The 115343-nt window shown below is 66.8% G+C and carries 98 protein-coding genes (1 of these 98 running past the window's edge); 57 read left to right on the forward strand and 41 right to left on the reverse strand.

Annotation, left to right across the window (positions count from 1 at the left end):
* Positions 1-521 precede the first annotated feature (521 nt).
* Positions 522-1709 (forward strand): benzoate/H(+) symporter BenE family transporter, encoded by a 1188-nt coding sequence (locus tag AC5P9N_RS09285; RefSeq protein ID WP_099484389.1) that lies wholly within the window; start codon positions 522-524, stop codon positions 1707-1709.
* Positions 1710-1715: 6 nt separating this feature from the next.
* Here the strand turns inward: AC5P9N_RS09285 and AC5P9N_RS09290 are convergent, their stop codons facing one another.
* From AC5P9N_RS09290 to egtB, 5 genes are all read right to left on the reverse strand, one after another.
* Positions 1716-2489 carry a DUF2628 domain-containing protein gene (locus tag AC5P9N_RS09290; RefSeq protein ID WP_099484390.1) on the reverse strand — a complete coding sequence of 258 codons (774 nt, stop codon included), beginning with the start codon at positions 2487-2489 and terminating at the stop codon, positions 1716-1718.
* A gap of 51 nt (positions 2490-2540) precedes the next feature.
* Complete coding sequence (locus AC5P9N_RS09295; protein ID WP_024958388.1) at positions 2541-3407, reverse strand: D-hexose-6-phosphate mutarotase; 867 nt, start codon at positions 3405-3407, stop codon at positions 2541-2543.
* Positions 3408-3447: 40 nt separating this feature from the next.
* Positions 3448-4725 carry a lytic murein transglycosylase gene (locus AC5P9N_RS09300; protein WP_099484391.1) on the reverse strand — a complete coding sequence of 426 codons (1278 nt, stop codon included), beginning with the start codon at positions 4723-4725 and terminating at the stop codon, positions 3448-3450.
* Between the two features lie 84 nt (positions 4726-4809).
* The gene (egtD, locus tag AC5P9N_RS09305; RefSeq protein ID WP_099484392.1) at positions 4810-5784 is read right to left on the reverse strand and encodes an L-histidine N(alpha)-methyltransferase; all 975 of its coding nucleotides are present in this window, start codon (positions 5782-5784) and stop codon (positions 4810-4812) included.
* Positions 5781-7052 (reverse strand): ergothioneine biosynthesis protein EgtB, encoded by a 1272-nt coding sequence (egtB, locus tag AC5P9N_RS09310; RefSeq protein WP_099484393.1) that lies wholly within the window; start codon positions 7050-7052, stop codon positions 5781-5783. The genes egtD and egtB overlap by 4 nt, the downstream gene beginning before the upstream one ends.
* A gap of 150 nt (positions 7053-7202) precedes the next feature.
* Here egtB and AC5P9N_RS09315 point away from each other — a divergent pair, with 150 nt between their 5' ends.
* Positions 7203-8483, forward strand: coding sequence for a GGDEF domain-containing protein (locus AC5P9N_RS09315; protein WP_099484394.1), 1281 nt, complete (start codon positions 7203-7205; stop codon positions 8481-8483).
* A gap of 3 nt (positions 8484-8486) precedes the next feature.
* Here the strand turns inward: AC5P9N_RS09315 and AC5P9N_RS09320 are convergent, their stop codons facing one another.
* The gene (locus AC5P9N_RS09320; RefSeq protein ID WP_005414942.1) at positions 8487-8879 is read right to left on the reverse strand and encodes a YchJ family protein; all 393 of its coding nucleotides are present in this window, start codon (positions 8877-8879) and stop codon (positions 8487-8489) included.
* A 102-nt stretch (positions 8880-8981) separates the two neighbouring features.
* Here AC5P9N_RS09320 and AC5P9N_RS09325 point away from each other — a divergent pair, with 102 nt between their 5' ends.
* The gene (locus AC5P9N_RS09325; RefSeq protein WP_043035333.1) at positions 8982-9761 is read left to right on the forward strand and encodes a sulfite exporter TauE/SafE family protein; all 780 of its coding nucleotides are present in this window, start codon (positions 8982-8984) and stop codon (positions 9759-9761) included.
* A gap of 268 nt (positions 9762-10029) precedes the next feature.
* On the opposite strand, the gene AC5P9N_RS09330 is transcribed toward AC5P9N_RS09325, so the two are convergent.
* From AC5P9N_RS09330 to folE, 4 genes are all read right to left on the reverse strand, one after another.
* Complete coding sequence (locus tag AC5P9N_RS09330; RefSeq protein WP_012481665.1) at positions 10030-13410, reverse strand: ATP-binding protein; 3381 nt, start codon at positions 13408-13410, stop codon at positions 10030-10032.
* A 16-nt stretch (positions 13411-13426) separates the two neighbouring features.
* Positions 13427-14128, reverse strand: a complete 702-nt coding sequence (locus AC5P9N_RS09335) for a DUF4194 domain-containing protein (RefSeq protein WP_005411692.1) — start codon at positions 14126-14128, stop codon at positions 13427-13429.
* A complete protein-coding gene (locus AC5P9N_RS09340) occupies positions 14115-15584 on the reverse strand; it encodes a DUF3375 domain-containing protein (protein ID WP_099484395.1) in 1470 nt (489 codons plus the stop codon). The genes AC5P9N_RS09335 and AC5P9N_RS09340 overlap by 14 nt, the downstream gene beginning before the upstream one ends.
* Before the next feature lie 112 nt (positions 15585-15696).
* Positions 15697-16308 (reverse strand): GTP cyclohydrolase I FolE, encoded by a 612-nt coding sequence (gene folE / locus AC5P9N_RS09345; protein WP_004141296.1) that lies wholly within the window; start codon positions 16306-16308, stop codon positions 15697-15699.
* Positions 16309-16994: 686 nt separating this feature from the next.
* On the opposite strand from folE, the gene AC5P9N_RS09350 reads away from it, so the two are divergent.
* The 6 genes from AC5P9N_RS09350 (at position 16995) to AC5P9N_RS09375 (ending at position 22686) form a co-directional block, all read left to right on the forward strand.
* Positions 16995-17450 carry a MarR family winged helix-turn-helix transcriptional regulator gene (locus AC5P9N_RS09350; protein WP_012481667.1) on the forward strand — a complete coding sequence of 152 codons (456 nt, stop codon included), beginning with the start codon at positions 16995-16997 and terminating at the stop codon, positions 17448-17450.
* 110 nt (positions 17451-17560) lie between these two features.
* Positions 17561-17770 carry a DUF1656 domain-containing protein gene (locus AC5P9N_RS09355; protein ID WP_005411696.1) on the forward strand — a complete coding sequence of 70 codons (210 nt, stop codon included), beginning with the start codon at positions 17561-17563 and terminating at the stop codon, positions 17768-17770.
* Positions 17767-18684, forward strand: a complete 918-nt coding sequence (locus tag AC5P9N_RS09360) for an efflux RND transporter periplasmic adaptor subunit (protein WP_164094243.1) — start codon at positions 17767-17769, stop codon at positions 18682-18684. Before AC5P9N_RS09355 ends, AC5P9N_RS09360 begins: the two co-directional genes overlap by 4 nt.
* Positions 18681-20150, forward strand: coding sequence for an efflux transporter outer membrane subunit (locus tag AC5P9N_RS09365; protein ID WP_099484830.1), 1470 nt, complete (start codon positions 18681-18683; stop codon positions 20148-20150). Before AC5P9N_RS09360 ends, AC5P9N_RS09365 begins: the two co-directional genes overlap by 4 nt.
* A 3-nt stretch (positions 20151-20153) precedes the next feature.
* Complete coding sequence (locus tag AC5P9N_RS09370) at positions 20154-22193, forward strand: FUSC family protein (RefSeq protein ID WP_099484831.1); 2040 nt, start codon at positions 20154-20156, stop codon at positions 22191-22193.
* Between the two features lie 94 nt (positions 22194-22287).
* Complete coding sequence (locus AC5P9N_RS09375) at positions 22288-22686, forward strand: hypothetical protein (protein ID WP_099484832.1); 399 nt, start codon at positions 22288-22290, stop codon at positions 22684-22686.
* Between the two features lie 333 nt (positions 22687-23019).
* On the opposite strand, the gene recD is transcribed toward AC5P9N_RS09375, so the two are convergent.
* Genes recD through recC form a run of 3 tightly spaced genes read right to left on the reverse strand, consistent with a single transcriptional unit; the run spans position 23020 to position 31921 of the window.
* Positions 23020-24900: an exodeoxyribonuclease V subunit alpha gene (gene recD / locus AC5P9N_RS09380; RefSeq protein WP_099484833.1), complete on the reverse strand. Its 1881-nt coding sequence runs from the start codon at positions 24898-24900 to the stop codon at positions 23020-23022.
* Positions 24897-28577, reverse strand: coding sequence for an exodeoxyribonuclease V subunit beta (gene recB / locus AC5P9N_RS09385; RefSeq protein WP_148239691.1), 3681 nt, complete (start codon positions 28575-28577; stop codon positions 24897-24899). The genes recD and recB overlap by 4 nt, the downstream gene beginning before the upstream one ends.
* Positions 28574-31921, reverse strand: a complete 3348-nt coding sequence (recC, locus tag AC5P9N_RS09390) for an exodeoxyribonuclease V subunit gamma (protein WP_099484835.1) — start codon at positions 31919-31921, stop codon at positions 28574-28576. The genes recB and recC overlap by 4 nt, the downstream gene beginning before the upstream one ends.
* Positions 31922-32110: 189 nt before the next feature.
* Between recC and AC5P9N_RS09395 the strand changes: the two genes are divergently transcribed.
* The 6 genes from AC5P9N_RS09395 to AC5P9N_RS09420 are packed head-to-tail and all read left to right on the forward strand — an operon-like array spanning position 32111 to position 36210.
* The gene (locus AC5P9N_RS09395; RefSeq protein WP_005411704.1) at positions 32111-32899 is read left to right on the forward strand and encodes an ABC transporter ATP-binding protein; all 789 of its coding nucleotides are present in this window, start codon (positions 32111-32113) and stop codon (positions 32897-32899) included.
* Positions 32899-33648 (forward strand): MlaE family lipid ABC transporter permease subunit, encoded by a 750-nt coding sequence (locus AC5P9N_RS09400; protein WP_005414955.1) that lies wholly within the window; start codon positions 32899-32901, stop codon positions 33646-33648. The genes AC5P9N_RS09395 and AC5P9N_RS09400 overlap by 1 nt, the downstream gene beginning before the upstream one ends.
* 59 nt (positions 33649-33707) lie before the next feature.
* Positions 33708-34232 carry an outer membrane lipid asymmetry maintenance protein MlaD gene (mlaD, locus tag AC5P9N_RS09405; protein WP_099484836.1) on the forward strand — a complete coding sequence of 175 codons (525 nt, stop codon included), beginning with the start codon at positions 33708-33710 and terminating at the stop codon, positions 34230-34232.
* Positions 34229-34891 (forward strand): MlaC/ttg2D family ABC transporter substrate-binding protein, encoded by a 663-nt coding sequence (locus AC5P9N_RS09410; protein ID WP_049417748.1) that lies wholly within the window; start codon positions 34229-34231, stop codon positions 34889-34891. The genes mlaD and AC5P9N_RS09410 overlap by 4 nt, the downstream gene beginning before the upstream one ends.
* Entirely contained in the window at positions 34881-35192 is a 312-nt protein-coding gene (locus AC5P9N_RS09415) for an STAS domain-containing protein (protein WP_005414956.1), read from the forward strand. The genes AC5P9N_RS09410 and AC5P9N_RS09415 overlap by 11 nt, the downstream gene beginning before the upstream one ends.
* Before the next feature lies 1 nt (position 35193).
* Entirely contained in the window at positions 35194-36210 is a 1017-nt protein-coding gene (locus tag AC5P9N_RS09420) for an MlaA family lipoprotein (protein WP_005414957.1), read from the forward strand.
* Between the two features lie 106 nt (positions 36211-36316).
* Here the strand turns inward: AC5P9N_RS09420 and AC5P9N_RS09425 are convergent, their stop codons facing one another.
* From AC5P9N_RS09425 to AC5P9N_RS09435, 3 genes are all read right to left on the reverse strand, one after another.
* Positions 36317-36862: a glutathione peroxidase gene (locus AC5P9N_RS09425; protein WP_049450034.1), complete on the reverse strand. Its 546-nt coding sequence runs from the start codon at positions 36860-36862 to the stop codon at positions 36317-36319.
* A gap of 126 nt (positions 36863-36988) precedes the next feature.
* The gene (locus AC5P9N_RS09430; RefSeq protein ID WP_099484837.1) at positions 36989-37387 is read right to left on the reverse strand and encodes a hypothetical protein; all 399 of its coding nucleotides are present in this window, start codon (positions 37385-37387) and stop codon (positions 36989-36991) included.
* A 71-nt stretch (positions 37388-37458) separates the two neighbouring features.
* Entirely contained in the window at positions 37459-39018 is a 1560-nt protein-coding gene (locus AC5P9N_RS09435; protein ID WP_005411712.1) for a DNA recombination protein RmuC, read from the reverse strand.
* 45 nt (positions 39019-39063) lie between these two features.
* Between AC5P9N_RS09435 and AC5P9N_RS09440 the strand changes: the two genes are divergently transcribed.
* Complete coding sequence (locus AC5P9N_RS09440; protein ID WP_005411713.1) at positions 39064-39669, forward strand: glutathione S-transferase family protein; 606 nt, start codon at positions 39064-39066, stop codon at positions 39667-39669.
* 67 nt (positions 39670-39736) lie between these two features.
* Here the strand turns inward: AC5P9N_RS09440 and AC5P9N_RS09445 are convergent, their stop codons facing one another.
* Complete coding sequence (locus tag AC5P9N_RS09445; RefSeq protein ID WP_005411714.1) at positions 39737-40744, reverse strand: zinc-binding alcohol dehydrogenase family protein; 1008 nt, start codon at positions 40742-40744, stop codon at positions 39737-39739.
* A gap of 91 nt (positions 40745-40835) precedes the next feature.
* On the opposite strand from AC5P9N_RS09445, the gene AC5P9N_RS09450 reads away from it, so the two are divergent.
* The 5 genes from AC5P9N_RS09450 (at position 40836) to AC5P9N_RS09470 (ending at position 45159) form a co-directional block, all read left to right on the forward strand.
* Positions 40836-41807, forward strand: coding sequence for a LysR family transcriptional regulator (locus AC5P9N_RS09450; protein WP_005411715.1), 972 nt, complete (start codon positions 40836-40838; stop codon positions 41805-41807).
* 14 nt (positions 41808-41821) lie between these two features.
* Positions 41822-42451: a leucine efflux protein LeuE gene (leuE, locus tag AC5P9N_RS09455; RefSeq protein ID WP_005411716.1), complete on the forward strand. Its 630-nt coding sequence runs from the start codon at positions 41822-41824 to the stop codon at positions 42449-42451.
* Complete coding sequence (locus tag AC5P9N_RS09460; RefSeq protein ID WP_005411717.1) at positions 42448-42870, forward strand: hypothetical protein; 423 nt, start codon at positions 42448-42450, stop codon at positions 42868-42870. The genes leuE and AC5P9N_RS09460 overlap by 4 nt, the downstream gene beginning before the upstream one ends.
* Complete coding sequence (locus tag AC5P9N_RS09465) at positions 42867-43565, forward strand: suppressor of fused domain protein (protein WP_005411718.1); 699 nt, start codon at positions 42867-42869, stop codon at positions 43563-43565. The genes AC5P9N_RS09460 and AC5P9N_RS09465 overlap by 4 nt, the downstream gene beginning before the upstream one ends.
* Positions 43566-43731: 166 nt before the next feature.
* Positions 43732-45159, forward strand: a complete 1428-nt coding sequence (locus AC5P9N_RS09470; protein WP_099484097.1) for an amino acid permease — start codon at positions 43732-43734, stop codon at positions 45157-45159.
* Positions 45160-45251: 92 nt separating this feature from the next.
* Here AC5P9N_RS09470 and AC5P9N_RS09475 read toward each other — a convergent pair whose 3' ends face one another.
* Together AC5P9N_RS09475 and AC5P9N_RS09480 are read right to left on the reverse strand one after the other, a co-directional pair.
* Entirely contained in the window at positions 45252-46493 is a 1242-nt protein-coding gene (locus AC5P9N_RS09475) for a dipeptidase (protein ID WP_059033052.1), read from the reverse strand.
* Positions 46494-46617: 124 nt separating this feature from the next.
* The gene (locus AC5P9N_RS09480) at positions 46618-47787 is read right to left on the reverse strand and encodes a class I SAM-dependent rRNA methyltransferase (protein WP_010487449.1); all 1170 of its coding nucleotides are present in this window, start codon (positions 47785-47787) and stop codon (positions 46618-46620) included.
* A gap of 347 nt (positions 47788-48134) precedes the next feature.
* Here AC5P9N_RS09480 and AC5P9N_RS09485 point away from each other — a divergent pair, with 347 nt between their 5' ends.
* Complete coding sequence (locus tag AC5P9N_RS09485) at positions 48135-49097, forward strand: TerC family protein (protein WP_099484096.1); 963 nt, start codon at positions 48135-48137, stop codon at positions 49095-49097.
* Positions 49098-49190: 93 nt separating this feature from the next.
* Positions 49191-49961: a rhomboid family intramembrane serine protease gene (locus tag AC5P9N_RS09490; RefSeq protein ID WP_012481682.1), complete on the forward strand. Its 771-nt coding sequence runs from the start codon at positions 49191-49193 to the stop codon at positions 49959-49961.
* Between the two features lie 112 nt (positions 49962-50073).
* Here the strand turns inward: AC5P9N_RS09490 and AC5P9N_RS09495 are convergent, their stop codons facing one another.
* From AC5P9N_RS09495 to rpmH, 6 genes are all read right to left on the reverse strand, one after another.
* Complete coding sequence (locus AC5P9N_RS09495; protein WP_062606444.1) at positions 50074-51189, reverse strand: glycerophosphodiester phosphodiesterase; 1116 nt, start codon at positions 51187-51189, stop codon at positions 50074-50076.
* 159 nt (positions 51190-51348) lie between these two features.
* Positions 51349-52698 (reverse strand): tRNA uridine-5-carboxymethylaminomethyl(34) synthesis GTPase MnmE, encoded by a 1350-nt coding sequence (gene mnmE / locus AC5P9N_RS09500; RefSeq protein ID WP_099484095.1) that lies wholly within the window; start codon positions 52696-52698, stop codon positions 51349-51351.
* Between the two features lie 3 nt (positions 52699-52701).
* A complete protein-coding gene (locus AC5P9N_RS09505) occupies positions 52702-55374 on the reverse strand; it encodes a polysaccharide deacetylase family protein (protein ID WP_099484094.1) in 2673 nt (890 codons plus the stop codon).
* 115 nt (positions 55375-55489) lie between these two features.
* A complete protein-coding gene (yidC, locus tag AC5P9N_RS09510) occupies positions 55490-57205 on the reverse strand; it encodes a membrane protein insertase YidC (protein ID WP_099484093.1) in 1716 nt (571 codons plus the stop codon).
* Entirely contained in the window at positions 57205-57699 is a 495-nt protein-coding gene (rnpA, locus tag AC5P9N_RS09515) for a ribonuclease P protein component (RefSeq protein ID WP_005411728.1), read from the reverse strand. The genes yidC and rnpA overlap by 1 nt, the downstream gene beginning before the upstream one ends.
* A 5-nt stretch (positions 57700-57704) precedes the next feature.
* On the reverse strand, positions 57705-57845 hold the full coding sequence (gene rpmH, locus AC5P9N_RS09520) for a 50S ribosomal protein L34 (RefSeq protein ID WP_005411729.1): 141 nt from the start codon (positions 57843-57845) through the stop codon (positions 57705-57707).
* Positions 57846-58101: 256 nt separating this feature from the next.
* Here rpmH and dnaA point away from each other — a divergent pair, with 256 nt between their 5' ends.
* From dnaA to AC5P9N_RS09615, 19 genes are all read left to right on the forward strand, one after another.
* A complete protein-coding gene (gene dnaA, locus AC5P9N_RS09525; RefSeq protein ID WP_005411730.1) occupies positions 58102-59433 on the forward strand; it encodes a chromosomal replication initiator protein DnaA in 1332 nt (443 codons plus the stop codon).
* 275 nt (positions 59434-59708) lie between these two features.
* Positions 59709-60809, forward strand: a complete 1101-nt coding sequence (gene dnaN / locus AC5P9N_RS09530; protein WP_005411731.1) for a DNA polymerase III subunit beta — start codon at positions 59709-59711, stop codon at positions 60807-60809.
* 995 nt (positions 60810-61804) lie between these two features.
* Positions 61805-62899, forward strand: a complete 1095-nt coding sequence (gene recF / locus AC5P9N_RS09535; protein WP_495223826.1) for a DNA replication/repair protein RecF — start codon at positions 61805-61807, stop codon at positions 62897-62899.
* Between the two features lie 112 nt (positions 62900-63011).
* A complete protein-coding gene (gyrB, locus tag AC5P9N_RS09540) occupies positions 63012-65471 on the forward strand; it encodes a DNA topoisomerase (ATP-hydrolyzing) subunit B (protein ID WP_005411733.1) in 2460 nt (819 codons plus the stop codon).
* A 67-nt stretch (positions 65472-65538) separates the two neighbouring features.
* On the forward strand, positions 65539-66384 hold the full coding sequence (locus AC5P9N_RS09545; protein WP_099484092.1) for a CPBP family intramembrane glutamic endopeptidase: 846 nt from the start codon (positions 65539-65541) through the stop codon (positions 66382-66384).
* Between the two features lie 71 nt (positions 66385-66455).
* The gene (locus AC5P9N_RS09550) at positions 66456-67262 is read left to right on the forward strand and encodes a M48 family metallopeptidase (RefSeq protein WP_005411735.1); all 807 of its coding nucleotides are present in this window, start codon (positions 66456-66458) and stop codon (positions 67260-67262) included.
* Between the two features lie 132 nt (positions 67263-67394).
* The gene (locus AC5P9N_RS09555) at positions 67395-68582 is read left to right on the forward strand and encodes a tetratricopeptide repeat protein (protein WP_099484091.1); all 1188 of its coding nucleotides are present in this window, start codon (positions 67395-67397) and stop codon (positions 68580-68582) included.
* A gap of 143 nt (positions 68583-68725) precedes the next feature.
* Entirely contained in the window at positions 68726-69394 is a 669-nt protein-coding gene (locus AC5P9N_RS09560) for an energy transducer TonB (protein WP_005411737.1), read from the forward strand.
* Between the two features lie 91 nt (positions 69395-69485).
* Complete coding sequence (exbB, locus tag AC5P9N_RS09565) at positions 69486-70247, forward strand: TonB-system energizer ExbB (protein ID WP_164212651.1); 762 nt, start codon at positions 69486-69488, stop codon at positions 70245-70247.
* A gap of 62 nt (positions 70248-70309) precedes the next feature.
* Entirely contained in the window at positions 70310-70735 is a 426-nt protein-coding gene (locus tag AC5P9N_RS09570; protein ID WP_005411739.1) for an ExbD/TolR family protein, read from the forward strand.
* Between the two features lie 3 nt (positions 70736-70738).
* A complete protein-coding gene (locus tag AC5P9N_RS09575; protein WP_005411740.1) occupies positions 70739-71152 on the forward strand; it encodes an ExbD/TolR family protein in 414 nt (137 codons plus the stop codon).
* Positions 71153-71254: 102 nt separating this feature from the next.
* A complete protein-coding gene (gene cls, locus AC5P9N_RS09580; RefSeq protein ID WP_049460375.1) occupies positions 71255-72715 on the forward strand; it encodes a cardiolipin synthase in 1461 nt (486 codons plus the stop codon).
* Positions 72716-72755: 40 nt separating this feature from the next.
* Positions 72756-73025 carry a hypothetical protein gene (locus tag AC5P9N_RS09585; RefSeq protein ID WP_012478631.1) on the forward strand — a complete coding sequence of 90 codons (270 nt, stop codon included), beginning with the start codon at positions 72756-72758 and terminating at the stop codon, positions 73023-73025.
* Between the two features lie 9 nt (positions 73026-73034).
* Positions 73035-73778, forward strand: a complete 744-nt coding sequence (locus AC5P9N_RS09590; protein WP_005411743.1) for a pyridoxine 5'-phosphate synthase — start codon at positions 73035-73037, stop codon at positions 73776-73778.
* 101 nt (positions 73779-73879) lie between these two features.
* Positions 73880-74971 carry a PA0069 family radical SAM protein gene (locus AC5P9N_RS09595; RefSeq protein ID WP_049395276.1) on the forward strand — a complete coding sequence of 364 codons (1092 nt, stop codon included), beginning with the start codon at positions 73880-73882 and terminating at the stop codon, positions 74969-74971.
* A 192-nt stretch (positions 74972-75163) separates the two neighbouring features.
* Entirely contained in the window at positions 75164-76927 is a 1764-nt protein-coding gene (locus AC5P9N_RS09600; protein WP_239498918.1) for a DUF6531 domain-containing protein, read from the forward strand.
* Between the two features lie 69 nt (positions 76928-76996).
* The gene (locus AC5P9N_RS09605; RefSeq protein WP_239498917.1) at positions 76997-78379 is read left to right on the forward strand and encodes an RHS repeat domain-containing protein; all 1383 of its coding nucleotides are present in this window, start codon (positions 76997-76999) and stop codon (positions 78377-78379) included.
* A 15-nt stretch (positions 78380-78394) separates the two neighbouring features.
* Positions 78395-80545, forward strand: a complete 2151-nt coding sequence (locus AC5P9N_RS09610; RefSeq protein ID WP_239500704.1) for an RHS repeat-associated core domain-containing protein — start codon at positions 78395-78397, stop codon at positions 80543-80545.
* Positions 80542-81135 (forward strand): hypothetical protein, encoded by a 594-nt coding sequence (locus AC5P9N_RS09615; protein WP_012478652.1) that lies wholly within the window; start codon positions 80542-80544, stop codon positions 81133-81135. The genes AC5P9N_RS09610 and AC5P9N_RS09615 overlap by 4 nt, the downstream gene beginning before the upstream one ends.
* Before the next feature lie 11 nt (positions 81136-81146).
* Here the strand turns inward: AC5P9N_RS09615 and AC5P9N_RS09620 are convergent, their stop codons facing one another.
* The 3 genes from AC5P9N_RS09620 to AC5P9N_RS09630 all read right to left on the reverse strand — a co-directional run bounded on the left by AC5P9N_RS09620 (position 81147) and on the right by AC5P9N_RS09630 (position 84528).
* The gene (locus AC5P9N_RS09620) at positions 81147-81857 is read right to left on the reverse strand and encodes a 2OG-Fe(II) oxygenase (RefSeq protein ID WP_099484089.1); all 711 of its coding nucleotides are present in this window, start codon (positions 81855-81857) and stop codon (positions 81147-81149) included.
* 108 nt (positions 81858-81965) lie between these two features.
* Positions 81966-82982 (reverse strand): class 1 fructose-bisphosphatase, encoded by a 1017-nt coding sequence (locus tag AC5P9N_RS09625; RefSeq protein WP_049402951.1) that lies wholly within the window; start codon positions 82980-82982, stop codon positions 81966-81968.
* 343 nt (positions 82983-83325) lie between these two features.
* On the reverse strand, positions 83326-84528 hold the full coding sequence (locus AC5P9N_RS09630) for an amino acid aminotransferase (RefSeq protein ID WP_043035284.1): 1203 nt from the start codon (positions 84526-84528) through the stop codon (positions 83326-83328).
* A 171-nt stretch (positions 84529-84699) separates the two neighbouring features.
* Between AC5P9N_RS09630 and AC5P9N_RS09635 the strand changes: the two genes are divergently transcribed.
* On the forward strand, positions 84700-86793 hold the full coding sequence (locus AC5P9N_RS09635) for a TonB-dependent receptor family protein (protein ID WP_099484088.1): 2094 nt from the start codon (positions 84700-84702) through the stop codon (positions 86791-86793).
* A gap of 80 nt (positions 86794-86873) precedes the next feature.
* Here the strand turns inward: AC5P9N_RS09635 and AC5P9N_RS09640 are convergent, their stop codons facing one another.
* Positions 86874-87212, reverse strand: coding sequence for a hypothetical protein (locus AC5P9N_RS09640; protein ID WP_005411772.1), 339 nt, complete (start codon positions 87210-87212; stop codon positions 86874-86876).
* Positions 87213-87359: 147 nt separating this feature from the next.
* Between AC5P9N_RS09640 and AC5P9N_RS09645 the strand changes: the two genes are divergently transcribed.
* From AC5P9N_RS09645 to ligD, 3 genes are all read left to right on the forward strand, one after another.
* Complete coding sequence (locus AC5P9N_RS09645; protein WP_012478657.1) at positions 87360-87758, forward strand: hypothetical protein; 399 nt, start codon at positions 87360-87362, stop codon at positions 87756-87758.
* Between the two features lie 164 nt (positions 87759-87922).
* Entirely contained in the window at positions 87923-88843 is a 921-nt protein-coding gene (gene ku / locus AC5P9N_RS09650) for a non-homologous end joining protein Ku (protein ID WP_005411774.1), read from the forward strand.
* 3 nt (positions 88844-88846) lie between these two features.
* Positions 88847-91333: a DNA ligase D gene (gene ligD / locus AC5P9N_RS09655; RefSeq protein ID WP_049461429.1), complete on the forward strand. Its 2487-nt coding sequence runs from the start codon at positions 88847-88849 to the stop codon at positions 91331-91333.
* A 71-nt stretch (positions 91334-91404) separates the two neighbouring features.
* On the opposite strand, the gene AC5P9N_RS09660 is transcribed toward ligD, so the two are convergent.
* The 4 genes from AC5P9N_RS09660 to AC5P9N_RS09675 all read right to left on the reverse strand — a co-directional run bounded on the left by AC5P9N_RS09660 (position 91405) and on the right by AC5P9N_RS09675 (position 94471).
* Complete coding sequence (locus tag AC5P9N_RS09660) at positions 91405-91797, reverse strand: hypothetical protein (RefSeq protein ID WP_005411776.1); 393 nt, start codon at positions 91795-91797, stop codon at positions 91405-91407.
* A 206-nt stretch (positions 91798-92003) separates the two neighbouring features.
* A complete protein-coding gene (gene adhP / locus AC5P9N_RS09665; protein WP_033833528.1) occupies positions 92004-93032 on the reverse strand; it encodes an alcohol dehydrogenase AdhP in 1029 nt (342 codons plus the stop codon).
* A gap of 96 nt (positions 93033-93128) precedes the next feature.
* Positions 93129-93767: a bifunctional 4-hydroxy-2-oxoglutarate aldolase/2-dehydro-3-deoxy-phosphogluconate aldolase gene (gene eda, locus AC5P9N_RS09670; protein ID WP_005411778.1), complete on the reverse strand. Its 639-nt coding sequence runs from the start codon at positions 93765-93767 to the stop codon at positions 93129-93131.
* A gap of 113 nt (positions 93768-93880) precedes the next feature.
* The gene (locus AC5P9N_RS09675; RefSeq protein WP_005411799.1) at positions 93881-94471 is read right to left on the reverse strand and encodes a cysteine dioxygenase family protein; all 591 of its coding nucleotides are present in this window, start codon (positions 94469-94471) and stop codon (positions 93881-93883) included.
* A 238-nt stretch (positions 94472-94709) separates the two neighbouring features.
* Here AC5P9N_RS09675 and AC5P9N_RS09680 point away from each other — a divergent pair, with 238 nt between their 5' ends.
* Positions 94710-95765: a LacI family DNA-binding transcriptional regulator gene (locus AC5P9N_RS09680; protein WP_099485208.1), complete on the forward strand. Its 1056-nt coding sequence runs from the start codon at positions 94710-94712 to the stop codon at positions 95763-95765.
* Between the two features lie 109 nt (positions 95766-95874).
* On the opposite strand, the gene phhA is transcribed toward AC5P9N_RS09680, so the two are convergent.
* Positions 95875-96768 carry a phenylalanine 4-monooxygenase gene (gene phhA, locus AC5P9N_RS09685; RefSeq protein ID WP_033833531.1) on the reverse strand — a complete coding sequence of 298 codons (894 nt, stop codon included), beginning with the start codon at positions 96766-96768 and terminating at the stop codon, positions 95875-95877.
* A gap of 125 nt (positions 96769-96893) precedes the next feature.
* Here phhA and AC5P9N_RS09690 point away from each other — a divergent pair, with 125 nt between their 5' ends.
* Entirely contained in the window at positions 96894-97379 is a 486-nt protein-coding gene (locus tag AC5P9N_RS09690; RefSeq protein WP_005411782.1) for an Lrp/AsnC family transcriptional regulator, read from the forward strand.
* 147 nt (positions 97380-97526) lie between these two features.
* Entirely contained in the window at positions 97527-98270 is a 744-nt protein-coding gene (locus tag AC5P9N_RS09695) for a hypothetical protein (RefSeq protein WP_005411783.1), read from the forward strand.
* 46 nt (positions 98271-98316) lie between these two features.
* On the opposite strand, the gene AC5P9N_RS09700 is transcribed toward AC5P9N_RS09695, so the two are convergent.
* A complete protein-coding gene (locus AC5P9N_RS09700) occupies positions 98317-99309 on the reverse strand; it encodes a patatin-like phospholipase family protein (RefSeq protein ID WP_099485209.1) in 993 nt (330 codons plus the stop codon).
* Between the two features lie 232 nt (positions 99310-99541).
* Complete coding sequence (locus AC5P9N_RS09705; RefSeq protein WP_049449735.1) at positions 99542-100558, reverse strand: TIGR00266 family protein; 1017 nt, start codon at positions 100556-100558, stop codon at positions 99542-99544.
* A gap of 158 nt (positions 100559-100716) precedes the next feature.
* On the opposite strand from AC5P9N_RS09705, the gene AC5P9N_RS09710 reads away from it, so the two are divergent.
* On the forward strand, positions 100717-102987 hold the full coding sequence (locus AC5P9N_RS09710) for a TonB-dependent receptor (protein WP_099485210.1): 2271 nt from the start codon (positions 100717-100719) through the stop codon (positions 102985-102987).
* Between the two features lie 148 nt (positions 102988-103135).
* On the opposite strand, the gene AC5P9N_RS09715 is transcribed toward AC5P9N_RS09710, so the two are convergent.
* Positions 103136-103975 carry an acid phosphatase gene (locus AC5P9N_RS09715; protein WP_111118444.1) on the reverse strand — a complete coding sequence of 280 codons (840 nt, stop codon included), beginning with the start codon at positions 103973-103975 and terminating at the stop codon, positions 103136-103138.
* A gap of 262 nt (positions 103976-104237) precedes the next feature.
* Between AC5P9N_RS09715 and AC5P9N_RS09720 the strand changes: the two genes are divergently transcribed.
* Both AC5P9N_RS09720 and AC5P9N_RS09725 read left to right on the forward strand, forming a co-directional pair.
* A complete protein-coding gene (locus AC5P9N_RS09720) occupies positions 104238-105116 on the forward strand; it encodes a lipase family protein (RefSeq protein ID WP_005407483.1) in 879 nt (292 codons plus the stop codon).
* Positions 105117-105127: 11 nt separating this feature from the next.
* The gene (locus tag AC5P9N_RS09725; RefSeq protein ID WP_099485082.1) at positions 105128-106330 is read left to right on the forward strand and encodes a DUF4785 domain-containing protein; all 1203 of its coding nucleotides are present in this window, start codon (positions 105128-105130) and stop codon (positions 106328-106330) included.
* A gap of 235 nt (positions 106331-106565) precedes the next feature.
* Here AC5P9N_RS09725 and AC5P9N_RS09730 read toward each other — a convergent pair whose 3' ends face one another.
* Positions 106566-107387, reverse strand: coding sequence for an ABC transporter ATP-binding protein (locus AC5P9N_RS09730; protein ID WP_099485083.1), 822 nt, complete (start codon positions 107385-107387; stop codon positions 106566-106568).
* A gap of 151 nt (positions 107388-107538) precedes the next feature.
* Between AC5P9N_RS09730 and AC5P9N_RS09735 the strand changes: the two genes are divergently transcribed.
* From AC5P9N_RS09735 to AC5P9N_RS09750, 4 genes are all read left to right on the forward strand, one after another.
* Positions 107539-108741, forward strand: a complete 1203-nt coding sequence (locus AC5P9N_RS09735) for a DesA family fatty acid desaturase (protein ID WP_099485084.1) — start codon at positions 107539-107541, stop codon at positions 108739-108741.
* A complete protein-coding gene (locus tag AC5P9N_RS09740) occupies positions 108738-109070 on the forward strand; it encodes an EF-hand domain-containing protein (protein ID WP_099485085.1) in 333 nt (110 codons plus the stop codon). Before AC5P9N_RS09735 ends, AC5P9N_RS09740 begins: the two co-directional genes overlap by 4 nt.
* Before the next feature lie 19 nt (positions 109071-109089).
* Positions 109090-109902 carry a bifunctional DNA-formamidopyrimidine glycosylase/DNA-(apurinic or apyrimidinic site) lyase gene (gene mutM, locus AC5P9N_RS09745; RefSeq protein WP_062606866.1) on the forward strand — a complete coding sequence of 271 codons (813 nt, stop codon included), beginning with the start codon at positions 109090-109092 and terminating at the stop codon, positions 109900-109902.
* Positions 109903-110008: 106 nt separating this feature from the next.
* Positions 110009-111613, forward strand: coding sequence for an OpgD/OpgG family glucan biosynthesis protein (locus AC5P9N_RS09750; protein ID WP_012478684.1), 1605 nt, complete (start codon positions 110009-110011; stop codon positions 111611-111613).
* Between the two features lie 542 nt (positions 111614-112155).
* Here the strand turns inward: AC5P9N_RS09750 and AC5P9N_RS09755 are convergent.
* The 3 genes from AC5P9N_RS09755 to AC5P9N_RS09765 form a co-directional block, all read right to left on the reverse strand.
* The gene (locus AC5P9N_RS09755; protein ID WP_005407490.1) at positions 112156-112776 is read right to left on the reverse strand and encodes a thymidine kinase; all 621 of its coding nucleotides are present in this window, start codon (positions 112774-112776) and stop codon (positions 112156-112158) included.
* 9 nt (positions 112777-112785) lie between these two features.
* Positions 112786-113355, reverse strand: a complete 570-nt coding sequence (locus AC5P9N_RS09760; RefSeq protein ID WP_154329116.1) for an SEL1-like repeat protein — start codon at positions 113353-113355, stop codon at positions 112786-112788.
* A gap of 66 nt (positions 113356-113421) precedes the next feature.
* The gene (locus AC5P9N_RS09765) at positions 113422-114150 is read right to left on the reverse strand and encodes an SEL1-like repeat protein (RefSeq protein WP_099472599.1); all 729 of its coding nucleotides are present in this window, start codon (positions 114148-114150) and stop codon (positions 113422-113424) included.
* Positions 114151-114249: 99 nt separating this feature from the next.
* Between AC5P9N_RS09765 and AC5P9N_RS09770 the strand changes: the two genes are divergently transcribed.
* Positions 114250-115343, forward strand: partial view of a UvrD-helicase domain-containing protein gene (locus AC5P9N_RS09770; protein ID WP_043035302.1) — the 5' portion only. 883 nt of this gene lie beyond the right edge of the window; 1094 of the gene's 1977 nt are visible here — the first part of the coding sequence; its start codon is at positions 114250-114252; the stop codon falls past the right edge of the window.

A 115343-nucleotide genomic window follows, 5' to 3' on the forward strand; every position in this document is an offset into this window, starting at 1 on the left:
CCTTCCTGCAGGCGCCTTCACAAGATACCTGCGCATACTTTCAAAGATCTTGGGAAGTGGCCTCAGCGCCGTTCCCGTGTGCTGCGAAGTTTCCTTCGTAGCGAGCCGCCCATTATAGCCGGCTTTTCCGCTTCGTCAACATTTTTTTTCAAGGCCGTCTCACCGGAGTGGACGTTGTTGCCGATGCCGCTTCGTCGTTGGACCCGAAGGCCTTTCGTCGTTGCGAGCCGCCTATTATGCCGGACTTTTCGAGTCCGTCAACACCTTCGTTCGATCATCTCGTTCGTCGGTGGTGGCGTTGCTGCTTGCGTGCCGTTTCCGAAGAAGCGGTGCGCTGCAGCAAGGGAGCGAATTCTAGAGATCCTGCAGATTTCGTCAAGCATTTTTTTGCAGGGTGATGACAGAACCAACGCAACGTCACGCATGGCATACGCTCGAAGATCACTGTGGCGTTGACCGCGCGTTGCGCGGTCAACGCCACAAGGGCTATCAATGCACGGATGCACAGTGGAGAGACGGCAATGAACATGCAGGTGCGGCAAGCGTGGTGGCGCGACCTTTCAGTACCGGCCCTCGTTGCCGGCTTCATTACTGTGCTGGTCGGCTTCGCCAGTTCGGCCGTCATCGTGTTCCAGGCTGCACAAGCTGTCGGTGCCAATCAGGCGCAGATCGCTTCATGGATGTGGGCACTGGGACTGGGCATGGGTGTCACCTGCATCGGGCTGTCACTACGCTATCGGGTACCGGTGGTGACCGCATGGTCGACACCGGGCGCGGCGATGCTGGTGGTCGGTGCCGGCGGCGCATCTCTTTCCGAGGCCACCGGCGCATTCCTGCTCGCTGCGGTTCTGGGCATGCTGGCTGGCTTCTCCGGCATCTTCGCCCGGTTGATGCAACGGGTGCCGATGGCGCTGGCCGCCGGCATGCTGGCCGGGGTGCTGCTGCGCTTCGGTCTGGACGTGTTCGTGGCCATGAACACCCAGCTGGTACTGGCGCTGGCCATGTTCGCCACGTGGCTGGCCGGACGCCGCCTGTTCCCGCGCTATGCGGTCATCGCCACCCTGCTGATCGGCATCGCGGTTGCGGCCAGCCGTGGCCTGCTGCACGCACAGCAGGTGCGGCTGCAACTGGCGGTACCGCAATGGGTGACCCCATCCCTGTCCTGGACCGCGGTGGCCGGCATCGCCCTGCCCCTGTTCGTGGTCACCATGGCCTCGCAGAACATTCCGGGCGTGGCGGTGATGCGGGCATCCGGCTACGACGCCCCGGTGTCGCCGCTGATCGGCTGGATCGGTGTGGTCAATACACTACTGGCGCCGTTCGGTGCGTACGCGCTGAACCTGGCGGCAATCACCGCCGCGATCTGCATGGGCCGCGATGCCCATGAGGACCCGGCACGACGCTATACCGCCGCCATGGCGGCAGGTGCCTTCTACATCGTCATCGGACTGTTCGGTGCCACCGTGGCCGCACTGTTCGCCGCCTTCCCCAAGGAGCTGGTGGCCTGCGTGGCCGGTATCGCGCTGTTCGGCACCATCGCCAACAGCCTGGCCAGTGCGCTGGCGGTAGAGCGGGACCGCGAGGCGGCACTGGTCACCTTCCTGGTCACCGCCTCGGGCGTCTCACTGGCCGGCATCGGCTCGGCGTTCTGGGGCCTGGTGGCCGGTGCGCTGTGCCTGCTGGTGCTGCGGCCCCGTCAGGGCCGCTGACCTGCCCTATCCCGCCAGTGCGGCGCCGACGGTGCTCAGCGCCACCGCGATGACGATGGCGATCAGTGTGGCGACCACGCTGGTGCCGCCACGCGCGGTCAGCTCGCTGCGCAGCCGTGCATCATCGTCGCCGGTGACGGCACGGGCCTGGGCGATCAGGCGCTGGCAGTGCGCCAGGTACCAGCTGTTGCCAAAGATGCCCGTGGTGATGCTCAGCGCGAAGGTGATGACCAGCGACAGGCCATCCGGCACATCCAGCAAGGTCTCCACCACGCTGATCAGCAGCAGCAGGCCAGCCCACATCGCCGCCAGGCGGTACATCCTGCGGTACATCATCCAGATCAGGCCGAGCAGGAAGGCCGGCCAATGCCAGGTGCCACTGCCCGTGGCAACGCCCTGATCCAGCCGCCAGCGCTGGCGATAGATCGGGAAGTTGCCGCCGACCACGCTGGCGTACAAGGCCATCTCGCCCTCCAGCCCGGCAGCCGCAGCCCTGTCCGGTGCAGCGACCGGCGCACGATAGGGATCGGACGGGTCGCCGACATTCGGCGCGATGCCCTCAACCGCAGGGGCTGCGTCGATATCCAGGGCCGGAACCACCTCGACGGGGGTGGAAGCCTGCTCCAGTTCCGCCAACGGCCGCCATGAGGGCATGCCTTCGCACCAGAGCAGGGTGCGCGCCGTAACCGTCCCTTCCTGCTGCAGCTGGCGAAGACCGGCCAGATCCACCGGCCCACTGCTCTGCCTGCCATTGGCGTACCACCATTGTGCTTCCTGCATGTTTTTCCGTCCTTGCTACCTGCATCGACAAACTGAAATCGCTGCCCGCGCCTACAGCGCGGTACTGCCCAGGGTCTGCACCAGCTGATGGCGCGCACCCGGCGCAAGCGTAATCTGCTCCGGGCCTGCGTTGGCCACTTCCAGGCATACGTAATCGCGCCAGCCCTCGCCGACATCGGCCATCCTGGCTGCCGCCTCAGCGCCCGGATTCCAGACCACCAGCGTCTGGCTGCCTTCGCTGCGGATCTCGATCCGCCGCTGCAGGACCGGATCGCGCAGTACATAGTGCCCCTTGGCACCGGTGTAGATGCGATCGCTGCGACCGGGATCACGCGGATCGCGCAATGACCACGGTCCCTGTTGCAGGCGCAGCTGTGCATAGTCCTCGTACTTGTCCAGGTACTGCAGGCCGTCAAGGCCCTCGACCTCGACCCGCTTGGCATCGCCCACCCGGAAATAGCTGTGCAGGGCCTGGGTGAATGTCACCGGCGAGGTTCCGGTGTTCTCGGTGACCAGCTGCTGGCGCAGCTGGCGGCCAATGCGCAACTGCATCTGCAGGCGCAGGCCGCGATCGGCGCTGGGCGCAGGCGCCAACTGCAGCTCGACCTCGCCATCATCGCGCTGGCTGGCCTGCAGAAGCTCCCAGCGCGCGGTACGTACCAGGCCATGCGCCGGTACATCGGCGCTCTGGCCCTGGCGACCGAACCACGGCCAGCACACCGGGACGCCACCGCGGATGGGCGTGGGCAGCTCGGCGCGCGTGGGCGAAAGCCACAGCAGATCGGGCTGCCCATCAGGAATGAACGACAGCAGCTGGCCGCCGAACACGCTGACGACCGCCGTGGCGTTGGCGGTTCGCACCTGCCAGGCCTCCAGGCCGTGATACAGGCCGGTGCTGATGTCCGGATTCGACTGCATGCGATGACGCTCCTTGAAGACCGCGGCGATGATGTCGCGGTCAACGTGCCGCCGGCAAGGCTTTCTGCCCAGCGGGTGCGATGGCGGCCGCCTCTTCCTGCAGCGTGCGCAGGATGCGCTGGCCTGCGCGGCCGTCCACCTCGCTCCAGCCCAGGCGCTGCTGCTCGGCCTGGATCGCGCGGCGCGTGGCGGTACCGATCATGCCGTCGGCGGCACCGATATCGTGGCCGCGGGCCAGCAGCAGGGTCTGCAGCTGGCGGCGCTCATCGCGGCCCAGGCCCGGGTCATCGGTCGGCCAGGCGGTGGCCAACCCGTTGCCACCACGCAATTGGTCAGCCAGCGTCGCGATCGCCAGCGCATAGCTTTCGGAGGCGTTGTAGCTGTAGATCGCGTCGTAGTTGCGGAACACCAGCAATGCCGGGCCCTTGTTGCCGGCCGGCAGCAGCAGCGCGGCGCGCGCGTCCGCCGGCAGGTTGGCCGGAGCCAACACGCTGCCATCCAGCGCGGTCACGCCCTGCGCACGCCAGTCGGCCAGGGCGCGACGCTGGGTGCGGCCGGCCTGGCTGGCGTTGAAGCCCGCAGGAACGCGGACTTCCATGCCCCACGGCTCGCCGCTGCGCCAGCCGGCGCGCTTGAGGTAGTTGGCGGTGGAGGCCAGTGCATCGGGAATGCTGCCGACCAGATCGCGGCGGCCATCGCCATCACCGTCCACGGCGATGCGTGCATAGGTGCTGGGCATGAACTGCGTATGCCCGAAGGCACCGGCCCAGGAGCCGGTGAGCCCCTGGGCCTGCAGGTCGCCGCGGTCGATCAGCTTGAGCAGCGCCAGCAGTTCACCGCGGAAGAAGGGTTGGCGACGGCCGGCGCAGGACAGCGTGGCCAATGACTGCAGCAGCGGGCGCTTGCCGAACACGCGGCCGTAGTCGCTCTCCACGCCCCAGACCGCGACGATGGTGGCCGGATCGACGCCGTACTGCGCCGACACGCGATCGAGCAGGTCGCGGTGCTGCTGCAGCAGGGCGCGGCCATCAGCCACGCGCTGGCGATCGACCAGCGCGGCCAGGTAGTCCCAGATCGGCGTGGTGAATTCGGGCTGTGCATCGAGCAGGCCGAGCACGCTGGGGTCCGGGGTGAGGCCGGCGGTGATCGCGTTGAAACGGTCGGCACTGATGCCTTGTGTCGCAGCGGTGGCCTGCAGGCCCGACAGGCAGCGGCTGAACGCCGGATCCATGTCGCCGGCAGGCGCGGCGGGCGCGGCGGGCGCTGTCGGCGCCGAGGCAAGAGCGGCCGCCAGGCCGAGCGTGGTCAGAATGGGCATGGCGTCCTCCGTGTTGCCGTTGCACGGCCATCTTAGGGGTAGCGGTGCTGCTGAACCTGAAGCGGTACCGGCTGGCCGTCCGCCCTAGATGGCACGCAACAGGCGCAGGCCATAGGCCGGGCCTTCAGCATCCCAGCGCTGCATGACCTGCAGGCCAGCCGGCTGCAGCAGCGCTTCGAAGCTCTCGTCGGTGTACTTGTGGCTGTATTCGACGCGGATCGGTTCGTCGGCCTCGAAATGGAAGGTCCGGCCGTCCAGATGGACGTCCTGTGCCCGCTGGCTGACCAGATCGGTCTCGATGCGCAGCCTCGCGACGCTGTAGCGGGCACGATGACGGAAGCCCTGCAGATCGAAGTCGCTGCCGACCTCGCGGTTGAGGCGGGCCAGCAGGTTCAGGGTGAATGCGGCGGTGACGCCCTGCGCATCGTTGTAGGCCGACTCGATCAGCGCCGGGTCCTTGTGCAGGTCGATGCCGACCAGGGCCAGGCCATCACGCCCCATGGTCTGGCGCATCGCGCGCAGCAGCGCGACCGCGTCTTCGCCTTCAAAGTTGCCCAGCGTGGAACCGGGGAAGAACAGCAGCCGTCGCGCGGGTTCGCGTTCGGGCATGGGTACGGCGACGGGACGGGTAAAGTCGGCACAGACCGGCAGCATCTCCACCTCGGGCAGCGCCGGGGCCAGATGGTCGATGCTGGACAGCAGCGCGGCACGCGAGATTTCAATCGGCGTGTAGGCCACCGGGTCGTGCAGGGCGGCCAGCAGCAACGCGGTCTTGCGGCCACTGCCGCTGCCCAGTTCCACCACGTGCAGGTGCGGCCCGACGCTTCGGGCGATGTCCGGCAGTACCCGTGAAAGCAGGGCCAGCTCGGTGCGCGTGGGGTAGTACTCGGGGGTCTGCGTGATCTGCTCGAACAGGCGCGAGCCGCGCGCATCGTAGAAGTACTTGGACGGCAACTGGCGCGGCGTGCGCGACAACCCGGCCACCACGTCGGTGAGGATCTGCTGGCGGCCGGGGGTGAGATCGGTCAGCGCCTGCAGTGCGTCGTGCACCGTACTCATGCGAGATCCCTGGCCAGGCGCAGCCCGGAGAACTGCCAACGCGCCGGGGGCATGAAGAAGTTGCGGTAGCTGGCACGCACGTGGCCACGCGGCGTGGCGCAGCTGCCACCGCGCAGCACCCATTGCCCGCACATGAACTTGCCGTTGTATTCACCGAGGTTGCCGGCGAAAGGGCGGAAGCCCGGGTAGGCGCCATACGCGCTGTGGGTCCATTCCCATACATCGCCGAACAGCTGACGCAGTCCACTGCCCCCGGCAGCCTGCGGGTGCAGCCGATCGTCATCGGCAAAATGACCGCGAGGCGGCAGCGTTGCGGCGGCAGCCTCCCACTCGAACTCGCTGGGCAGGCGCGCACCGGCCCAGCGGGCGCAGGCATCGGCCTCGTAGTAGCTGAGGTGGCAGACCGGCGCATGCGGATCCAGTTCGCGCCAACCGCCCAGGGTGTACTCGCGCTGCAGGGCGTCATCCCAGTACAGCGGGTGCTGCCAGCCCTCGGCTTCGCGCAGCGCCCAGCCTTCGCTGAGCCACCAGCGCGGTTCGCGGTAGCCGCCGGCGTCGATGAAGGCGCTGTACTCGGCATTGCTGACGGGACGCTCGGCCAGTGCGTGCGCGGGGAGCAGCACGCGATGCGCCGGCGATTCGTTGTCGTAGGCGAAGGCAGTGTGCTGCGGCCAGGCTGCGGCGCCGATGGTGACGATGCGCTCGGATGACTCGATCCAGCCCTGCGCACTGGCAGCGCTGGTTGCAGGCTGCAGGTCCTCGCGGTAGGCCGGCTGCAACGGATTGCACCAGAACGCGTGCTTGATGTCGGTGAGCAGCAGTTCCTGGTGCTGCTGTTCGTGCTGCAGGCCCAACTGCAGGTGCTGCAGTGCCTGCTCATCAAGGTCGCCTGCCGCCAGCCGCGATTGCACCTGTGCATCGACCTGCTGGCGGTAGTCGCGCACCTGCTGCAGCGATGGCCGCGACAGCAGCCCACGCTGCGGCCGGGCATGCGCCGGGCCGAGGCTCTTGTAGTAGCTGTTGAACAGGTAGTCCCAGGCAGGGTCATGCGCCGGTGCAGGTGGGAAGCCGGCCAGCACGAAGCGTTCGAAGAACCAGGTGGTGTGGGCCAGGTGCCATTTGCTCGGGCTGGCATCGGCCATGCTCTGCAGCATGGCATCTTCGGCGCTGAGGGGGGCTGCCAGCTGCATGCTGCGGTTCCGCACACATGCGTACTGGCGGGCGAGATTGCGCTGCGGGGCAGCGACGGCGGTGGCTACGCTGTCCATCCGGGCAGCATCTGCGCAACAGGGTGAGTGCGATGTCATCGTTCGACGTCAACGCGTTCACATGCGTGACCATCCCGCATTCAAGAAGCCGGTGCGAACGCCGCTAACGGCAATGCTGCGGCCGCGTCGTCACCGCGCTGGAATTCCTGCTTGTCCCTGCATCCGCTCCGCCAGCCTGCGCATTACCTGTTCGTGCTGCCCGCCGTGCTGGTTGCCGTGGTGCTGTGGGCAGCACTGGGCAACGAAGACGTTGCCAGTCCGGCCCAACGCATCCTGCCCTGGCTGCTGGCCTGCCTCGGCGCCGGCCTTGCCCTGCTCTACCACCAGGTGCGTACGCTCTGCCTGCTGCTGGTGGTGGCGGTCATGTTCGCGCTGCTGCACCAGGACGTGGGCGGCTATCTGCACAGCGGCCATGTCACGGCGCTGACACCGCTGCGCTTCCATGCCATTTCGGCCTGGTTGCCCTTGCTGTTCGCGGGCCTGGCACTGTGGCCCGAGCGCGGCCGCCGCCGCCGCGACCTGCTGCTGCGGGGTGTTGCCAGTGGCACCGCGCTGATGATCTTCCTGCTACTGGCCACGCAGCAACCCCGGGGCATGCACGATCTGCTGTCCAACCGCCACTGGAGCTGGATTCCGGCCGACTGGAACGCGCTGGCACAGCTGCCAGCGCTGCTGTTCCTGCTGGCAACCGCCGCGCTGGGCTGGCAGGCCTGGCGGCATCCGCGCCCGTTGCACACGGCGATGCTGCTGGCCCTGCTGTGCCTGTGGTGGATGCTGCCACGGGTGTTCCTGCAGCCGGTGCTACTGCCGGCACTGGCCAGCGCGGCCCTGCTGCTGATGCTGGGCGCGATGCTGCAGGAGTCCTTCCATATGGCCTTCCGCGATGAGCTGACCGGCCTGCCGGGGCGCCGCGCCTTCAATGAGACCCTGCAGCGGGCGCGCGGCACCTACAGCATCGCGATGGTGGACGTGGACCACTTCAAGTCGTTCAACGACACCCACGGCCACGACACCGGCGACGATGTGCTGCGCCTGGTGGCCTCGCGCCTGGGCCGGGTGGGCGATGGTGGCCGGGCGTTCCGCTATGGCGGCGAGGAGTTCGCGGTGGTGTTCCTGGATCGTCCCGCAGCGGCCTGCGTGGATGCAGTCGAGGCGCTGCGGCAGACCATCGAGGACACCCGCATGCAGCTGCGCGACCGGAGCACGCGCAGCCGCGACGATGAAACAGGGCGCCGGCAGCGCGGACGCGGCGGAAGCGGGCAGACGGTGCAGGTGACGGTGAGCATCGGGCTGGCAGACAGCCGCGTGGATGAGCGGCCAGCGGCAGTGATCAAGGCCGCCGACCAGGCGCTGTACGCAGCCAAGGACGGTGGTCGCAACCAGGTCCGCGCGCATGCCGGCCAGCGCGTGCTGGCGGCACGCGGCGGCTGAGGCTCACACCGCGTCGAGGTAGTACCAGCGGCCGTCGACGCGCAGGAAGCGGCTGTGCTCGGCCATCTTCACCGCGCTGCCGCCGCCCACGCGGTAGCGGGCGGTGAAGCGCACTTCGGCGCTGTCGGCGCCGGTGACGGTGTGCTCGTGCACGGTCAGGCCCAGCCAATGCGTACGCTGGCCGGGCGCATCATCCAACGACAACTCGGCCGGACGGGTATCCGGATGCCAGCTCTGGCGCAGATAGTCCGCCAGCCCCCGCACATAGGCGCTGTAACGTGATCGCATCAGGCGCTCGGCATCGGGGGCGGCCTCACCGGCATGGAAACGGCCACAGCAGGCGGCGTACTCGGCGGGAAGGCCGCAGGGGCAGGGATCGGTGGGTTTTCGGCTCATGCGGACATTGTCGCCGGGTTGTGCGGATGGATCCACGCGGGGCACCGGTCAACCAGTGCAGGACAGGCGTATGCTGTCGCGCCCCCATATCGATTGATCGCCGTGCTGGAACTGGTTCCCCCTGAGTTGTGGTGGCTGGTGGTCATCGCCTTCACCGCCGGGCTGGTCGATGCCGCCGTCGGTGGTGGTGGGCTGGTGCAGCTGCCTGGCCTGTTCACGGTGCTGCCGCAGCAGACGCCGGCGATGCTGTTTGGTACCAACAAGTTCAGTTCGATGTTCGGTACCGGTGCGGCTGCCTGGCGCTATGCGCGCAACGTGCGCTTCCCGTGGAAGCCGGTGTTGTTCGCGGCCGGCACGGCCTTCATCTTCTCCTTCGCCGGCGCCACCGCGGTAAGCCTGCTGCCCAAGGACGCGGTGCGCCCACTGGTGCTGGTGCTGCTGGTCGCGATGCTGGCCTACACACTGTGGAAGAAGGACTTCGGCGCGCTGCACCGTCCGCAGGAGATCGGTCGCCGCGAACTGGTGATCGCGCTGGCGATCGGTGCGGCGATCGGCTTCTACGACGGCTTCTTCGGGCCGGGCACCGGCAGCTTCCTGATCTTCCTGTTCGTGCGCTTCTTCGGGCTGGATTTCCTGCGCGCCTCGGCGGCATCAAAGGTGGTGAACCTGGCGACGAATGTGGCGGCGATCTCGTTCTTCGTGCCGACCGGCAACATCCTGTGGCTGTTCGCGCTGCCGATGGCGGCGGCCAACATCATCGGCTCGGTGGTGGGCACGCGCCTGGCGCTGAAGGGCGGCACGCCGTTCATCCGCAAGCTGTTCGTGGGGCTGGTGGTGGTGCTGATCGCGCGGATGGCGTGGGATACGTTCCGCGCTGCGTGAACGCGGTTGCCGGCCAGCGGCCGGCACTACCGGGTCATGAACCCCGCCCATGGGTAGTGCCGGCCGCTGGCCGGCATCCCCATCCGATCAGGTCATGAACCCCGCCCATGGGCAGTGCCGGCCGCTGGCCGGCATCCCCATCCGATCGGGTCATGAACCCCGCCCATGGGCACTGCCGGCCGCTGGCCGGCATCCCCATCCGATCGGGTCATGAACCCCGGCCAAGTAGTGCCGGCCGCTGGCCGGCATTCCCCTTCAATCGGCCAGGTCAGGCGTCGGCTTCTTCCGGTTCGTTGGCCTGCTGGCGGCTGCGCTCGGGCAGCTTCAGGCGCTTGCCTTCCTCGTCATACTCGATCAGCAGCACGCCGGAGTCGTGGCGGCCGCTGATTTCGACGAAGCAGGCGCCGCCGATGAACGGTTCCAGTGTCATCACCGACTTCAGCGGGGTGGCAACCACCATCTGGAAGCCAAAGTTGTCGAAGATGTTCATCGCCAGCGCGGTGAACTCGTTGTCGGCCTTGTCGAAGGCTTCGTCGAGCACCACTGCGGCGTAGCTGGGCAGCTGGCTGTCGGCACCGCCGAGCTGGTAGCGCAGTGCCGCGGCCAGGCAGGTGGTAGCCAGTTTCTGGCGCTGGCCACCGGACTTGCCGGCGCCGCTGCGGTAGATCTCGACCTGCTGGCGCGTTTCCGCATCCAGCTCGACGCCGATGAACTCCACGTGCATGCGCACGTCCAGCACCAGCTCCCGCCAACGCTTGTCCTCGCCTTCCTGCGAGCCCAGGCGGTTGACCAGCTGGCGCAGCACGGTGAACTGCGATTCGGCCAGCTCGCGCTGCTCGGTCTGCTGCTGCGACAGCACTTCGCGCAGCTGCAGCTGGAACTCGCCCACTTCCGGCAGACGACGGTCGCTCAGTTCGATGGTCAGCAACGTACCGCGGTTGAACGGCACCTGTTCCAGGCTGGCGTTCACTTCGTCCAGGCGCTGGCCGATCGACTTGCGGGCCTCGGCGCTGTGGCGCTGCAGGGCCAGCAGGTTGTTCTTGCTCTGGTTCTGCAGCAGATCGAAGAAGCGCTCTTCGTGCTGCGGCAGGCCATCGCGCTCCAGTCGTTCGAGGCGTGCGAGGAAGTCCTCGGCCGAGGCCACCGACACGGTGAAGTCGCCCGATTCCTCCGGCCACTGCTGGATGAAGCGACGGAAGCAGCCGATCAGCTGGTTCTCGATGCGGTTGAGGTCCTGTTGCGAGGACGACAGCTGCTCGTTCAGCGCGTTGCTGACCTGGCGCATGTGCGCTTCCAGCGTTTCCAGGCTGAGCGGACCCTGCTCCTGCAGGCGCTCGGCAAGGCCGGCTTCCTGCTCCTGGGCCAGGCTCGGCAGCACCAGCGCACGGCTCTGCTGGCGCGCGCGGTCCAGGCGATCGCGTTCCTTGACCAGCTGCCCGCGCTCGACGCGGACGTCTTCATAGGTGCGGCGGGCCTGCTCGATGTCGGCGCGCACGGCGTCGATCTGCTTGGCCAGCTTGGCGAGGTCGGCATTGCCTTCGCGCAGGTCGCGCAGCGTGGCCTCGATGTCGCTCAGGCGCTGCTGCGGGGCGGCGATGTCGATCTCGTTCCAGCTGATGCTGACCAGCTCGTGGCAGGCCAGGCGGCGTTCGTTGTCGCGGTCACGCTGTCCACGCAGGCGCGCGATGTCGGTCTCGCAGCTGGCGATGCGCTTGGCCAGTTCCTGAGCTTCGCGCTCGAAGGCGCCCACCTTGTCGTGGTTGTTGAAACCAAGGATCCAGCGACGGCGGTCGCCCACCGCACTGCGGTCATCCTTCTCGAAACGGTCGCCCGGATGCTTGACCTGACCTTCGCGGGTGATGCCGCGGTCGACGTTGCGCAGCTGCTTGGCATCCACGCACTCGTAGTCGAATCGCTTGCCGAGCTCGCGGCGCAGCCAGCTTTCGAACACGTGTTCGCGCAGTTCCAGCTTGTGCAGCAGCGACTTCGCCGACGGCTCACGGGCGAACGCATCATCGTTGCGGCGCACGCGGTAGTAGGTGAAGCGCATGCCCAGGTGGGTACGGTTCACCCACTCGGCGACGTCGTTGTAATGCTTGTCGTCGACCAGCAGCGACAGCGCGAAGCCACCCAGCACGCGCTCGATGGCACCCTGCCAGCCCTGCTCTTCCGAGCGGACCTGGATCAGTTCACCGACGAACGGCAGCGCCGCTTCAGCGATGCCGGTTTCCTCGGCCAGGCGCGCGCGCAGCTTCTGCATCGGCGCCGGGATGTTGGAGGGCGTGCGCTGCATCGCTTCGAGTTCCGCACGGACTTCGCCGAAGCGGCGCTCGTCATCGCGCTTGCCACCCAGGCGATCGCTGATCGCATCGTCCAGCGCCGAAGAGGCGCGCTGGCGGTCCTGCAGCTCGTTCTGTGCGCGCTCGACCAGTTCGGCGAAGCCGTGTGCGTCGTCCGGCAGTTCGGCCCCCAGCTGCTGCGCGGCCAGGCTTGCCTGCTCGCGCTTGGCCTGGCGGCGGTCGCGCTCGGCTTCGGCGCGGCCCTGTTCGCGTTCCAGTTCTTCGATGCGCTCACCGCCCTGCTGGCGGCGCTGCAGTTCCAGTTCGGCCAGGCGCTCGGTGTGATTGTCCAGTGCGGCACGGCGCTGGGCTTCTTCGCCAAGCAGGCCGCGGTCACGCACGTCCATCTCGCGCAGGCGCGCTTCGATCAGCGCCTGGCGGCGGCTTTCACGGAAGCTGTCGACGCCGAGCTTGAGGGCTTCGTCGTCGCCGCGCCGGCGGTGCATTTCCTTCAGGTCGTTGTAGTAGGCGCGTGCCGGCAGCAGGGTCTCCACCTGGCGACGGGCGGTGACCACCGCCTGGTGCGCGCCATCGAGCTCGGCGAAGTCGCTGACCAGGCGCTCGGCGGCGTCGAAGGTCTTCGGCGTGTCGAGCATGAAGTCGCGCAGGAAGACGTTGAGATCGCCCAGGTTCTTCGCCGACTGCGTCTTGTGCAGCAGGCGCAGCGCCATCTCGTTGTCGATGCCGAGCAGGTCGCGGAAGCGCTCGGCGTAGCCGGAGAAGGTGTCGAAGTGGTGCAGGTCGGACAGCTTCTGCTTGAGCTTGCGCAGGTCCAGGTCGAACCCACCAAGATCCTTGGCGATGTCGAACGGGCGCTCGGCAATCATGTAGTGCTTGCGCACGTCACCGGCCGAGGTGCCGTTGCCGGAGATCCACAGCAGGCGCACCAGGCTGACCACGCGGCCGTCGCCGGCGCGGTATTCCAGCACCAGTGCGGTCCAAGTGGCGCCCTTGCGCAGGTACTGGGTGGCGATTTCGCCGGTGCCGCTGTCCTGCTGGTCAGCCCACGCGCCACGCACGTAGGACACCAGGTTGCGGTCGCGGCCGCTGCGCTCGGCTTCACGCGCGGCAGCGTTGAAGTCGACGATGGCCGGCGGCGTCAGCAGCGCGGACATGGCATCGAGCAGTGTCGACTTGCCCGAGCCGGAACGTCCGACGAACAGGAAGCCGCGCTCGGCGATCGGCACTTCGGTCAGGCCGTTGAAGGTGCCCCAGTTGTGTACCTGCAGGCGGCGCATGCGGAACTGCTGCAGGCGCGGGTCCGGCAGGCCTTCGTTGAACAGGGCGGGAGTGTGCTTGGAGATAGCCATGCGATGGTCGGGTCTCTCAGGCCTCGGCGGCCGGGGTTTCGCGCAGCTGGCGGTAGACCGCCGAGAGCTGGGACACGTCTTCGGCGGAGAACAGCAGCTTCAGCGCCGGCGAGACTTCGTGGCGGTCTTCCTGGCCGCTGAGGCGGGTCAGGATGTGGTTGTCCTTCATCTTCTGCACCGCCGAGGCGACGCGGCGGTTGAAGCCGGCGCGGTCGGTGGACAGGTTCTTTTCGTAGATGGCCAGTGCTTCGGCCATTTCGGCATCGGCGACCACCGCGCGGTTGCCGCGCGCATCGGCTTCGGCCAGCTGCTGGCGCAGGTACAGCAACAGCACCGAGTCGATGAAGGTCAGCGGCGAGGTGCGCAGCAGCACCGGCGCGTCGACGTCTTCGGTATCGGCCTGGCGGGTGAACGCCACGCCGCTGTCACGGTCGAGCACCAGTTCCAGGAACAGGTCCGCCAGCGACGAGCGGATGGCCGCTTCGCTGCGGATCAGTGCCGGCCACAGCTTGGCGTGGCGCAGCTGGTCGATGCTGGGGCCGATCAGCAGCTGGCACAGCGCGCGGCGCGCATCCAGCGGCAGGCGCCCGGTGTCGCCGAGGTAATAGACGTCGTTGCCACGGCGGGGCTGCGCCACGGCCGCCACCGGTTCGGCCTCGTAGGCGTCTTCCGCCACGTCGGCCTGCGCTGCGTCGATGGGATCTTCATGCCAGCTCATGGCGTCTCTCCTGGGTGAACCAAACCAGCGGGATGCGGGCGCGACGGACCTGGCCGTCGCCACCACGCCATTGCGCAAGCTCCTGCTCGCCGGCGACCACGTTGCCGAAGCGCGTGCCCAGCGACAGATAGCCGATGACGCTGCCAAGACCCTGCGGCGCCTCGCGCTGCGACAGGGCCTGGGCGATGCTGAGCCGCGGCTGTGCATCGAGCAGGTCGTGCAGGTCGCGGCGCAGGGTGCGGAAGTCGATTTCGGACGAAGCGACCAGGTCGCCGACGCTCTCCAGGCTGATCGCGGCCGCGTCGTTGTACTCGACATTGCCGTCGACCTGGGCGCTGCGCGGATCATGCAGCTTCCACTGCGACCACGAGCGCAGGCGGCTGGTGGTCAGCTGCAGGTCGCGGCCGATGCCGCGCTGTGCGGGGAATTCGTCGCGCAGGGCCAGCGCTTCGGACTGCGCCTGCTTCAACAACTGGTTGAGGCGGCGCTGTTCCAGGTAGCCACGGCTCTGCACGAAGCCGCGCAGGCTGCGCGCGAAGTTCTGCAGCACGTCGTGCACCTGGCCACCGCGCTCGAGCATGGTGCTGGTGAAGCTGCGCAGGAAGTTGCGTTCGTTGCGGTCCAGGCGGCGGGCGAAGCCGCGCGCCAGCACCGCTTCCAGCGCGGCATCGAGCTGGGCACTCTGTTCGGCGTCGTTGAGCAGGCGCCAGAAGGCCTGGAAACTGCGCCCGGCGTCACTTTCGCCAATGACATCCACACCTTCGAACAGCTGCGACAGCACATCGCCGCGCTCGCCCTCGTCGTCGATGATGCGTTCGCGGAAATCGCGGTTGAGCTGCTCGAAGTCATCGCGCACGCGGCGGAAGTCCTCGGTCAGCTCGTCGGCCAGGCCGATGATCTGGCGGGTGCGTTCCAGCGCGCGCTTGCCGTCCAGCGCAACCACGCGGCCGGTGCCGACCCGGGCGATTTCGGCATCGATGCGGTCGCGCTCGTCGTGCAGCGCGGACAGGCGCGCATCGGGATCGGCTTCGGTCTGCGCAGCCAGCGCCGAGAGCTGCTCAATGACCAGCGCCAAGCGGCTTTCGGTGGCGGCCACGCGGGCCTGCTCGAGGCCGTCGGCGAAGCGGATCGCCTGCAGTGCCGCGGTCGCCAGCTCGTACTGCTCCTGGTCGGCGCCTTCGGGCAGACGGCGTTCCAGCCAGCCCTGGGCCAGCCAGTGCGCGATGTAGGCCTGCGCGGTGCGCGGCAGCTCGCGCGAGAGTTCATCGGCGGCCAGCTGGTCCAGCGCGCGCTGCAGTCGCTCGTTCAGTACCGAGGACGGCAACGTGCGCTCGCCGTCCATCAGCAGGCCCTGCAGCAGGCCGATGATTTCCGGAGCGTGGTCGGCGGCAAGCAGCTTCCACTGGGGCTGTTCGCGCAGGTGGCGGTAACGGGCAATGCGTTCGCGATGCTTCATGCAGCGAAAGAAGTCTGTAGGGCTGACAGGGACAAACCGCCATGCACAGCTGCCGCGTGGACAGCCGTGGGCATGCCGGCCCGCAGGAGCCGGCGTGGTGCGGGCAAGCGGCTCAGCGCTTGCCGCCCACTTCGATGAAGCGCAGGAACTCGGCGCGGGTACGCGCGTCGTCGCGGAAGCTGCCCAGCATCTTGGAGGTGACCATGCTGACGCCGCGCTTGTGGATGCCGCGGGTGGTCATGCACTCGTGGGCGCCTTCGACGACCACGCCGACGCCGATCGGCTGCAGCACATCCTGGATGCACTGGGCGATCTGCGCGGTCATCTTCTCCTGCACCTGGAAACGGCGGGCGTAGGCTTCGACGACACGGGCCAGCTTGCTGATGCCCACCACCTTGCCGGCCGGCAGGTAGCCGACGTGCACGCGGCCGATGATCGGGGCCATGTGGTGCTCGCAGTGGCTTTCGTACTCGATGTCGCGCAGGACGATCAGCTCGTCGTAGCCGGCCACTTCCTCGAAGGTCCGCTCCATGTAGGCGCGCGGGTCGTCGCGGTAACCGCTGAACCAGTCGCCATAGGCTTCGGCGACACGGCGGGGGGTATCCAGCAGGCCTTCACGGGACGGGTCCTCACCGGCCCAGCGCAGCAGGGTGCGCACGGCATCCTCGGCCTGGTCCTGGGTCACGTCGCCCTGCGGGGCGGCCTTTTCGTTGTTCTTGCTCATTGCGTACAGCGTCCCGAACGGGGGGCGAGCATCGTACCCGACCGGGGGGTGGGTCGTCCTGTTGGTCGGGTTCATCGGGGGTCTGGCGGCGCCTGCCTGTTACGGGTCTGGATGGGGAAGGGCGGCAGGGCAGGACACGCCGTAAACCCATCCATGGGGGCTCGGTCGGCGCATCCATGCGCCTCACGGTCCTGCCCTGCCGCCCTTCCCCATCCCTGACAGTTTCCCGCGGGCGCGGCCGGACCGCCCGAAAGCGGGGTCAAAAGCGGGGGTTCATGGCTTCGGAAGCGGCGCGCCGCTGCTGTGGTGTTTTGTGCTTTGGTGGGTGCGGACCGTTGGTCCGCACTGCTTCTGCTCTTGCTTCCAAGAGCCAACCCACCGCGCTCGCGGGGGGATGGGAAGGCAGCGGGGGCCGGGCGGGGCAGGACCGTCCGCGGCATGGATGCTGCGGCCGAGCCCCCAAGGGTGAGGGCGCTTGCTTGCGAGGCATGCCTCGCAAGCGCCCGAACGCACAGCCGCCAGCGGCTGGGCCGGACCCCGGAGCGGGGTTCACGGCGTGTCCTGCACCGCCCGGCGCCCGCTGCCCCACCCGACACCAGGCAGGCGCAACGCTTTCCTCACTACACCCACCCATTCAGAAAAACCTATTGATAGGAATGAAATTAGTAGTATCCTATCTATCTCTTATGGACCGACCCCTCGACGAGCGCACCGTGCTGCAGATGCAGCTCAGCTCCGGCCTGCTGTACGCAGGGCGGCAGTGGCAGCGCCTGGCCGACAGCCGGCTCGGCAGCTACGGCATCTCCACCGCCTGCACCATGCCGCTGCTGATGATCGGCCGCTCCGGCGGTGGCATCCGTCAGGTGGCGCTGGCGCAGCAGCTGGGCATGGAAGGACCCTCCCTGGTGCGCCTGCTGGACAAGTTGTGCGCCAGCGACCTGGTCCGCCGCGAGAGCGACGCCAGCGACCGCCGCGCCAACCTGCTGTGGCTGACCGACGCAGGCCATGCGCTGGTCAGCGAGCTGGAAGACCAGTTGATCGGCCTGCGCCAGGACGTGTTCGGCGAGCTTTCCATGGATGAACTGCACGCCGTGCTGAAGGCATGGCGCCTGCTGGCCGAGGCCGCCGACCGCATCACGTAAGACCGCTGCCCCTGAACACCGCCGCTGCCGTGCACACGCCAGCGGCTTTTGCCCGTTGCCGTTGTTTCGCTGTTCCTCCCCTCCCCCCCACCTCGCCCCCGCCCCTACCGATGCCCGGTGAATTCAGTCTCCACGGAGTGTTCGTCCCGACCCTGCTCGGGTTGATGTTGTTGGCCTACCTGGTCAACAGCGGCCTGCATGCGCTGCTGCAGCGTGCCGGTGCCTATCGCCATATATGGCACCCGCCACTGTTCAACCTGGCGCTGTACGGGATCGTGCTTGGCCTGCTGTTCCACCTCCTGCGTTGGATGCAATCGTGAACAAGATCGTGAAGAAGACCCTGCCGGTGCTGCTCACCAGCGCAGCCGTGATCGTCGCCCTGCTGGTGCTGCGCCAGCTGTGGGTCTATTACATGGATGAGCCGTGGACCCGCGATGCCCATGTCGGCGCCGACGTGGTGCAGGTGGCGCCGGACGTGTCCGGGCTGGTGGAAACGGTGCAGGTGGCCGACAACCAGGCGGTGAAGAAGGGTGACCTGCTGTTCGTGGTCGATCGCGCCCGCTACCGCATCGCGCTGGAGCAGGCCCGCGCCAACCTGGCCGAGCGCCAGGCATCGGTGGCGCAGCTGCGCCGCGAGATCGGCCGTGACCGCAGCCTGCAGGACCTGGTCGCCGCCGAGGACGCCGAAGTGCGCCGCGCCAAGCTGCAGGCCGCACAGGCTGCGCTGGCCACCGCACAGGCGGCGGTCGACCTGGCCGATCTCAACCTGGGCCGCACCGAGGTGCGCGCGCCGGCCGATGGCCGGGTCAACGACCGCACCCTGCGCGTGGGCGACTACGTGGTGGCCGGCAAGCCGGTGCTGGCGCTGCTGGATACCGGCTCGTTCCGCATCGATGGCTACTTCGAGGAAACCCGCCTGCGCGGCGTAGCTCCGGGGCAGAGCGTGGACATCCGCCTGATGGGCGAGTCGGCCCCGCTGCGTGGCCACGTGGAAAGCATCGCCGCCGGCATCGAGGACCGCTACCGCAGCAACGGCAGCACCCTGCTGCCGAACGTGACCCCGGCCTTCGACTGGGTGCGGCTGGCACAGCGCATTCCGGTGCGCATCGCCATCGACGACGTACCCAAGGGCGTGGAACTGATCGCCGGCCGCACCGCCACGGTGACCGTGGACACCGGCCGCCATCCGCACAACGACAAGGCCGGCACTGCGCCGACACAGGCGGGCCTGTGAACGCCGCCCTGCCCCGTCTCGGTCTGATCGTTGCGCTGGCCAGCCTGGCGGCCTGCAGGACCGTCGGCCCGGATTACGCCCTGCCGGAAGGCTCGGCGTTCAAGCGCCCGGAGGCCAATGCGGCCTTCATCGATACGCAGAACCCGCAGATTGCCGCCAACCAGGCGCTGCCCGACCGCTGGTGGTCGCTGTACAACGACCCGGTGCTGGACGGCCTGATCACCCAGGCGCTGCGTGACAACGTGGAACTGAAGGCCGCCGATGCACACCTGCGTCGTGCGGCGGCGGTGTACGAACAGGCGCTGGACGCCGGTGGCTTCGAGTACGAGGCCGAGGCCGGCGTCAGCCGCGCGCAGCTGTCGGCCGAATCGTTCCTGCAGGAGCACGAGCTGCCGGTGATCAACCTGGCCGATGGCAAGTTCGCGGTCAGCTACCAGTTCGACCTGTTCGGCAAGCTCAAGCGCGGCGCCGAGGCAGCGCGTGCCGACGAGCAGTCGGTTGCTGCGGCGCGCGACCTGGCCCAGGTCAGCGTGGTCGCGCAGGTCGCCGACAGCTACCTGGAAATCTGCCACGCCAACCACGAACTGCACGTGGCCGAGCATTCGCTGCAGCTGCAGCAGCGCAGCCGTACGGTCACCGAGCGCCTGATCGCGGCCGGCCGCGGCACGCCGCCGGAACTGGCCCGCGCCAATGCGCAGGTGGCACTGCTGGAGGCGGCACTGCCGCCGCTACGCGCGCAGCGTTCGGCGGCCGCCTATTCGCTGGCCGCGCTGCTTGGGAAAACCCCGGGCCAGCTGCCAGCCGGCGTGATCGACTGTGCGCACGCCCCCGGCCTGGCGCAGCCGCTGCCGGTCGGTGATGGCCGGGCGCTGCTGCAGCGCCGCCCGGACGTGCGCCAGGCCGAGCGCAAGCTGGCCTCGGCCACGGCGCGGATTGGGGTCGCCACCGCCGAGCTGTACCCGGACATCCGCCTGGGTGCCTCGGTGGGTGCCGCCGGCCTGCTGGAAGACTTCGGCACGCCGATGACCCAGCAGTGGTCGATCGGCCCGCTGATCTCGTGGACGCTGCCGTCCTCCGGCACGCACGCACGCATCCACGCCGCCGAGGCCGGTGCCGATGCCGCGCTGGCCGAGTTCGACCACACCGTGCTGCAGGCGCTGCGCGAGACCCAGACCGCGCTGGACCGCTATGCGCAGGACCTGCGCCGGCTGCAGTCGCTGCGCATCGCGCAGGAGCAGGCCGCACTGGCCGCCGAGCAGAACCGCCGGCTGTACCAGGGTGGCCGTACGCCGTACCTGTCCAGCCTGGATGCCGACCGCAGCCTGGCCACCAGCGACGCCACCCTGGCCGCCGCCGAAGCGCAGGTCTCGCGCGACCAGATCCATCTGTTCCTGGTGCTGGGTGGCGGCTGGCAGGCATCAGTTGCCCCGCCCGCGCCGTCCACCGCACAGGCCTCGGCGAAGTAAGCCATGAACGCGCTGACCGATCGCCAGGCCTGGCTGTTCTCGATCAAGACCTACCTGGCCGCGGTGGCCGCGCTGTACATCGCCATGGCCGGCAACCTGTCGCGCCCGTACTGGGCGATGGGCACGGTGTACATCGTCAGCCAGCCGCTGCTGGGCCCAACCCGCGCCAAGGGCGTGTACCGCATCGTTGGCACCCTGGTGGCCGGCCTGGCCACCCTGCTGGTGCTGCCGGCGCTGGTGGAAACGCCGCTGGTGCTGAGCGCGGCGATGTCGATCTGGCTGGCCGGCTGCCTGTTCATGGCCCTGCTCAACCGCGGCCCGCGCGGTTACGCGTTCCTGCTGGCCGGCTACACCACCGCCTTCATCGGCTTCCCGGCCGTGACCTCGCCGGAGACCATCTTCGACACCGTGGTGGCGCGCAGCGAGGAGATCATCCTCGGCACCGTGGTGGCAGTGCTGTTTGCTTCGCTGCTGTTCCCGGCCTCGGTACGCCCGATGCTGCGCGCCCGCATCGGCAACTGGATGGAGGACGCGGCGCAGTGGTGCCGGCAGATCCTCGAACGCGGCCGCGCGCACGCGCCGCGCAACCGGCTCGCCGCCGACCTGGTGCAGTTCGAGGCGCTGATCGAGTTCCTGCGCCGCGACGACCCGCGCCATGCCGGTTCGGCCGTGTCGATGGAGCGGCTGCGCGAGCGCATGCTGCTGCTGTTGCCGGTGCTGTCCTCGATTGCCGATCGCTTGAGCGCACTGCGCAGCGATGGCCAGGCCCTGCCGGAAGGCCTGCCGGCGCTGGTCGACGACATCCATGACTGGCTGGACGGGCCCACCAACGCCAGCGAGTACGCGCGCCTGCGCGCGCGCATCAGTGCGTTGAAGCCGCAGGTGGACCGCGACCTGCAGCACCTGCAGCTGGCCAGCCTGCTGCTGCGCCTGGAGGAACTGGTGGACCTGTGGCAGGACTGCCGCACCCTGCAGCACGCGATCGACCAGGGCACCGCGCCGCTGGACCGTGCGCACTACCGCATCCGCACCGAACGCGTGGCCGCCGACAAGCACGTCGACTACGGCATGGCGCTGTTCTCCGCGCTCAGTGCCGGCGCGGCGCTGATGAGCTACTGCGTGCTGTGGATCGCGCTGGGGTGGGAAGGCGGCGGCAACGGCGCGATGATGGCCGCGGTGACCGCCGCATTTTTCGCCGCGCAGGACGATCCGGCACCGAGCATGGTGTCGTTCCTGGTGTGGGCGATGGTCGCCTCGGTGGTGGCCGGCGTGTACCTGTTCGGCGTGTTCCCGGCCGTGCACGACTTCGGCCTGCTGGCGCTGGTGCTGGCGGTGGCGTTCCTGCCGCTGGGGCTGATGCTGCACCACCCCAAGAGCGCGCTGTTCGCGCTGCCGCTGACGGTGAACCTGGCCGCGCTGCTGAGCCTGCAGAACACCTACAGCGCCAACATCCAGACCTTCCTCAACTCGTCCATCGCGATGTTCATCGGCATTGGCTTTGCGGTGGTGATGACCCGCCTGTTCCGTTCGGTGGGCGCCGAGTGGACCGCGCGCCGGCTGGTGCGGCAGGGCTGGACCACGCTGGCCGAAGCCGCCGAAGGGCGTGGCCAGCAGGACCGCCAGCGCTTCGCCGCGCGCATGCTTGACCTGCTCGGCCTGCTCGCGCCGCGCCTGGCGGCGACGCCGGAAGGCAGCGACATCGCCTCGGTGGACATGCTCAATGAAGCACGCATCGGCCTGAACATCCTGCAGCTGCGCCGCGCCCGGCTGGAACTGCCCGAGCGCAGTCGCGAGGCGGTCGAGCACATTCTGGAAGAGGTCGCCGTGCACTACCGACGGCAGATCGCCGCGCGCAAGCCGATTGTGGCGGCCGACGCGTTGCGCGAGCGGCTGGATACTTCGCTGGCCCGGGTCGGTAGCGTGGCCGCCTGCAAGGCCCGCGATGAAGCCCTGATGGGCCTGATCGGCCTGCGCTTCGCGCTGTTCCCGGAGGCGAAGGCGCTGGCGCCGGGGTGGGCGATGAGTGCAGCCGGACAGCCGTAGCGCGATACCCTGTGTAGCCACAGACCTCGTTGCCGGGGTCGGATCCTTCGCCCCGGGCGAAGGCTCTGACCCCTGCTCTGCACAGGAAGCTCCAATGAGTTACGACATGATGGTGTTCGAGACCAGCGCCGCCCCACGTGAGGCGGCGGCCTTCATCGCCTGGTTCGAGAAGCAGACGCAGTGGAACGAGCGCCACGAGTACGACGACCCGGTGGTCAGCAGCCCGTCGCTGCAGGCGTGGTTCGCGGAGATGGCGCAGGACTTCCCGCCGATGAACGGCCCATTGAGCAACGACGATGACGACCGTGCTGAGGTGACCGAGTACAGCATCGGCCGCGAGGTGATCTACGGCGCGTTTGCCTATTCGGTGGCCGAGCGCGCGCACGGCCGCGTGCAGGACCTGGCCGAGAAGCACGGCGTGGGTTTCTTCGATGTGAGTGCCGATGAAGCGGCGATCGTGTTCCCGGATGGGCTGGTGTTGATCGCGGAATGACGGGGGCGGCAGGGCTGCGCCCTGCACCTGCCGAATCGACGGCAACGGCAACGTCCAAATGCGTGCTATCCGTGGGTTGGCGGGGTGGGTCCGGTTGCGGGGGACGCTGCAAGTACATCCTTGTAAGCTCGGTCGCCGCATCCATGCGGCTCACGCCCCCGCAACCGGACCCACCCCGCCTTCGACAGTTTTCCGGTGGCCGGTAGATCCACGCCATGCGTGGATGAGCGTGGAAATGATCGAAGTACGCTTCTGTAGAGTCGAGCCACGCTCGACTCCGTAGCCCATCAGCCGAGCATCGCTCGGCTCTACAGGAAGCGCATCGCGCCCGCGTCAAAACAACGTGCCCTGCACCGTAGGCTGTTCACTGCGCGTCGGTAATTCGATCACGTCTTCCGCACCCAGCCGCCAGGCCAGGCCACCCAATCGGCTGGCGTGGCGTTTCAATGCGGCCTGCAGCACCTCTGCGCTGCCCGCCACATGCAGCACTTGGCGGGCGCGGGTCAGGCCGGTGTAGACCAGCTCGCGCGACAGCACGCGGCTGTCCTGGCGTGGCAGCTGCAACCACACTTCATCGAACTCCGAGCCCTGTGCCTTGTGCACGGTCATCGCAAAGGCGCTTTCGTGCGCGGGCAGTGCGGCCGGGTGGAAGGCGCGCGGCTGGTCGACGCTGTCGCCGGGGAACCAGGCCACCATCGCGCCACTGCCATCGCGCAGGCAGATGCCGATATCGCCGTTGAACAGGCGGTGCCGGTAGCTGTTCTCGGTCACCAGCAGCAGGCGACCCTGGAAGTAGCCAGGGGTGTTGCCGGCCAGCAGCTGTTCGATGCGGCTGTTGAGCCCGCGCGCACCCTGCGGGCCTTCGCGCAGCGCGGTCAGCACGCGCAGGCGCCCGGCCTGCTGCAGGGCAAGCGCTGGATCGGCCGCGTCGGCCAGTGCACGCCAGTGGCCCAGCAGGTGCTCGCGCTGGCCGCGCAATGGATCGGCCTCGCCTTCGTGGAAATGCACGCCTGCCAGCGACCCACCGCGCAGCAGCTGCAATGCGGTGCTGCTGTCGCCTTCGCGCACGGCATGCGCCAGTGGTGCCAGGTCCAGCGCGTCGCTTTGCCGGTAACCACGTTGCAGCTGCACGCGGCGGCCGGCGAAGGCGCGCGGCGTGGCCTGCGGCTGCAACGTGGCCGGTGCCAACAGACCCTGCAGTGCCTGCGCATCATCGGCGCGGGTGCCGATGCCATCACCGCTGGCGCGCAGGATCGCGCTGAGCACATCACCGGCTTCGACCGAGGGCAACTGATCGGGGTCGCCAAGCAGGATCAGGCGGGTGCCGCTGGCGATCGCGTCGACCAGCTTGGCCATCATCGGCAGATCGATCATCGAGGCTTCGTCGACCACCACCACGTCCACCGGCAGCGGGTTGTCGGCGTGGTGGCGGAAGCGCGGCGAATCCGGGATCACGCCGAGCAGGCGATGCAGGGTGGTGCCGGTACTGGGCAATGCCGCGCACAGCGCCGGGTCCACGCCGTTCTCCTGCAGGCGCTGCACGGCCAGACGCAGGCTCTCGGCCATGCGCTCGGCGGCGCGTCCGGTAGGCGCGGCCAGCGCCACTTCGGGCAGCGGCTGGCCGGCGTGCCGGGCCTGCGCCGCCAGCAGCAGCAACAGGCGCGCGATGGTGGTGGTCTTGCCGGTGCCGGGGCCGCCAGTCACCAGCGCCAGCGGATGGCGCAGGGTCACGCCGGCGGCGCGGGCCTGGTGATCTTCGCTGTCCAAAGCCTGTGGGAACAGGCACGCGAACAGCGGTGCCAACGCCGCCATGTCCGGTGCCGGCAGCGGATGCCGGCCGATGCGCTGCAGCCCGGCGGCCAACTGCCGTTCGTACTCGCGGTAGCGGCGCAGGTAGAGCAGGCCGTTCTCCAGCACCAGCGGCGCATCCTCGGCGATGGCGTCGGCCTGCTCGGGTATAGCCACCCAAGGCGATGCGCGCAGTTGTGCCAGCCAGTCCTGCGCGGCGGGCCACTCGGGCACCCCTTCCAGCAGGCGCTGCGGCTGCGCCGGATCGAAGCCGGCGTGGCCCTGCGCCACCGCCAGCGAGGCCAGCGCCGCCGCCAGCGCCACGCTCTCTGGCGTGTCGCCGCGCAGCCGCATCAGGCTGGTCGCCAACGCGTGGTCGAGGGTGCGCAGCAGGCCCTTCTGGTGTAGTTCCTTCAGCAGGCTCATGCGCTGGCCCCACGGGCACGTGCGGCCAGTTCGGCCTGGGCCTGTTCGCCACCGGCGAACAACGCATCCAGTGCATCCACCAGCGCCAGCGGGAAACGGTCCACATGCACACCGTTGCCGGTGCCATCGAGGCCACGGCAGAACAGGTAGCGGATGCCGCCCATGTCACGCTCGTAGTCGTAGGCCGCGCCCAGGCGGAAGCGCAGCCAGCGATGCAGGGCCACGGTATAGATCAGCGCCTGCAGGTCGTACTCGCTGTGGCGCATGGCGATGGCCAGCAGGTCCTGGCTGTAGCCGGGCAGACGATTGGATTTGTAGTCGAGCACGTACCAGCGCCCGTCGCGCACGTAGGTCAGGTCGATCATGCCGGTCATCAGCCCTTCCAGGCGGCGGCGCTGGCCGAAGCCTCGACGACCACTGGAAACACCGTGGGCATGCAGCACCTGCAGCAGCGCCGGCACCGTGGTCGGCTCGATGGCGAAATGGAAGTCGATTTCCGCGCGCCGCTCGCCTTCGCCCAGGCTGTAAAGGGCGCCGCCTTCGGGCAGCGGCACGGTGAGCGTGTGGCCGACCAGCGGCACCAGCACGGCCACGCCATCGTCCAGGTCGACGTCGGCATAGCCTTCGTCGTGCAGCGCCTTGCGCAGTACATCGGCCTGCCCCTCGGGCGCTTCCCGGCCCGGCTGCCAATCACCCCAGGCAACGAAGTCGACGTTCTCCATCGCCTCGTGCAGCACATTGCCGAAGCGGCTGCCCATGAAGCGCGGGTCGATCGGCGCGCTGTCTTCGACGGCCGCGGCGGGTTCGGGCAGCGCCGGTTCCAGCGGCAGCTCCGGGCCGGCCGGTTCGTCGGCGGCCGGTGCCGGCAGCTCGGTGGCGGCGGCTTCAATATCACTGCCAGCGCCCGCATCGGCATGCGCCAGCTGGGTGAAGCTGTAGACCCACCAGTCATGCGGCACGCGCCGGGTCAGTGCACGTACCGCCGGCAGGTCACCTTCCACTTCGGCCGCCAGCTGCGGCAGCGCGGCCGGTGCCTCGCTGTCATCAATATGCACATCGGCATGCGCGCGCAGCGCCTGCAGGTCACCCAGCAGTGGCGCCAGACGCGTCCTGCCGAGCCCGGCCAGATCACCCACGGCGATCCACAGCGCATGCTCGGCGCGGGTCAGTCCCACATAGAGCAGGCGCGCATCCTCGGCCCGCTGCTCGCGCTCACGCTGCGCGTTGGCCGCTTCCCAGGCCTCGTCCTTGTCCAGCTTCCAGTGCAGCTGGCGCTGGCCGCCAAAGTGCACGGTGCAGTGCGAGGCGGTGTTCGGCGCGCCGCCGTCGATGCCGACGAAGGGCAGGAACACCAGCGGATACTCCAGGCCCTTGCTCTTGTGCAGGGTGATGATCTGCACGCGGCGCGCATCCGACTCCAGGCGCAGGAGCTGCTGCTCGTCATCCTGGTCGGCACTGGCCATCTGCCCCTGCAGCCAGTCCAGCAGGCCATGCATGCCCAGCGCCTGCGCCGAGGCCTCCTGCAGCAGTTCACCCAGCTGCAGGTAATTGGTCAGGCGGCGCTCGCCATCGATCAGCGCCAGCAGGCGTTCACCCTGTGCGGCACAGACATCGGCAATCACTGCGAACGGTCCGCCGCGCTGCCAGCGCTCGCGCCAATGCAGCAGCTGTGCCTGGAACCCGCGTTGCAGGTCACCTTCGCGTTCCATTGCCGCGATCGCGCTGGCCCGCTGGCCAAGCAGCACGGTGGCCAGCGCTGCACGCAGGCGGCCTTCGTCGGCCGGTTGCAGCAGTGCCAGCAGCAGCGCACGAAGGTCGCGGGCTTCAGCAGTGGCGAACAGGCTCTGCTTGCCGGCCGCCACCGCGGGAATGCCGACCGCGGCCAGCGCACGCTGTACCAGGGTGGCCTCGCGATGCGAGCGCACCAGCACCGCGATATCACCGGGCTGCACCGGTCGCCCACGCAACACGGCATTGCCCGCGCGCGCATCGACCAGGATCTGGTGAATCGCGGCGACGCAGGCCTGGGTCGCCGCATCGCGCGAGGCATCGGCGCTCATCGCCTTGTCACCGCCACTGCGCAGCACGCGCAGGGTGAGTGCCTTGGCGGCCTGGCCGTCGCGCAGGTAGTCCGCATCGCTGCGCACGCCACCGGGCCGCACCGGCTCGAACCGGATGTCGCGTTCGAGGAAGGCGTCTTCGCCACCGTTGTCGTACAGCGCCTGCAACGCGCGCAACACAGACGGTCGCGAGCGGAAGTTCTGGTCCAGCACCGGCGCCTGCTGCGCCACCTGCTTGGCCTTCAGGTAGGTGTGGATGTCGCCACCGCGGAAACCGTAGATCGCCTGCTTGGGGTCGCCGATCAGGAACAGCGCCGGCGCCAGGCCGAGTTCGCGCACTTCCGGCGAATCGCCGAACACGGTGTGGAAGATGCCCCACTGGCGATCGTCGGTGTCCTGGAACTCATCGACCAGCGCGATGCGGTACTGCGCACGCAGTTGCCTGACCAGCGTCAGCCGCTGCGGGCCTTCCAGTGCGAGCGCTACGCCATCAATCAGATCGTCGTAGGTCTGTACCCGGCGCGTACGCTTCAGCGCCTGCAGGCGCTGCGTGGCTTCGGCGCGAAGCGTGTGCAGGAAATCCAGCGCGGTGCCACGCAGCCAGGCATCGCGTTCGGCCAGCAGCGCGACATAGCGCGCCAACGGCGCCTGCAATGGCGACGACGGCGTGCGATAAGGGAATTTCTTGTTGGTCTTGTCGGCCAGCACCTCCGGCAGCAGTGCCGGCAGGCGATCGCTGGCCAGCAGCTCGCGCGGGTCGGCGCGCTCGGCCCAGGCCAGCAGCTGCCGGCCCAGCGGGTGCAGCCAGCCCAGCTTGTACGACACGCCGTTGAGCCACTTGTTGTCGACGGCATCGCAGAGGTCGATGAAGAACTGCTCGCCATGCTCGCGCACGCTTGCGGACAGGGCTTCCGCCGCGCTCTGCAATGCCGGGCGTGGATCGGCCAGGGCCGTCGGCCGTGGCAGCGGATGCAGCGGCGGCGTGCCCAGCAGCGCGCGCAGATCGGCGGCCAGCGCGCCGGGGCTCGACCACAGCCAGGTCAGCGGCTCCAGCGTGACCGGGTCGTTGGCATGCACGCGCCACAGGTCGGCCGCGAGCTCCTCCAGCAACTCACGGTCGCTGGCCAGCAGCTCCGGCGGATCGAAGGTGTGGCCGCTCTCCAGCGCATGCTCGCGCAGCACCCGGGTGCAGAAGCCATGAATGGTGAAGATGGACGCCAGGTCGATCTCGTCTGCGGCCACCTGCAGGCGGCGTTTCAGTGCGGCGGCGCTCTCGGTGCCGCCCTGCAGATGGCGCTGCAGCACGTCGCGCGTCAATCGTACCTCCGGTGCTTCACCGTCGGCCGCTTCCAGGTCGACCAGGCGCGCGGCCAGCGCCAGGCGCTCGCGGATGCGCTTGCGCAGTTCCTGGGTGGCGGCATCGGTGAAGGTCACCGCCAGGATCTGGCCGATGCGCAGGCCCTGCTCCACCACCAGGCGGGTGAACAACGTGGCCAGGGTGAAGGTCTTGCCGGTGCCGGCGCTGGCTTCGATCAGCCGGATGCCCTCCAGCGACAGCGCCAGATAGGGATCGCGGCTGAGGGATGCGAGGCCGTCTTCGGCGATGGCGGTGTTCATGCGTCGCCCTCCTGGCGTGCTTCGGTGCCGAGAGCGCGGCCTTCGCGCACCGCGCTGAAGACCAGCTGGCTGTTGCGCAGCAGGTCAGCGTAGCTGGCCTCGGTAGCGAACGGGTCGGCACCCCGCAGCAGCAGCTGCCAGGCGTCGCTGCTGGATTCACCCCAGCTGCGGTCGCTGCCGTGCCACTGCTTCCAGCCTTCGCTGCGCTGCTTTTCTGCTGGCGCGTTGTACAGCACCCAACCGGTGTACGGGGCAAAGCGCAGCGGCTCGCGCAGGCCACGCTGGCGCAGCTGCAGCAGCGCACGCAGCGCCGCACGTGCAGCGGGAACGCTCAGTGCCGGCAGTACATGCGGGCCGGGACCGGCGTCGCCGCCATCATGGAACTGCACAAGCGGCAGCGCGTCGCCCGCCGCGTTCGCCAGCAGCCAGTCCAGGCCGTGGCGGATCACTGCATTGCCATTGAGCGTGCCGGCACGCAAGCGCACCAGCCCTTCGGGATGCCGATCGGCCACGCGGCCATGCAGGCGCACGCCATCGATGTCCACTTCGTAGCGACGGCTTTCCAGTGGTTCGCCCTGCATCCAGCCCAGCAGCGCACTGGCATACGGGCGTGTCTTCAACTGCTCCACCTCGAACTGACGCTCGCCCAATGGACCCGACGGCAGCAGGCCACGCGCGCGCAGCCGCGGGTACAACGGCTCGGTATCGCCGCTGAGCGTGGCGCGCACTACCGCCGCCTGCACGCTGCGCTTTTCCGGCCCGCGCGAGGACAGCACCAGCGGTTCCAGGTCATCCACCTCCTCGACCTCGTCGGCCAGGCGCAGGCCCAGCGACTGAGCGAGGAACTGTCCGGCCGGGTCGCACAGGAAGCGGCGCAGGGTATCGAGCGCGACCTCCTCCTCCACCGCGTCGTCGAGCGGCGGCGGCAACGGTGCATCGAACCACGGCTGCAGGCCGCCGCGCTGGCCGGTGAGGCGACCGGCGGCTGGGTGCCACTGGCGGCGATAGCTGAAGCGACGCGGATCGCCATCACCGAACGCCGCCGGTGAGAACGGCTGCAGGGCGTGGCGCACGGTGAAGTCGCGGACCGCCGCAGGCGGATCGAGGTGATACGCGGCGGCGGCATCGATCAGTTCGCTGACCAGCACCGACGGCTCGCGCACGCTGCCATCGCGCGGATCGGCGCCGAGATAGCTGAGATAGAACACCTCCTGCGCGGCGGCGAACAGCTGCAGGAACAGGAAGCGGTCATCCTCGCGGGTGGAGCGGTCGCCCGGACGGCGGCGCGGCGTATCCAGCTCGGCAGTGAGTTGGTTGAGACCGGCAGCGGGGTCACGGCGCGGGAAATCGCCATCATTGAGGCCGAGCACGCAGATCACCCGGAACGGCAGCAGGCGCATCGGCACCATGCGGCCGAAACTGATGCCACCGGTCAGCAGCGGTGCGCGCGTATCGGCCTCGCCCAGCGCGCCGGCGAAGTGCGCGCGCACCACCTCCGGCGGCACGCCTTCCTCGAAGCCGGCCTTGGCGGCATCTTCGGCGAACTGGTTGAGCAGCTTGCGCAGGCGCTCCAGCGCGCGCTGGCTGTTGGGGGAACTGGGCGCGGTGGGCAGCAGTGCATCCAGCAGCGACAGCAGGCGTTGCCGCCACTGCGCCGGGGTCAGCAGCTCGCCCAGTCGGCGCTGGTAGATCGCCAGCACGCGCAGCAGGCGCAGCAGCCGGTCCAGCGCGTCCAGCGCACCGCCTTCCAGTTCGATCCACGGCGCCACGCCGGCCAGGTCGGCCTCGCTGCCGGTGGCGTGGCCGAGTACCAGGCGATCCAGCGCGAACTGCCAGGTGTAGGCGTCGTCGGCCGGTGCCTGGTGCTGGTTGCGGTGTTTCGCATCGAGGCCCCAGCGTGCACCGGCCTGTTGCAGCCAGCCATGCAGGCGGTCGAAGTCCACCGCTTCCAGCCCGGCCGCCTCGGCCAGCGGCGCGCTGGCCAGCAGGTCCAGCACTTCGTTCAAGCCAAAGCGCGAGACCGGCAGGCCCAGCAGGTGCACGAACACATCGGCCAACGGCTCGCCGGCCAGCGGACTGCTGTCGGCCAGCGCATACGGAATGTGTTCCTCCTCGCCGCCGCGACCGCCGAACACCGCTTCCAGGTACGGCACATAGGGATCGATGTCCGGCGCCAGCACCGCGATCTCGCGCGCCTGCAGCGGCGGGTCGAAGCGCGGGTCCTGCAGCAGGCTGCGCAGCTGGTCATGCAGCACCTGCAGTTCGCGCAGGCGGGTGTGGCAGGCGTGTACCTGCAGGCTGGGGTCGTCGCTGCGCAGCCCGTCGCGCAGCGCGCCCGAGGGCAGCGCACGGCGGTGGAACAGGTCACGCTGCAGGCGATGCAGCAGGCTGTCGGACAGGCCGCCTTCGTCCAGGATCGGGCGGGTGTCCTCCTCCGGATCGGAATAGGCAGCGATCTCGCCGGCCGGATGCACCACCTCGTAACTACCCAGCACCGCCATGAAGTCGCGCCCGGCCGCACCCCAGGCTTCCAGCAGGCGGTTCTCGCCGGCCGCTTCGCCGAAGGGGTCCGGTGCGCCGCTGCGCAGGCGCTCGGCCAGCGTCTGCAGGTCGCCCCAGTACGACTGCACCGGGGTAGGCATATAGAAATGCAGCTCGCCCACCCGCGCCTGGGTGGCCATCACCCGCAGCACGTCGGGCGAGATGTTGAGCGTTGCGAACGCAGACATGCGCGGTGGCAAGCCCTTCGGCAGCGGTTGGCCGGCACCTTCGAAACGGTCCAGGTATTCCTGGATGCGGCGGGCGCGGTAGTCGTGGCCCTGGGTGATGGTGCGCCACAGGATCGCCTGCGGGTCGGCAGGATCGGCACCGGCTGCCCAGCGCAGCAGCCAGTCACGGCGCCACGCCTGGTACTTCTCGAATACCGAGGCCAGCTCGCCGGCCAGCGCCCAGGGTTTCAATGCGTCACCGCCGGCAAGATAGGACTGCAGCGCACGCATCGGTGGCTGCGCCAGCAATGTCGGGTCGCGCAGGGCCTGGTACAGCTTCCAGTGCAGGCCGGCCGCGTCCAGATCGTCCTGCTCGCCGCTGACGTTGGCCTTCAGCGCGCGGGCCACGAACTCGCCCGGGGTGAGGAATTCGAGGTTGGCGGCGACACCGAATTCGGCGGCCAGTGTCGCTTGCAGCCAGCGGCGCATCGCCACCTGCGGGATCAACACCACTTCCGGCGCCAGCAATGGCTGGCCTGGCACCGGCGCACGCACGTTGCGCGCCAGCAGCGCGGCCAGCACGTCCAGCGAGTTGGAATGGTAGAGGCGGAAATCGCTGCCTGGGTCACTCATCATGCACAGTGTGCAGGACGGCAGGCAGTATTCAATGGTCGGCCCATCGACGGTACGGATTGTTCCGGGCTGCCGGCCGATTGTCCCGGCCTGCGCCACGCTCTGCCGTGCAACAATACTGCACCGTCCAGTCTGCTTATGTTCAGCCGGCTGGCCCGATCCTTCGATGTCTAAAAAACGTTAATGGTGCCCATGTCGGCTTCCACCTCCAGTCTGGTGCAGTTGTCCAACGTCCGCATCGACCGGAGCGGACGCACGATCCTGCGTGACGTGTCGCTGCAGGTGCCGCAGGGCAGCATCACCGCCGTGCTCGGACCCTCCGGCAGCGGCAAGTCGACCCTGCTGGCGGCGCTGACCGGCGAACTGCGACCGGTGGCCGGCGACGTCACCCTGTTCGGCAAGCCGATCCCGCATGACAGCAGCGCGCTGCTGGAGATGCGCAAGAGCGTGGGCGTGCTGCTGCAGGGCAATGGTCTGCTGACCGACCTCACCGTGGCCGAGAACGTCGCCCTGCCGCTGCGTACGCATACCCGCCTGCCGGCCGCCGTGCTGCGCCGGCTGGTGGAGATGAAGCTGCATGCGGTGGGCCTGCTGGCCGCCGCCGACGCCTGGCCGCGCGAACTGTCCGGCGGCATGGCGCGCCGCGTGGCGCTGGCCCGTGCGCTGGCGCTGGACCCACCACTGATGATCTACGACGAGCCGCTGACCGGGCTGGACCCGATCGCCTCCGGGGTGATCATGAGCCTGATCCAGCGCCTCAACCACAGCCTGGGCCTGACCAGCATCATCGTCAGCCACCACGTGCACGAGACCCTGCCGATCTGCGACCAGGTGATCGCCATCGCCAATGGCGGCGTCGTGTTCCAAGGGACGCCCGAGGCACTGCAGTCCAGCCAGGATCCGCTGCTGCGGCAGTTCCTGCATGGCCAGCCGGATGGCCCGATTCCGTTCGATGCCGCGCCACGCGCGAGGGTTGCCTGATGCCGTTCGTCCAAGCCACCCGCTCGCTGGGCCGCGCCGGGCTGTTCTCGCTGACCGTGCTGCGCGGTTCCCTGCCGACCCGTGATTTCCTGGCCGAACTGACCCGCGAGATCTACAAGATCGGCGCGCGCTCGCTGCCGATCATCGCCGTCGGTGGCGCCTTCGTCGGCCTGGTGCTGACCCTGCAGGGCTACCGCACGCTGACCACCTTCGGCGCGGCCGACGCGTTGTCGACCCTGCTTGGCCTGTCGCTGTACCGCGAACTGGCGCCGGTGCTGACCGCGCTGCTGTTCATCGGCCGCGCCGGCAGTTCGATCGCCGCCGAGCTGGGCCTGATGCGCGCCACCGACCAGATCAAGGCGCTGGAGCTGATGGCGATCGACCCGGTGGCCAAGGCCGTGGCGCCACGCTTCTGGGCGGCGGTGCTGACCGTGCCGCTGCTGACCGGCATCTTCTGCTCGCTGGCGATCAGTGCCAGCTACTTCGAGGCCGTGCACGTGCTGGGCCTGGACAATGGCGTGTTCTGGTCGGCGCTGCGCAACAGCGTCGATTTCTGGGATGACTTCGGCGTGGCGATGCTGAAGTCGGCGATCTTCGGCGGCACCGCCGCGCTGGTCGCCGCCTATGTTGGTTTCCATGCCGAGCCGACCATTGAAGGCACGTCGGTGGCGACCACCCGTGCAGTGGTCAACGCTTCGCTGCTGGTGCTGATGTTCAACTTCGTTCTGTCGGCAATGTTGTTCACCTAACCCCTCCACCGGCGGTGCGCAGGCGCGCGCGGCCACCACGACTCGATCAGGTAATCCACATGGCCATCCGCGGTCCCAGACTCGAATTCTCCGTCGGCGCTTTCCTGCTGCTGGCCCTGGCCTCGCTGATGGTGCTGGCGGTGGCCTCGACCAACCAGCGCTGGAGCTGGGGCAGCCAGGGCTACGAGCTGAAGGCGCGCTTCTCCCAGGTCGGCCAGCTGCGCAAGCAGGCGCCGGTGAAGATCGGCGGCGTCACCGTCGGCCAGGTCGCCTCCATCGACCTGGACCCGGTGAAGTTCGAATCGATCGTGACCCTGCGCATGGACAGCAAGGTCAAGGACCTGCCGGCGGACACCGCGGCCGGCATCTTCACCAGTGGTTTGCTCGGCGAGAGCTATATCGGACTGCAGCCGGGCGGTGATCCGGACGTGCTGAAGGCCGGCGACGAAATTGTCTTCACCCAGCCGGCGGTTGACCTGATCCAGCTGGTCGGCAAGTACATGTTCAGTGGCGGCGCCGGTGGCGGCGCTGCTCAGAAGCCCAACGATGGCGCGCAGGCGCCTGCAACGGAACCGCAACCATGAAGATGAAACTGATCCCGGCCCTGCTCGCCTCGGCGCTGCTGGTGGCTACTCCGTTCCTCGCCCAGGCCCAGGCCGCCGCCCCCGCCGCTGCCGCGGCGCAGGGCCAGGCCGGCAAGGTGGTGATCGATGCCAGCACGCGCATCCTCACCACCCTGCAGCAGCGCAGGAGCGAATTCGGCAGCAACCCGGCCAGCCTGCGCAACTACATCGACAGCGAACTGAACCGCACCTTCGACCGCGACTATGCCGCGCGCCTGGTGCTGGGCCCGCACGCCCGTGGTGCCTCGGATGCCGACATCAAGCTGTTCGCCGATGCCATGGCCGACAGCCTCATGCAGCGCTACGGTTCGACCCTGCTCAACATCCAGGGCAAGCCGAGCTTCCGCCTGAAGGGTGAAAGCCCGCTGCCGGGCAACCGCGGCGTGCGCGTGAGCACCGAGCTGGTGCGTGCCGGCAGCGAGCCGACCCCGGTCGAGTACTGGATGCGCAACGTGAACGGCCAGTGGAAGATCTTCGACGTCAACATCGAAGGCATCTCCTACGTGCAGACGTTCCGCAACCAGTTCGACACCCCGCTGCGCCAGAAGGGCATCAAGCAGGTGGCCAGCGAGCTGCACAGCGGCAGCATGCAGGCCGGGCCCGCGGGCAATGGCAAGTAACGCACTGGCGCTGCTGGAAGGCGACACCCTGCGCCTGCGCGGGGTGCTCGACCGCGCTGCGGTGATCGCGCTATGGCCGCAGCTGCAGGCCCTGCCGGCAAAGCTGGCACGGCTGGATCTGGCTGAGGTCGAACGCGTGGACAGCGCCGGCCTGGCCCTGCTGGCCGAGCTGGCGGCACGTGCGCGCAAGGCCGGCCATCCGCTGGTGATCACCGGCGCGCCGGCTGGCTACAACGAACTGAGCGCGGCCTACCGGCTGTCGCCCAACCTGGATTTCAACGCTACTTCTGCTGCGAGCTGACATGAACGTCGTGCGCACTCTCCCCCTGATCGTCCTGGCCACCGCCCTCACCGCCTGTGCCGGCAAGCCCGCGCGCAGCGATGCACCGGCAGCCAGCACCGTGGTCCCGGCCAGTTCTTCCACCTCGCCCGCCGTCGCGGCCACCGATGCCGGCACGGCTGACGCTGCTCCGGTCGCGCCGGTGGCCAATCCGCCGGCTGCTGCCGCATCGTCGCCGGCTGCTCCCACCGACAGCGGCGACGGCAGCGCGGCGAAGACCTCAGCCGCCACCGCGCCCGGTGGCGATGACGACTTCGATGCCCTCTATGGCGGTGCCGGCAACACCACCAACGCAGCGGCCTACGATCCGTGGGAACCGTTCAACCGCAAGGTGCACAAGTTCAACAACGCGGTCGACCGCGGCGTCGCGCGTCCGCTGGCCACCGCCTATACCCACGTGGTGCCGCGCTTCGCCCGCACCGGCGTCAGCAACTTCTTCAGCAACCTGCGCGCGCCGGTGACCATCACCAACCAGCTGCTGCAGGGCCGCGGTGCCGATGCATGGGACAGCCTCGGCCGCTTCCTGATGAACAGCACGCTGGGCATCGGTGGCCTGTTCGATCCGGCCAGCAAGGCGATGGTGCCGCGCCGCAATGAGGACTTCGGCCAGACCCTGGGTGCCTGGGGCTGGCGTCGTTCGCGCTACGTGGAACTGCCGTTCTTCGGCCCGCGTACCGTGCGCGACGTGTTCGGCCTGGCCGGCGACATTCCGCTGTCGCCGATCCGCCGTATCGAAGAGGACAAGGTCCGCATCGGCCTGCAGGGCCTGCAGCTGGTCGATACCCGCGCGCAGCTGCTGGCGATCGACGACCTGCGTGACACTGCCGTGGACGAGTACTCGCTGGTGCGCGATGCATGGATGCAGCGTCGCAACTACCAGATCGAGAACGATCTGCGCAGCAAGCGCGAGCGTGGCCACGACGACGCCAATTCGCCGATCCCGGTCGATGCGATGCCGATGCCGCAGTGGACGCACTGAGTCCTGTCAGCGACGCATGAAAAACCCCGCCTCGGCGGGGTTTTTCTTTGGCGCCGTGGGTGGGGTCGGAGCCCTTTCCCGTGGAAAGGGATCCGACCCCGGCCGATCAGGCAGCCAGCGCGGCTTCGATGGCTTCGCGCAGGCGCGCGTCGTCAGCCGCCACGTCCGGGGCGAAGCGGGCGATGACCTTGCCGTCGCGGCCGACCAGGAACTTCTCGAAGTTCCACAGCACCGCCGGCGCGGCGTGGATCGGAATCTCCTTGCTGGCCAGGCGCTCGCGCAGCGGGCCTTCGCCGATCGACTGCGGCTGCGCAGCGATCAGCTGCTGGTACAGCGGGTGGGTGTCGTCACCGGCCACGCTGATCTTGGAGAACATCGGGAAACTGACATCGTAGGTGAGCTGGCAGAACTGCTGGATCTCCGCTTCGCTGCCCGGCTCCTGGCCGAGGAAGTTGTTGGCCGGGAAGCCCAGCACTTCCAGGCCCTGTGCGTGCTTTTCCGCATACAGCGCCTGCAGGCCTTCGTACTGCGGGGTCAAGCCGCACTTGGAGGCGACGTTGACCAGCAGCAGTACCTTGCCCTGGTAGTCGGCAAGCGAGGACGGCTGGCCGTCGATGGTGGTGAGGGAAATGTCCTGGATCGAAGTGCTCACGCGGGGGCTCCGGCAACAGCGGGGAATGGCCCACCAGCATAGCGCCGCGCGATGTCGGTCGTGCCGGCCGCTGGCCGGCAATCGTGCGATCGTTCGCAAGGGTTCATGAGGCTGCCGGCACTACGATCAGTCCACGCAGATCATGCCCTGCGCCTTGCCCTCATCAATGCGCTGGCGGCAGCCGAAGTTCTGGCGGGCATCGCGCTGGCAGGTGCCGGTGGCGGGGCTGCCAACCGCCACTTCGCCGCCGGCAAGGCACTGGCCCGTGCAGTCGCTCTTGCGGCTGCAGGCCTTGCCGGCATCGGCGTAGGGAATCACGCACTGTTCGCGCTGCAGCCGGCCCAGCCGCTGCAGGGTACCGCCAGCGGCCTGGCAGTCCACATCGCGCGCTTCGCGGTAGGCCTCGGCCGCTTCGGGGCTGGTGGCTGCGGTAGGTGCCGCCGCCGGATTGGCAGCCGGCGGTGCGCTGCTGCAGGCGACAAGCAGCGCGGTCAGGATGAGACTGGTGCAGAGGCGCAGGCGCATGGCGTTACCTGATCCAGTAGGACAGGCCGCCAGCATACGCATCGACCATGCAGGCGGCGTGTCGACGTAGCTCAGGCTTCGTCACCGTCGTCGCCTTCGTTGCCTTCGTCCTCGGCCGTGGCATCAGCATCGGCCAGGCCGCCCAGCAGGGATTGCGCCTGCTCTGACGCCAGCGACTCCACGCCGCGCAGGCGCCGTTCGATGGTGCGCGTCTTGCGGCTGGCTTCGCCGATGCTGCGGCCGACCGTGGTGATCTGCTTCTCGGCCTTTTCGAGAATGCCGGCGAACTTGCCGAACTCGCTCTTCACCGCACCCAGCAGGCTCCACACCTCGCTGGAACGCTGCTCGATGGCCAGCGTGCGGAAGCCCATCTGCAGGCTGTTGAGCAGCGCGGTGACCGTGGTCGGTCCAGCCACCACCACGCGGTGCTCGCGCTGCAACAGGTCGACCAGGCCCGGGCGCCGGATCACTTCGGCATACAGGCCTTCGGTGGGCAGGAACATCACCGCGAAGTCGGTGGTGTGCGGCGGCGCGATGTACTTGTCGCAGATCGACTTGGCCTGCACGCGCACCGCGCGTTCAAGCTGGATGCCCTGCAGGCGCACGCCCTCGGCGTCACCCTGTTCCTGCGCGTCGAGCAGGCGCTCGTAGTCCTCGCGCGGGAACTTGGAGTCGATCGGCAGCCACACCGGCGTGTCGTCACTGCTGCGGCCCGGCAGGCGCACCGCGATATCGACCATCTCGCCACTGTCCGGGCGTACCTTCACTGCCCGCGCGTACTGTTCCTGGGTGAGCGTCTGTTCGAGGATGTTCTCCAGCTGTACTTCGCCCCAGCTGCCACGGTTCTTGACGTTGGTCAGCACACGCTTGAGATCGCCAACGCCGGTGGCCAGCTGCTGCATCTCGCCAAGACCGCGCTGCACCTGTTCCAGGCGCTCGGAAACCAGCTTGAAGGAGTTGCCCAGGCGTGTTTCCAGCGTCGACTGCAGCTTTTCGTCCACGGTGTGGCGCATCTGCTCCAGCTTCTGCGCATTGTCGTTCTGCAGCGCGCGCAGCTGCTCTTCCAGCGTGGCGCGCATCTCGGCGATGCGCTGTTCGTTGCGCTGGGTCAGTTCCTGCAGGCGCAGGCCAAGGCTTTCGGTCAGGCGCTGCTGCGACTGCGCACCTTCCTCACGACCCTTGCGCGCATCGTCCACCAGGGTCTGGCGCAGCGCGCCCAGCTGGGTATCGGTCCGCCCGGTGAGTTCCTGCAGCTGCTGGCCGAAGGCGTGGATGCGCGCTTCCTGCTGCTGCCCGAAGGTTTCCAGCTGGCCGCGCAGTTCCTGCAGGCGCTGCCCCATGAGTGCGGCGCCACGCTGCTGGCTCTCCGCCGCCTCGGCACGCGCCTTGCGGGCGTCCTCGCCCAGCGCCTCGCGCAGCAGGTCCAGGCGCTGGTCGGTGCGGGTGGACAGATCGGTCAGCGCGCGGGCAAAGCCATCGAGCTGTTCGCGCAGCTCGCTGCGCCCGGCGCGCGCCTCCTCACGCACCGCCTGTTCGAGGCGGTCGTGCGGCGGGCGGCGCAGCAGGGCGACAAGCTGCAGGATGAGCACGGCCAATAGAAGGCCGCCAATGAGCAGATATTCGGTTTGCATGGGGCAAGTGTAGGCTGGCGGAGTCTCAGCTGCTGCGCCAGAACCATGCTCGCTCTGTACGGAAAGCCCACCTCCATCAACGTGCGCAAGGTGCTGTGGCTGTGCGTCGGGCTCGACCTGCCACTTCACCACGAGCCAGCGCCGCCGGCGGACCTGCTGGCCACACTGAACCCGAACCGGCAGGTGCCGGTGCTGCGCGATGGCGACTTCGTGCTGTGGGAGTCCAACAGCATCTGCCGCTACCTGGCCGCCCGCGCCGGCCGTGACGACCTGCTGCCCGCAGCAGCGCAGGCCCGGGCCCGGGTGGAGCAGTGGATGGACTGGCAGGCCAGCGACCTCAACAGCGCCTGGCGCCATGTGTTCATGGCGCGCGTGCGCCAGCATCCGGACTACCCGGACGATGCCCATGCCGAGGCCAGCCTGGCGCAGTGGAACCGGCTGATGGGTGTGCTTGAAGCCCAGCTGGCCGCCACCGATGCCTACGTGGCGGGCGACACCTTTACCCTCGCCGATATCGTGCTGGGGCTGTCGACCCAGCGCTGGCGCAGCACACCCGGCCACAAGCCCGCACTGCCACACCTCGCGGCGTGGTTCGAACGCCTGCGCCAGCAGCCCGGTTTCGCCGAACACGTCGACAACGGCGTGGCTTGAGGCAGGGGTCAGATCCCTTTCCCAATGGGAAAGGGATCTGACCCCGAGGACGCGGGAACAACCTGCCTTACCAGCCTTCCAGCACGATCTTGCCCTTGGCGCGGTGGCTCTCCAGCAGCGCATGCGCGCGCCGCAGGTTGGCCGCGTCGATGCGCCCGAAATGCTCGCCCAGCGTGGTCTGCAGCACGCCGGCATCGATCAGCTCGGCCACCCGGTTCAGCAGGTCGTGCTGGCGCTGCATGTCCGCGGTCTTGTACAGCGGGCGGGTGAACATCGATTCCCAGTGCAGTGACAGTGCCTTGCGCTTGAGCGCCATCACGTCCACCTGGCCCGGATCGTCGATCAGGCCGAACTGGCCCTGCGGCGCCAGCAGCTCCACGATCTGCGCGTAGTGCTGGTCGGAGTGGGTCAGGCTGGCCACGTGCTGCACCTCGCTGATGCCCAGCCGTGCCAGTCCCTCGGCCAGCGGCAGGCTGTGGTCGATCACGTGGTGTGCGCCCATTGCGTACGCCCAGTCCTGGGTATCCGGACGCGAGGCGGTGCCGATCACGGTCAGCCTGGTCAGCTTCCGCGCCAGCTGCACCAGGATCGAACCGACACCGCCAGCAGCACCGATCACCAGCAGGGTCTGGCCTTCGCCACCGCCCTCGGGGATGCGCAGGCGGTCGAACAGCAGCTCCCAGGCGGTGATTGCAGTCAGTGGCAGCGCGGCGGCGGCGGCATCATCGAGGCTGGCCGGCTTGCGGCCGACGCTGCGCTCGTCCACCAGCTGGTACTCGGCATTGCTGCCCGGGCGGTCGATCACGCCGGCGTAGTAGACCGCGTCGCCAGGCTGGAACAGGGTGACTTCGCTGCCCACCGCGTCGACGATGCCGACCGCATCCCAGCCCAGCACGCGCGGGCCGTCGGTGGCCACGCCGCGGCGGACCTTGGTGTCGACCGGGTTCACCGCCACCGCGCGCACCGCCACCCGCAGGTCGCGTGGGCCGGGCTGCGGCAGTTCCAGTTCGATATCGATCAGGGCCCGGGTGTCGTCGATCGGCAGGCCGGCGTGGGTGTAGGCAATGGCGCGCATGGCAGTGGTCCAGTGGGGAAGGAGTGCACAGGTTGCGCCGCGCACGGTCGCTCAGAAAGGCGCAGAATCGGGCAGCACTTTCACTCCGGCAATGAAGATGATCCGCTTCGACGACCTGCAGTTGTTCGTCCGCACGGCCGCACTGGGCAGCTTCTCGCAGGCGGCCCGCGAGGCCGATCTGTTACCCGGCCAGGTCGCTGCTGCCGTGGCGCGGCTGGAACGCGAACTGGACCTGCGCCTGTTCGTGCGTACCACCCGCAGCCTGCGCCTGACCGGCGAGGGCGCGCTGTACCTGCCGTATGCGCAGGAGGTACTGGCTACCCTGCGCGAAGGGCGGGCCCGCGTACAGGGCGAGGACGCCGAACTGCACGGCACGCTGCAGCTGTCGGCACCGTCGGACTTTGGTCGCAACCTGCTGCTGCCGTGGCTGACCGCATTCCGAGCCGCACATCCACGGCTGCGCCTGCACCTTCGGCTGTCCGATGAAGTGGCCGACGTGTTCCGCGATCCGGTTGATGTGGCGATCCGCATCGGCCACTTCGATGACGCCAACTACGTGGCCCTGCCCCTGCTCGAAGGCAACCGTCGTGTGCTCGCGGCGTCGCCCGATTACCTGCAGCGACGGGGCACGCCGGTGCGTCTGGACGAACTGCGTGAGCACGATTGCCTGGTCTACCAGCTCAGTGGCCGCGCCTACGATCGCTGGTCGTTCGAGGTCGACGGGCGCCGCACCGTGATCCCGGTGCGCGGCCCGCTGGTCTGCGACGACGCCGACGTGGTGCGGCGCTGGGCGGTGGCCGGCGAAGGCATCACCTACAAATCCTGGCTGGACCTGCGCGAAGACGTGCTGGCCGGACGCCTGCAGCTGCTGCTCGACGGCCTCGGCAGCCACATTCCGCTGCAGCTGGTGTGCCCGCACCGCAAGCAGTTCTCGCCGGCGGTGCGGCAGCTGCATGCGCAGCTGCGCCAGCACCTGCAACCGCTGCTGTCTGGCATGCCCGATGGACTCCCCCACCCCCTGTCGCCCACCCCGGTGCTGGCCGACAATGGCAGCCCCCCGTAAGAGAGAACACCGCCATGCCGTGGATGGGCATCCAGGACCTGTGGACGTTTCTGGTCGCTGTGCTGGTGTTTCTCGCCCTGCCCGGCCCCGGCACCTTCACCCTGCTGACCGCCACCGGTCGGGGCGGCGTGCGCGGCGGCTACACCGCACTGGCCGGACTGCTGGTCGGCGATCAGATCCTGATGTGGCTGGCGCTGGCCGGTGTCGCCGCACTGCTGAAGGCCAACCCCTTGGTCTTCCACGCTGTGCAGTACCTGGGTGCGGCCTACCTGGTATGGGTGGGCATCAGCCTGCTGCGTACGCCGAAGCACGAGGGCGGTGATGCTGGCCCGATCCGCATGCAGCCGGGCCGCTATTTCCAGCAGGCAATCCTGGTCAGCCTGCTCAATCCGAAGGCGATCCTGTTCTACATGGCCTTCCTGCCGCTGTTCATCGATCCGAAGGCGCACCAGGGCATCGCCACCTTCGCGGCGCTGGCCGGGATCATCCTGGTGGTCAGCATCGCCTACTGCTCGATGCTGATCGGTGTGGGCAACCTGGCCCGCCGCCGGTTGATCCAGCATCCGCGCATCAGCGATGCGCTGCGCCGGGTGGCCGGCCTGTTCCTTGTCGGGTTCGGCATCCGGTTGGGGTTGAACGGATGAAGGCCTGGCTGGCAACCGCGGTCGCACTACTGCTCGCCGGCACCGCCTCTGGCACCACCGTGCAGGACCATCGCTGCCTGAGCGGCGGTCGCAATGACAGCATCCACCTGGAATGGCGCTGGCTGAAAGACGGCCGGGCCGATGTGCGCTACGCCGGGCAGCGCGAGCGCCTGCCCCTGCACCGGATCTCGATGGAGACCACGGTGCTGGCCGAAGATCGCCCGTACCAGTTCGACAGCGTCTGGGAAGAACGCATCGACGGACGCCTCAACGGCCGCTACCTGCTGAGCACGCAGGGTGCCCTGGTGCTGGATCTGCGTTACGAACGCGCCCGCGATGGCCGCAGCACCACCTTCCACGACGACCCCGAAGCCTGGCAGGAAGACGGCTGCCGCTGGCCCGGCAGGGTGGCTGAGTGAGCACCATCGACGACGACACCCTGCTGGAGCGCAGCTGGGAGTATCGGGAGGAGACGCTGTACCGGCGGTTGTTCGGCGATACCGGACCGGGGATCTACCCCCTCGACATGGATCTGCTGCGCAACGTCTTCAAGCAGGAGCAGATCGACCCGCGCTGGCTGCATGTCGGCGTCAATGCGTGCCCTCCGCACGGTGATCGACGGCACTGGATCTATGTCAGCACCGGCCTGTCCAACCCCTGGGAAGGGCGGCACGAAGATGGAGATTCGGGGTGGGGCATCGAACTGATGCTTGAGACCCAGGATGAAGCGACGTGGGCGCTGACCACCTTGCGCTGGTTCACCGCGTACCACCTGCTGCTGTGCCACTCACGCATGCCCGGCAATCCGTTGGCGCCATGGGACCGGCTGAAGCTGGGGGGGCCGGTGGATCACGCAGGGAGCATGCTGCAGGCGGCCGTCTTCGTTCCGTCATTGCACTTTCCGGGACCCCAGCAACTGCCATCGGGACGATTCGACTTCCTGCAGCTGCTGCCGTTGACCCTGGACGAGCACGCGTTCGGCCGCGCGCATGGCTTCGAAGTGCTGGTGGCCCAGTTGAGAACCCAAGGTGCGGCGCCGGTGATCGATCCGCAGCGGGTCAGCATCGATCTGGCCCCTGCTCTCGTACTTCAATCGCCTCCGGGCTCGCCTTGAGGGATCGAATCATTTCGAACCCTGCCAGCATTTGTGCCGATTCCGGCAGCGTGGCCGGGGGGCAGCGCGCGCGCCGCCATGCATGACCCCCGTCAGTGGTAATGCTGCGCTGCGTTCGGTCACACTCGGGAACTTGTCGTTCTTAGTCACCCCTTCCGAGGCCTGCATGTCCCTGTTCCGGCGCAAGTCCCTAGATTCCGTCACCGTCCACGAAGCCGGCAGGCGTCTGATCCCGACGCTCAGCTGGCCGCACCTGATCGCGCTGGGTATTGGCGCCATCGTCGGTACCGGCATCTACACGCTGATCGGCGTCGGTGCCAACCTGGCCGGCCCGGCCGTACTGATCTCCTTCGCCATCGCCGGTGCGGTCTGCGCCTGTGCGGCGCTGTCCTACGCCGAGCTGTCGACGATGATGCCGGCCGCCGGCAGTGCCTACACCTACAGCTACAGTGCGCTGGGCGAGGTGTTTGCCTGGGTGGTGGGCTGGAGTCTGATCCTGGAGTACTCGCTGGTGGTGAGTACGGTGGCGGTGGGCTGGTCCGGCTACTTCGTCGGCTTCCTCGAATGGGTCCACACCCAGTTCGGCTGGAACGTGCACCTGCCGGCCTGGCTGGCAGCCGGCCCGCACGTGGAAGGCGGCATGATCAACCTGCCGGCGATCATCATCACCTGGCTGGTGGCAGGCATGCTGATGGCCGGCACCAAGGAAAGCGCCACCCTCAACGCCATCCTGGTGGTGTTCAAGCTGATCGCGCTGGCCATCTTCGTGGCCGTGGCCCTGCCCGCCTTCGACAGCAACAACCTGCAGCCGTTCATGCCGTATGGCTTCGCCAAGTCGATGGGCCCTGATGGCGTTGAGCACGGCGTGATGGCGGCAGCGGCGATCATCTTCTTCGCCTTCTACGGCTTCGATGCGATCTCCACCGCCGCCGAGGAAACCAAGAACCCGGGCCGCGACCTGTCAATCGGCATCATCGGTTCGATGATCGGCTGCACCATCGTCTACGTGCTGGTGGCGCTGGCCGCCGTGGGTGCGATGAGCTACGCCGTGTTCGGCCACAGCGCCGAGCCGCTGGCGCTGATCATGCGCCAGCTGGGCCATCCGACCGCGGCGATGGTGATCGGCGTGATCGCGATCATCGCCCTGCCGACCGTGCTGCTGGCCTTCCTGTACGGCCAGAGCCGCATCTTCTTCGTGATGAGCCGTGATGGCCTGCTGCCGCGTGGCCTGTCCAAGGTCAACGCGCGCACCGGCACGCCGGTGGCGACCACGCTGTTCACCGCAGTGGTGGTGTCGGCGCTGGCCGGTGTGGCGCGCCTGGACGAGATTGCCGCGCTGGCCAACGCCGGTACCCTGGCCGCGTTCACCGCCGTCGGCATCTGCCTGGTGGTGCTGCGCCTGCGCGAGCCGAACCGCGAGCGCACGTTCCGCACGCCGCTGGCCTTCGTGGTCGGCCCGCTGGCCGCGCTGGGCTGCATCTACCTGTTCCTCAGCCTGCCGCACACCACCCAGCTGTATTTCCTGCTGTGGAACGTGGTCGGCCTGGTGCTGTACTTCCTGTACAGCCGTCGCCACGCGCTGATCGCGAAATAACCGGATCGCCGGTAGTGCCGGCCGCTGGCCGGCATCTCGCATCCTGTTGATACAGGCAATGCCGGCCGCTGGCCGGCACTACCGCAGGGCGGTCAACCGCCCTGCTTTGCCGCATAGTCCTGCGCCTGGCGCATCACCCGCAGCAGGTTGCCGCCCCAGATGCCGGCAATCTGCTGCTCGGTGTAACCCTTGCGCAGCAGCCACGCGGTGATCTTCGGCAGCTGGCTGACATCGGGCAGGTCGCTCAGGCCACCGCCGCCGTCCCAGTCCAGGCCGATGCCCACGTGCTCGGGGCCGACCACCTTGAGGATGTGCTCGAAGTGGGCGAAGAAGTCGTCGAGGCTGGCATGGCGCACCGGGTGCTCGTGGTCCAGCGCCTGTTCGGCCTTCAGCAGGGCAACACCCTGCTCGATGCCCATGCCTTCCCAGCCACCCAGCTGCTTGCTCAGCGCTTCCTCGGCCTGCTTGCGCTCGGGCGTCTTTGCGGTGTCGATCAGGTAGCCACCATAGGCGTTCACCTGGATCACGCCGCCGGCCTTGGCCAGCTTGCGCAGGCGCGCATCATCAAGATTGCGCGGGTGGTCGTAGACCGCCTTGGCTGAGCTGTGCGACAGCACGAACGGCACCGGCATCATTGCCAGCAGGTCATCGAACACCGCGTCGGACGCATGCGACTGGTCGATCACGATGCCCAGCTTCACCGCCTGCTGCACCAGGTCCTTGCCGGCCGGGCTCAGGCCTTTCCATTCCGCTCCCTTGGGGTCGGTGGCCGAATCGGCGAACTCGTTGTTGGCGAAGTGCACGGTACTGAGCAGGCGCAGGCCGGCACGGTGGTAGAACGAGAGCAGGCTGGGGTCTTCCACCAGCGGGCTGGCGTTTTCCATGCTGATGTAGACCACGCGCTTGCCGGCGGCCTTGATCCGCGCCGCGTCATCGGCGGTCAATGCCAGCGCGAAACGCTCGGGATTGGCGGCCAGCATTTCGCGGATCTCCAGCAGCCGCTGCAGGCCATGGTCACGCTCGGCGAGGTGCGCGGCTGGGCTGCGGTCGCCCTGATCGGTGTAGATGGCCCAGAAGCCACCGTCCAGCGCGCCCTCGACCATGCGCGGGTAGTCCACCTGCGAGAGTGCGTTGCGGTCGTGGCGCTGCTCGATGTCGAAGCCGGTCCGGCCGAAATTGGCCGGCGTATCCAGGTGGCTGTCGAGCGTGACCAGGCGCTGCTGCAGCGCCTTGGCGCGGGCCAGTTCCTGTGCGCTGAACTCGATGGCATGAGCCGACAGCGGCGCGCACAGCGCCAGGGCAAGCACGACGGACAGGTGGCGCAACGATGGCATGGGCTCTCACCGGCAATGGGAAGAGCCCGACCATAGCGCTGCGGCCAGCAGATTTGTAGAGTCGAGGCGTGCTCGACTGATCAGGCACCGCGAGTCGAGCATCGCTCGACTCTACATCTGGAAATCAGTCGACCACGCGGCAGAACACGGCCTTCAGGTAACGCGATTCCTGCACGTGGGCCATGAACGGATGGTCCGGACCGGCGCCGGCCACCTTCAGGATCTGGATCGTGCGGCCGGAGAAATAGGCCGCGCGGCGCAGCATGTCGAGGAACTGGTCCTCGGCAACCAGGCCGGTGCAGGAGAACGTGGCGAACAGGCCACCGGGCTTGACCACGCCCAGCGCCAGCTTGTTCATGTCCAGGTACTTCTTCAGCGCGGTGATCACCTGGTCGCGGTCGCGGGTCATCTTCGCCGGATCCAGGATCACCACGTCGTACTGCTCGCCGCGGTTGGCGGCATCACGCAGCCACGGGAAGATGTCGGACTGGACGAACTTCGGACGCACGTTGTTCAGGCGCGAATTGCCCTTGGCGATCTGGATGACGTCTTCATCGATGTCGATGCCGACCACTTCCGAAGCACCACGCGCAGCCGCATACACGGCGAAACCGCCGGTGTTGCAGCACAGGTCCAGCACGCTCTTGCCTTCCACCTGCTGGCTCAGCCACTCGCGGTTCTCGCGCTGGTCGGCGAAGAAGCCGGTCTTGTGCGCACCGGCCGGGTCGGCGCGGAACTTGATGCCGTACTCGGTGATCACCGACGCTTCGGTGGTGGTGTTGCCGTGGAAGTCGAAACTTTCCTGCTTCTGCACGTGTTCGTCGGCAAAGCTGTGGAAACGGCAGCCCGGGAACTGCTCGCGCAGGGCGTCGTAGATCCATTCGCGGTGGCGGAACATGCCGGCGGCGAAGAACTCGACCACCACCAGGTCGCCGTAGCGATCCACCACCAGGCCGGACAGGCCGTCGCCTTCGCTGTGCACCACGCGCCAGGCGTCGGAGACCGCGTCGAGCTTCAGCACCTCACGGCGCAGCGACACCGCCTGGGCGATCTTGCGCGAGAACCAGCCGGCATCGACCGGCACGTTCTGGTCGGTTTCGAGGATGCGCACGGCGATGCGCGAGTGCCCGTTGTAGAACCCGCGGCCAATGAACTCGCCATCGATGCCGACCACGTCGACGATGGAACCGGGCTTGGGCCGGACGGTCGGTTTCTCGACCAGTTTCTGGAAGATCCACGGGTGGCTGGAACGCCACGCATTCTTGAGGCGGACAATCGGAAGGGGGGTATTCATCCACCCATTGTAAACCGGGTGCCGGGGTCGGATCCCCGCAGGGGCTCTGACCCCAGTGTGGCGACGATGGGGTCGGAGCCCCTTTGGGGATCCGACCCCTGGCCTCCCCATTTGACGGCGGCGGGGCCAGACGGCAGAATCGGCGCCAGAAGGGGAGTAGCTCCCAGACGTTGTCGCCGTCATTTCGAGCCCGCAGGCTCCGGTGCAACGGCAGTTCCAGCCGACTGGAACTGCGAGCGAGACCTTCGCCGTACTGGCGAAGCTCTGTCCCTGGATCCCCCTCCCGATCCTCCGTTGCAGATCCTCGCCGTCCGGCCTGGCATTCATCTTTCCAACGGACATTCCCAATGCAGACGATCGGTAACGTGTGGTTGTGGGGCGGCTTCGCAGCGGTGGTGGTCATCGCCCTGCTGGTCGACCTCGTGTTGATGCGCCATGGTGGACCGCACAAGGTCACCTTCAAGGAGGCCCTGTGGTGGTCCATCGGCTGGGTCGCGCTGGCCCTGCTGTTCAATGCGGGCCTCTGGTACTACCTGAATGAGACCGCGGGCCAGGTGGTGGCCAACAAGGTCGGCCTCGAATTCCTGACCGGCTACCTGGTCGAGAAGGCGCTGGCGGTCGACAACATCTTTGTGTTCCTGATGATCATGAGCTACTTCGCGGTGCCGGATGAGCAGCGCCAGAAGGTGCTGATCATCGGCATCCTGGGCGCGATCGTGCTGCGTACGATCATGATCTTCGCTGGCAGCGTGCTGATCAGCCAGTTCCATTGGCTGCTCTACGTGTTCGGCGCCTTCCTGCTCTTCACCGGCTGGAAGATGTGGTTCGCCGCTGGCCAGGAGCCTGATCTGGAAACCAACCCGGCGCTGCGCTGGATGCGCAAGCACCTGCGCCTGCTGCCGGATTACGCCGGCAACGCGTTGAGCGTGAAGCGCGACGGCGTGCGCTGGTTCACCCCGCTGTTCGCGGTGCTGATCCTGATCGCGGTCACCGACGTGATCTTCGCCGTGGACAGCATCCCGGCGATTTTCGCGATCACCACCGACCCGTTCATCGTGCTCACCTCCAACGTGTTCGCGGTGCTGGGCCTGCGCGCGATGTTCTTCCTGCTGGCCGGCATGGCCGACCGCTTCCACCTGCTGCCGTATGGCCTGGCGCTGGTGCTGGGCTTCATCGGCATCAAGATGATGATCATCGACCTGTTCAAGATCCCGACCCCGGTGTCGCTGGGCGTGGTCGCGGTGATCATCGCCGCCACCGTGGTACTGAGCCTGAAGTACCCGCCGAAGGAAGGCTCCGGCCACACCTGATCATGGCCGGCCGGCGGGATTGTCCCGCCGGCCGCACCCACTCTCCCGTTGCGGTGGCCTTGGTTTCGCGCCAGTCACCGCCATTGCTGAGGTATGGACAACAACGCGCCTCTGCCCGCTGGCGACCTGCCGGCCCCCCGCAATGACCGCTCGCGCATCCTGCGGGCGTTCAATGTCAGCCTGGCCGCCGTGCTGGTGCTGGTGGCCGTGTTCGCCCTGCAGGGCACCTTCGACTGGCGGCCCTGGGCGGTCGCGCCGCTGGAAGCCAAGGGCCTGCTTGGCCTGATCGGCGGCCCGATGCTGCATGCCTCGGTCGAGCACATCGCCGCCAACAGCATCGCGATCCTGATCCTGGGCACGCTGGCCGGCAGCGTCTACCCGAAAGCCACCGTGCGCGCCCTGCCCCTGCTGTGGCTGGGCTCGGGCATCGGTGCGTGGATGCTGGGCAATCCGGGCAGCGTGCACCTGGGCGCCAGCGGCGTCACCCATGGCCTGATGTTCCTGCTGGCCAGCCTGGGCCTGCTGCGCCGCGACCGTGCAGCGATTGCCACCGGCCTGATCGGCATGCTGTTCTACGGCGGCATGCTGATGACCATCCTGCCGCACGCCGACGGCGTGTCCTGGCAGTCGCACATGGGCGGCGCCTTCGCCGGCATCATCGCCGCGCTGCTGTTCCGCAACGCCGACCCGCTGCCGCCGCGCCCGCGCTACAGCTGGGAAGACGAAGAAGACGAGGCCGAACCGCTGGCCGACGACGAGCTGGAACCGCCGTCACCGCAGCGCGTGCCGGTGCTGTGGCAGCCGCGCGAAGGTCAGGACTACGTGGTGATTCCATTCCGCCGGCCAGACGAGCCGCGCGGCTGAAAATGCCCCGGTAGTGCCGGCCGCTGGCCGGCACCCTCATGAACCGGTAGTGGCCGACCTTGGTCGGCGCGGTTGTTGTGTGCCAACCAAGGTTGGCACCTACCAGAGTCCGTCAGTTCGCCGCATTCCCCGCCGCGCCCATGCCATCCACCGCCTGCCGGCCCAGTGCCGGGTCATCGGTGAAGAAGGCATCGATGCCGGTGGCCAGATAGGCACGCATCTCGGCAATCGAACCCTCGGCATTGCGCGCGTTGTCGGCGCCCTGGCGCAGGTTGCTGGCCTGGAAGTGGTTCTCCGGACGGAAGGTGTACGGAATCACCATCAGGCCCACTGCATGTGCGTCCTGTACCAGCGTGGTCGGAGTGCTCAGCGCGCCCTTGGCGTCCAGCGGAATGATCGAGCGCAGTTCCGGGCCGATGCTGTCGGCGTAGCTGGCGATGTCCTTCAGTCCTGCCGGCGTCATCATCTGCGCGTAGGTCAGCTTGCCACCGGCCTTGGCGATGTCGGCCGGCTGGGTGTCGCCCTTCCACAGCAGTTGCAGCAGGCGGATGTTGCTGCCGCGCGGGATCTTGCCGCGCAGGTAGCGCAGGTTGGCGGTCTCGAACGACTGGATGGTGACCGGGCCGACGTTGGTATAGGCATTGCCACGCAGCGCGGTCAGGAGCTTGTCTTCCATCGGCAGGCCGATCGACTGGAAGTAGGTCGGGTGCTTGATCTCCGGCACCAGGCCGATGCCACGGTTGGCACGCCCGGCCTGCTGGACAAGGAATGCGAGGATCTCGTCCAGGCTGGCGATGCGGAACTGGCCGTCATAGGCGGTGCTGCGCAGTTCCGGCAGGCGCTCGCGCGCGTACAGGGTCTTCAGCTCGGCCAGGGTGAAGTCTTCGGTGAACCAGCCGTCCACCTTCTGCCCGTCGATGACCTTGCTGGTGCGGCGGCTGGCGAATTCGGGATGCGAGGCCACATCAGTGGTGCCGCTGATCTCGTTCTCGTGGCGGGCCACCATCACTCCGTCCCTGGTCATCACCAGGTCCGGCTCGATGTAGTCGGCGCCATCGGCGATCGCCTGCGCATAGGCGGCCAGGGTGTGCTCGGGCAGCAACGCGCTCGCCCCGCGATGGCCATAGACCGACACCTTGTGCGCGGCCGGGGTGGAGGATTCAGCACTCATGGCCACCGATGGTGCCACGGCCAGCGACAACAGCAACGCACAACCCCACGACTTCACTGCGACTTCCCCAAGCGGTATGTGATGGGCGTCAGTATGCGGCGGCAATGTGACAGGTGGGGGACCTGGGGTCGGATCCCCGCAGGGGCTCCGACTCCGTAGCGATCCCGAGAAGCTCGTTCGGCTGGGTTGCCGGCCAGCGGCCGGCACTACCAAGGCTTACTTGCCGATGCAGAAGCTGGAGAAGATCCTGCCCAGCAGGTCATCGGCACTCATCTGCCCGGTGATCTCGCCCAGCGCGTCATGCGCCAGCCGCAGTTCCTCGGCGGCCAGCTCCAGGTGCTCGTGCGCCAGCTCGCCGTCGGCGCGCTGCGCGTGCTCCTGCGCGCGTTCAATCGCATCCACATGCCGCGTGCGCGCGGAGAACTCGCCGTCCACCTGCTCCCCTGCCCCGGCCGAAGCGATCGAACGCAGACGCGCATGCAGATCGTCGAGCCCGGCGCCGGTGGAGGCCGAAACGAACACGCGGTCCGGATCGTCCAGCGACGGCAACGCCTCCAGCAGGTCCGACTTGTTGTGGATGTAGACCTTGTGCGGCACCGCCGCCACGGCCTCGCCCAGCGCCGCTTCGCCAGCCGCCGGATCGCGCGCATCCAGCACGATCAGCGCCAGATCGGTGCGCTCGATTTCCACGTGGGCGCGGCGCATGCCTTCGCGTTCGATGGCGTCACCCCCGTCGCGCAGGCCGGCGGTGTCGACCAGGGTCAGCTCCAGGCCGTCCAGGCGAATGGTTTCGCGCAGGGTGTCGCGGGTGGTACCGGCGATGTCGGTGACGATGGCGCGTTCGCTGCCGGCCAGCGCGTTGAGCAGTGAACTCTTGCCGGCGTTCGGCGGACCGATCAGCACCGCGTGCAGGCCATCGCGCAGGCGACGGCCGCGTTCGGCATCGCGGCGCAGCAGGGCCAGATCGCTGCGCGCCTGTTCCAGCCCACGCCGCACCTGCGCGCCACCGAGCGTATCCAGCGGTTCGTCGGCAAAATCGATGGCCGCTTCCACATGGATGCGCAGCAGCACCAGCTGCTCGACCACGGCGTCGATGCGGCGCGAGAACACGCCATCCAGCGAGCGACGTGCCGCGCGCGCGGCGCGGTTGTCGCCCGCGGCGATCAGGTCGGCGATGGCCTCGGCCTGGGCCAGGTCGAGCTTGCCGTTGAGGAATGCCCGTTCACTGAACTCACCCGGCCGCGCCTGGCGCGCGCCGAGCGCGATGCAGCGCGCGACCAGCTGCTGCAGCAGCACCGGGCTGCCGTGGCCCTGCAGTTCCACCACTTCCTCGCCGGTGAAGCTGTTCGGTGCCGGGAACCACAGCACGATGCCATCGTCGATGACCTCGCCTTCGGCATCACGCAGGCGCGCGTAGTGCGCGTGGCGCGGACGCAGTGCAGGTGCACCCAGTGCATTGGCGATGGCCGCAGCACGCGGGCCGGACAGGCGCAGCAGGCCGACACCGCCGGCGCCAGGGGCACTGCCGATGGCGACGATGGTGTCGGTGCGGATCGCGTCGTTCATGGCTCAGAGCTTCTCCAGCTGTGCGCGCGCCTGTGCCGCGCCACTGCCCTGCGGCTGCAAGGCCAGGTAGGTGGTGTAGGCCTGCTTGGCCTTGGCCTTGTCGCCGGCGTTGAAGTAGGCATCACCCAGGTTGAGATAGGCCACTGCACGCGAGGGGTCGATCTTCAGCGTGTTCTCCAGCCAGCGCGCCGCTTCGGCATAGCGCTGCTGGCGGTAGTAGACGAAGCCGAGGTTGTTGGCGGCCTGGGCGAAGTCCGGACGCAGCTTCAGTGCTTCGGTGAACTGCGCCACCGCCTCGTCGTACTGCTTCTCGCGGTACAGCTGAAGGCCGCGGTCATTGGCCTGCTGCGCGCGCTGGCGATCCGACGCCGGGCCCGCAGTGGGAACCACCAGCTTGGCCTTGCCGCCCTGCAGGTCGGCCACCGTCACCGGCGCCTGGCTGCCCTTGGCTTCGCTGGCGGCTTCAACCTTGTTGTTCAGTGCGATCGCATCGGCGGTCAACTGGCGCGTATCGGCATTGAGGAACTCCTGGCTGTCCGGCACCTGGAACACGAACTCGCCGCCCTGCGAACCGGGCAGGCTGCCGAAGGCCGGGGTCTGGTGTGAAACGGCTGAGACGGCCGGCGCAACGTAGGCGGCCAGTTCGGTACCGGTGATCAGCCCATCGCCGTTGAGGTCGCCCTTGCCGGCCAATGCCTGCAGCAGCACCCAGGTGAACACCGAGTGGCCGTTCGGACCAGCGTCGGCCACCTGCTGGTCGGCACCGCCGGCGGTCAGCATCTGCCGCGCGCTGCGCCGCGCGTTCTCGCGCAGGAACGACGACGACGATGGGCCGCCACGGGTCAGGCCCAGGCCGCTGTAGCAGGCATCCATCACGAACATCACGTGCTTGGCCTGCATGCTCTCGGCGATGTTCTGGATGTCGGTCATCGCGATGGCGTCGGTAGCGAATTCCTTCGGGTCCGAATCCACTGGAATGATGTAGCCGAGGTCGCGTCCGGAGGCGAGCTGGCGGGTGGCACCATGGCCGGCGAAGAACACGAACACGCGGTCGTTCTTTCCGGTGCGGTCATCGGCCAGGCGGTCGTGGAAGGCGGCCAGGATGTTGTTGCGGGTGGCCTGCTCGTTCTTCAGCACGATCACCTGCGAGGACGGGAAGCCGAACTGCCCGGTCAATGTGTTGGCCACTGCCTGCGCGTCATGGCTGGCGTACTCCAGCTTCGGCCACTTGGCGTAGTTGTCGATGCCGACCACGATTGCCCAGGACTTCTCGTAGCCGGTGGTGACGGTGGCGGCACCGGTATCGCCCTTGCGCGCACGGGCGACCGTGAAGTCGCGGCCGTTCCAGCCAGCGAACTGGTAGCCATCGGCGATCAGCCGGTCGAGGATCTGCGGCAGCGCCTTCACCGCACGATCGTGAATGTCGTGGAACAGGATGATGCCGCGCTGTTCCTTGTTCACCTGGTCGAGCACGCGCTGGACGATCGATTCCGGCACCGGGTCGGCCCAGTCCATCGAGTCGATGTTCCACATGATCGACTTCAGCCCGGCTTCGTTGAGCAGCTGCAGGCCTTCGGCATTGCGTGCGCCATAGGGGAAGCGGAACAGCGGCGCGCGCTTGCTGTCGACATCCTTCAGCAGCGTGTCGGTGTCCAGCACCTGCTGGCGCAGCGCGTCACCGGTGGTCCGCGAGAGCTGGGCGTGGGTCAGGCTGTGATTGCCGACCGCATAGCCCTCTTCCATCAGGTTGCGGCTGATCTTCGCCATCGGGCCGAGGCTGACCTTGCCGTCGGCCTCGACCTTGCCCAGGTTGCGGCCCACTTCGAAGAACACGCCCGGCACGTCGTAGCGCTTGAGGATGGCCACCACTTCATCGGTATAGGCCTTGTGCGGGCCATCGTCGAAGGTGAGCACAACGGTCTTGGCCGGCAGGTCGCGGCCGAAGATCTCGCGGTCGCTGTCCTTCATCGACATCGGGTACGGCTCGATCACGCCATAGTCGCGCAGGATCGCTTCGCGGCTGTAGTCCTTGTGCAGGTCGGCGATGTAGTCGTCCCACTTCTCACGCTTCAACTCGATGGCGCGGGTGCGCTCGAAGCGGCTGAAGATGCGGGTCAGTTCCTGGTTGTAGTTGCGCTCGATCTCATCAAGCGCCTCCAGGTCCTCGCCGATGCGCTGGTGCAGCTTCACCGCCGGCAGCGACGAATCGGTGCCGACCCGTTCATGCAGGTCACGCAGCACTTCGCGGAAGGCCAGGCGGTCGGCGTCGAACAGTTCCGGCGCCGACTCGATGTAGTCCAGCACGGTGCCGAGGGTGGCGAAGCGCTGCGGACTGGAGCCGCGCAGCAGCGTGTCGAACTGCGCGGCGATGGCCGTGCGCTGTTCCAGGCCATCGTGGAACAGCTGCTGGCCCACGCGCGTGGAGGTACCGCGGTCGGCAGCCGACTGCTGTTCCTCGTCGGCCAGCAGCACGATGATGCGGCGGTAGCCGTCGAGCTGTTTCTGCAGCGCGGCCAGCAACGGTGCAGCGGCAGGATCGGCGGCGGCCGCAGCCTGCGCGCTGGGCTGGGTGACCGTGGTCGCCGGCGCCTTCGCGTCCTTGTCGCCACAGCCGGCAACGACCAGGGTCAACAACAGCGACGGCAGGAACAGGCGGAACGACGGCGCACGCTGCATGGTGGACTCGAAGGTGGGAGGAACGGTGTGCCGGCGATTCTAACGCCGCATGCGAAAAGCCCGCCTTGCGGCGGGCTTTTGCTGGGGTCAGCCGGCCAGCGGCCGGCTCTACCGATTACTTCTTTTTGAGCGGGGCCGGCGCGGTGGTGGCCGGGACCGGCTCGCCGCCATGGCGCTTGGTCATCCACCACTGCTGCAGCAGGCCCAGGCCGCCGTTGACCACCCAGTACAGGACCAGGCCGGACGGCATGAAGGCCATCATGACACCGAACACCAGCGGCATGAACTGCATCATCTTCTGCTGCATCGGGTCCATGCCCGGTGCCGGGGTCAGCTTCTGGGTGAACCACATCACTGCCACGTTGATGACCGGCAGGATGAAGTACGGGTCGCGTGCGGTCAGGTCCTGGATCCAGCCGAACCAGGGCGCCTGGCGCAGTTCGACCGATTCGACCAGCACCCAGTACAGGGCGAAGAAGATCGGCATCTGGATGAGGATCGGCAGGCAGCCCCCCATCGGATTGATCTTTTCCTTCTTGTACAGCTCCATCATCGCGGTCTGGAACTTCTGGCGGTCATCGCCATAGCGTTCCTTCAGCTGCGCGATGCGCGGCTGGAAACGACGCATCTTGGCGCCGCTCTTGTACTGGGTCGCCGACAGCGGGTACAGCACCAGCTTCAGCAGCACCACCAGGCCGACGATCGCCCAGCCCCAGTTGCCGACCAGCTTGTGCACCTGGTTCAGCACCCAGAACAGGCCCTGGCCGATCACCGCCATCATCGAGAAGCGGCTGTAGTCGACCACGCGGTCCAGGCCCGGCACGTCTTCCTTGGCGATCAGGTTGACCAGCTTCGGGCCGACCCACAGTCGGGCTTCGGTGCTGGTGGACTGGCCCGGGGCCACGGTGAAGGCCGGGCCACGCGCTTCGATCAGGTCACGACCAGCCACCTGCGACAGCACGTAGTGTGCGGTCTGGTCCTTCTGCGGGATCCAGGCGGTGAAGAAGTGGTGCTGCAGCATCGCCAGCCAGCCGCCGGTGATGTTCTGGTTCAGCGTGCCGTCTTCCAGGTAGTCCTTGAACGCACGACGCTGGTACTTCTTGTCGTTGTCGTACCAGGTGGCACCGTTGAAGCTGAAGGAATCGGGGTTGGTCATGCTCCGCGACAGGATGGTCGGGGTGCGGTCCAGGGTGCGGTAGACATAGCCGTTCCACGGCGCGGCGCCAGCGTTGCTGACTTCGTCCTTGAAGCGCACGGCGTACTCGTTGCGCGAGACGGTCAGGGTGCGCTTGATGGTCACGCCGTTGTCGGCGGTCCACACGAACGGGATCTGCAGCTCGTTCTGGCCCTTGGCCAGCACGAAGTCCTTGGTGTCACCCACCAGCTTGAAGCCGTCAGCGCCGGGGACCGGGGTGTTCTTGTCTTCGCTGGCCCAGCCACTGATCGCGCTGTACGGGTGCGCGGGGTCTTCGGTCAGCAGGCGGACCGGCGGGCTGCCTTCGTCCTTGGTCTGCGGGAACTGCAGCAGCTCGGCGTCGAGCACGCGGCCGCCGTCGAGCACCAGGCGCAGCACGTCGGTGGTGACGGTCACGCGCTGGCTGGCCGGGGTAGCGCTGGCTTGGGCCTGTGCGGCGGCCTGGCCGGGGGCGCCCGGCACCTGGGCGCTGGGGATGGCGCCGGGGTTCGCGCCCGGAACACTCTGTGCGGCGGCCGGGGCCGACGTGGTGGTTGGTGCCGGGGTCGGAGCAGCCTTTTCACGGCTCCACTCCATCCACAGCAGCACGGCCACCATCAGCCAGGCAAAAATGAGGAATACGCGGGTCTGGTTCATCAGCGGACAGGCTCGGCGGGGCCGGGACGCGATGCCGGCTCGGTCAAAGAAGGAGTTGCGATGCCATCAGGCGGCGGCATTGTGCCGTCCACGCCCGGCGTGGGCAATGCACGCAGGCGACGCAGCAGGCGCAGGAAGGCCTGGCGGATCTCGTCGTTGCTGGCGGAACGCGCAGCACTACGAGCCACGACGACAAAGTCGCCTGGCTGGATGTCGGTACGTGTCTGACGCAGGATGTCGCGCAGGACGCGCTTGATCCGGTTACGCCCGACGGCGTTCGGATCAACCTTGCGGGAAACCGCCAGACCCAGCCTGGCCGGCCGGTCAGCCGGCAGCCAGTGCAGGGTCATCAGCGGATCGGACACACGGCGGGCGCCGTTGAAGACCGTTGAGTATTCGGCACGCGTGCGAACCCGCGCAGAGCGAGGGAATCGCTTGCGCGGGTCTGCAGTATTCACTGTCGAAGGGATTGCGTCTGCCGCGGGGTGCGGCATGGCAATCAGGCGCTCAGGACTTTGCGGCCCTTGGCGCGGCGACGCGACAGGATCTTGCGGCCGTCAGCGGTCTTCATACGGGCACGGAAGCCGTGGTCGCGCTTACGCTTGAGGTTGCTGGGCTGGTAGGTGCGCTTCGTGGCCATTGGGGGCCTCTCGTATGAATGGGACGGAAAGAACCGGAAATTCTAGAGAGGTACCCTGCCCCAAGTCAACCCCTGGCAGCTACGCGAATTCACCGGGCTGTGCAATAGCTGTGGATGTTTTTGTGAATAAGTAGGGGACAAGCATTCCGAAGGCGGGCGCTCGGTGGTAGTCTGAGCCATCCATTTCCCCCCCTTTCAGGCCTGTGTTTGGGCGCCTTGTCGCGTCCATGCCCCGGCCACCGGACGATTATTGCTGATGGATGCTTGGTCCCGTAGTCTCGAGCGCCTCGAAGCGGAGTTCCCGCCGGAAGACGTTCATACCTGGCTGAAGCCACTGCAGGCCGATCTGCGCGTGGACAGCCTGGTGCTGTATGCACCGAATGCCTTCATCGTCGACCAGGTCCGCGAGCTGTACCTGGCCCGGATCCGCGAACTGCTGGCGCACTTCGCCGGTTTCAGCGACGTTTTTCTTGAAATCGGCTCGCGCCCGCGCCCTGTGGAGGCGCAGAACGCGCCGGTTTCCACGCCGTCGGCGCATGTGTCCAGCGAACCGCAGGTGCCGTTCGCCGGCAACCTGGACAACCACTACACGTTCGCCAACTTCGTCGAAGGCCGCAGCAACCAGCTGGGCCTGGCCGCCGCCTTCCAGGCGGCGCAGAAGCCGGGCGACCGCGCGCACAACCCGCTGCTGCTGTACGGGGGCACCGGCCTGGGCAAGACCCACCTGATGTTCGCCGCCGGCAACGCCATGCGCCAGGCCAATCCGGGCGCGAAGGTGCTGTACCTGCGTTCGGAACAGTTCTTCAGCGCGATGATCCGGGCCCTGCAGGAAAAGACCATGGATCAGTTCAAGCGCCAGTTCCAGCAGGTGGACGCGCTGCTGATCGATGACATCCAGTTCTTCGCCGGCAAGGACCGCACCCAGGAAGAGTTCTTCCACACCTTCAACGCGTTGTTCGATGGCAAGCAGCAGATCATCCTGACCTGCGACCGCTATCCGCGCGAAGTCGAGGGCCTGGAAGCGCGCCTGAAGTCGCGGCTTGCCTGGGGCCTGTCGGTCGCGATCGAACCGCCGGACTTCGAGACCCGCGCCGCGATCGTGCTGGCCAAGGCACGCGAACGCGGTGCCGAGATTCCCGATGATGTTGCGTTCCTGATCGCCAAGAAGATGCGCTCCAACGTGCGCGACCTCGAAGGCGCGCTCAATACCCTGACCGCCCGCGCCAATTTCACCGGCCGCGCGATCACCACCGAATTCGCCCAGGAAACCCTGCGCGACCTGCTGCGCGCCCAGCAGCAGGCGATCAGCATTCCCAACATCCAGAAAACCGTTGCCGACTACTACGGCCTGCAGATCAAGGATCTGCTGTCGAAGCGTCGGACCCGCTCGCTGGCACGCCCGCGCCAGGTCGCCATGGCCCTGACCAAGGAACTGACCGAGCACAGCCTTCCCGAGATCGGCGATGCCTTTGCCGGTCGCGATCACACCACGGTGCTGCATGCCTGCCGCCAGATCCGGACCCTGATGGAAACCGACGGCAAGCTCCGCGAGGACTGGGACAAGCTGATCCGGAAGCTGAGCGAATGATGCACGGATGCCGATGAGGCGTCATCGCACAAAACGGTGCAGAATCCGGTAGCAAGCGCGGGACACGTTGTGGATAAAAATGGCGTTTGAAATCGCGTCGGTTTTATCCACAGCTTTCCCCACCCCCTGGGGGTCGGTAATACAGAGGGTTTCGATGCCTGAAATCCTTTTATTTACAAAGACTTAGCGTTGTTTTCCAGCGATTCTGTCTCTACCAGCACCACCAAGCTTTTGATTTATTCCACATTTTTTAAAGCATAGGGGCACGGAACCACATGCGTTTCACACTGCAGCGCGAAGCCTTTCTCAAGCCGTTGGCACAGGTCGTCAACGTGGTCGAACGCCGCCAGACCCTTCCGGTTCTGGCCAATTTCCTGGTCCAGGTGCAGAACGGCCAGCTGTCGCTGACCGGTACCGACCTGGAAGTGGAGATGGTGTCGCGGATCGCGGTTGAAGACGCCCAGGACGGCGAAACCACCATTCCCGCCCGCAAGCTGTTCGAGATCATCCGCGCCCTGCCCGACGGCAGCCGGATTACCGTCTCGCAGACCGGTGACAAGATCACCGTGCAGGCCGGCCGCAGCCGCTTCACCCTGGCCACCCTGCCCTCCAACGACTTCCCGTCGGTGGACGAAGTGGAAGCCACCGAGCGCGTGGCCATCGGCGAAGCAACCCTGAAGGAACTGATCGAGCGCACTGCGTTCGCGATGGCCCAGCAGGACGTGCGCTACTACCTCAATGGCCTGCTGTTCGACCTGCGCGGCGATGCGCTGCGCACGGTCGCCACCGACGGCCATCGCTTGGCCCTGTGTGAAACCGATCTGGCCAAGCCCAGCGGTTCCAAGCGCCAGATCATCGTGCCGCGCAAGGGCGTGACCGAACTGCAGCGCCTGCTGGAGAGCGGCGATCGCGAGATCGAACTGGAAGTCGGCCGCAGCCACGTGCGCGTCAAGCGCGACGATGTCACCTTCACCTCGAAGCTGATCGACGGTCGTTTCCCGGATTACGAAGCGGTGATTCCGATCGGTGCCGACCGCGAAGTGAAGGTTGATCGTGAAGCACTGCGTGCCTCGCTGCAGCGCGCCGCGATCCTGTCCAACGAGAAGTACCGCGGCATCCGCGTGGAAGTCTCGCCGGGCAACCTGAAGATCAGCGCGCACAACCCGGAACAGGAAGAAGCCCAGGAAGAGATCGAAGCCGACACCACGGTCAGTGATCTGGCCATTGGCTTCAACGTGAACTACCTGCTGGATGCCCTCTCCGCGCTGCGCGATGAGGAGGTCATCATCCAGCTGCGCGATTCCAACTCTTCTGCGCTGGTTCGTGAATCCAGCAGTGAGAAGTCGCGTCACGTGGTCATGCCGCTGCGTCTCTGACAGCAGCCTGTTCCACGTGGAACCTAAGGACGCCCGGTATCTCCCCGGGCGTTTTTTTTTGCAGGTTCCACGTGGAGCATCGGAGTTCGCGGAATCTCCAGGTCTGGACGAATGTCTTGCTCGAGATTGCTGCTTGCCGATTGTTCTTGGTTGCCCCTCCGATGCAATCGGCCCTACGCGGTAGGAATCCAGGTTGCTGACCTGGGCGCTGCCCAGCCAACTTCGATCGAGTACGCAGTTCCGGGTCCTCAGCCTGATTGCAGGTGACCCGATCTGGTCGGATGGATGAAGCGGATCGCATCCGCTATCGCAGTGGTTGCTTCATCTGCAGACGTCACTGTCCACAGGCCCGGTTGGGGCCGGATCAGAGCTGGCCTAGCTTCTAAATCTGGGTATAAATCTAAAGCATGGTGGTGATGGTAGGCCCAGATTTCGTGGAAAAATGCATTATCCAATTGAATTTTAAGAGATTTATGCAGCTGAAACCCCCTGTATAGAGGCCCCTCAGGCTGGGGGGGAACCTGTGGATAGTTTGGCAGGTCGGGCAAAAGGACTTTTTTATCCACAGTTTGCCCATACCTTGTGTATAAGTCATACAGACCCGCTGTGGACAGCGTGAAACGAGCGGGCTGAATTCTTTGAAATCTGTGGAACCCTCCACGGCATCGCATCGTAGATTTCAAGAAATCCGCGCGGTGTTCGCGCAACCCACCGTCGAGGGCACCTGGCGATGCTCGCGGAATGAGGCTGAAATCGCTGAAATCTGAAGGCCTGTACCCTGCGCCGCCGCTCAGAATTCAAGGATTCCCGGGCATATCCAGACCCAGGCGAGCCCAGATGAGGGAGCGCCACCACGTGGAACACGCGTAGGGTTGCCAGGCGGAGGCTTCAGCACAGTGGCGATGTCTGGCGCGCCACGGCTGGCTTGACCGATGCAGTAAGCTGATGGATTCCCTGTCCCACTACCGCCTCGTGCGGATGGTCTTTCGCGCCCCATGCTTATCCGCCGCCTCGCCCTGCACCAACTGCGTCGCTTCAGTGCGGTGGACCTGTCGCCCCAGCCTGGATTGAACCTGCTGACCGGCGACAACGGTGCCGGCAAGACCAGCGTGCTCGAAGCCCTGCACCTGATGGCCTACGGGCGCAGCTTCCGTGGCCGGGTGCGCGACGGTCTGGTGCGCCAGGGCCAGGAAGCGCTGGAGATCTTCGTGGAATGGGACGAACAGCGTGCCGATCACCTGCCGCACCGCCGAAAGGCCGGGCTGCGCCACAGTGGCCAGGACTGGAAGGGACGATTGGACGGTGAAGACGTCGCGCAGCTGGGCAATCTCTGCGCAGCGCTGGCCGTGGTGACGTTCGAGCCGGGGAGCCATGCACTGGTCAGTGGGGGGGGCGAACCTCGCCGTCGCTTCCTCGATTGGGGCTTGTTCCACGTGGAACCGGATTTTCTCTCCCTGTGGCGCCGCTATTCCCGGGCGCTGAAGCAGCGCAATGCTCTGCTCAAGCAGGGCGGGCCGTCGCGGATGCTAGATACCTGGGATCACGAGCTGGCCGAGGCCGGGGAACCGCTGACCAGCCGCCGTCAGCACTACCTGGAGCGTCTGCAGCAGCGCACGGTGGCCTTGGCCGCCAGCCTGGCTCCGCAACTCGGCATCCAGGGTCTGGAACTGAGCCCCGGTTGGCGGCGGCATGAGCTTCCCTTGGCCGATGCCCTGCTTCTGGCCCGGGAACGCGACCGGCAGGCCGGCTATACCTCGGTCGGCCCACACCGGGCAGACTGGAGTGTGGATTTCCAGAGCATTCCGGGCCGTGATGCGTTGTCCCGTGGTCAGGCCAAGCTGACGGCATTGGCCTGCCTGCTGGCGCAGGCCGAGGACTATGCGGAACAGCGCGGCGAATGGCCGGTTATCGCGCTGGACGATCTGGCCTCGGAGCTGGATCGCACCCATCAGGCGCGGGTGCTGGAGCGCCTGCTCAATGGGCCGGCACAGATCTTCATCACCGCTACCGAAACCCCGGCGGCGCTGCTGGACCTGACCCACATCGCCCGGTTCCACGTGGAACATGCACAGATCGTGGCTGTGCCATAGTGGGCACACCAGGGCCGCTCGACCCCGGCTGGTATAATTCGGGTTGGAATCCTTTCATTCTCGGCACATCGCTCCAAGCGGTGGCCGACCTGCGGAGCCTACGGCAAGCGCAATGAGCGACGAACAGAACACCCCGGCAAACAACGGCAATTACGACGCCAACAGCATTACCGCCCTGGAAGGCCTGGAGGCTGTCCGCAAGCGTCCCGGCATGTACATCGGTGACGTGCATGACGGCACCGGTCTGCACCACATGGTGTTCGAGGTCGTCGACAACTCGATCGACGAAGCGCTGGCCGGCCACGCCGACCACGTTGCGGTGACGATCCACGCCGACGGTTCGGTCTCGGTGTCCGACAACGGCCGTGGTATCCCGACTGGCAAGCACGAGCAGATGAGTGCCAAGCTCGGTCGCGAAGTGTCTGCAGCCGAAGTCGTCATGACCGTCCTGCACGCAGGCGGCAAGTTCGACGACAACAGCTACAAGGTTTCGGGCGGCCTGCACGGCGTCGGCGTCAGCGTGGTCAACGCGCTGTCGCAGAAGCTGCTGGTGGACGTGTTCCAGAACGGCTTCCACTACCAGCAGGAATTCAGCAACGGCGCCGCAGTGACCGCGCTGGCCAAGCTGGAAACCACCACCAAGCGCGGCACTACCGTGCGCTTCTGGCCGTCCACCGTCGCCTTCCACGACAACGTGGAGTTCCACTACGACATCCTGGCCCGCCGCCTGCGCGAACTGTCGTTCCTGAACTCCGGCGTCAAGATCGTCCTTGCCGATGAGCGTGGCGACGGCCGTCGCGATGACTTCCACTACGAGGGGGGCATCCGCAGCTTCGTGGAGCATCTGGCCCAGCTGAAGACGCCGCTGCACCCGAACGTCATTTCAGTCACCGGCGAGCACAACGGCATCGTCGTGGATGTGGCGCTGCAGTGGACCGACTCCTATCAGGAGACGATGTACTGCTTCACCAACAACATTCCGCAGAAGGACGGCGGTACCCACCTGGCCGGTTTCCGCGGTGCGCTGACCCGTGTGCTCAACAACTACATCGAGCAGAACGGCATCGCCAAGCAGGCCAAGATCAACCTGACCGGCGACGACATGCGAGAAGGCATGATCGCGGTGCTGTCGGTGAAGGTTCCGGACCCGAGCTTCTCCAGCCAAACCAAGGAAAAGCTGGTCAGCTCCGACGTGCGTCCGGCGGTGGAAAACGCCTTCGGTGCGCGCCTGGAAGAGTTCCTGCAGGAGAACCCGAACGAAGCCAAGGCGATCGCCGGCAAGATCGTCGACGCCGCGCGTGCACGTGAAGCGGCGCGAAAGGCCCGCGACCTGACCCGCCGCAAGGGCGCGCTGGATATCGCCGGCCTGCCGGGCAAGCTGGCCGACTGCCAGGAAAAGGATCCGGCGCTGTCCGAACTGTTCATCGTCGAGGGTGACTCGGCAGGTGGCTCGGCCAAGCAGGGCCGCAACCGCAAGAACCAGGCGGTGCTGCCGCTGCGCGGCAAGATCCTCAACGTGGAACGCGCGCGCTTCGACCGCATGCTGTCCTCCGACCAGGTCGGCACGCTGATCACGGCGCTGGGCACCGGCATCGGCCGAGACGAGTACAACCCGGACAAGCTGCGTTACCACAAGATCATCATCATGACCGACGCCGACGTCGACGGCGCCCACATCCGCACCCTGCTGCTGACGTTCTTCTACCGTCAGATGCCGGAGCTGATCGAGCGCGGTTACGTCTACATCGGCCTGCCGCCGCTGTACAAGATCAAGCAGGGCAAGCAGGAGCTGTACCTGAAGGACGACCCGGCGCTGGACAGCTACCTGGCCAGCAGCGCGGTGGAAAACGCTGCGCTGGTGCCGGCCACCGGCGAGCCCGGCATCGAAGGCCTTGCGCTGGAAAAGCTGCTGCTGGCCTACGCGGCCGCGCTGGATTCGATCGAGCGCAACGCACATCGCTACGACCGCAACCTGCTTGAAGCGCTGGTCGATTTCGTGCCGATGGACCTGGAAAGCCTGCGCGCTGCCGGCGAAGGCGAGGGCCTGGATGCACTGGCCAAGCGCCTCAACCAGGGCAGCCTGGGCAGCCCGCGTTTCACGCTGGAACTGCAGGAAGCCAACGACGAGCGCCCGGCCGCTGTGCTGGTGACCCGTCGCCACATGGGCGAACAGCACATCCAGGTGCTGCCGATGTCGGCCTTCGAAAGCGGCGAACTGCGCGCGATCCACCAGGCATCGAAGCTGCTGCACGGTCTGGTCCGCGAAGGCGCGACCATTTCCCGCGGTGCCAAGTCGATCGAAGTCGACAGCTTTGCCAAGGCACAGAACTGGCTGCTCGAGGAGGCCAAGCGCGGCCGCCAGATCCAGCGATTCAAGGGTCTGGGTGAAATGAATCCGGAGCAGCTGTGGGACACCACGGTGAACCCGGAAACCCGCCGACTGCTGCAGGTGCGTATCGAGGACGCTGTCGCAGCCGACCAGATCTTCAGCACCCTGATGGGCGATGTCGTCGAACCGCGTCGCGATTTCATCGAAGACAACGCGCTGAAGGTCGCAAACCTGGATATCTGACACAATCGGGACACGGCCGGCGCGCGGGGAGGCGCGCCGCCCTTCGACTCTTGAACACAGGTACCTGATGTCAGCATCCGCCCCGGTCTCCGCTCCGCCCCCGGTTCCGCCGGCTTCTGCCGCGCCGCGTGCCGTTTCGCCGTTGGCGGGGTTCTTCATCGACCTGGGCATCGCCGCTGTCACCCTGTTCGGCCTGAGCCTGATCAGCGGCCTGCTGTGGGGCCTGTACCGTGGCGTGGTGGTTGGTTACGCGAACGCGCAGGCTGGCGCTGGCGCACCCGACGCCAGTTCGGTCGCGGCGTCACTGGGCCAGCCCGGCGCGCTTGCGCAGATTCTCATGGCACTGTTCGCCACCGGTGGCGCCGCGTTGCTGCTGTACTTCTGGCGACGGCCGGCCAACGCCGCCGAGCGCCACGCCTCGTGCCAGGCGCTGCGCCGCCCCCCCACCTGGGGCTGGACCCTGCTGGTGGCGACCCTGATCGTGCTCGGCAGCAACGGCATCGCCTTCCTGGCCAAGCAGGTCGGCGTCGAGCCGGTCCCCACCAATCTGGCGCTGATGCAGAACGCGATCGCACGTTTCCCGTTGTTCCTGGTGCTGTTCGCGGTGGTCCTGGCGCCGGCCTACGAGGAACTGCTGTTCCGCCGCGTGCTGTTTGGCCGCCTGTGGCAGGCCGGGCGGCCAGGGTTGGGCGTGGTACTGAGCAGCCTCGCGTTTGCCCTGATCCATGAGATCCCTGGCACCAGTGCCAATGGCCCGGCCGAAATCGCACAGCTGTGGCTGGTCTATGGTGGCATGGGAGCCGCGTTCTGCTGGCTCTACCGGCGCACCGGCACGTTGTGGGCGGCGGTCACCGCCCATGCGCTGAACAATGCGGTCGCCCTTGCGGCGATGGTGTTCCTGGGGTCAACGTAAGGCCGCGTCCGCTTGACGAAAGATTAAGCCGCTACGCTACACACTCCGCATATGAACACGGGGGAGTTTCCATGAAACAACTGCTGCTGGCCCTTGTCATCACCACCCTGGTCAGCGCCTGCGCGACCACCACCTCCCCTACCGGTCGCCGGCAGATGGTGGGCGGCGTCTCGCAGGCGCAGCTGGACCAGCTCGGCGCACAGGCGTTCGCCGAAACCAAGCAGAAGGAAAAGATCAGCACCGACGGCCGCCAGAACGGTTACGTGCAGTGCGTGGTCAACGCCCTGGTCGCGCAGCTGCCAGCTCAATACCGTGGCGTACGGTGGGAGACGGCGGTATTCGTCGACAAGGAACCCAACGCCTTCGCCCTGCCCGGCGGCAAGGTCGGCGTGAACACCGGCATCTTCACCGTGGCCAAGAACCAGGATCAGCTGGCTGCCGTGATCGGCCATGAAATCGGTCATGTCATCGCCCGCCACCACGAAGAGCGCATCACCCGCCAGATGGGTGCGCAGACCGGGCTGGCCGTGCTCGGCGCGCTGGCTGGCGCAGCCTACGGCGAAGGTGCTGCCAGCACCGTCAACCAGCTCGGTGGCATGGGCGCGCAGACTGCCTTCCTGCTGCCGGGCTCGCGGACGCAGGAAAGCGAGGCTGACGTGATCGGCCAGCGGCTGATGGCCCAGGCCGGATTCAATCCGGCGCAGGCGGTCGACCTGTGGCAGAACATGATGGCCGCCAGCGGCGGTCGCAGCCCGCAATGGCTGTCCACCCACCCGGATCCGGCCAACCGGATCCAGGAACTGCGACGTGATGCCCCGGGCCTGACGCCGGTCTATCAGCAGGCGCAGGCGGCCGGGCTACGGCCAAAGTGCGGATGAGTGCGCAGTTCTATGCTGTATTGCAGCACATAAAACGATTTCTCACGCCATCTGTTTCTGATACGTTTGGCGGCTCAGATTTTTCTGACAGTCCGACTTTGCCGCTAACCGGCGGTTCGATCGAGGTGAACGATGATTTTCCGTAACCACAAAGCTGTGCTTTCCGTCCTCGTCGCGACCGCCCTGACCGGCGCCGTGGTCACCGATGCCTTCGCGCAGTCCTCGCGTTCCTCCGAGCGCGGCAACCGTGGCGGCAAGCAGGCCAAGGCCGAGGCGCTGTACCCGAACGCGACCCGCCAGGAGCCGATGGTCAAGGCTTCGGCCAAGATGGGCAGCAAGCTGCAGAAAATGATCGACAGCTACAACAAGGAAAAGTTCCCGGAAACCCGCACCCAGGCCGACGCCATCCTGGCTGACAGCGCCGCGAACGAGTACGACAAGTCGCTGGCCGCGCAGCTGGCCTCGCAGGCTGCCTACCAGACCGATGACGCCCCGGCTGCCATCGCCTACCTGAAGCAGGTCCTGCAGTTCAACGGCCTGGACAACAACGGCCACTTCCAGTCGATGCTGATGCTGGGCCAGTTGCAGCTGCAGGAAGACCAGACAGCCGAAGGCCTGGCAACCCTCGACAAGTACTTCGCCGAGAGCAAGTCGACCAAGCCGGAAGAACTGATCGCCAAGGGCCAGGCGCTGTACCAGCTGGAGCGCTACCAGGAAGCGATTCCGGTGCTGAAGCAGGCCATCGCCGGCTCCGCCGAACCGAAGGACAACTGGAACCAGCTGCTGATGGCGGCCCTGTCCGAAGCCGGCCAGTCCGGCGAAGCGGTCAAGGAAGCCGAGGCGCTGGCCGCCAAGAACCCGAACGACAAGAAGGCCCAGCTGAACCTGGCCAGCATGTACATGCAGGCCGACCAGATGGACAAGGCGGCCGCGGTGATGGACAAGCTGCGCAGCAGCGGCCAGCTCACCGAAGAGCGCGAGTACAAGCAGCTGTACTCCATCTATGCCAACACCGACAAAAAGGAAAAGGACGTCATCGCGGTCATCAACGAAGGGTTGCAGAAGGGCATCCTGAAGCCGGACTACCAGGTTTACCTGGCGCTGGCCCAGTCCTACTACTACTCCGACCAGGTGCCGCAGGCGATCGATGCGTGGCAGAAGGCTGCCCCGCTGTCCAAGGACGGTGAGACCTACCTGAACCTGGCACGCGTCCTGCATGCCGAAGGTCGCATCCCGGAGGCCAAGCAGGCCGCCCAGCAGGCGCTGGCGAAGGGTGTGAAGAACCAGGCTGATGCCAAGAAAATCATCAACCTGAAGTAAGTAGGAATAACGCCTGAATGCCTGCCCAGTTGATGCGCAGGCGCTCAGGATTGGTATAAGCTTGGAGGTTCCTGCGGTGTCATGCACCGCTGATCAGGGATTCCGCCCCCGGCATCCCGGCCCCACTATTGAGCTCTTGGCGCATGACGGAACAACTAGTCGTTCACCGGTACGAACAACCCGATGACAAGGGGCTGAGCTGGCCTCGCATCGTCGGCATCGCGTTTGTAATTGCCCTGCATCTGGCCGCCTTCATGATGCTCCTCATTCCCGCCGTGGCTCCCAAGGCCGTGGCTGAGAAGGAGCGCAACGTCATGGTGACCATCGTCGATGCGCCGCCGCCGCCGCCCCCGCCGCCGCCGCCGCCGCCGCCGACCGATACTCCGCCGCCGCCGGTGAAGAATCTGTCGCCGCCGAAGCCGTCGCCGGTCCCGCCGCCGCCGCAGGCGCCGGTCGTGGACGTGCCGGAGCCGCGCCCGAGCGATATCGTCACCCCGCCGTCGCCCCCCGCGCCGCCGGCACCTGCGACCTCGATCGAGGCCAGCGTGGACATCTCGTCGAAGGCCATGAATCCGCCGCGCTACCCGCCGGCCGCCTTCCGCGCGGGTATCCAGGGCGAAGTGATCCTGATCATTGATGTCGATGCCAACGGCAACGTCACCAATGTCACGGTGGAAAAGTCCAGCCGTAACCGCGACCTGGACCGTGCCGCGATGGAAGCGGCTCGCAAGTGGCGCTTCAACGCCGCTGAATCTGGCGGTAAGAAGGCGGCAGGTCGCGTTCGCGTCCCGGTCAACTTTGCGCTGAACTGATGCGCCCGGGTGGCATGGCCACCCCCGCTCCCGGTTCGATTGTTTAGCTTAGCTACACCCTTTATCACCACACACAACAAAGGTAAGCGTCATGCTGCAGGAAATTTTCATCGCCGCTGCTGCCGGGGGCAATCCGTCCAACGCCCTGTCGCAGATGGGCTTCGAGCACCTGATCCACGAAATGACCACCAAGCCGGGTGATTTCGCGGTTTCCTGGGTCGTGCTGCTGACCCTGATCGCCATGTCGGCCATGTCCTGGTACTGGACCGTCATCAACATCTTCCGTGCGACCCGCCTGAAGAGCGCTGCTGATCGCGTCGTCAGCCTGTTCTGGGATACCCCGAACGCGCAGGACGCCATCCGTGCCATGGAAGAGCAGCCGGCTTCGGAGCCGTTCTCGAAGATCGCCCTGGACGCTGCCCAGGCTGCTGCGCACCACCAGCGCGCTGAAGGCGGCGCCAACGGCGGCGTGGGTGAGAACCTGAGCCGTTCGGAGTTCGTCGACCGTGCCCTGCGTCAGGCCGTTACCCGCGAAAGCAACAAGCTGCAGTCGGGCATGACCCTGCTGGCCACCGTCGGCGCGACCGCTCCGTTCGTCGGTCTGCTGGGTACCGTGTGGGGCATCTACGGCGCCCTGATCAAGATCGGTGCCACCGGCTCCGCTTCGATCGACGCCGTTGCAGGCCCGGTGGGTGAAGCGCTGATCATGACCGCGATCGGTCTGTTCGTCGCGATCCCGGCCGTGTTCGCCTTCAACTTCTTCAGCAAGATCAACAGCGCGACCATCAGCAAGTTCGATACCTTCGCGCACGACCTGCACGACTTCTTCGCCACCGGCTCGCGCGTCCGCTAATTGCGGCGCGCGTCACCCAGCGACGAACGTAAGTAGTCACCAAGATCTAGACGGAGCCCGTTATGGCTTTCAGTAGTGGTAACAGCGGCGGCCCCATGGCCGACATCAACGTTACGCCCCTCGTGGACGTGATGCTGGTGCTGCTGATCATCTTCATCATCACGGCGCCCCTGATGTCCCACAAGGTCAAGGTGGATCTGCCGGAAGCCAACCTGATCCAGAAGCCGGAAGACGCTGAAAAGCGTTCCGGACCGATCACCCTGGCAGTCAAGGAAGACGGCTCGATCTACTGGAACGACGAAGAAATCAACAAGCAGACTCTCGAGTCGCGCTTGGCGACCGCCGCCCAGCAGACCCCGCAGCCGCCGCTGAACCTGCGTGGTGACCGCACCACCAAGATGCGCGTCATCAACGACCTGACCAAGGTCGCGCAGGAGCAGGGCATGCTGGACGTCGGCTTCGTCGCGACCAAAGAAAAGGGGCAATAAGCCATGGCATTCAGTAGTGGTGGTGGCAAGGGCCCCATGGCAGACATCAACGTCACGCCCCTCGTGGACGTGATGCTGGTTCTGCTGATCATCTTCATCGTGACCGCGCCGATCATGACGTACCCGATCGCCGTCGACCTGCCGCAGCGCGTGCTCAACCCACCGCCGCAGCTGGTCGAACCGCCGCCGCCGATCGAACTGAAGATCGACGCCAGCAACCAGGTCTCGTGGAACAACAGCCCGATCAATACCAGCGAGCTGCAGCAGCGGATGGAGCAGGAGGTCCAGCGTGACCCGACCAACCAGCCGGAACTGCGCATCGACGCCAGCCCGGATTCCGAGTACGACGTGATGGCCAAGGTTCTGGCCGCCGCGAAGAATGCTCAGATGAAGAAGATCGGTTTTGTGCAGCAGTAATCGCTACACCGCAACACAACAGTCATGACGCGACTGCAGACGCCCCTGGAGACAGGGGCGTTTTTTTTTATGCCTGCCGGCCTGGACCGCTATGATCGGCGGATGCTCGCCCTCTTCGACTCCCTGCGTCATTGGCTCGACGGCATCGCCCACCTTGGCTCGATCCTGGCGGTGGCCTACCTGCTGTATCTGTTCGCGCTGGCGGGCTGGATCATGCTGCAGAAGCGTGAGCCGGTCGCCACGCTGAGCTGGATCCTGTCGTTGGCGCTGCTGCCCTACCTCGGCTTGTTCATCTACTACCTGCTGGGCCCGCAGAAGGTGAAGCGGCAACGGCTGCGCCGCGGACGCGCACGATCGGGCATGGAGCACTACAGCGATGTCTGCCCACCGGATGCCGACTGCACCGAGCTGGCCAAGATCGCGCAGGCCACCACGGGCCTGGCGCCGAGCAGCGCGACCGAGGTGACCTGGCTGGTGGATGGTGCCGCTACCTACGCCGCTCTGTTGGAAGCGGTGGCGCAGGCTCGCGATCACGTGCACCTGGAGTACTACATCTTCAATCCGGACCATGCCGGCACCGCCCTGCGCGACGCCCTGGTCGAGCGCGCCCGTGCCGGCGTGCAGGTGCGCCTGCTGCTGGATGCAGTGGGTTCTTCCGCCCTGCCTCGCCGCTTCCTGCAGCCCCTGATCGATGCTGGTGGCGAGGCGGTCTGGTTCCATCCCCGGCAGTTGCTGAAGCCGTTCAAGCGGCCGTGGTTGAACCTGCGTACGCACCGCAAGCTGGTGATCGTCGATGGCCGGCTGGCCTTCACCGGTGGCATCAATATCACCGACGATGAAGACGAGAGCCGCAAGCCGAACGCCTACCGCGACCTGCACATGCGCATCTGCGGCCACGTCGTGCGCAGCCTGCAGCTGGTGTTCGCCGAGGACTGGCTCTATGCCAGTGGCCAGGATCCCTCGCGCATGGACATTGCCCGTCTGTGGCCGGCTGACATGCCGCTGCGCGGCGATGGTGCGATCAACGCCCAGGTGCTGGTCTCCGGCCCGGACTCGGGCTGGGAAACGATCCACCGCCTGCACGTGGCGGCCATCCAGGAAGCACACGAGCGCGTGTGGCTGGTGACGCCCTACTTCGTGCCGGGCGAAGCGGCGCGGATGGCGCTGACTTCGGCGGCACTGGGTGGACTGGACGTGCGCCTGCTGGTGCCGAAGATGAGCGACTCCTGGTTTGTCACCCAGGCCGCGCGCTCCTATTTCGACGAACTGCTGCACGCCGGGGTGAAGATCTACGAGTACGGCCCGCGCATGCTGCATACCAAGGCTTTCATCGCCGACGACGATGTCTGCATCGTCGGCAGCGCCAACTTCGACCACCGCAGCTTCCGCCTGAACTTCGAGCTGTCGATGATGATCAGCGACCGTGACCGCGTCGCCGCTCTGGCCGGGCTGCTGCAGGGAGAGTTCGACCGCGCCACCCGCGTGCACGACCAGGCTGGCCGTTCGCTGTGGCTGCACCGCCTGCCCGAGGCCTTCGCCCGGCTGGCCTCGCCGCTGCTCTGACGCAGCGCTACACTGCGGCGATCATCCGGGGAGCCCGACTATGTACTGGTTGTACCTGCTGCTGGCGCTGGGCTGTTTCGCCTTCGCCCTGAAGACCCCCAGCGCCGCATTGATGACCCTGTGCCTGCTGGCCGCCCTCGCCTTCCTGCTGGCCTGGGTGCGCGGTCGCTATGTAGCCCGCTTCGGCGACCTTCAGCGGGACCCTGCCACCCTTGTCGATGCCGAGGAGCTGCGCCGCCTGCGCGAGCAGGCCCAGGCCCGCCGCAATGCCGACGCCAACGACCACGATCCGTCCCCTCTTTCCAAGTAGTTCCGTTCCATGACCCAGCTCAGCGTCAACGTCAACAAGATCGCCGTCCTGCGCAATTCGCGCGGCGGCGCCGAACCGGACGTGGTGCGCGCCGCCCAGGCCTGCCTGGATGCCGGTGCACATGGCATCACCGTGCACCCGCGGCCGGACCGCCGCCATATCACCGCCGAGGACGTGCTGGCGCTGTCCACGCTGACCCGCGCGCGTGGTGTCGAGTTCAACATCGAAGGCAACCCGTTCGCACCGCCGCGCGAGGGCTACCCAGGCCTGCTGCCGCTGTGCGCGCAGACCCGCCCGGCGCAGGCGACGCTGGTGCCGGATGGCGATGGACAGATCACCTCCGACCATGGCTTCGACTTCGAGCGGGATGCCGAGCGGCTGCGACCACTGGTCGCCGAACTGAAGGCGATGGGCTGCCGGGTCAGCCTGTTCGTCGATGCGGGCAACCCACTGCTGGAGCAGGCGGCCGAAGTCGGTGCAGATCGTGTCGAGCTGTATACCGGCCCCTACGCCGAAGCACACGCGGCCGGCGACGCTGCGGCGATGCTGGAACTGTTCGCCACTGCGGCGCGGCGGGCGCAGGCGGTGGGCCTGGGCGTCAACGCCGGGCACGACCTGTCACAGGACAACCTACGCGATTTCCTGGCCCACGTGCCGGACGTGCTGGAGGTGTCGATCGGTCACGCGCTGATCGGTGAGGCGCTGTACGACGGACTGGACGCCACGGTGCGCGGGTACCTGGCGTTGCTCTGACCGCTCCCCTGTAGCGTTGAGCCATGCTCGACGCAGCACCGCGCTGAACCCTTCAGGCAGCCGTCGCAGCCATTGAGACGGCTGCGGCGTAACCTGCCGCAATGGGTATCGCGATCAAGGGCCGAGGTTCCACGTCCCACCTTGCCGGGCGCTTTGAAAGCACCGTCAGCGAGGCGGTGGACGACGGCTGGGCAGTCGATGAGAGCGAGGAATTCCTCGCCCCACGTCTGCGCACTGAAGTACGTGCCGAGACCGCACGCAGCATCATCAGCCGCAACACCTCACCGGACGTCGGCTTCAGCCAATCGGTGAATCCGTACCGCGGTTGTGAGCATGGCTGCTCCTACTGCTTCGCGCGCCCCTCGCACGCCTATCTGAACCTGTCGCCAGGCCTGGACTTCGAGACCAAGCTGTTCGCCAAGACCAATGCGCCGCAGCTGCTGCGCAAGGAGTTGTCGAAGCCGGGCTACGTTCCGCAACCGATCGCGCTGGGCATCAACACCGATGCGTACCAGCCCATCGAACGCAAGTTCAAGCTCACCCGCCAGCTGATCGAAGTGATGCTGGAAACCAAGCATCCGTTCTCGCTGATCACCAAGAACGCACTGGTCGAACGTGACATCGATCTGCTCGCACCGCTGGCGGCGGAGAACCTGGTCAGCGTGCATTTCTCGGTGACCTCGCTGGACCCGCATCTCTCCGCAAAGCTGGAGCCACGCGCGTCGGCGCCGCATGCACGGCTGCGTGCGATGAAGCGCCTGCATGAAGCGGGCATTCCGGTGGGTGTGATGGTGGCGCCGGTGATCCCGTGGATCAACGACAGCGAACTGGAAGCCGTGCTGGAGGCCGCGCACGATGCTGGCGCCAGCACCGCAGGCTACGTGCTGCTGCGCCTGCCGCTGGAAGTGGCCCCGCTGTTCCGCGATTGGTTGGACACCCATCATCCCGATCGCGCCGCGCACGTGATGAGCACCATCCAGCAGCTGCGCGGCGGCAAGGATTACGACAGCCAGTTCGGCACCCGCATGCGTGGCCAGGGCGTGTATGCCGATCTGTTGAACAACCGCTTCAAGCTGGCGCGAAAGCGTCTCGGCTTCAATGCGCAGAACAGCCATTGGCCGAAGCTGGATTGCAGCCGGTTCGTGAAGCCGCTGACGCCGAAGAAGGATTCGCCACAGGGTTCGCTCTTCTGAGGTGTGTACATCTGCTGGCGTATGCACCGGCGATTCGTCGCGCTGTGCTGTGCCCAGCTCATTGATGGGCAATGCACGAGAAACATTACGTGCCTCCATTGCACCGTTGCAGCGTGCCGTCATACACTCGTTACAAACATGAATTCCCGATGACTGAATGAGTCGGTCTCGGATGAGGAGCTAGGCAAGCGCATGATGCACGTTGCAACACGGAACACCTTGCAGTCCCGACTTCTTCTTCTGCCGCTGCTTTCCCTGCCGATGACATTGGCAACTGCGGCAAACACCCTCGAAACCGTCCAAGTCACCGCCACGCTCCCTGTTGGAGGTGGCGGTGCAGGCGGTTTTGGATTTGGTGGCGGCAGTGGTGTCCACCTGTCCGAGTCACAGATGGACAATGGCGGTGGCGGCGGTGCAATTCCGACCGAAACGGCGAAGGAACAGCCGACCGATGACAAGGAGAAGGACTGTAATGGCCGCAAGGGCAATCCTGTCGTGCTCTACAGCGGCAACAAGGTCGAGCCGGAACTCGATTTCGCCAGCCAGGGCGAAATGGGCCTGTTCCTGCAGCGCAACTACAATCATTACTGGAGCGCGACCGGTCTGTTCGGCAATCACTGGCTGAGCAACTTCGACTATTCGCTCGCGTTCACCGATGCAAACCAGCTGGCGTGGGTACAACGGCCCGACGGTCGCCGCATCAAGTATCTCAAGGATCCAGCCAGCGGCCGCTGGTACGAGGACAAGACCCAGCCCATCGCGTATCTCGCCGCGAACGGAGACGGCACGTTCACGCTTCGAAACGAAAACAACGGGACGGAAATCTACAACGCCGAGGGCTACATCACCCGGCTCAGCAATGAGCAAGGTGTGAGCTGGACGTTCTCCTATACCGATCGCTACCTGCAGAAGGTCACCCACTCCTCGGGATGCAGTATCAGCTTTGGCTGGACCAATGGACAGGTCTCCCAGGTGACCGACCCGGCCGGCAACATCTACCGCTACACCTATACCCCCAACGTGTTCGGGAATGGGCGTGGGCGGCTCGCCAGCACGACATTGCCAGGCGCTCCTGCAACGACGATCAGCTACCACTACGAAGACGGCCGCTTCCCGGGTGCCCTGACCGGCAAGTCCTTTGACGGCGTGCGCTATTCCACGTTTGCCTACGACGCGGAGCGGCGCGCCATCAGCACCGAGCACAATGGCGGCATCGAACGATTCCGCTTCAGCTACGCCGTGCGCAGCACCGAACCGGTGCTTCCGCCCCCCGCCCCGGCTCGACCGGGCGGTGTCCGCGCCGACGAAGAGCGTGGATGGTGCGAGCAGCGCCCCGGAGGCTCACGCATCTGCTACCAGCCGCGCTCGCTGCCTGTCGATTCGCTGCCGATGGAGAGCGCTCTCGGCATGACCGCCGCCGCTGCGCCGAGCCTTACGCGGCCCGTCGATATCGATGTCACTGTGATCAACCCTCTTGGCCGCAGCACCACCTACACGTTCAAGGACGGAAAGATGGTGTCGACCAAGGGTGATCCGTCGCCGAACTGCCCTGCCAGCTACAAGGAGCAGAGCTACGACGCCAATGGGTACCCTGATCTGGTCCATGATTTCCAGGACAATCTGACCAACTTCGACTACAGCGCACAGGGCTACCTGCTGAAGCGGGTGGAAGCGGTCGGCAGCACGGCCGAACGTACGACGTTGCAGGAGTGGGATACCGCGCGTAACCGGCTGCTCAAGACAACGGTGGTGGGTGATCTTGAAGTCGCCTACACCTATGACGATCGCGGAAACGTGGCCAGTGTGACTGAGCGCAATCTGACGGCACGTGGGGTGCCCAGCCAGACGCGGGTAACCCGCACCACCTATAGCTATCACGCCAATGGATTGAAGGCCTCGATCAAGATCGATGGCCCGCTTCCGCAGGATGACGTCACCTCGACCTTCAACAACTAGGGCGATCTGACCAGCACCACCAACGCTCTCGGTCATACGATCAGCTATTCCAACTTCAACGGCTTGGGATTGCCGGGACGTATCGTCAATGCGAACGGTGGTGTGCGGGAGCTGACGTATGACGGTCGTGGCCGCGTTGTGTCCGACAGAACCAGCTCGGGAACCGGCTGGGCGACCACAGCCATTGGCTACACCTCCGCAGGCGACATCGCCTCGCTCACCCAGCCCGATGGCGTGACGGTACGCTACGGCTACGATGCAGGACGCCGCCTGACGCATGAAGTCCGCTCGCTGGGAGACGGTACGTGGGCGTGGACCCGTCATAGCTACAACAACGCTTCCAATCGCACGCGTACCGAGGTTTCACAGACCGACTATCCGATCGATACGGCAGTCAAGGGAATGATTGACGAAATCACCCATGACGGGCAGTGGAACTGGTTCGCTCGAGGCTGGGCCTGCTCCACCGGATCGGCCGGATCCATCCAGGTGGATGGCTACGCCGAAGGCAACGTCTACCTGGGAAGCACCCAGGCAAACCTCGCCAGCGAGCCAGGGGTTGCTGCCGCCTGCCAAGCCTCAGGCAATGGCTATAGATACCAGCTGCCGATATCGCTGGCCCAGAGGCAGCAGCTGGGTGGCCGTAAGTTCTCCATCTACGGTGTATCTCCGAAGGGAGCACAGCACAACCAAGCGCTGGGCAACTCCGGCAACTTCGCCATTCCCACGGCAACGATCATCGGAGACGTCGCAGGGGTTACGAACGACGCGAACTGGAACTTCTCCGTACAAGGATGGGCATGCTCCGTGGGCGTCAACGCGGCCACCACCGTACACATCTATGCGGGAGGGCCGGCAGGCGCTGGTACGTATCTTGGGAGCGTTACCGGCACGCTGGTTCCGAACGACGACGTAAAGGCCGCATGCCAATCGCAAGGGGCGTATTGGTTTGGCTTCACGTTGGATTCCAATATGCGGAACGCACATGGCGGAAAGCCCATCTACGTCCACGGCATCTCGCCCTCGGGCCAGGCTCATCTGCTGCTCAATCGCTCGGGTACGTTCACAGTTCCCGCGGTAGTGCGCAACGCCGAAGTCGTTGGCGCGTCGGCCTATCCGTACCAGATCTTCAATGGCGGCTCCTCAACATTGATCTTCGAGTTCCGCAACACAAGCAATGTGGTCTGGAATCCAGGCGATACCTACCTCGCGTTCGGCCTCAATCAGCCCAACGAGAACATCGCACTCTCTGCGCCGGTGCCACCCGGTGGCGTGGCCAGGTTCAGCCGCAGCGTGGGGCCGAATAATCCGGGCAGCGGGAATCGAACGTTCTCGTACGTGGCGAGAATGGCGTCCGGCGGCGTTGCCTGGGGCGCGGAAGCAAAGGTCTTCCTGTCTGTTGAGAACAACAAGGGAAGTTGCGGTCGCGTCGTCTGCGAACGCCCTCGGTAAGAAAGGACTATCCATATGCCAGCACTGACGCTTGCCCTGATCGGGCTGAACGCTGTTGTCTCCGTCAATACATATGAGTACGACGAGCTGGGTCGCGTGATTGTCGAGCGCGGAAACGGCGTACAGAACGTGCGTTATGCCTATGACGCGGAGGGACGCGTCACCCAGGTCACCGACTCGCAGAATCGGGTTACCCGCATGAGCTACGACGCTCGCGGTCGCTTGATCCAATCAATCGATGCTGCTGGAGGGAAGACGCAGATTGCGTACGATCATGCAGATCGTCCAATCCGAGTGAGCGATCCCCGCAATCTGGTCACCACCTATGAGTTTGATGGCTTCGGCCAGATGTGGAAGCAGGTGAGCCCGGATACGGGAACGACACAGCACCAGTACGACGCTGCAGGTCTACGGACATCGACGACCAGAGCGGACGGAAGCGTTGTTTCCTTCGACTATGACGGCCTGGGTCGCATGACCTCTGCGAGTGCGGAGGACCGGACGTTGGGCTACAGCTACGACTGGTGTGGCAATGGTAAAGGACTGTTGTGCGGCACCTCGGGGCCGGGAACAGCAACACATTTTGCCTACACCGCGAATGGATCGCTGCAGATACGCCGCGACTTCACAGATCTGTCTGGTCAGAAGACGGATTACAGTACGACGTATGGCTACGACGGCATCAATCGCCTGAGCGAGATCACCTATCCCAATGGTGACAAGGCAACCTACTCCTATGGTTCCCACGGAAAACCAAGCGCGTTGGTGGCAACCGTAGACGGCACGCAGCGTTCGATCATTTCCCAGGCAAGCTGGAAGGCCACGGGAGCGCGCGGGTGGCTGGCTTATGGCAATGGCCTCGGCCGGGGCTATAACCACGATCCGGAGGGACGGCTGACGGCAATGTCGGTCTGGGGACCCAACAGCAGCAAGGTCAGCTATTGGGACTACCAGTACAGTGGTGATGGAGAAATCACCGCCATCGTCGACGCTGTCGACCCGAGCATGACGCAGCTGATCGGGTACGACTCACTGAGCCGACTGACCCAGCTGACTCGGTTTGGCGTCACCAACAATCTTTCCTACGACGCCGGCGGCAATCACGACCGCTATCAGGCCGGTAGTCAGCTGACCCAGTACAGCATCGACCCGGGGAGCAACCGGGTGCTGAACTACACCAATCAGGACGGCAGCCGCCAGTACCAGTACGATGCATTGGGAAATCGTATCAGCGAGACTGCGGGTAGCCGGATCAGTACCTACGAATACGATGCCTTCAATCGCATGAGCCGAAGCAACATCGGAGGAGTAGCGACCGACTACGTGCTGAATGCGCAGGGACAGCGCGTTGCCAAGATCAATCAGAACACCAACAGCCGCTACTTCTACGCTGGCCAGAACCAGCTCATGACCGAACTGAACAATGGCGTGTGGACCAACTACTTCTGGTTCGAAGGCGAACTGGTGGGGCTGGCCCGCAGCGGGCAGCACAATTACGTGCATACCGATCATTTGGGACGCCCGGAGTTCGTCACGAGCCCAAGCCAGCAGACCGTCTGGAAGGCGTACAACTACGCCTATGGACGCAGCGTCCAGAAGGATGAGATTGGCGGGTTGAACATTGGCTTCCCGGGCCAGTACTACGACGCGGAAAGCGGCCTCTGGTACAACGGCTTCCGCGACTATGACGCAAGCATTGGCCGGTATGTGCAGAGTGATCCGATCGGGTTGGCGGGTGGAATGAACACATACGCGTATGTCTCAGGAAACCCCATCTCAAGAACCGATCCGTGGGGCCTGACCCAGTGTGATATCGACGTGGCGTTCTCATTTGCAAAGCAGAACAATCCAGACCTCAAGTTCGGCAACGGCGCGCCGCAAGTGGATATTCCACGCTCAGGTGATGAGGGGCGATCGGATCTATATGGTGATGGTCGTATTCATTTGAACAAGAGATACCTGGATGTGCTTGATTGGGCGGGCGTATACAACGTTCTGGATACAATCATTCACGAAGGCTTCCACTTCACGCGCCCTAGAAAGTTGCAAACTGAAGAAAATGGTTGGGATCATCGCTACATTTCGCCGGAAGCAACGAAACGAGCACGTGAGCAGGTTTACAACTATGACAAGGCCCGCAAGGCTACTTGTGAGTGCACACAATGAAATTCTTTGTTTATGCGGCCTATTCCTTGCTTTCACTCGCCTTCTGCACCCAGCTTATTCACGCACGTGAACTGCACGAATGCATCGTCGTGTCACAGGCCTCGAACGTCACCGACATGCCAGATGGCCTTGACGAGTTTGAACAGCGTCTGTGGACAGCAAATTCTGGCCAAATCGTAAGGAAGGGCGCGGACACCCTCCTCCTGCTTCGAGTGTTTTCGGAAGCTCCGGGTGTGATGGATTCCCAGCAGTACACCAAGATCACCGGAATTCTGAAGGGATACGCGCCTTCGGCTGACAAGGCGCCTGATGTTGGCAGTGCACGCCTGACCAGTGGAGGCGCGGGTTTCGCGCATAAGGGAGACTATTGGTTGTCCGATGCGGCGGCAGTTGAACTGCGTCAGCCGCACAGCCACAGCAGTCGGATGGAAGTCAAAGTGACGGCTGTCGGATGGAACAGCTATCGGAAAGAACACCGGCCCTTCGATCTACGGTTCACGTGCCAACTCAGGGAAATCCCTGTCGACAGGCTCAGTGCTTGGCAAGGCGGAAACGGTGATCTCTGGTTGTCTTTTGGACCGACCAAGTAGCGGCAACAGCCTCAGCCGCCGCCGAACAACTTCTGCGCACTCTGGAACAAAATCCAGCTGGTGGCGATGAACTTGTCGCCGCCCTGCGGTCGGTTGCCACGATGGGTATGGGTAAACGCCGTCGGCGCAATCAGCAGGCTGCCGGTGCGTGGTGCGATCTTCCGCCCCTGGAACAGGAACTCGGTCTCGCCCTCTTCGAATTCCTCGTTGAGGTACAGCGTCCACAGCACGTGCCGGTGCAGGGTCTCGGCCTGCGCATCCTTGGGGTACAGCTCGCAGTGCCAGTACGGGTAACCGCCCTCGCCCGCCGCATACCACTGCAGGTTGATGGCGCCCGGGCGCAGGCAGGTGCGGGCCAGGTCGGCCAGCTGCTGCTGCGGCATGTCAGGGAAGTCCTCGGCAGACAGGCGTCGCGGTTGGCCCTTGCTGTCCTGGATCTGCAACATCAGCGGCGCAATCAACGCCTGTGGATAACGGCGTAGATAAGTCAGCAGGCCGTTGAACACCGCGTGCTGCAGCTGATGGTCCACATCCTGCCAGCCATCAAGGCCGCTGATGCGCAGATCCTTGCTGTGCTTGAGTTCCGGGAACACGCCACTGCCCACGGCACCGGGCTGCAGGCCACGCGCCGCCCGCATGCGCTCGACGATCGCCGCGCAGACCTCGCTGGGGACCGCGTTGTGGATGACCTCGATGAAATCGACCGGGCCCTGCTCGTGCATGCGTGCATTCCTTAGGCGGCAACGGCTTGATGGTGCCGTTTGCCGCCCTCGGTGTCACCCCACGGTCATGTCATCGATCTGCCATGACCGTCGTCAGGCAACCGCCAATCAGCCCTGCGCGTCGTCGTGCGCGTGGTGGTAGCGCACGGCTTCGGCCACTTCCTCGCGCGAACCCAGGAACACCGGCACGCGCTGGTGCAGCTGGTCGGGCTGGATGTCGAGGATGCGCTCGCGGCCGGTCCAGGCGGCGCCGCCGGCCTGTTCGACCAGCAGGCCCATCGGGTTGGCCTCGTACATCAGGCGCAGCTTGCCGGCCTTGGACGGATCCTTCTTGTCCCACGGGTAGATGAAGATGCCGCCGCGGGTCAGGATGCGGTGCACGTCGGCGACCATGCTGGCGATCCAGCGCATGTTGAAGTTCTTGCCGCGCGTGCCTTCCTTGCCCGCCAGCAGATCACCGACATAGGCCTGCATCGGTGCTTCCCAGTGGCGCTGGTTGGACATGTTGATCGCGAACTCCTGGGTCGCCGCCGGAATCTGCATGTTCTCGGTGGTCAGCACGAACTCGCCCTTCTCACGGTCCAGGGTGAAGGCGTGGGTGCCATGGCCGACGGTCAGCACCAGCTGGGTGCTGGGCCCGTAGATGCAGTAGCCGGCGGCGATCTGCTTGCTACCCGGCTGCAGGAAGGCGTCGTCGCCCGGCAGTTCGACATTGGTCGGGCAGCGCAGCACCGAGAAAATGGTGCCGACGGAGACGTTGACGTCGATGTTGGAGCTGCCGTCGAGGGGATCGAACAGCAGCAGGAAATCACCGCGCGGGTAGATGTCCGGCACCGGCTGGCTGTGGTCCATTTCCTCCGAGGCGCACGCGGCGAGGTGGCCACCCCAGGCGTTCGCTTCAAGCAGGATCTCGTTGCTGATGACGTCCAGCTTCTTCTGCGCCTCGCCCTGCACGTTGCCGGTACCGGCATCGCCCAGCACGCCACCGAGGGCACCCTTGCTGACGGCGATGGAGATGCTGGTGCAGGCGCGGGCGACGACCGCGATCAGCTGGCGCAGGTCGGCGTTGATGCGGCCGGCGTGCTGTTCCTGGATCAGGAAGCGGGTCAACGAAGTACGGGACATGAGCGGGCAGGTCTCGGCAGCGGGAAAACGCCTATTGTCGCCCGTATGGCGGGGGCGTGCGTGAGCGCGGGAAGGCGTAATCGTTTCCAGATGCGTTGCGCTCGTGGCGCCCTCTCTTCATGTAGGAGCAGCGAGAGGGGCACCGTGGCCAGGACACGCCGTAAACCCATCCCTGGGGGCTCGATCGGCGCATCCATGCGCCTCACGGTCCTGGCCACGGTGCCCCTCTCACTGCGCTTCCTGGTTCGCCGCGAGCGCGGTGGGGATGGCAAAGGCAAGAGCAAAAGCAAAAAAACAAAGGCGCCTTTCGGCGCCTTTGTCTTCAAGCTACTGGAGCGTTGTTTCAGCCCTTGGCGACGGTGGCCACGGCCTTGGCGACGTATTCCAGGTTGTTCTGGTTCAGCGCGGCCACGCAGATGCGGCCGGTGCCGACGGCGTAGATGCCGAACTCGTCGCGCAGACGCTCGACCTGCTCGCGGCTCAGGCCGGAGTAGGAGAACATGCCGGCCTGTTCGTTGATGAAACCGAACTGCGGTGCGCCAGCGGCAGCCAGCTTCTCGACCAGGCCCTGGCGCAGGGCGTGGATGCGCTCGCGCATCTCGGTCAGCTCCTGCTCCCACATCGCACGCAGTTCCGGGTTGGTCAGCACGCCGGCCACCAGCGCGGCACCGTGGGTGGACGGGCTGGAGTAGATGGTGCGGATCACGCGCTTGACCTGCGACTGCACCGCCTTGGCGTCAGCGGCGGTCGGTGCCACCATCGACAGCGCACCCACGCGTTCGCCGTACAGCGAGAATGACTTGGAGTACGAGTTGGCGACGATGAAGCTGTCGATGCCAGCTTCGGCGATGATGCGCACGGCGGCGCCGTCCTGCTCGATGCCCTTGTCGAAGCCCTGGTAGGCCATGTCGATGAAGGGGAACAGCTGCTTGTCCTTCAGCAGCTGCGCGACCTGCTTCCACTGGGTGACCGTGAGGTCGGCGCCGGTGGGGTTGTGGCAGCAGGCGTGCAGCAGCACCACGGTGCCGGCTTCCAGCTTGCCCAGGTCGGCCAGCATGCCGTCGAAATCGACGCCATGGGTGCTCGGGTCGAAGTAGGTGTAATCCAGCACGTCGAAACCAGCGGCGCTGAACACCGCACGGTGGTTTTCCCAGCTCGGGTTGCTCAGCGCAACGGTGGCGTGCGGCAGCAGCTTCTTCAGCACGTCGGCGCCGACGCGCAGCGCACCGCTGCCACCAACGGTCTGCGCGGTGGTCACGCGGCCAGCGGCCAGCAGCGGCGAATCCTTGCCGAACACCAGCTCACGCGTCGCCTGCGTGTACGCCGGCAGGCCATCGATCGGCAGGTAGCCGCGCGGTTTGGCTTCAGCGGCGAGCTGCTGCTCGATCTGCTTGACGGCGCGCAGCAGCGGAATGCGGCCGCTCTCGTCGTAGTAGATGCCCACACCCAGGTTGACCTTGGTCGGGCGGCTGTCGGCGTTGTACGCCTCGGTCAGGCCCAGGATCGGGTCGCCTGGGACCAGTTCCACGTTTGCAAAGAAGGACACGGCGGTACTCGTTCGGTAGACGGAAAGGGGGAGGAAGTGCGCTACGCGGTCCGCGGCTTTTCGGCCGGAAACAGCCCATCGTAACAAAGCCTGCCGGGGCTGGCCGCCGCCATCGTCATCCGCGGCCCCGTACCATGGCGTGCGTTGCCGCCCGATCCATCAACCTGAATCATGAATCCCGCCGCACGACGCCGTTGCCTGCCGCTGTCCGCCCTGCTGCTGTCGCCCTGGACGGCGGTGGCCGAGCCTGCGCCCACCGCCCTGCCTGCGGTGCAGGTACAGGCCGCCCGGGTGCCGGGCATCGATCCGTTCGCGCTGCCGGCCAGCCAGGACACGGTCTGGATCGACGCCAGCCGCGCGGGCACCGGTGCGCAGCTGTCTGAGGCCTTGGCCGCAGTCCCCGGACTGCTGGCACGTGACCGGCAGAACTTCGCCCAGGACACGCAGCTGTCGATCCGTGGCTTCGGCGCACGCTCGACCTTTGGCGTGCGCGGGGTGCGGGTGCTGATCGACGGGGTGCCGGCGACCATGCCTGACGGCCAGGGTCAGCTGTCGCATGCCAGCCTGTTGGGCGCCGAGCGCATCGAGGTGCTGCGCGGGCCGTTCTCGGCGTTGTACGGCAATTCCTCCGGCGGCGTGCTGCAAGTCTGGAGCGCGCAGGGTCAGGCCGGCGACCCGTGGCGGTTGCGCGTGAATGCCGGCGCCGACAACACGCTCAGTGTCGGTGCGCAGCTGAAGGGTGCCGGTCAAGTGCTGGACTACAACATCGCCGCCAATCACTTCCGCACCGATGGCTGGCGGGACCATAGCCGCGCGCGCCGTGAATCGCTCAACGCACGCATCGGTGGAGAGCTGGGCGGTGGGCGGCTGGAGCTGCTGCTCAATGCGCTTGACGCCCCCGATGCGCAGGATCCGCTGGGCCTGACCCGTGCCCAGGTGGCGGCTGATCCGCGCCAGGCCTCGGCAGTCGCGCACCAGTACAACACCCGCAAAACCGTGCGCCAGCAGCAGGCCGGCCTGCGCTGGACCCGTGAAACGGGAGCGCAGCGCTGGCAATTGATGGGCTATGCCGGCCAGCGCGCGGTACGCCAGTACCTGCCGATTCCGCCGGCACCCCAGACCAACAGCCCGCTGCATGCCGGCGGCGTGATCGATCTGCAGGGCGGCTATGGCGGGCTGGACGCGCGCTGGGGCTGGCACGGTGATCTGGCCGGGCGACCGCTGGACCTGGTAGCCGGGCTCAGCGCCGACCGCCAGCGCCAGCACCGCACCGGCTTCGAGAACTTCATCGGCAGCGCCCTGGGCGTGCGTGGGCGGCTGCGTCGTGACCAGATCGACGTCGTGCAGAACGTGGATCAGTTCACCCAGGCCTGGTGGCAATGGAGCCCGCGTTGGTCGCTGCTGGCCGGGCTGCGCCACAGCGCCGTGCGATTCGAATCGAATGACCGCTACATCGTCGGCGCCAACCCCGACGACAGTGGCCACCGCCGCTACCAGGCGACCACGCCGGTGGCAGGCGTCAGCTTCGAGGCCAGCCCGCAGTGGCGGCTGCACGCGGCCGTGGGGCGTGGTTTCGAGACCCCCACCTTCAACGAACTGGGCTATCGCGCCGACGGCCAAGCCGGGCTGGCACTGGATCTGGCCGCCGCGCGCAGCCGCTCCATCGAGGTTGGCAGCAAGTGGCACGCACAGGATGGCAACCAACTCGATATCAGCCTGTTCCGTGCAGATGCCGACGACGAGCTGGCCGTTGCCAGCAATATCGGCGGACGCAGCACCTACCGCAACATTGGCCGCACCCGCCGCCAGGGGCTGGAGCTGCAGTACCGACAGCCGCTGGCCGAGCACCTGGAACTACAGCTGGCGTGGACCTGGCTGCAGGCGCAGGTGCGCTCGCCGTACCTGACCTCGAACACCCTGGTCGCTGCAGGCAGCCGTCTGCCCGGCGTGCCGCGCCAGCAGGCCTTCGCCCGGCTGCAGTGGAGCCCTGCCGATTGGCAGTGGGCGCTGGAGGCAATGGCCAGCAGCGATACCGTGGTCAATGACGTGGCCACCGAGCGCGCGCCGGGCTACGCCCTGCTGCACCTGGAAGCCGGCCGTCGATGGACGCTGCCGGGCGGCGAGCTGCGCGCCTTCGCTAGGCTGGAGAACGTGCTGGACCAGGCCTACATCGGCTCGGTGATCGTCAATGACGGCAATGGTCGCTTCTACGAGCCGGGACCGGGACGGCGAGCCAACGTCGGCCTGCAATGGTCGTGGCGTTGAGTTGGTAGTGCCGGCCGCTGGCCGGCATCGCTCTGTGTAGGGCAGCCCAGACGTTGCCGGCCAGCGGCCGGCACTACCGGTCAGTCGGGGGCCTTGGCTGGCACGAACGGCGAGGTCGGGTCGCTGGCCGGGAAGGTCTCCTCCAGCGCCTCGTCCTGGTTGTCGCTGGCGCGCTGCTTGCGTTCACGGCGCTTGAGCGGGCTCTCCTGGCCACCGCGATGGCGGTCGCCGCCATCCTTGCGGTCCTGGGCCGCCTGTTCAGCCTCGTGCTTCACCGGCAGGTGGTCGTGCTCGGCATCGAAGAACGGCGCGCCGGTGCCGCGGTAGTCGGCGTTGTCGGCATCGCGCTTGCCGCGCTGCTCGCCGGGAATGGGCGGGTGGTTCTCCCGCAGCGGGTCTCGCGAGGTCTCTCGGCTCATGGTCTGGTACCTGCCCTTGGGGGGATTCCACTACACCGCCCCGCAGGTAAAGCCGTTGCGAACCTGGCGTCATGAACATCTCGCTCACCCCCCGGTAACGGCACCGCGCGTATTCCTGCCCACCCGCCCCCGCTGCAGGAGCCGGCCATGCCCCGTCTTGAACGACCCGCACCGTCCGTGTTCAACGCCCTGCTCGATCCGCTCGGCCAGCGCAGCGCGCAGCGCCGTACGCGTCGCCATGAAGACCCCCAGGCGGTGGCGCAGGACTACCTGCAGTACATGCTCAGCGACTACGAGGAGCGCCGCGGGCAGAGCCACCGGAACTGGCGCGACCTGTGCCCGGTGTATGCCTTCGCGTTGACCACGCATGCCGCGGATTGGCCACGCGGTGATGCCGCCGATACCTGCGAGGAACTGGCCGAGCACTGGGAACAGATGCGCGGGCAGTCACGCTTGGGCTGGTCGCAGGCGCGGCCGGTGGTGGAAGACGCCTGGCGCGCGCTGGACCATATTCCGGCGGCGGCGGTGAGGCCGTTGCTGCAGTAGTGCCGGCCGCTGGCCGGCAACCCCAGGAAACTTCAGGCCGCGAGCTCTGCCGGCCAGCGGCCGGCACTACCGCATCTGCGTAGAACCCACGTGCACGGTATCGACACGGGTGGTTTACACCGCCCATCCGAAGCTGGATGCCCTGCCCCGCCAAAGGTACGCCCATGGCCCGCCCGATCTGGACCGGCACGCTGTCGTTTGGCCTGCTCAACGTGCCGGTGTCGCTGATGTCCGGCGAACGCAAGGTCGACCTGCAGTTCCGCATGCTCGATTCCCGCGATCGCAAACCGATCCGTTTCGAACGGGTCAACGCCGACACCGGCGAGGAGGTGCCCTGGAAGGACATCGTCAAAGCCTATGAGTACGACAAGGGCAGTTATGTCGTGCTGGAGGAAGGTGATATCCGCTCGGCCGCGCCTGAAAGCCACGAAGCGGTGGAGGTGGAATCATTCGTGGATGCGGCGCAGATCGACCCGCGCTATTACGAGAAACCGTATCTGCTGGTGCCCGGCAAGAAGGCCGAGAAGGGCTACGTGCTGCTGCGCGAAACGTTGCGCAGCACCGGCAAGGTGGGCATCGCGCGGGTGGTCGTGCGTACGCGCGAATACCTGTGTGCGGTGATGCCGCATGAGGACGCGCTGGTGCTGATGATCCTGCGCTATCCGCAGGAACTGGTGGATCCCGAGGACTACAAGCTGCCCACCGGCAAACTTTCCGACTACCGCATCACCAGCAAGGAAACGGCGATGGCCGAGCAGTTGATCGAGTCGATGGCCGGCGACTGGGATCCGTCGCAGTACCACGATGAATTCCGCGAGCGCCTGCAGCAGGTGTTGAACAAGCGCATCAAATCCAAGGGCGGCACCACGCGGGTGGACGATGAGCCGGCACCGCGCGAGGACGCCAGTACCAATGTGGTCGACTTCATGGCGCTGCTGCAGAAGAGCCTGGATGCGAACAAGCGAACGCCAGCGAAGAAGGCCGCAACGCGCAAAGCAGCCGCCAAGTCGCCAGTGAAGAAGGCCGCAAAGAAGACAACGAAGAAGGCTGCAAAGAAGACCGCACCCCGACGCAAGGCGGGGTGAGCCATGTCGTTGCACCAGTATCGGCGCAAACGCCGGCTTGGCGGTGGCGCCGGGCAGACAACGGAGCCCGACGACACGCCCACACCGGGCGACCCGAAGCAGCGGCCGACCTTTGTCATCCAGCTGCACCATGCCAGCTCGCGTCACTATGACTTCCGCCTGGAAATGGACGGCGTACTGAAGAGCTGGGCGGTGCCCAAGGGGCCTTCCCTGCGCGTCGGTGAAAAGCGGCTGGCCGTGGAAGTGGAAGACCATCCGCTGTCCTACGCCGGTTTCGAGGGAGACATTCCTGAAGGCCACTATGGTGCGGGCCACGTGGAAGTCTTCGATCACGGCACCTGGGCCTGTGAAGGCGATCCACTGCAGGCACTGGCGGCGGGCAGGATCGACTTCGTGCTGCATGGACAACGCCTGGCCGGTGGCTGGAAGCTGGTGCGGACCGCGATGAAAGGACGCCAGGTGCAGTGGCTGTTGATCAAGCGCGGTGACGGGGAAGCGCGCGACGCGGAGGCGGATGACCTGCTGACGGCACCGATGCCGAAACGAACACCTGCGGCGAAGAAGCGTTCCGCGGACAAGACGGCGCGAGCTGCACCCGTCGCACGCACGACCACACGCAAGGCCGATGTGCGCTGGCATGCACGCGCGCTGCAACTGCACGGCGCACGTGACGCACCCTACCCGCATGCATTCAAACCGCAGTTGACCGATCATCGCGACAGTGCGCCGAACGGCGACCGCTGGCTTCACGAAATCAAGTGGGATGGCTATCGCCTGCTGGCTGATCTGCACGATGGCGAGGTCAGGCTGCGCTCCCGCAATGGTCTGGATTGGACCGATGATTTTCCCGAAGTGGTGCAGGCCGTGCAGGCGCTGCCGGTGCGCGATGCACGCCTGGACGGCGAACTGGTGGTGCTGGACAAGGAAGGACGCAGTGACTTCGCAGCGTTGCAGCGGGTGATCGACGGCGGTTCGAAGCAACCGCTGCGCTACATCGTGTTCGATCTTCCGGGCGTGGCTGGAGCGGATATCAGTCGTGCGCCGTTGCTGGAGCGCAAAGCACTCCTGAAAGAGCTCATTGGGCCGGCGCCTGGCACCCTGGCCTTCAGCGAGCACGTGATCGACCATGGCCCGCAGGTGTTCGATGCCAGTGGCAAGGCCGGATTCGAAGGCATCGTCAGCAAGCAGGTGGATGCCCCGTACGTGAATACCCGCGCACGCAGCTGGGTGAAGGTGAAGCACGAAGACACCGATGAGTTCCTGATTGTCGGCTACACGGCACCCAAGGGGTCCCGGGTGGGGTTCGGCTCGCTGCTGCTGGCGACGCCGGACAAGGGCGGCTTGCGCTATGTGGGCCGCGTTGGCACCGGTTTCGACGACCAAAGCCTGCGCGCGCTCCTCAAGGCACTGCAGCCCTTGGCGGTGAAGACGCCCGTGCTGCAGCTGCCGGCGCATGTGCCGTTCCGCGCTGCCAGCGTACGCTGGGTGAAGCCGGTGGCGGTTGCCGAGGTGGCCTTTCGTGGCTGGGGCAAGGAAGGCCTGCTGCGCCAGGCCAGTTTCAAGCGACTGCGCAGCGACAAGCAGAAGGAGGACCTGGGAATGAGCACCGCAGATACCGAAACCGGAGGCGAGGTCGAGATCACTCATCCGGAGCGGGTGGTGTTTCCAAGGCAGAAACTGCGCAAGGGTGACGTGGCCGATTACTACCAGCGCATGGCGCGCTGGATCCTGCCCGAGATTGCCGGACGTCCGCTGTCACTGCTGCGCTGCCCGGACGGCGTGGGCAAGGCCTGCTTCTTCCAGAAGCACCATGGCCCCGGCCTGGGGGACGCGGTACATGCGGTACCCCTGCAGCAGAAGAGCGGCCGCGAGGATTACGTCTACGTCGACGATGCGCGGGGCCTGCTGCAGCTGGTGCAGATGAACACCCTGGAGCTGCATCCGTGGGGCGCGACCGTGGCCGATCCCGAGCACCCGGATCGTCTGGTGTTCGATCTCGACCCAGGCGAAGGGGTGAGCTGGGCACAGGTGAAGGCCGCTGCGCGCGATGTCCGTGACCGCCTGCAGGAGGTGGGCCTGCAGAGCTTCGTGCGGCTGTCCGGTGGCAAGGGCGTGCACGTGGTGGTGCCGCTGCAACCCAAGGCTGGCTGGGACGAGGCCAAGGCGTTCTGCGAGGCGTTCGCGCAGGCAATGGCGCTGGAGCAGCCTGATCGCTACGTGGCGACGATGAGCAAGGCCAAGCGCGGCGGCGTGATCTTCATCGATTGGCTGCGCAACACACGCGGTGCCACCAGCGTGTGTTCGTGGTCGCTGCGCGCGCGCGATGCTGCCGGCGTGGCGGTGCCGCTGCGCTGGGAAGAACTGGCCCGGGTGAGCGCGGCCGACGCGTTTCCGATGGCCAAGGCGCTGGCGCGCGCCAAGCGGCTGAAGGGCGACCCATGGCAGGGCATCGCGCGGTTGAAGCAGAGGCTGCCGTCGCTGAAGCGGTAGAGCCGGCCGCTGGCCGGCAACCTCGGCCATCCTGCAGTTGCCGGCCCGCGGCCGGCACTACCTGCATGCGCTCAGCGCAGATCGCGCGAGGGGCGGCGCCCGAACCACCAACCGACCAGCAGTTGCAACGGCAGCGATGCCAACAGCGAAATGACGAACCAGAACGGGAAGTCCGCACCCGCCGTCCACATCGCGTAGCCACAGCCCAGCGCGATCAGCGACCAGATCGAGAAGCCATGTGAACGCGGCCAGCACGGTGCGTAATAGGTGGCGAAGGAAATGCCGGCGACGCCACCGAGTACGCTGAAGGCCAGGTCCCACCCCAGCTGCACGCTGTTGCTGTCCGGCGACAGGCCCAGCAACGGCGGCAGCCAGCCGGCGACGCTGCTGACCAGCGCAAGCGACAGCACGCCGCCGATCAGGGCGACGATGGACAGGAACAGGGTCTTGAGCAGGCCAGGCATGCGCGTATTGTACGGCTGCCACAGAGTGCCCGCGTTGCCGGCCAGCGGCCGGCACTACCGAACCGACTGGGGTTTGCCGGCCAGCGGCCGGCACTACCGAACCGACTGGGGTTTTGCCGGCCAGCGGCCGGCACTACCGATGGATCGGCATGGCCGCCGTGCCCGTGGGAGAGGGGTACGGAGCAGCGGCGGCCATGCACAGGCAGTCAGGCGGCGAAGTCGAGCACCACGCGGCCTTCGATGGTGCCCGCGTGCATGCGCGCGAACACGTCGTTGATGTTCTCCAGGCGGTCGGTGCTGACCGTGGCTGCGACCTTGCCTTCGGCGGCGAACTGCAGTGACTCCTGCAGATCCAGCCGGGTGCCGACGATCGAGCCGCGCACGGTGATGCCGTTGAGGACCATGCCGAAGATGTCCAGCGGGAAGTTGCCGGGCGGCAGGCCATTGAGCGACACGGTGCCACCGCGGCGGACCATGCCCAGAGCCTGTTCGAACGCCTTCGGCGAAACCGCCGTGACCAGGGCGCCGTGCGCACCGCCGATCTCCTTCCTGAGGAATGCGGCCGGATCGGTGGTACGCGCGTTCACGGTGATCTGCGCGCCGAGCTGCCGGGCCAATGCCAGCTTGTTGTCGTCCACGTCCACCGCAGCCACGTTCAGGCCCATCGCACGGGCGTACTGCACCGCCATGTGGCCCAGGCCACCGATGCCGGAAACCGCCACCCAGTCCCCGGGCTTGGTGTCGGTCACCTTCAGGCCCTTGTAGACGGTCACGCCGGCGCACAGCACCGGCGCGATCTCGACGAAGCCCACTTCTTTCGGAAGCAGGCCGACATAGTTGGCATCGGCCAGTGCGTACTCGGCGAAGCCGCCGTTGACCGAGTAGCCGGTGTTGCGCTGCGTCTCGCACAGCGTTTCCCAGCCACCCAGGCAGTGTTCGCAATGGCCACACGCCGAGTACAACCAGGGGATGCCGACCCTGTCGCCTTCCTTGACGTGCCCTACCCCGCCTCCCACGGCCACGACGTGCCCCACGCCCTCGTGGCCGGGGATGAATGGCGGGTTCGGTTTCACCGGCCAGTCGCCCTCGGCGGCGTGCAGGTCGGTGTGGCAGACGCCACAGGCCTCGATCCTGACCAGCACCTCGCCCGCCCCCGGGCGCGGTACCGAGACTTCCTCGATGACCAGCGGCTTGCCGAACTCGCGTACGACGGCGGCCTTCATGGTGGATTGCATGTTCGGATCTCCGCAGTGCGCTTGCCCACAGAATGACGCCGGCTCGAGGCCGGCGCTTTGATCACGATCAAACCTTTGAAGATCCGTGCAGCAGGTTCAGCTGGCCAGCACCGATGCTTCGCGCGCCAGTCGTTCGATGGCGTCCCAGTCACGGGTCTGCAGCAGCGCCGGGGTGGTCAGCCACGAACCGCCCACGCACAGCACGTTGGGCAGGTGCAGGAACTGCGGCGCGGTCTGCGCGCTGATGCCACCGGTCGGGCAGAACCGCACGTCGGCAAACGGGCCGTGCCAGGCCGCCAGCAACGCAGCGCCACCGGCCTGCACCGCCGGGAAGAACTTGAAGGTGTCCGTGCCGTGCTCCAGGCCCAGGATCAGGTCCGAGGCGGTGGCGGCACCGGGCAGGTACGGCAGGTCGGCATCGCGCGCGGCGGCATACAGCGCCGGCGTTGCACCGGGCGACACCGCGAAGCGCGCGCCGGCCTGCTTCGCCGCCTGCATCTGCGTGGCGTTGAGCACGGTGCCGGCGCCGATGACAGCATCGGGCACGGCCTCGACCATGGCCTTGATCGCATCCAGCGCCTGCGGCGTGCGCAGCGTCACTTCGATCACCGGCAGGCCGCCGCGGAACAGCGCCTGGGCCACTTCGACCGCCTCATTCACATCTTCGGGGGTGTACACCGGAATCACCGGTGCCAGCTTCAACAGCGCGCGCAGGCGCGGATCAGCGCTGGACATGGTCTTGCTCCTTGCCCGATGGGGCATCGCGGATCGCCGCCGGGTCCGGCAGCGCAGCGGCGCATGATGCCATGCGCGCTGCAAAGGTGCTGGTACCCTGCCCTGCGGCGGATTCAGACTGCGTCGGCCTGCAGTGCCTGGATGCGGCGCTGGTACCAGTCACCCCCAAGCGGGTCGAACACCGCGGAACGTTCCATCGGCGCTTCGTATACATGCACCGAAATGGCCAGGGCTTCATCGCTGGCATTGCGCAGGGTGTGGTATTCGTGAGGTGGAATGAGGCTGCCGGCGCTGCCGCAGCCCCCGCGCAGCGCGGCGTGGCGTCGGAAGCGCCAGCGTTCGCCGGCGCATTCCAGCAGCTCGTAACGGGTGATCTCCAGTTCCCCCAACCACACGCCCTCCACACACCACATGGCATCGTGGTCGTGCAGCGGCGTGCCCTGCCCTGGGCCCCAGCTCATGGCAATCACGCTGTAGCCGTGTTCCTGGCTGTGGTACAGCGGGCGTCGCGCGTAATGATCACTGACCGGACGGTGCACGCATTCGGGTAGCTCGATGCGGCTGTCCGCGATGGCTTCCTGCAGCGCCAGCTGCAGGTCGGCGGTGATGCGCCCGGCATCACCGGAGGTCATCGCCGCGTCGACTGCGGCGATCAACCGGTCGCGGCCACGGAACGCCGGAAACGGAGAAGTCTGCAGGTCCATGCCCCGACTGTAGCGGAGCATGGTTAAGGGAATGTTGGTGTTCGCGCGCGTGGCACCCGCATTCATGGCAAGCACGCGTGAAAAACGGTTCAGATGCAAACGCAGTAGAGCGATCACAATGGAACCTCACGCGGTGGAACGTGTCGAACACGGTCTGTGCCGCTCCAGCTGCGACATTCCGCAACTTCGCGCCCAACGGGCGCAAGGCTAGAATTCTCCGACTTACCTGGTTCTATACATGTCAGTGCGAAATATGAGCGATGCCGCGTTGCCGGCATCGAAAGGCAAGGCTGCCACGATCAACGACATCGCACGACTGTCGGGAGTTTCCAAGAAAACGGTTTCAAGAATCATCAACAACTCGCCGCTGGTGCGCAAAGACACCCGCGACAAGGTCGAGGCGTTGATGCGCGAGGTCGGTTACGTGCCCGACCCCCTGGCGCGCGGACTCGCGTTCCGCCGCTCCTTCCTGATCGGCCTGGTGTACGACGACCCCGGCGCTCAATGCATTGTCGACCTGCAGCACGGCGCGCTGGAAGCGCTGCGCGGCACCGGCTATGAGCTGGTGGTGCATCCTTGCGACAGTCAGGACCCGGAGTGCGCGCAGGGCGTGCGCCGCTTCGTGCAGCAGCAGAAGCTGCATGGGGGGATCCTCGGCCCGCGTGCATCCGAATCGGTTGCACTCGCGCAGATGCTGGACGACATCGACTGCCGCTACGTGCGGATCAACGCGCATGCGTCGGAAGAAGACGTGCAGGCGGTGGTCACCCACGATCGCGATGGCGCGGCAGCAGCAGCGGGCTACCTGCTGTCGCTCGGCCACCGCGACATCGCGGTGATCGCCGGACCGGGTGACCGGCGCGCGGCGCGTGAGCGTACCCATGGCTTCCTTGACCGGTTGGCCCAGGTGGGGCTGACCTTGCCGGGCGAGCGCGTGCTGGAAGCGTGCGACACCTTCGAATCCGGCGTGCATGCCGCCGAACGGTTGCTGCTGGGGGAACGCCGCCCCAGTGCGATCTTCGCCGGCAACGACGAGATGGCGGCCGGTGTCTACCAGGTCGCGCTGCGTGCGGGTATTGCCGTGCCACAGCAGCTGTCGGTCGTCAGCTACGACGACAGCCCGCTGGCGTCGCGGCTGTGGCCGCCTCTGACCTCGGTGCGTCGCCATGTGTCCGATATCGGCCGCGTGGCCGCGTCGATGCTGGTGCAGGCCGACGTGCCGGATGCGCCGACCGCAACCAGCGTGCATCCGCAGTTGATGGTGCGCGGTTCCTGCCGGGCCGTGGACGCCTGACTGCCCTGCCCTCGCCGCGCCGCTGCAATGGCGCAGGCAGGCAACAACGAAAACGGCGCATCCAGGTGCGCCGTTTTCCTTTCAATGCGAAGCGCTGTACGCCGTGCGCTTACACGTCGCCGCCGTCGGCCCAGCCTTCACCGGTGCCCTTCTGGAACACGCGGTCATCGCCCTGCACATCGCCTGCCGGCAGATGCGCCTGGCTGGCCAGTGCCGCGTAGATCGGGGTGAAGTCCGGCGACGTCGCCTGCATCAGCTGTTCGAAGCTGTCGATGACGAAGTAGGTCTTCTGGAAGGTGTCGATGCGGTACTTCGTGCGCATGATCCGCTGCAGGTCGAAGCCGATGCGGTTGGGCGCGGCCGATTCCAGCGAGTACAGCGACTCGCCCTTCGACGACACGATGCCGGCGCCGTAGATGCGCAGGCCTTCGGGCGTATCGATCAGGCCGAACTCCACCGTGTACCAGTACAGGCGGGTCAGGTTCTGCAGTGCATCCGGGCCGATCGCGTGGGCTTTGACGCCGCCACGGCCGTACGCCTCCATGTAGTCGGCGAACACCGGGTTCATCAGCAGCGGCACGTGGCCGAACAGATCGTGGAACAGGTCCGGCTCGGCGATGTAATCAATCTGGTCCGGGCGACGGATCCACCAGGTCACCGGAAAACGGCGATTGGCCAGGTGGTCGAAGAAATCCAGTTCCGGCAGCAGGCCTTCAACGCCGACCAGGGTCCAGCCGGTGGCGGCGCCCAGCACTTCGTTGAGCTGGTCGAAGCGCGGAATCATGTGCGCGCTCATGCCCATCTCGTCCTGTGCATCCAGGAACTCCTGGCAGGCGCGGCCGACCAGCAGCTCGCGCTGGCGCTGGTACAGCGTGCTCCAGGTGGCGTGGTCGTCGGCGGTATAGGTGTCCCACGGCTGCTCGACGAGCGCGGTGGTGTACACCGGCACGTAGCCCTTGTCGGTCTGCTGGTGTTCGACGCGGCGGGGCTGGGCGAGGTCCATGGGGCACTCCTTGACGGGATGCCTACGATGCTAGGGCAGAGCACGCGCAACAGGGTTGCAAAAGTTGCGCCCGTTGGCCCTCTTGGCGCAATATCCTTGCGTACTCACCATGTTGCGGGGCAACAATGGCCGGAGAAGTCCAGTTTGATCGCACGGATATACGCCTGCTGGCTGAAATCCAGCGGGATGGGCGCGCCACCAACGCCGAACTGGCGGCGCGGGTGAATCTTTCGCCTTCGGCCTGCCTGCGGCGGTTGCAGCGGCTGGAAAGCGAGGGTGTGATCGTCGGCTATGGCGCGCGGCTGGAGCCGCGGCAGCTGCGGCTGGGCCTGCAGGCCTTCGTGCGCGTGCAGCTGGAAAAGCACGACCAGGCCGCCATCGGCCACTTCGTGGACAGCGTGCAAGCGTGGGACGAGGTGGTGGCCTGCCATGCGCTGACCGGCGACATGGACTACCTGCTGCACGTCTACGTGCGCGACCTGGAGCACTTCTCGCGCTTCCTGCTGGACCGGTTGCTCAACGCCGGTGGCGTGGCCGATGCCAATTCCAGCTTCGTGCTGCGCACGGTGAAGGGTTTCCAGGCACTGCCGCTTTCGCAGCTGGAGTCGTGATCATCCGGCGGATGTGGGAGAGCGTGACTTGCTTTGCATCCTGGGCGACGCAAGGCATTTTCCTACGGCGAGACGGATGAACCTCTGACAGAGTGACGCAATCAGCCTTCCTAGACTCACTGGACAACCCTGTCCGGAGAGATCGACATGAAAGTCTGCCTTGCTCCAGTCATTGCCCTGCTTGTTGCTGGCCTGATGCCGGCCGCTGCGGGTGCTTCCCCCCAGATCGCCAACGCCCAACCTCTGGCGCTGAGTTGCGGTACCACTGAATTCGTCGGCATGACCAGCAACTCGTCGACGCTGGCCAAGCGCCAGTGCAATGGTAGCTATGTCTATGGAATCGGCGTCTCGGTCAATGAAGCGGTGGAGAACCTCAACGGCTTCATGGCGGTGCTGCAGGCCGGCGTGAGCTGCAGCGCGGATGCCAGCAGCATCGTCAGTGGTGCCTACGGCAAGGGTGTTTTCGCCCAGTTTGTCTGCAATGGCTGGTCGATCGCCGGCGTGGGCAACTCACCCACCACCGCGGCGCGCAACTCGCTGGCCATCGCGACGGAAATGGCGGCCACGGGTACCCATTGCGCAGCGCCGCTGCAGGGTTCGTACTATCCGGAATCCTGGGGGTTCCGTTTCCGCTACGACTGCGGCAACACGCAGACCCTGAAGAGCTGGTCCATCAGTGGGCTCGGTGCCAGCATCGATGACGCCAACGTCATCGCCATGCGACTGATGCGTTACTCCACAGCGGCAGGCCAGAGCTGCAACTTCGAGAAGGCCGAAATCAATGGCGTCATTCTGCACGCCACGCTGGTCTGCAACGGCTCGTACATCCATGGCTACGGCAGCTCGGTGACGGCCGCAGCCAACGACGCACTGGCCCAGATCGGCGCCTGACCCGTCGTGAGGCCCCTGGGGGTGACCCGCATGGAGCGGGTTGCCCTCAGCACTTGTCCTTGCGGCCCATCAGCTTGCCCAGGCGCGAGGCTTCCTCGCACTTGGGGGCAGCCACCGGCGCCGGTGCAGCGGCCGCAGCACGCGCACGCTGCAGCTGCTGGATCCTGGCGCGGATCTGCGGCATTGCGGCCATCGCGGCCTTTTCGCCTTCCAGGATCGCCGTGCCGCGCTGGCTGAAATCGGCAGCGCCGATGTCCAGCACCTTCGGCCGGATGACGGCGTCGGCGCGTGCCAGTTCCTGTTCGCCCAGGCGCTGGCCCATGATCGAGATGGACTGGTTGACGATGCCCAGCATGTCGGTCGGCGCCTTGCCGCTGGCCTTGCTGGAGATGTCCACGGCGATCACGAAGTCGGCGCCGAGCTGGCGCGCGGCATCCACCGGCACCGGGCTGACCACGCCGCCATCGATGTAGTTGCGACCGCCGATCTTCACCGGTTCGAACACGCCGGGAATGCTGCTCGACGCGCGCACCGCCTGGCCGACGTTGCCGCGCACGAAGATCGCCCGCTCGCCGGTTTCCAGCTGGGTGGCGACGGCGGCGAACGGCTTCTTCAGGCGTTCGGCCGGACGGTTGGCAACCTGTTCGTTGACGTAGTCCTGCAGCTTCTGGCCCTGCACCAGGCCACCGGAGAACAGCCGCACGTCGCGGATGCTGGCTTCATCCAGCGCCACCGCCTTGCTCTGCATCTGGAACGCGTCCATTCCGCTGGCGTACAGCGCGCCGACCACGCTGCCGGCACTGGTGCCGGACACCACCGCCGGTTCGAAGCCATTGGCTTCCAGCATCTTGATCACGCCGATGTGGGCAAAGCCCTTGGCCGCGCCACCGCCGAGTGCGATGCCGATCTTCACCGGCTTGGCCTGTGGCACCACGGTCGGCGCCGGCGGCGGCGTAGGGCGGACCGGATCGCCACCGCAGCCGGCCAGCAGGCCGATCAGGGCGACGGACAGCAGCATGCGGGGGCGGAACAGGCTCATCGGCAGTGCGCTCGCGGCGCCGGATTCAGGAAAAGGCGCCAGCATACCGAAGCCGTGGCGGGGCGGGCAGGGTGGGAAATATCGCCCATTCATAAAGGTGCCGGCCGCTGGCCGGCAACCATAGGGAAACTGGCAACGGTCCATGGGGGCTGCCGGCCAGCGGCCGGCACTACCGGGATGCGCGCCAAGATCCATGGGGCTGCCGGCCAGCGGCCGGCACTACCGGAGGCGGTCAGAAGCGGTTGTCGCCGTCCAGCATCCGGCCTAGGCCGCCCAGTACCGAACCCTCGCCGCGGTTCTGGCCACCGCCCTGCGGCGCGGCCATCCACATGCGGCCGGCCAGGCGCGAGAACGGCAGCGACTGCAGCCAGACCTTGCCTGGGCCGGTCAGCGTGGCCAGGAACACGCCCTCGCCGCCGAACAGCATGCTCTTGATGCCCGCAACACGGCGCACGTCCATGTCCACGGTCGGGTGGTAGGCCACCACGCAGCCGGTATCCACGTCCAGGCGCTCGCCGGCAGCCAGCTCGCGTTCCACCACGCAGCCGCCGGCGTGGATGAACACCCAGCCGTCGCCTTCCAGCTTCTGCATGATGAAACCCTCACCACCGAACAGGCCGGTCATGATCTTGCGCTGGAACTGCACGCCGATCTGCACGCCGCGCGCACCGGCCAGGAAGCTGTCCTTCTGGCAGATCAGGCGGCCGCCGTGCTGGTCCAGTTTCATCGCCAGCACCGTGCCCGGGTAGGGCGCAGCGAAGGCGACCTTGCCCTTGCCGTGCCCGCTCTGCGTGTAGACGGTGGCGAACAGGCTCTCGCCGGTCAGCACGCGCTTGCCGGCGGCCATCACCTTGCCCATGAAGCCGCCCCCCTGGTCGCCGTTGGCGGCGCCGAACACCGTGTCCATCTGTACCGTGGCGTCCTTGAACATCAATGCGCCGGCCTCGGCGATGGCGCTCTCGCCGGGGTCGAGCTCGATCTCCACGAACTGCATTTCATGGCCGACGATGCGGAACTCGATGTCGTCGGCGCGGCTGCTGGCGCCGGCGGGGACCGGCGGTGGGGTGTTGGGCATGCCCGGGGCCGCCGCCTGCAGCTCGGCCACCTCGGCGATCGGTGTCCACCCGCTCATGCCCTGGCACCAGGCCAGCGCGCGCGGATTGGCCTGCGCGTAGCGGCGCGCGGCCTCGTCATCAAGCGGGCCGATGCGCTCGGCCTGGGCGGAGGCATGGAAGTACCACTGGGTCATGGCGGCGGGTCCGTCGCGTTGGAAACCCCGAGTCTAGCGAGCGCCCGGGGGCGCCGGCGACGGGGCCATGAACGGCGGGCATTTGCGGCGTAGGTGCTGTATTGCAACAATTATCTGGTAGCGCCGTTTTACCACCCCTCCAAACACAGCCTACCGCCATGTCCCCGACCCGTACTTCCCGTGGCCGCCTTCCGGTCGCGCGCCCCCTCGTTGCCGCTCTTTCCGCCCTGCTGCCGCTGGTAGCAGCCGCTCAGGAAACCCCCGCCGCCAAGGATCCGGTTGCCCTCGATGCCCTGCAGGTGACCGCGCAGCGCCGCGTCGAGAACGCCAAGGACGTACCGGTCGCACTGAGCGCGATCCAGGGCGAGAAGCTGGATGTGCTCGGCTCGGCCGGCGATGACATCCGCTTCCTGGCCGCGCGCGTGCCCAGCCTCAACATCGAGTCGTCCTACGGCCGTGCCTTCCCGCGCTTCTACATCCGTGGCCTGGGCAACACCGATTTCGACCTCAATGCTTCGCAGCCGGTGTCGCTGGTGTATGACGACGTGGTGCAGGAAAGCCCGCTGCTGAAGGGCTTCCCGCTGTTCGACCTGGCCAACGTGGAAGTGCTGCGTGGCCCGCAGGGCACGCTGTTCGGCCGCAACACCCCGGCCGGCGTGGTCAAGTTCGATTCGGCGCGACCGTCGCAGGATGCCGACGGCTACGTGCGCGTGGGCTACGGCAGCTACAACAGCTGGAACGTGCAGGGCGCCTACGGCGGCCCGCTGACCGACCGCTGGTCGGCACGTGTCTCGGCGATCTACCAGCGCCGCGATGACTGGGTCGACAACACCCGCGCCGGTGCCCCCAACAGTGGTTTCGAAGGCTATGACGAAGCCGCCGGCCGCGTGCAGTTCCTGTACGAAGGCGACGACTTCGAAGCGCTGTTCAACCTGCACAAGCGCAAGCTCAACGGCACCGCCCGCCTGTTCCGCGCCAACATCATCCAGAAGGGTGGCAATTCGCTGGTCGAGAACTTCGACCGCGACAAGGTGGCCAACGACGGCGTCAACTTCTCCGACCTGGAAACCTGGGGCGGCAGCGCGCGCCTGCAGTGGAACCTCGGCTCGGTGACGTTGCATTCGATCACCGGCTACGAGACCGCCGAATCGCTCAACCGTGGCGACATCGACGGCGGCTACGGTGCGGCCTTCCTCGGTGCTGGCAACTACGGCCCGGGCCTGATTCCGTTCTCCTCGGAGTCGGCTGATGGCCTGCCGCACCATCGCCAGTGGACGCAGGAATTCCGCGTCGAGTCCAACGAGTGGGGCCGCTTCGATTGGCAGGCCGGCGTCTTCTACTTCGATGAAGACGTGACCATCAACAACTTCAACTACGACTCGCTGACCCCGGGCAATCCACAGACCGGCCACGTGGTGCAGAACCAGCGCAACAAGGCGTGGGCGGTGTTCGCTTCGGGCGACTTCGATGTCACCGATCGCTTCAAGCTGCGCGCCGGCGTGCGCTACACCCAGGACAAGAAGGACTTCAGCGCCAGCGTGCTGCAGGCCGTTCCGTTCGGCACCCCGGTCAGTGGCCCGTACCTGGCCAACACCGACGTCAACGACGTCAGCTGGGATGTCAGCGGCGTGTACAAGCTGACTGATGACATCAATGCCTACGCCCGCGTCGCCAAGGGCTTCCGCGCACCGTCGATCCAGGGCCGCCTGGCCTTCGCGCCGGGCCTGTCGCAGGCCGACTCGGAGAAGGTCATCTCGTATGAAGCCGGCATCAAGGCCGACCTGTTCGAGCGCCGCGCGCGCCTGGGCCTGAGCGTGTTCCGCTACAACGTCGATGGCCAGCAGCTGATCGCGGTGGGTGGCAGCAACAACACCGCCACCCTGCTCAACGCCGACAAGACCATCGGCCAGGGCGTGGAACTGGACCTGGAAGCCTACCTGGCCGACAACGTCCTGCTGACCTTCGGCAGCAGCTACAACGACACCGAGATCAAGGACAAGGATCTGGCGGTGGCGATCTGCGGCGGTGGCTGCACCATCAACGACCCGACCACGGTGATCAACGGCCAGACCTATGCGCTGGTGAACGGCAACCCGCTGCCGCAGGCGCCGAAGTGGATCCACAACGCGACCCTGCGCGTGGGCTTCCCGCTCAGCGATGGCAGCGAGCTGTATGCCTACACCGACTGGGCCTACCGCAGCGCGGTGAACTTCTTCATCTACGAGTCGCCGGAATTCCGCGGCCGTAGTTCGCTGGAAGGCGGCCTGCGCCTGGGCTACAACTGGGATTACGGCCAGTACGACGTGGCCGTGTTCGGCCGCAACCTGACCAACCAGACCCGCGTGGTCGGTGCGATCGACTTCAACAACCTGACCGGCTTCCTCAACGAGCCGCGTACCTGGGGCGTGGAGTTCACCGCGAAGTTCTGATGCGGTGGCTGCGTTGATGCAATGAAGAAGGGCCGGCGCAATGCCGGCCCTTCTTCGTTCGGTGTCCGCCGGGCATGGCCCGGCGCTACCCATGCGTCGCAACCGGTAGTGCCGGCCGCTGGCCGGCAACGAGTGATCCGGCGCGCGCTTACAGCGCGCTCTGCGGGCGCACCTTCAGCACCGCGTTCTCGGTCGCGCAGTCGCGGCTGGAATGCAGGCCGGCCTTGCGCGCGGCAGCGATCTCCTTGCGCGCGGCCAGCAGGTCCTTGTTGAACGCAGCGTTGTCGTGCAGGCGGGCCACCGCGGCGGCGCCCATGAAGCGGCCTTCGAGGATGTCGCTCTGCCAGTGCACGTTGCAGACCAGGCGGCTCTCGCCGTAGTTGCGGCCACGGGCCTGGATGGCATCGGCGCGGTCCGGCGCGATCTCGGACAGGATCAGTGCCCAGGCCCAACCGATCGAGGTGTGGCCGGACGGGTAGGAACCGTTCTTGCGCAGGCCTTCCTCGTCCTTCGGCGAGCAGGTCGGTTCACCATTGACCATGAACGGGCGCGGGCGCTGGTAGTGGTTCTTGGCCGCCTTGGTCGCCGCACTGGCGTCGATCCGGCTGCGCTCCAGCAGGCGATACAGCGCCGGGGTCTTCACCGCATCGACGTCGATGTCGGCGGCGCAGGAGAAGTGGTTGGCGCCTTCGGGGAAACCGAGTTCCGCATCGACACCGGCCTGGGCGAAGCGCGGGCTGCCACGCAGCGCGCGGGCTTCACGGCTGACCTGCTCGTCCAGGGCGAGCGCGGCCGAACCGGCCACCGGTGGTGCCGGTACCAGGTCGAGGCTGGCCGGAACCGCGCTCTTGTCCAGATAGCCCACCGCCTTGGTGGTGATGTTGGCTTCGACGGCGGTCGGCTTGGTGGCGGTGGCGGCACAACCGGCCAGGGCCGCGACGACGGCAAGGCCGAGCAGCGGGCGGGCAGGGTGGGAAATCAGCGACATGGACAGGCTCCGGGAGAGAAAACAACGCGCCATGATCGCAGCCCCCATACGACACTGCAGTGGCCATCGGTCATACGGCCAGACCCGGCATGGTCATTGTCGCGATATGAAAAGCGTCATCGTTTGACGTCAGTCTCCTGATTCCGGGCGCAGCGCACGGACTTTCACGCCGCTGCACCGCGAGCATCGGCACAACGGCAAGCGCCAGGGCCGTCCAGTTCCAGCCGGGTCGGGGGGATCCGAAGACAGAGGGAGAGAAGCGATGCGCAGCACCGCAACAGGAAGTACCGTCCTGGCCCTGCTCCTCGGGCTTGCAACAGCGCCGGCGCAGGCCGCCGACGTGGTCGGCGTGGCCTTCGTGCATGGCACCGGCGCGCAGACCAACGCCACCCAGGACTACTGGCAGCCGGCGATCATCGACACCGTGCGCCAGGGCCTGCCGAACAGCAGCAACTACGTGGTCATCAACTGTGACTTCACCCAGTACATGTGGAAGCCCGAAGCTGCCGGTTGCCTGGCCAACCAGCTGACCAGCTTCATCGACAGCCGTGGCATTACCCAGCTGGTGGTGATCACCCATTCCAACGGCGGCAATGTGGTGCGCTGGATCCTGTCCAACCCGACCTACGACAGCCGCTATCCGAAGATCATCCGCACGGTGCGCAAGGTCACCGCGCTGGCACCTTCCTCGGCGGGTACGCCGTTGGCCGATGCGGTACTCAACGGCAACACCTTTGAAACCTCGCTGGGCTGGCTGCTGGGCTACAAGAACGACGCGGTGCGCCAGCAGCAGGTGGCGAGCATGGCCACCTACAACGCGCAGAACCTGTATGGCACGGCCGGTCGCCCGGCGCTGCCCAAGCCGTTCCGCGCGGTGGTCGGCAGCGACGTGGAATCGGCGGTGTGGGACAGCAACAGTTACTGCGGCGGCTATGCCGCCAACGTCGGCCTGGAGTTCACCCAGAACTGGCTGTCGTCCTGCTCCGATGGCTTCCTGGAGTGCAGCAGCCAGAAGGCCGCCGGCACCACCTGGTTCACCGACAAGGCGCGTACCCAGGGCGCAGAACCGCTCAGCCACAACCAGAGCCGCCGCGAGTGCTTCGGCCTCGGCACCCTGCTGCGCAACGACCTGACCCAGTGAGGGAGACGACCATGACGATTCAATCCACCCTGCTGGCCGGCGCCGTGCTGGCAGTACTGTCCCTTTCCGCAGCGCAGGCCGCGCAGCCACTGCAGGCCGTCCGCGCAGGCGATCAGGTGCCCGCGGCGCTGGTTGCCGCGCCGATGCCGGCCGATGACAGCGAACGCGTGCCGCTGTCCTTTGCCTGGGCCTTGGACCCGGCGCAATCGCTGCAGGCGGCTACGCCGTATGCCTCGGTCAGCCGCAGCTACTGGCAGCAGGTCGATGGCGCGCAGCTGCAACGCGGCCTGGAGTTGCCGCTGACGGCGCCCGACGCGGTGATCCAGCTGAGCCCGGCCGAAGGCGCGCGGGCAGTGCCGGCAAATGCGTTGCAAGTGCGCGACCCGGCGGGCCGCAGCAGCGTGGCCCGCAGTGTCGACGCGCGCGCGCTGCAGCAGGCCGGCATGCCGGTGAGGGATGGCAGCAGCATGCTGCGCACCGGCGCGACCAGTGCCGCCGGTGCGTACACGCTGCAGAGCGCGCAGGCACAGGGCCGCTACGTGGTGCAGGTGCTGGAGCCGAACAGCCCGCTGCGTCTGGAAGTGCAGGCCAACCAGGCGCAGGTGCTGGCCGGCGGCAACGTGCAGTTGCAGGCACGCCTGTTGGAAGACGGCGCCACCACCGCGCAGCTGGCCTCGCGTCGTGGCGGCCTGGGCGGTGAAGCCCTGCTGGTCGCGCCCGATGGCCGCAGCTGGCCGCAGCGGTTGCTGCGCACCACCGATGGTGCCCTGCGTGCGCAGGTGCGGATTCCGGCTGATGTCGGCAACGTGCAGGGGCTGTGGGAACTGCAGGTGTTCGCCCAGGCCGATGGCGTGCTGCGCGATGGCAAGGTGGCCTTCGCGGTGGCGCGGCCCACTGCGCGCTTCAGTGGCCAGGCGGCACCGGACCCGGCCAGCCGCCAGGTAGCGCTGCCGCTGCAGGTGGCCGCCGCCGGTCGTTACGAGGCGCGCGGCACGTTGTATGCCACCGGCCGCGATGGCCAGCTGAAGCCGGTGGCGCAGGCGCACGCAGCCGCGTGGTTCGATGGACCGGGGCGTGGCCAGCTGGTGCTGCCGTTCGATCAGGCCGCGTTGCCGGTTGGGTTCGGCGCGCCGTACGAGCTGCGCGACCTGCAACTGCAAGACCAGAGCCGGATGGCACCGATCGAGTCACGCGCGCTGGCGTTGCGGTTCTGAGCAAGGCGGTGGCGGGCCGGAACATCCGGCCCGCTGCACCGGCATGGCGACGGAATGGCATCACGACGGGAATGGCACCACGACGGGGTAGAGTCGACTGTTGGTCGACTGCCTTTCGCCTGGATCGCAAAGGTCCCGCGCTGCGCGCGATAGTCGACCAACAGTCGACTCTACCGCCGTCGGTCTCCCAGGCCTGTCGGTTTCCAGGCCCCTTGTTTCCCCCGAGGGCTCCGCCTCACCCCGCGTACGCGGTCAGCCGGCCTTCCTGCTCGCACACGGTGATCGCGCCACCGAACACCGCCGACAGCGGTTCGTTGCGCAGCAGTTCGGCGCGGGTGCCATCAGCCAGCACACGGCCGTCGCGCAGCAGCACCACGCGTTCGATCTCGGGAATGATCTCTTCGATGTGGTGGGTCACCAGCACCAGGGTGATGCCCTGTTGGGCGAGCACCCGCATGGTCGCCACCAGCTGCTCGCGGGCGACCAGGTCCAGCCCGGTGGAGGGTTCGTCCAGCAGCAGTGCCTGCGGCCGATTGACCAGCGCGCGGGCGATCAGCACGCGGCGGGTCTCGCCGGCCGACAGCTCGGCATAGGCGCGTTCGCGCAGGGACAGAGCGCCGGTCGTCGCCAGTGTCTCGCCGACGCGCGTGCGCATGTCGGCGGTCACTTCGCGGAAGGCCGGCACCACGTAGCTGGCGAAGAAGCCGGACAGCACCGCCTGTTCCACGGTCAGCCCGGGCATGTCGGCCAGGTTGCTGCTGAGGTCGCCGGTGACGATGCCCAGCTGCGAACGCAGCCGGTCCACCTGCCAGCGGTTCTGGCCCAGCACCTTCACCGCCACCGAGCCGTCTCCCTGGGCCAGCGGGTACAGCTCGCGGGTGATCAGCTTGATGAAGGTGGACTTGCCGCAGCCGTTGGGGCCGAGCAGGGCGGTGTGCTGGCCCTGCGCAATGCGCAGGCTGAGCCCGTGCAGCACCTTCACCTGACCGCGCACCACGGTGGCGCGGTCCAGTTCGATCAAGGGGGGCAGCTCCGCAACGGACGGGGCGGCAGTCATGGTGCTGGCGCGTGGATCAAGGCTCGACAACTCAGGTCCCCAACTGTGAACGGTGCCACGGATGACGGTGGCAATCACCGCCGCAGGGATGCAGTTTGCAACGCAAGCGCCCATGATGTCTGCCATCCCCGCGTCGATACGGAGAGCCGCCATGCCCGATGCCCTGATGTCCCTGTTGACCGGTGGTGTGCTCGGCCTCGGCTGGTGGGCCATGTTGGGCGTGCTGCTGGTCTTCACCCAGATCACCATCTTCTCGGTGACCCTGTACCTGCACCGCAGCCAGGCCCATCGCGGCGTCGATTTCCACCCGGCGCTGGCCCACGTGTTCCGTTTCTGGCTGTGGCTGACCACCTCGATGATCACCCGCGAGTGGGTGGCCATCCACCGCAAGCACCACGCCAAGGTGGAGACCGAGGACGACCCGCACAGCCCGGTCACCCGCGGCATCGGCACGGTGTTCTGGCATGGCGTGGAGCTGTACCGGGAAGCACGCGGCATGCGCGCGGACATCGAGCAGTACGGGCGCGGCACCCCGGATGATGTGATCGAGCGCCACCTGTATACCCCGCACGCCACGCTGGGGCCGGTACTGCTGTTCGCGATCAATACCGTGTTGTTCGGCCTGCCCGGCGTGGCCCTGTGGGCGATCCAGATGGCGTGGATCCCGTTCTGGGCCGCGGGCGTGGTCAATGGCCTGGGCCACTGGTGGGGCTACCGCAACTACGAATCGGCCGATACCTCCACGAACCTGACGCCGTGGGGGTTCTGGATCGGTGGTGAGGAGCTGCACAACAACCATCATGCCTTCCCCAGTTCGGCGCGCTTTGCGATGCGGCGCTGGGAATTCGACATCGGCTGGAGTGCGATCCGCCTGCTGCAGGCGCTGCGCCTGGCCAAGGTGCTTCGCGTTGCACCGGCCATGGACGTACGCCCGAACATCGCCGTGCCCGATGCCGAGACCCTGAAGGCGCTGCTCTCGCACCGCTTCCAGGCGATGACCGACTATCAGCGCAACGTGTTCATGCCGGCCCTGCGCGAGGAAGCCGCCCACGCTGGGGCCAAGCTGCGGCGCCTGCTGCCGCGCCGGCTGCGCCGTGGCCTGGTCAACGATGGCCGCTGGCTGAAGCCGGACAGTCGTGCCCAGCTCAGCGAATGGGTGGCACAGCGCCCGCGCATCCGCACCCTGGTCGAGTACCGCGCGCGATTGGCCGCGTTGCTGGAAGCCCGAGGCCACGACGCCGCCGAGCGCCTGCACCAGCTGCAGGCCTGGTGCCGCGAGGCCGAGGAAAGCGGAATCGCGGCGCTGCAGGCCTACGCTGCGCGATTGAAGGGCTACAGCCTGGTGGGCGCGTGAGGGCAGGGTACGGCGTTCTGCTGGCGGTGCTGCTACCGGGTGCGGCGCTGGCCCAGGTCACCGATACCACCAGCTACCTGCAGCGGATGGACAGCGATGGCGACGGCAAGGTCAGCGAGGCCGAGTACGTGCAGTGGATGCTGTATGCCTTCGACCGCATGGACCGCAATGGTGATGGCGTGCTGAGCGCCGAGGAGCTGCCCGGTGGCAAGGGCAGGGCGATCCGCCGCGAGCAGCAGCGGCAGGTGATCGTGCAGCGCTTCCATAAGCAGGATGCCAACGGCGATGGCGTCCTGGATGCCCGTGAACTGGGGGCGCCGCCACGCTGAGCGGGCGTAGAATCGGTTCATGCCTGAACTGCCCGAAGTCGAAACCACCCGCCGCGGCCTGGCGCCGCACCTGCAGGGCCGCCGCGTGCATGGCGTGATCCTGCGCCGCGCCGACCTGCGCTGGCCGATTCCGCCGGAAGTGGCCGAGCTGCTGCCGGGGCAGCGCATCGAGGACATCCGCCGTCGCGCCAAGTACCTGCTGCTGGACACCGCCATCGGCAGCGCCGTGCTGCACCTGGGCATGTCCGGCAGCCTGCGTGTGCTGCCCGGCGATACCCCGCTGCGCGCGCACGACCATGTGGATATCAGCCTGGACAACGGCCGCCTGTTGCGCTTCAACGACCCGCGCCGTTTCGGCAGCCTGCTCTGGCAGCCGGCCGGCGAAGTCCACCCGCTGCTGCAGGGGCTGGGCCCGGAGCCGCTGGACGATGCCTTCGACGGGGACTACCTGTTCTCCCGCAGCCGTGGCCGCAGCGCGCCGGTGAAGACCTTCCTGATGGACCAGGCGGTGGTGGTGGGCGTGGGCAACATCTACGCCGCCGAGAGCCTGTTCAAGGCCGGCATCAGTCCGCTGCGCGAGGCCGGGAAAATCTCGCGCGAGCGCTACCAGCGGCTGGCCGATGCGGTGAAGGAGATCCTCGGCTACGCCATCACCCGTGGTGGCACCACCCTGCGTGACTTCATCAGCCCCGATGGCGCGCCGGGTTACTTCGAGCAGGAACTGCTGGTGTACGGCCGTGACGGGCTGCCCTGCCCGAACTGTGGCCGCGCGCTGAAGCACGCCACCATCGGCCAGCGCGCCAGCGTCTGGTGCAGCCACTGCCAGCGCTGAGGCGGGCGGCCAGCGGCAGCTGAACGGGCAGGGCACGTCTCCGCTGCCCGTTAACGTTTGTCTGCCTATGATGGCCGACCTTCCCCTCTGTGCCTGACGCGCCTGCATGCAACGACGCGACTTCATCCGCAATGCCTCCCTCGCCCTGGCTGCATTCGGCCTGCCGTCCCTGCCCGCGTGCGCGGCCAGCAGGAGCGGCCAGATGGGCCTGCGCCGCCTCGGCCAACCGCAGCCGTTCGACTTCGCCACCCTGAAGGGCCAGGCGCGCGCGCTGGCACAGGCGCCCTACAAGAGCCACAAGCGGGTGCTGCCGGGCCGCCTGGAAGGGCTGGACTGGGACCAGTACCAGTCGATCGGTTACCGCCAGGACCATGCGCTGTGGGCCGACCAGCCGGGCAAGTTCCAGGCCAAGTTCTTCCACCTGGGCCTGTACTTCCATTCGCCGGTGCGCATGTTCGACGTGGTCGACGGCAAGGCGCAGGAGCTGGCCTATGACGGCGCGGCCTTCAACTACGGCAAGAGCGGCATCAAGGACGGCGAGCTGCCGGCCGATCTCGGCTTCGCCGGTTTCCGCCTGAACACCCGCAAGGACACCGATCGCGATTTCGCCGCCTTCCTCGGCGCCAGCTACTTCCGCGCGGTCGGCAAGGAAGGCCAGTACGGCCAGTCCGCGCGTGGCCTGGCAATCGATACCGGCATGGGCAAGCCGGAGGAATTCCCGGACTTCATCGCCTATTACCTGGAGCAACCCTCGGCTGATTCGGACACGATCGTGGTCTACGGCCTGCTGGATTCGCCCAGCGTGGCCGGCGCCTATCGCTTCGCGATCACCAATGGCGACGTGCTGCTGATGGACATCGACAGCGCGCTGTACCCGCGCAAGGCGATCGAGCGGTTGGGCATCGCCCCGTGCACCAGCATGTACCAGGTGGGCGAGAACGATCGCCGCATGGCCTGGGACTGGCGCCCGGAGATCCACGACACCGACGGCCTGTCGCTGTGGACCGGTGCCGGCGAGTGGATCTGGCGGCCGCTGCTGAACCCGCGCAACCTGCGCTTCAACATGTTCGTGGACCGCAACCCGCGCGGCTTCGGCCTGCTGCAGCGCGACCGCAACTTCGACCATTACCAGGACGACGGCGTGTTCTACGAGAAGCGCCCGTGCCTGTGGGTGGAGCCGAAGGGCGAATGGGGCGAGGGCTCGGTGCAGCTGGTGGAGATCCCCACCGTGGACGAGACCTTCGACAACATCGTGGCGTTCTGGAACCCGAAGGAAAAACCGCAGCCGGGCCAGGAACTGCTGGTCGGCTACCGCCTGTACTGGGGTGCCGAACCGCCGGCACGGCCGCCGCTGGCGCACTGCGTGGCCAGCCGCACCGGCCTGGGTGGCGTGGTCGGCAAGAAGCGCGAGTACTTCAGCTGGCGCTTCGCGGTGGACTTCGAAGGTGGCGAGCTGGCCAGGCTGATCGACAAGGGCGAGGTCGAGGCGGTGGTGGAAGCCAGCCGCGGCCGGGTCGAGATCGTGTCGGCGCGTCCGCTGCGCGAGATCAATGGCTACCGCGCGATGTTCGACCTGGTGCCGCCGGAGGGCAGTACCGAGCAGATCGACATCCGCCTGTTCCTGCGCAGTGGCGGCAAGACCCTGACCGAGACCTGGCTGTACCAGTACACCCCGCCGCCGGCCGGTGCGCCGGAGCGCACGCTGTACTGAGTGGTTTGGGATTGCAGGGCTTGCAGCCCTGCACCTGCAGAGGCCAGAGCCGAAGCAACGGCAGAAGCTGGTTTCCTGTGGGGAGGCGGGGTGGGTCCGGTGGCGGGAGACGCCGTAAACCCGTCCATGGGGGCTTGGCCGCGGCATCCATGCCGCGGACACTCCCGCCACCGGACCCACCCCGCCTTCGACAGACCTCCGCGATCTGTCGGAGCACGGGGTCGGATCCCGTTGCTGCGCAACGGGCTCTGACCCCAGATGAATTTCGATAGATGAATTTCGATATCTGACAGATGTGCCGACCAACGGTCGGCACCCACCAACAGCCGCGTGAAACTGTCAGAGGTGGGGCGGTGTGGGTGGGCAGGACCGTTGGCGCCATGGATGGCGCCATCGAGCCCCCAGGGACGGGTTTACGGCGTGTCCTGCCCACCCACACCGGCCCACCATCCCACGCAATGCCAGCTCTAGCTGTTGCTGTTGCCGGCCAGCGGCCGGCACTACCGCGGGTGCAGGGCTGTAAGCCCTGCACAAGACCCCCCTTACAGCGGCAGGGGTGCCTGCGCCGGATCGATCCGCCCTTCCCCGCGGGTGATCTTCTTGAACTCGGCACGGCTGACCGACACGTAGCGGTCGTTGCCACCGATCTCCACCTGCGGGCCATCCTTCACCGCATGGCCATGTTCGTCTACGCGCACGGTCATCGTCGCCTTCTTCCCGCTGTGGCAGATGGTCTTGATCTCCTGCATCTCGTCGGCCCAGGCCAGCAGGTACTGGCTGCCCTCGAACAGCTCGCCGCGGAAATCGGTGCGCAGGCCGTAGCACAGCACCGGAATGCGCAGCTGGTCGACCACCTCGCTGAGCTGCCAGACCTGGGCGCGCGTGAGGAACTGCGCTTCATCCACCAGCACGCAGCCCATCGGGCCGTTGGCGGCCAGGTCCTGTTCGACCCAGTGCTGCAGGTCGGTGTCACGATCGAAGGCCATGCCGTCCGCACGCAGGCCGATACGCGAGGCCACCACGCCGGCGCCGGCACGATCATCCAGGCGCGGGGTCAGGATCGCCACCCGCATGCCGCGTTCGCGGTAGTTGTGCGCGCTCTGCAGCAGGGTCGTGGTCTTGCCGGCGTTCATCGCCGAATAGTAGAAATAGAGCTTGGCCATCGGCCAATTCTAGTCGTCCACCGCCTTGTCGTCGCGGACCGTGTCCGGCCGTCCTATCTCGACGCTGGGGGTCAGCGCGGGGCGCCAGTAGTTGTCCTGCAGGCACCAGTAGTCGGCGGCGCGCCAGTAGTCGTTGTCGTAGACGATGCTGCCCGGCGTCACGATGCCCTGCTCGTTGCCGCGGCGCTGGACGACGATCAGGCCGGAGCTCACGTACCCGAGGTGGCTGCCGGTGATCTGCTGGCGGCCGTCCCTGAGGGCGCGCTCCATGCGAGGCTTGGCCACGCGGTCGCCATAGTCGGCATAGATCTGCTGGCCGCGCTCGATCGCCTGTGCCTGCTGCAGTGCGTCCAGGCGTGCCCAGTAGTGCTCCCGCAGCACCAGGAAGTCGTGATACATGCGCTCGGCGGCAAGGTCCATCCAGATGTAGGCCATCACCGGATCGGCCCGGGTACCGACGCCCTCCTGGTACAGCCGCGCCACCATGGCCTGGGAGAACTTGTCGGCGTAGCGCGCCGAACGCTTGTAGTAGTCCAGCGCCCTGGCGGGCTGTCTGTCCCGTTCGGCCCGCTGGGCCATGCTGCGCCAGAACAGGTCCGGATGGGCATCGAAGAAGCCTCCGGTCAGGACGGTTGGCGGGAAACGTCAGCGCCCCGCGCCTTCCACGGGGCTGAGTGGGCCGACCTCGACGCTGCGGCCGCGGAATTCCTGTTCCCAGATGCGGTCCTGCATGCACCAGTACGCTGCAGGGTCCCAGTACGCATCCCGATAGTAGTCATCGCCACGGGTCGGCCAGCCGGCTTCCGGGCCGTCGGACAGTTCCACCTGCAGCATCGAGCTGACCCAGCCGGTACGGCTGCCGGTCAAGCGGCGGCGGTCCACGCGCATGGCAGCCTCCATGCGTGGCTTGGCCGTGGCATCGCCGTAGGCCGCATACAGCGCCGGCCCTTCGGTGAGCACCCGTTGCCGCTGCGCGGCATCCAGGCGGTTCCAGTAGCGCTCGCGCTCCAGCAGCAGGTCGCGGTAGCCGCGTTCGGCGGCCAGGTCCATCCAGATGTAGGCCAGCACCGGATCAGGGGCGGTACCCGTGCCCTCCTGGTACATGCGCGCGACCAGCGACTGCGACAGCTTGTCGGCGTGCGCGGCTGCCCGCTTGAAGCGCACCAGCGCATGATCGGGCCGGCCCTGTCGCCACGACTGCAGGCCCAGCTCGCGCCAGTGCAGGTCAGGATGAGCCTGCAGGAAGCCCTGGGTCATCAGCGCAGACCGCAACGATGCGCCAGGATCGGGCGCGCAGTCCGCGCTGCGGGCGTCCAACGGCGCCAGCAGCAACAGCAGGGTGCCCAGCAGGGCGGCAGAGGCGGTCGGGCGCATGCACCTGGCTCCAGTGCTCCGGTGGCGAATCAATAGCTTAGGAACGGTGTGCATGCAAGTCAGGTCCGCCCGCTGCGGCCCCGCTACAATCCCATCCCCATGCACGGTCTCAATCCCCCCCAAGCCGCCGCCGTCCTGCATATCGAAGGTCCGTTGCTGGTGCTCGCCGGCGCGGGCAGCGGCAAGACGCGCGTGATCGTGGAAAAGATCGCCCACCTGATCGGCAGCGGCCGCTACCCGGCACGCCGCATCGCAGCGATCACCTTCACCAACAAGTCGGCCAAGGAAATGCGCGAGCGTGTGGCCAAGCGCCTGCGCGAGCAGGACGCCGACGAGGTGACCATCTGCACCTTCCATGCGCTGGGCCTGAAGTTCCTGCAGATCGAACACGCGGCCGTGGGCCTGAAGCGTGGCTTCTCGATCTTCGATGCCGATGATGCCGCTGCGCAGATCAAGGACCTGATGTACGGGGCCAAGCCCGACGATATCGAGGACATGAAGAACCTGGTGTCGCGCGCCAAGAACGCCGGCCTGTCGCCCGAGCAGGCGATGGCCGCCGCGCGCAGCAACCGCGAGAAGGAAGCAGCCAGCGTCTACGAGCGCTACCAGCTGCGCCTGACGGCTTTCAATGCGGTCGACTTCGATGACCTGATCCGTTTGCCGGTGCAGATCCTGGAGGAAAATCCGGAGATCGCGCTGGCCTGGCGCGAGCGCATCGGCTACCTGCTGGTGGACGAATGCCAGGATACCAACGACGCGCAGTACCGGCTGCTCAAGCAGCTGGCCGGCGATAAGGGCAACTTCACCTGCGTGGGTGACGATGACCAGTCGATCTACGCCTGGCGCGGCGCCAATCCGGAAAACCTGCAGCAGATGGGGCGCGACTATCCCACGCTGGAGATCATAAAGCTGGAGCAGAACTACCGCTGCTCCAACCGCGTGCTGCGCGCCGCCAATGCGCTGATCGCCAACAACCCGCATGAGCACCTGAAGAAGCTGTGGAGCGACCAGGCCGACGGCGAACGCATCCGCGTATGGGAGTGCCGCAACAGCGAACACGAAGCGGAAAAGGTCGCGGCCGAGATCGCCTTCGTGGCCCAGTCGCGCAACGTGCCATGGAGTGATTTCTGCATCCTGTTCCGCGGCAACTTCCAGTCACGGCCGCTGGAAAAGGCGATGCAGCTGCTGCGCAT

It is taken from the genome of Stenotrophomonas sp. YJH_SMC_6 (assembly GCF_059371335.1).

Coding starts and splice junctions, on each gene's coding strand:
- leuE (WP_005411716.1), top strand. CDS start 41,822: ATGCCGTGGATGGGCATCCAGGACCTGTGGACGTTTCTGGTCGCTGTG.
- AC5P9N_RS09295 (WP_024958388.1), bottom strand. CDS start 3,407: ATGCAGTCGAATCCGGACATCAGCACCGGCCTGTATCACGGCCTGGAG.
- AC5P9N_RS09765 (WP_099472599.1), bottom strand. CDS start 114,150: ATGCGCCCGACCGCCTCTGCCGCCCTGCTGGGCACCCTGCTGTTGCTG.
- AC5P9N_RS09350 (WP_012481667.1), top strand. CDS start 16,995: ATGGACCGACCCCTCGACGAGCGCACCGTGCTGCAGATGCAGCTCAGC.
- egtD (WP_099484392.1), bottom strand. CDS start 5,784: ATGAGTACGGTGCACGACGCACTGCAGGCGCTGACCGATCTCACCCCC.
- AC5P9N_RS09645 (WP_012478657.1), top strand. CDS start 87,360: ATGCCCCGTCTTGAACGACCCGCACCGTCCGTGTTCAACGCCCTGCTC.
- AC5P9N_RS09370 (WP_099484831.1), top strand. CDS start 20,154: ATGAACGCGCTGACCGATCGCCAGGCCTGGCTGTTCTCGATCAAGACC.
- AC5P9N_RS09320 (WP_005414942.1), bottom strand. CDS start 8,879: ATGAGCCGAAAACCCACCGATCCCTGCCCCTGCGGCCTTCCCGCCGAG.
- AC5P9N_RS09725 (WP_099485082.1), top strand. CDS start 105,128: ATGACGATTCAATCCACCCTGCTGGCCGGCGCCGTGCTGGCAGTACTG.
- AC5P9N_RS09705 (WP_049449735.1), bottom strand. CDS start 100,558: ATGACCCAGTGGTACTTCCATGCCTCCGCCCAGGCCGAGCGCATCGGC.
- eda (WP_005411778.1), bottom strand. CDS start 93,767: ATGTCCAGCGCTGATCCGCGCCTGCGCGCGCTGTTGAAGCTGGCACCG.
- AC5P9N_RS09730 (WP_099485083.1), bottom strand. CDS start 107,387: ATGACTGCCGCCCCGTCCGTTGCGGAGCTGCCCCCCTTGATCGAACTG.
- exbB (WP_164212651.1), top strand. CDS start 69,486: ATGCTGCAGGAAATTTTCATCGCCGCTGCTGCCGGGGGCAATCCGTCC.
- AC5P9N_RS09590 (WP_005411743.1), top strand. CDS start 73,035: ATGACCCAGCTCAGCGTCAACGTCAACAAGATCGCCGTCCTGCGCAAT.
- mlaD (WP_099484836.1), top strand. CDS start 33,708: ATGGCCATCCGCGGTCCCAGACTCGAATTCTCCGTCGGCGCTTTCCTG.
- AC5P9N_RS09640 (WP_005411772.1), bottom strand. CDS start 87,212: ATGAGCCGAGAGACCTCGCGAGACCCGCTGCGGGAGAACCACCCGCCC.
- adhP (WP_033833528.1), bottom strand. CDS start 93,032: ATGCAATCCACCATGAAGGCCGCCGTCGTACGCGAGTTCGGCAAGCCG.
- AC5P9N_RS09545 (WP_099484092.1), top strand. CDS start 65,539: ATGTCAGCATCCGCCCCGGTCTCCGCTCCGCCCCCGGTTCCGCCGGCT.
- AC5P9N_RS09335 (WP_005411692.1), bottom strand. CDS start 14,128: ATGAGCTGGCATGAAGATCCCATCGACGCAGCGCAGGCCGACGTGGCG.
- AC5P9N_RS09435 (WP_005411712.1), bottom strand. CDS start 39,018: ATGCAAACCGAATATCTGCTCATTGGCGGCCTTCTATTGGCCGTGCTC.
- AC5P9N_RS09575 (WP_005411740.1), top strand. CDS start 70,739: ATGGCATTCAGTAGTGGTGGTGGCAAGGGCCCCATGGCAGACATCAAC.
- AC5P9N_RS09300 (WP_099484391.1), bottom strand. CDS start 4,725: ATGCCCATTCTGACCACGCTCGGCCTGGCGGCCGCTCTTGCCTCGGCG.
- ligD (WP_049461429.1), top strand. CDS start 88,847: ATGTCGTTGCACCAGTATCGGCGCAAACGCCGGCTTGGCGGTGGCGCC.
- AC5P9N_RS09485 (WP_099484096.1), top strand. CDS start 48,135: ATGCAGACGATCGGTAACGTGTGGTTGTGGGGCGGCTTCGCAGCGGTG.
- AC5P9N_RS09410 (WP_049417748.1), top strand. CDS start 34,229: ATGAAGATGAAACTGATCCCGGCCCTGCTCGCCTCGGCGCTGCTGGTG.
- phhA (WP_033833531.1), bottom strand. CDS start 96,768: ATGGACCTCGCCCAGCCCCGCCGCGTCGAACACCAGCAGACCGACAAG.
- folE (WP_004141296.1), bottom strand. CDS start 16,308: ATGAGCAAGAACAACGAAAAGGCCGCCCCGCAGGGCGACGTGACCCAG.
- AC5P9N_RS09585 (WP_012478631.1), top strand. CDS start 72,756: ATGTACTGGTTGTACCTGCTGCTGGCGCTGGGCTGTTTCGCCTTCGCC.
- recC (WP_099484835.1), bottom strand. CDS start 31,921: ATGATGAGTGACCCAGGCAGCGATTTCCGCCTCTACCATTCCAACTCG.
- AC5P9N_RS09505 (WP_099484094.1), bottom strand. CDS start 55,374: ATGCAGCGTGCGCCGTCGTTCCGCCTGTTCCTGCCGTCGCTGTTGTTG.
- AC5P9N_RS09700 (WP_099485209.1), bottom strand. CDS start 99,309: ATGAGCCTGTTCCGCCCCCGCATGCTGCTGTCCGTCGCCCTGATCGGC.
- AC5P9N_RS09620 (WP_099484089.1), bottom strand. CDS start 81,857: ATGCACGAGCAGGGCCCGGTCGATTTCATCGAGGTCATCCACAACGCG.
- AC5P9N_RS09470 (WP_099484097.1), top strand. CDS start 43,732: ATGTCCCTGTTCCGGCGCAAGTCCCTAGATTCCGTCACCGTCCACGAA.
- AC5P9N_RS09690 (WP_005411782.1), top strand. CDS start 96,894: ATGGCCGGAGAAGTCCAGTTTGATCGCACGGATATACGCCTGCTGGCT.
- AC5P9N_RS09635 (WP_099484088.1), top strand. CDS start 84,700: ATGAATCCCGCCGCACGACGCCGTTGCCTGCCGCTGTCCGCCCTGCTG.
- recF (WP_495223826.1), top strand. CDS start 61,805: ATGCTTATCCGCCGCCTCGCCCTGCACCAACTGCGTCGCTTCAGTGCG.
- dnaN (WP_005411731.1), top strand. CDS start 59,709: ATGCGTTTCACACTGCAGCGCGAAGCCTTTCTCAAGCCGTTGGCACAG.
- AC5P9N_RS09625 (WP_049402951.1), bottom strand. CDS start 82,982: ATGTCCCGTACTTCGTTGACCCGCTTCCTGATCCAGGAACAGCACGCC.
- AC5P9N_RS09695 (WP_005411783.1), top strand. CDS start 97,527: ATGAAAGTCTGCCTTGCTCCAGTCATTGCCCTGCTTGTTGCTGGCCTG.
- cls (WP_049460375.1), top strand. CDS start 71,255: ATGCTCGCCCTCTTCGACTCCCTGCGTCATTGGCTCGACGGCATCGCC.
- AC5P9N_RS09445 (WP_005411714.1), bottom strand. CDS start 40,744: ATGCGCGCCATTGCCTACACCCACGCCGGCCTGCCGATCGACGACACC.
- AC5P9N_RS09675 (WP_005411799.1), bottom strand. CDS start 94,471: ATGGACCTGCAGACTTCTCCGTTTCCGGCGTTCCGTGGCCGCGACCGG.
- yidC (WP_099484093.1), bottom strand. CDS start 57,205: ATGAACCAGACCCGCGTATTCCTCATTTTTGCCTGGCTGATGGTGGCC.
- AC5P9N_RS09595 (WP_049395276.1), top strand. CDS start 73,880: ATGGGTATCGCGATCAAGGGCCGAGGTTCCACGTCCCACCTTGCCGGG.
- dnaA (WP_005411730.1), top strand. CDS start 58,102: ATGGATGCTTGGTCCCGTAGTCTCGAGCGCCTCGAAGCGGAGTTCCCG.
- AC5P9N_RS09440 (WP_005411713.1), top strand. CDS start 39,064: ATGCTCGCTCTGTACGGAAAGCCCACCTCCATCAACGTGCGCAAGGTG.
- AC5P9N_RS09755 (WP_005407490.1), bottom strand. CDS start 112,776: ATGGCCAAGCTCTATTTCTACTATTCGGCGATGAACGCCGGCAAGACC.
- AC5P9N_RS09475 (WP_059033052.1), bottom strand. CDS start 46,493: ATGCCATCGTTGCGCCACCTGTCCGTCGTGCTTGCCCTGGCGCTGTGC.
- AC5P9N_RS09570 (WP_005411739.1), top strand. CDS start 70,310: ATGGCTTTCAGTAGTGGTAACAGCGGCGGCCCCATGGCCGACATCAAC.
- rpmH (WP_005411729.1), bottom strand. CDS start 57,845: ATGGCCACGAAGCGCACCTACCAGCCCAGCAACCTCAAGCGTAAGCGC.
- mnmE (WP_099484095.1), bottom strand. CDS start 52,698: ATGAACGACGCGATCCGCACCGACACCATCGTCGCCATCGGCAGTGCC.
- AC5P9N_RS09290 (WP_099484390.1), bottom strand. CDS start 2,489: ATGCAGGAAGCACAATGGTGGTACGCCAATGGCAGGCAGAGCAGTGGG.
- recB (WP_148239691.1), bottom strand. CDS start 28,577: ATGAACACCGCCATCGCCGAAGACGGCCTCGCATCCCTCAGCCGCGAT.
- AC5P9N_RS09750 (WP_012478684.1), top strand. CDS start 110,009: ATGCAACGACGCGACTTCATCCGCAATGCCTCCCTCGCCCTGGCTGCA.
- AC5P9N_RS09610 (WP_239500704.1), top strand. CDS start 78,395: ATGCCAGCACTGACGCTTGCCCTGATCGGGCTGAACGCTGTTGTCTCC.
- AC5P9N_RS09560 (WP_005411737.1), top strand. CDS start 68,726: ATGACGGAACAACTAGTCGTTCACCGGTACGAACAACCCGATGACAAG.
- AC5P9N_RS09450 (WP_005411715.1), top strand. CDS start 40,836: ATGAAGATGATCCGCTTCGACGACCTGCAGTTGTTCGTCCGCACGGCC.
- AC5P9N_RS09710 (WP_099485210.1), top strand. CDS start 100,717: ATGTCCCCGACCCGTACTTCCCGTGGCCGCCTTCCGGTCGCGCGCCCC.
- AC5P9N_RS09735 (WP_099485084.1), top strand. CDS start 107,539: ATGCCCGATGCCCTGATGTCCCTGTTGACCGGTGGTGTGCTCGGCCTC.
- AC5P9N_RS09760 (WP_154329116.1), bottom strand. CDS start 113,355: ATGGCCCAGCGGGCCGAACGGGACAGACAGCCCGCCAGGGCGCTGGAC.
- AC5P9N_RS09715 (WP_111118444.1), bottom strand. CDS start 103,975: ATGTCGCTGATTTCCCACCCTGCCCGCCCGCTGCTCGGCCTTGCCGTC.
- AC5P9N_RS09490 (WP_012481682.1), top strand. CDS start 49,191: ATGGACAACAACGCGCCTCTGCCCGCTGGCGACCTGCCGGCCCCCCGC.
- AC5P9N_RS09285 (WP_099484389.1), top strand. CDS start 522: ATGAACATGCAGGTGCGGCAAGCGTGGTGGCGCGACCTTTCAGTACCG.
- AC5P9N_RS09420 (WP_005414957.1), top strand. CDS start 35,194: ATGAACGTCGTGCGCACTCTCCCCCTGATCGTCCTGGCCACCGCCCTC.
- recD (WP_099484833.1), bottom strand. CDS start 24,900: ATGAGCCTGCTGAAGGAACTACACCAGAAGGGCCTGCTGCGCACCCTC.
- AC5P9N_RS09480 (WP_010487449.1), bottom strand. CDS start 47,787: ATGAATACCCCCCTTCCGATTGTCCGCCTCAAGAATGCGTGGCGTTCC.
- rnpA (WP_005411728.1), bottom strand. CDS start 57,699: ATGCCGCACCCCGCGGCAGACGCAATCCCTTCGACAGTGAATACTGCA.
- AC5P9N_RS09460 (WP_005411717.1), top strand. CDS start 42,448: ATGAAGGCCTGGCTGGCAACCGCGGTCGCACTACTGCTCGCCGGCACC.
- AC5P9N_RS09430 (WP_099484837.1), bottom strand. CDS start 37,387: ATGCGCCTGCGCCTCTGCACCAGTCTCATCCTGACCGCGCTGCTTGTC.
- AC5P9N_RS09375 (WP_099484832.1), top strand. CDS start 22,288: ATGAGTTACGACATGATGGTGTTCGAGACCAGCGCCGCCCCACGTGAG.
- AC5P9N_RS09355 (WP_005411696.1), top strand. CDS start 17,561: ATGCCCGGTGAATTCAGTCTCCACGGAGTGTTCGTCCCGACCCTGCTC.
- gyrB (WP_005411733.1), top strand. CDS start 63,012: ATGAGCGACGAACAGAACACCCCGGCAAACAACGGCAATTACGACGCC.
- AC5P9N_RS09555 (WP_099484091.1), top strand. CDS start 67,395: ATGATTTTCCGTAACCACAAAGCTGTGCTTTCCGTCCTCGTCGCGACC.
- AC5P9N_RS09330 (WP_012481665.1), bottom strand. CDS start 13,410: ATGGCTATCTCCAAGCACACTCCCGCCCTGTTCAACGAAGGCCTGCCG.
- AC5P9N_RS09615 (WP_012478652.1), top strand. CDS start 80,542: ATGAAATTCTTTGTTTATGCGGCCTATTCCTTGCTTTCACTCGCCTTC.
- AC5P9N_RS09415 (WP_005414956.1), top strand. CDS start 34,881: ATGGCAAGTAACGCACTGGCGCTGCTGGAAGGCGACACCCTGCGCCTG.
- AC5P9N_RS09395 (WP_005411704.1), top strand. CDS start 32,111: ATGTCGGCTTCCACCTCCAGTCTGGTGCAGTTGTCCAACGTCCGCATC.
- ku (WP_005411774.1), top strand. CDS start 87,923: ATGGCCCGCCCGATCTGGACCGGCACGCTGTCGTTTGGCCTGCTCAAC.
- mutM (WP_062606866.1), top strand. CDS start 109,090: ATGCCTGAACTGCCCGAAGTCGAAACCACCCGCCGCGGCCTGGCGCCG.
- AC5P9N_RS09400 (WP_005414955.1), top strand. CDS start 32,899: ATGCCGTTCGTCCAAGCCACCCGCTCGCTGGGCCGCGCCGGGCTGTTC.
- AC5P9N_RS09680 (WP_099485208.1), top strand. CDS start 94,710: ATGTCAGTGCGAAATATGAGCGATGCCGCGTTGCCGGCATCGAAAGGC.
- AC5P9N_RS09340 (WP_099484395.1), bottom strand. CDS start 15,584: ATGAAGCATCGCGAACGCATTGCCCGTTACCGCCACCTGCGCGAACAG.
- AC5P9N_RS09550 (WP_005411735.1), top strand. CDS start 66,456: ATGAAACAACTGCTGCTGGCCCTTGTCATCACCACCCTGGTCAGCGCC.
- AC5P9N_RS09600 (WP_239498918.1), top strand. CDS start 75,164: ATGATGCACGTTGCAACACGGAACACCTTGCAGTCCCGACTTCTTCTT.
- egtB (WP_099484393.1), bottom strand. CDS start 7,052: ATGGACAGCGTAGCCACCGCCGTCGCTGCCCCGCAGCGCAATCTCGCC.
- AC5P9N_RS09660 (WP_005411776.1), bottom strand. CDS start 91,797: ATGCCTGGCCTGCTCAAGACCCTGTTCCTGTCCATCGTCGCCCTGATC.
- AC5P9N_RS09720 (WP_005407483.1), top strand. CDS start 104,238: ATGCGCAGCACCGCAACAGGAAGTACCGTCCTGGCCCTGCTCCTCGGG.